The sequence below is a fragment of the Candidatus Poriferisodalis sp. genome (assembly GCF_965208925.1).
GTDB lineage: Bacteria > Actinomycetota > Acidimicrobiia > Acidimicrobiales > Poriferisodalaceae > Poriferisodalis.
Genome location: NZ_OZ242364.1, coordinates 1778908 through 1894250, shown reverse-complemented (window position 1 = coordinate 1894250; position 115343 = coordinate 1778908). Strand labels below are relative to the sequence as shown.

The 115343-nt window shown below is 68.0% G+C and carries 107 protein-coding genes and 1 tRNA gene (2 of these 108 only partly in view); 30 read left to right on the top strand and 78 right to left on the bottom strand.

Annotation, left to right across the window (positions count from 1 at the left end):
* The 3 genes from ACOGI5_RS08385 to ACOGI5_RS08375 all read left to right on the top strand — a co-directional run.
* Window positions 1–665 carry the final stretch of an amidohydrolase gene (locus ACOGI5_RS08385; protein ID WP_419863970.1) on the top strand. 1039 nt of this gene lie to the left of the window's left edge, so 665 of the gene's 1704 nt are visible here — the last part of the coding sequence; its start codon lies beyond the left edge, outside the window; its stop codon occupies window positions 663–665.
* On the top strand, window positions 662–1657 hold the full coding sequence (locus tag ACOGI5_RS08380) for a CobW family GTP-binding protein (protein WP_419863969.1): 996 nt from the start codon (window positions 662–664) through the stop codon (window positions 1655–1657). Before ACOGI5_RS08385 ends, ACOGI5_RS08380 begins: the two co-directional genes overlap by 4 nt.
* Window positions 1658–1763: 106 nt before the next feature.
* Window positions 1764–3086 (top strand): amidohydrolase family protein, encoded by a 1323-nt coding sequence (locus tag ACOGI5_RS08375; RefSeq protein ID WP_419863968.1) that lies wholly within the window; start codon window positions 1764–1766, stop codon window positions 3084–3086.
* A gap of 11 nt (window positions 3087–3097) precedes the next feature.
* Here ACOGI5_RS08375 and ACOGI5_RS08370 read toward each other — a convergent pair whose 3' ends face one another.
* Together ACOGI5_RS08370 and ACOGI5_RS08365 are read right to left on the bottom strand one after the other, a co-directional pair.
* A complete protein-coding gene (locus ACOGI5_RS08370) occupies window positions 3098–4039 on the bottom strand; it encodes a hydroxyacid dehydrogenase (RefSeq protein WP_419863967.1) in 942 nt (313 codons plus the stop codon).
* 1 nt (window position 4040) lies between these two features.
* A complete protein-coding gene (locus ACOGI5_RS08365) occupies window positions 4041–5234 on the bottom strand; it encodes a pyridoxal phosphate-dependent aminotransferase (RefSeq protein WP_419863966.1) in 1194 nt (397 codons plus the stop codon).
* Between the two features lie 161 nt (window positions 5235–5395).
* Here ACOGI5_RS08365 and serC point away from each other — a divergent pair, with 161 nt between their 5' ends.
* Complete coding sequence (gene serC / locus ACOGI5_RS08360; RefSeq protein ID WP_419863965.1) at window positions 5396–6544, top strand: phosphoserine transaminase; 1149 nt, start codon at window positions 5396–5398, stop codon at window positions 6542–6544.
* A gap of 92 nt (window positions 6545–6636) precedes the next feature.
* Here the strand turns inward: serC and ACOGI5_RS08355 are convergent, their stop codons facing one another.
* From ACOGI5_RS08355 to ACOGI5_RS08335, 5 genes are all read right to left on the bottom strand, one after another.
* A complete protein-coding gene (locus ACOGI5_RS08355) occupies window positions 6637–7152 on the bottom strand; it encodes an RDD family protein (RefSeq protein WP_419863964.1) in 516 nt (171 codons plus the stop codon).
* A gap of 118 nt (window positions 7153–7270) precedes the next feature.
* The gene (locus ACOGI5_RS08350) at window positions 7271–7894 is read right to left on the bottom strand and encodes a YqgE/AlgH family protein (protein ID WP_419863963.1); all 624 of its coding nucleotides are present in this window, start codon (window positions 7892–7894) and stop codon (window positions 7271–7273) included.
* 79 nt (window positions 7895–7973) lie between these two features.
* On the bottom strand, window positions 7974–9011 hold the full coding sequence (gene ilvC, locus ACOGI5_RS08345; protein ID WP_419863962.1) for a ketol-acid reductoisomerase: 1038 nt from the start codon (window positions 9009–9011) through the stop codon (window positions 7974–7976).
* 46 nt (window positions 9012–9057) lie between these two features.
* Window positions 9058–9627 (bottom strand): acetolactate synthase small subunit, encoded by a 570-nt coding sequence (gene ilvN / locus ACOGI5_RS08340; RefSeq protein ID WP_419863961.1) that lies wholly within the window; start codon window positions 9625–9627, stop codon window positions 9058–9060.
* A gap of 25 nt (window positions 9628–9652) precedes the next feature.
* Window positions 9653–11407 carry an acetolactate synthase large subunit gene (locus tag ACOGI5_RS08335; RefSeq protein ID WP_419863960.1) on the bottom strand — a complete coding sequence of 585 codons (1755 nt, stop codon included), beginning with the start codon at window positions 11405–11407 and terminating at the stop codon, window positions 9653–9655.
* Between the two features lie 265 nt (window positions 11408–11672).
* On the opposite strand from ACOGI5_RS08335, the gene ACOGI5_RS08330 reads away from it, so the two are divergent.
* A complete protein-coding gene (locus tag ACOGI5_RS08330; protein WP_419863959.1) occupies window positions 11673–13052 on the top strand; it encodes a PQQ-dependent sugar dehydrogenase in 1380 nt (459 codons plus the stop codon).
* Between the two features lie 34 nt (window positions 13053–13086).
* Window positions 13087–14397: an MATE family efflux transporter gene (locus tag ACOGI5_RS08325; RefSeq protein ID WP_419863958.1), complete on the top strand. Its 1311-nt coding sequence runs from the start codon at window positions 13087–13089 to the stop codon at window positions 14395–14397.
* Between the two features lie 30 nt (window positions 14398–14427).
* On the opposite strand, the gene gatB is transcribed toward ACOGI5_RS08325, so the two are convergent.
* The 4 genes from gatB to ACOGI5_RS08305 are packed head-to-tail and all read right to left on the bottom strand — an operon-like array spanning window position 14428 to window position 18737.
* A complete protein-coding gene (gene gatB, locus ACOGI5_RS08320) occupies window positions 14428–15882 on the bottom strand; it encodes an Asp-tRNA(Asn)/Glu-tRNA(Gln) amidotransferase subunit GatB (RefSeq protein WP_419863957.1) in 1455 nt (484 codons plus the stop codon).
* Window positions 15882–17432: an amidase family protein gene (locus tag ACOGI5_RS08315; RefSeq protein ID WP_419863956.1), complete on the bottom strand. Its 1551-nt coding sequence runs from the start codon at window positions 17430–17432 to the stop codon at window positions 15882–15884. Before ACOGI5_RS08315 ends, gatB begins: the two co-directional genes overlap by 1 nt.
* A 59-nt stretch (window positions 17433–17491) precedes the next feature.
* A complete protein-coding gene (gatC, locus tag ACOGI5_RS08310; RefSeq protein ID WP_419863955.1) occupies window positions 17492–17800 on the bottom strand; it encodes an Asp-tRNA(Asn)/Glu-tRNA(Gln) amidotransferase subunit GatC in 309 nt (102 codons plus the stop codon).
* A gap of 28 nt (window positions 17801–17828) precedes the next feature.
* Window positions 17829–18737, bottom strand: a complete 909-nt coding sequence (locus tag ACOGI5_RS08305) for a hypothetical protein (protein ID WP_419863954.1) — start codon at window positions 18735–18737, stop codon at window positions 17829–17831.
* A 203-nt stretch (window positions 18738–18940) separates the two neighbouring features.
* Here ACOGI5_RS08305 and ligA point away from each other — a divergent pair, with 203 nt between their 5' ends.
* Window positions 18941–21250 carry an NAD-dependent DNA ligase LigA gene (ligA, locus tag ACOGI5_RS08300; RefSeq protein ID WP_419863953.1) on the top strand — a complete coding sequence of 770 codons (2310 nt, stop codon included), beginning with the start codon at window positions 18941–18943 and terminating at the stop codon, window positions 21248–21250.
* Here ligA and ACOGI5_RS08295 read toward each other — a convergent pair.
* Genes ACOGI5_RS08295 through ACOGI5_RS08285 form a run of 3 tightly spaced genes read right to left on the bottom strand, consistent with a single transcriptional unit; the run spans window position 21247 to window position 24007 of the window.
* Window positions 21247–21699: a hypothetical protein gene (locus ACOGI5_RS08295; protein WP_419863952.1), complete on the bottom strand. Its 453-nt coding sequence runs from the start codon at window positions 21697–21699 to the stop codon at window positions 21247–21249. The genes ligA and ACOGI5_RS08295 overlap by 4 nt on opposite strands.
* Complete coding sequence (gene mnmA, locus ACOGI5_RS08290; RefSeq protein ID WP_419863951.1) at window positions 21696–22853, bottom strand: tRNA 2-thiouridine(34) synthase MnmA; 1158 nt, start codon at window positions 22851–22853, stop codon at window positions 21696–21698. The genes ACOGI5_RS08295 and mnmA overlap by 4 nt, the downstream gene beginning before the upstream one ends.
* Entirely contained in the window at window positions 22850–24007 is a 1158-nt protein-coding gene (locus ACOGI5_RS08285; protein ID WP_419863950.1) for a cysteine desulfurase family protein, read from the bottom strand. The genes mnmA and ACOGI5_RS08285 overlap by 4 nt, the downstream gene beginning before the upstream one ends.
* Window positions 24008–24189: 182 nt before the next feature.
* Between ACOGI5_RS08285 and ACOGI5_RS08280 the strand changes: the two genes are divergently transcribed.
* The gene (locus ACOGI5_RS08280) at window positions 24190–25347 is read left to right on the top strand and encodes an SRPBCC family protein (RefSeq protein WP_419863949.1); all 1158 of its coding nucleotides are present in this window, start codon (window positions 24190–24192) and stop codon (window positions 25345–25347) included.
* Between the two features lie 18 nt (window positions 25348–25365).
* Here ACOGI5_RS08280 and meaB read toward each other — a convergent pair whose 3' ends face one another.
* The gene (meaB, locus tag ACOGI5_RS08275; protein ID WP_419863948.1) at window positions 25366–26331 is read right to left on the bottom strand and encodes a methylmalonyl Co-A mutase-associated GTPase MeaB; all 966 of its coding nucleotides are present in this window, start codon (window positions 26329–26331) and stop codon (window positions 25366–25368) included.
* 77 nt (window positions 26332–26408) lie between these two features.
* A complete protein-coding gene (gene murA / locus ACOGI5_RS08270) occupies window positions 26409–27695 on the bottom strand; it encodes a UDP-N-acetylglucosamine 1-carboxyvinyltransferase (RefSeq protein WP_419863947.1) in 1287 nt (428 codons plus the stop codon).
* A gap of 88 nt (window positions 27696–27783) precedes the next feature.
* Between murA and ACOGI5_RS08265 the strand changes: the two genes are divergently transcribed.
* Window positions 27784–29370 (top strand): MFS transporter, encoded by a 1587-nt coding sequence (locus ACOGI5_RS08265; RefSeq protein WP_419863946.1) that lies wholly within the window; start codon window positions 27784–27786, stop codon window positions 29368–29370.
* Window positions 29371–29411: 41 nt separating this feature from the next.
* Window positions 29412–29990: an alpha/beta family hydrolase gene (locus ACOGI5_RS08260; RefSeq protein WP_419863945.1), complete on the top strand. Its 579-nt coding sequence runs from the start codon at window positions 29412–29414 to the stop codon at window positions 29988–29990.
* A 25-nt stretch (window positions 29991–30015) separates the two neighbouring features.
* On the opposite strand, the gene lhgO is transcribed toward ACOGI5_RS08260, so the two are convergent.
* Window positions 30016–31227: an L-2-hydroxyglutarate oxidase gene (lhgO, locus tag ACOGI5_RS08255; protein WP_419863944.1), complete on the bottom strand. Its 1212-nt coding sequence runs from the start codon at window positions 31225–31227 to the stop codon at window positions 30016–30018.
* Between the two features lie 93 nt (window positions 31228–31320).
* Between lhgO and glpX the strand changes: the two genes are divergently transcribed.
* Together glpX and ACOGI5_RS08245 are read left to right on the top strand one after the other, a co-directional pair.
* Window positions 31321–32361, top strand: coding sequence for a class II fructose-bisphosphatase (glpX, locus tag ACOGI5_RS08250; RefSeq protein ID WP_419863943.1), 1041 nt, complete (start codon window positions 31321–31323; stop codon window positions 32359–32361).
* Window positions 32362–32364: 3 nt separating this feature from the next.
* Window positions 32365–32829: a phosphoribosyl-AMP cyclohydrolase gene (locus ACOGI5_RS08245; protein ID WP_419863942.1), complete on the top strand. Its 465-nt coding sequence runs from the start codon at window positions 32365–32367 to the stop codon at window positions 32827–32829.
* A gap of 19 nt (window positions 32830–32848) precedes the next feature.
* Here ACOGI5_RS08245 and ACOGI5_RS08240 read toward each other — a convergent pair whose 3' ends face one another.
* The 23 genes from ACOGI5_RS08240 to argS all read right to left on the bottom strand — a co-directional run bounded on the left by ACOGI5_RS08240 (window position 32849) and on the right by argS (window position 58503).
* Complete coding sequence (locus ACOGI5_RS08240; protein ID WP_419863941.1) at window positions 32849–34120, bottom strand: ammonium transporter; 1272 nt, start codon at window positions 34118–34120, stop codon at window positions 32849–32851.
* Between the two features lie 78 nt (window positions 34121–34198).
* Window positions 34199–34582, bottom strand: a complete 384-nt coding sequence (gene atpC, locus ACOGI5_RS08235) for an ATP synthase F1 subunit epsilon (protein WP_419863940.1) — start codon at window positions 34580–34582, stop codon at window positions 34199–34201.
* A gap of 27 nt (window positions 34583–34609) precedes the next feature.
* Window positions 34610–36076 carry a F0F1 ATP synthase subunit beta gene (gene atpD / locus ACOGI5_RS08230; protein WP_419863939.1) on the bottom strand — a complete coding sequence of 489 codons (1467 nt, stop codon included), beginning with the start codon at window positions 36074–36076 and terminating at the stop codon, window positions 34610–34612.
* 40 nt (window positions 36077–36116) lie between these two features.
* The gene (locus ACOGI5_RS08225; protein WP_419863938.1) at window positions 36117–37085 is read right to left on the bottom strand and encodes a F0F1 ATP synthase subunit gamma; all 969 of its coding nucleotides are present in this window, start codon (window positions 37083–37085) and stop codon (window positions 36117–36119) included.
* 17 nt (window positions 37086–37102) lie between these two features.
* A complete protein-coding gene (gene atpA, locus ACOGI5_RS08220) occupies window positions 37103–38674 on the bottom strand; it encodes a F0F1 ATP synthase subunit alpha (RefSeq protein WP_419863937.1) in 1572 nt (523 codons plus the stop codon).
* Window positions 38671–39198 (bottom strand): ATP synthase F1 subunit delta, encoded by a 528-nt coding sequence (atpH, locus tag ACOGI5_RS08215; RefSeq protein ID WP_419863936.1) that lies wholly within the window; start codon window positions 39196–39198, stop codon window positions 38671–38673. Before atpH ends, atpA begins: the two co-directional genes overlap by 4 nt.
* A 103-nt stretch (window positions 39199–39301) precedes the next feature.
* Window positions 39302–39826 carry a F0F1 ATP synthase subunit B gene (gene atpF, locus ACOGI5_RS08210; protein WP_419863935.1) on the bottom strand — a complete coding sequence of 175 codons (525 nt, stop codon included), beginning with the start codon at window positions 39824–39826 and terminating at the stop codon, window positions 39302–39304.
* Between the two features lie 9 nt (window positions 39827–39835).
* A complete protein-coding gene (atpE, locus tag ACOGI5_RS08205) occupies window positions 39836–40090 on the bottom strand; it encodes an ATP synthase F0 subunit C (RefSeq protein ID WP_419863934.1) in 255 nt (84 codons plus the stop codon).
* A 69-nt stretch (window positions 40091–40159) separates the two neighbouring features.
* Entirely contained in the window at window positions 40160–40972 is an 813-nt protein-coding gene (gene atpB / locus ACOGI5_RS08200; RefSeq protein ID WP_419863933.1) for a F0F1 ATP synthase subunit A, read from the bottom strand.
* The gene (locus ACOGI5_RS08195; RefSeq protein WP_419863932.1) at window positions 40969–41406 is read right to left on the bottom strand and encodes an ATP synthase subunit I; all 438 of its coding nucleotides are present in this window, start codon (window positions 41404–41406) and stop codon (window positions 40969–40971) included. Before ACOGI5_RS08195 ends, atpB begins: the two co-directional genes overlap by 4 nt.
* Window positions 41403–41744, bottom strand: a complete 342-nt coding sequence (locus ACOGI5_RS08190) for a hypothetical protein (RefSeq protein WP_419863931.1) — start codon at window positions 41742–41744, stop codon at window positions 41403–41405. Before ACOGI5_RS08190 ends, ACOGI5_RS08195 begins: the two co-directional genes overlap by 4 nt.
* An 18-nt stretch (window positions 41745–41762) precedes the next feature.
* A complete protein-coding gene (gene glyA, locus ACOGI5_RS08185) occupies window positions 41763–43022 on the bottom strand; it encodes a serine hydroxymethyltransferase (protein WP_419865460.1) in 1260 nt (419 codons plus the stop codon).
* Window positions 43023–43094: 72 nt separating this feature from the next.
* A complete protein-coding gene (gene rpiB / locus ACOGI5_RS08180; protein ID WP_419863930.1) occupies window positions 43095–43568 on the bottom strand; it encodes a ribose 5-phosphate isomerase B in 474 nt (157 codons plus the stop codon).
* A 29-nt stretch (window positions 43569–43597) separates the two neighbouring features.
* On the bottom strand, window positions 43598–45181 hold the full coding sequence (gene prmC, locus ACOGI5_RS08175; RefSeq protein WP_419863929.1) for a peptide chain release factor N(5)-glutamine methyltransferase: 1584 nt from the start codon (window positions 45179–45181) through the stop codon (window positions 43598–43600).
* Complete coding sequence (gene prfA / locus ACOGI5_RS08170) at window positions 45178–46263, bottom strand: peptide chain release factor 1 (protein ID WP_419865459.1); 1086 nt, start codon at window positions 46261–46263, stop codon at window positions 45178–45180. Before prfA ends, prmC begins: the two co-directional genes overlap by 4 nt.
* 45 nt (window positions 46264–46308) lie before the next feature.
* Complete coding sequence (locus ACOGI5_RS08165; protein WP_419863928.1) at window positions 46309–47376, bottom strand: hypothetical protein; 1068 nt, start codon at window positions 47374–47376, stop codon at window positions 46309–46311.
* Between the two features lie 93 nt (window positions 47377–47469).
* Complete coding sequence (locus tag ACOGI5_RS08160; RefSeq protein WP_323671809.1) at window positions 47470–47727, bottom strand: type B 50S ribosomal protein L31; 258 nt, start codon at window positions 47725–47727, stop codon at window positions 47470–47472.
* Window positions 47728–47794: 67 nt separating this feature from the next.
* Window positions 47795–49219 carry a hypothetical protein gene (locus ACOGI5_RS08155; RefSeq protein ID WP_419863927.1) on the bottom strand — a complete coding sequence of 475 codons (1425 nt, stop codon included), beginning with the start codon at window positions 49217–49219 and terminating at the stop codon, window positions 47795–47797.
* Window positions 49220–49439: 220 nt separating this feature from the next.
* Window positions 49440–52148 (bottom strand): RCC1 domain-containing protein, encoded by a 2709-nt coding sequence (locus tag ACOGI5_RS08150; protein ID WP_419863926.1) that lies wholly within the window; start codon window positions 52146–52148, stop codon window positions 49440–49442.
* A gap of 404 nt (window positions 52149–52552) precedes the next feature.
* Entirely contained in the window at window positions 52553–53953 is a 1401-nt protein-coding gene (gene thrC / locus ACOGI5_RS08145) for a threonine synthase (protein ID WP_419863925.1), read from the bottom strand.
* 24 nt (window positions 53954–53977) lie between these two features.
* On the bottom strand, window positions 53978–55321 hold the full coding sequence (locus ACOGI5_RS08140) for a homoserine dehydrogenase (protein WP_419863924.1): 1344 nt from the start codon (window positions 55319–55321) through the stop codon (window positions 53978–53980).
* A 90-nt stretch (window positions 55322–55411) separates the two neighbouring features.
* A complete protein-coding gene (gene lysA / locus ACOGI5_RS08135; RefSeq protein WP_419863923.1) occupies window positions 55412–56800 on the bottom strand; it encodes a diaminopimelate decarboxylase in 1389 nt (462 codons plus the stop codon).
* 35 nt (window positions 56801–56835) lie between these two features.
* On the bottom strand, window positions 56836–58503 hold the full coding sequence (argS, locus tag ACOGI5_RS08130; RefSeq protein ID WP_419865458.1) for an arginine--tRNA ligase: 1668 nt from the start codon (window positions 58501–58503) through the stop codon (window positions 56836–56838).
* Window positions 58504–58631: 128 nt separating this feature from the next.
* On the opposite strand from argS, the gene ACOGI5_RS08125 reads away from it, so the two are divergent.
* Window positions 58632–58703, top strand: a tRNA-Arg gene (locus ACOGI5_RS08125).
* Between the two features lie 88 nt (window positions 58704–58791).
* Here ACOGI5_RS08125 and ACOGI5_RS08120 read toward each other — a convergent pair.
* The gene (locus ACOGI5_RS08120; RefSeq protein WP_419863922.1) at window positions 58792–59208 is read right to left on the bottom strand and encodes a TIGR03668 family PPOX class F420-dependent oxidoreductase; all 417 of its coding nucleotides are present in this window, start codon (window positions 59206–59208) and stop codon (window positions 58792–58794) included.
* Window positions 59209–59325: 117 nt separating this feature from the next.
* Here ACOGI5_RS08120 and ACOGI5_RS08115 point away from each other — a divergent pair, with 117 nt between their 5' ends.
* Complete coding sequence (locus ACOGI5_RS08115) at window positions 59326–60510, top strand: Coenzyme F420 hydrogenase/dehydrogenase, beta subunit C-terminal domain (protein ID WP_419863921.1); 1185 nt, start codon at window positions 59326–59328, stop codon at window positions 60508–60510.
* A 3-nt stretch (window positions 60511–60513) separates the two neighbouring features.
* On the opposite strand, the gene ACOGI5_RS08110 is transcribed toward ACOGI5_RS08115, so the two are convergent.
* Together ACOGI5_RS08110 and ACOGI5_RS08105 are read right to left on the bottom strand one after the other, a co-directional pair.
* Entirely contained in the window at window positions 60514–61149 is a 636-nt protein-coding gene (locus ACOGI5_RS08110) for a hypothetical protein (RefSeq protein WP_419863920.1), read from the bottom strand.
* On the bottom strand, window positions 61115–61864 hold the full coding sequence (locus tag ACOGI5_RS08105) for a uracil-DNA glycosylase (RefSeq protein ID WP_419863919.1): 750 nt from the start codon (window positions 61862–61864) through the stop codon (window positions 61115–61117). Before ACOGI5_RS08105 ends, ACOGI5_RS08110 begins: the two co-directional genes overlap by 35 nt.
* A gap of 34 nt (window positions 61865–61898) precedes the next feature.
* On the opposite strand from ACOGI5_RS08105, the gene ACOGI5_RS08100 reads away from it, so the two are divergent.
* Genes ACOGI5_RS08100 through ACOGI5_RS08090 form a run of 3 tightly spaced genes read left to right on the top strand, consistent with a single transcriptional unit; the run spans window position 61899 to window position 63842 of the window.
* Entirely contained in the window at window positions 61899–62537 is a 639-nt protein-coding gene (locus ACOGI5_RS08100; RefSeq protein ID WP_419863918.1) for an MSMEG_4193 family putative phosphomutase, read from the top strand.
* Window positions 62534–63043 (top strand): DUF3090 family protein, encoded by a 510-nt coding sequence (locus ACOGI5_RS08095; RefSeq protein ID WP_419863917.1) that lies wholly within the window; start codon window positions 62534–62536, stop codon window positions 63041–63043. Before ACOGI5_RS08100 ends, ACOGI5_RS08095 begins: the two co-directional genes overlap by 4 nt.
* Before the next feature lie 25 nt (window positions 63044–63068).
* The gene (locus ACOGI5_RS08090; protein ID WP_419863916.1) at window positions 63069–63842 is read left to right on the top strand and encodes an SCO1664 family protein; all 774 of its coding nucleotides are present in this window, start codon (window positions 63069–63071) and stop codon (window positions 63840–63842) included.
* Between the two features lie 140 nt (window positions 63843–63982).
* Here the strand turns inward: ACOGI5_RS08090 and ACOGI5_RS08085 are convergent, their stop codons facing one another.
* Entirely contained in the window at window positions 63983–64945 is a 963-nt protein-coding gene (locus tag ACOGI5_RS08085) for an electron transfer flavoprotein subunit alpha/FixB family protein (protein WP_419863915.1), read from the bottom strand.
* A gap of 19 nt (window positions 64946–64964) precedes the next feature.
* Window positions 64965–65744 (bottom strand): electron transfer flavoprotein subunit beta/FixA family protein, encoded by a 780-nt coding sequence (locus tag ACOGI5_RS08080; protein ID WP_419863914.1) that lies wholly within the window; start codon window positions 65742–65744, stop codon window positions 64965–64967.
* A 117-nt stretch (window positions 65745–65861) separates the two neighbouring features.
* Here ACOGI5_RS08080 and ACOGI5_RS08075 point away from each other — a divergent pair, with 117 nt between their 5' ends.
* On the top strand, window positions 65862–66800 hold the full coding sequence (locus ACOGI5_RS08075) for a diacylglycerol/lipid kinase family protein (protein ID WP_419863913.1): 939 nt from the start codon (window positions 65862–65864) through the stop codon (window positions 66798–66800).
* 461 nt (window positions 66801–67261) lie between these two features.
* Window positions 67262–69121: a hypothetical protein gene (locus tag ACOGI5_RS08070; protein WP_419863912.1), complete on the top strand. Its 1860-nt coding sequence runs from the start codon at window positions 67262–67264 to the stop codon at window positions 69119–69121.
* Between the two features lie 748 nt (window positions 69122–69869).
* Here the strand turns inward: ACOGI5_RS08070 and ACOGI5_RS08065 are convergent.
* The 14 genes from ACOGI5_RS08065 to ACOGI5_RS08000 form a co-directional block, all read right to left on the bottom strand.
* On the bottom strand, window positions 69870–70595 hold the full coding sequence (locus tag ACOGI5_RS08065; protein ID WP_419863911.1) for a recombinase family protein: 726 nt from the start codon (window positions 70593–70595) through the stop codon (window positions 69870–69872).
* 65 nt (window positions 70596–70660) lie between these two features.
* Window positions 70661–72271 (bottom strand): sensor histidine kinase, encoded by a 1611-nt coding sequence (locus ACOGI5_RS08060; RefSeq protein ID WP_419863910.1) that lies wholly within the window; start codon window positions 72269–72271, stop codon window positions 70661–70663.
* A gap of 7 nt (window positions 72272–72278) precedes the next feature.
* Window positions 72279–72509 (bottom strand): DUF3107 domain-containing protein, encoded by a 231-nt coding sequence (locus tag ACOGI5_RS08055; protein WP_419863909.1) that lies wholly within the window; start codon window positions 72507–72509, stop codon window positions 72279–72281.
* A 32-nt stretch (window positions 72510–72541) separates the two neighbouring features.
* Window positions 72542–74155 carry a protein adenylyltransferase SelO gene (locus ACOGI5_RS08050; protein ID WP_419865457.1) on the bottom strand — a complete coding sequence of 538 codons (1614 nt, stop codon included), beginning with the start codon at window positions 74153–74155 and terminating at the stop codon, window positions 72542–72544.
* 11 nt (window positions 74156–74166) lie between these two features.
* Window positions 74167–75351 carry an Mrp/NBP35 family ATP-binding protein gene (locus ACOGI5_RS08045; protein WP_419863908.1) on the bottom strand — a complete coding sequence of 395 codons (1185 nt, stop codon included), beginning with the start codon at window positions 75349–75351 and terminating at the stop codon, window positions 74167–74169.
* Between the two features lie 159 nt (window positions 75352–75510).
* Window positions 75511–76722 (bottom strand): cytochrome c-type biogenesis protein CcmH, encoded by a 1212-nt coding sequence (locus ACOGI5_RS08040; RefSeq protein WP_419863907.1) that lies wholly within the window; start codon window positions 76720–76722, stop codon window positions 75511–75513.
* A gap of 7 nt (window positions 76723–76729) precedes the next feature.
* A complete protein-coding gene (locus tag ACOGI5_RS08035) occupies window positions 76730–77422 on the bottom strand; it encodes a TlpA family protein disulfide reductase (protein WP_419863906.1) in 693 nt (230 codons plus the stop codon).
* The gene (locus tag ACOGI5_RS08030; RefSeq protein WP_419863905.1) at window positions 77419–79413 is read right to left on the bottom strand and encodes a heme lyase CcmF/NrfE family subunit; all 1995 of its coding nucleotides are present in this window, start codon (window positions 79411–79413) and stop codon (window positions 77419–77421) included. Before ACOGI5_RS08030 ends, ACOGI5_RS08035 begins: the two co-directional genes overlap by 4 nt.
* Entirely contained in the window at window positions 79410–79973 is a 564-nt protein-coding gene (locus ACOGI5_RS08025; RefSeq protein WP_419863904.1) for a cytochrome c maturation protein CcmE, read from the bottom strand. Before ACOGI5_RS08025 ends, ACOGI5_RS08030 begins: the two co-directional genes overlap by 4 nt.
* Window positions 79970–80140 (bottom strand): hypothetical protein, encoded by a 171-nt coding sequence (locus tag ACOGI5_RS08020; RefSeq protein ID WP_419863903.1) that lies wholly within the window; start codon window positions 80138–80140, stop codon window positions 79970–79972. The genes ACOGI5_RS08025 and ACOGI5_RS08020 overlap by 4 nt, the downstream gene beginning before the upstream one ends.
* Window positions 80137–80979, bottom strand: coding sequence for a cytochrome c biogenesis protein CcsA (ccsA, locus tag ACOGI5_RS08015; RefSeq protein WP_419863902.1), 843 nt, complete (start codon window positions 80977–80979; stop codon window positions 80137–80139). Before ccsA ends, ACOGI5_RS08020 begins: the two co-directional genes overlap by 4 nt.
* A gap of 2 nt (window positions 80980–80981) precedes the next feature.
* Window positions 80982–81662 carry a heme exporter protein CcmB gene (locus ACOGI5_RS08010; protein ID WP_419863901.1) on the bottom strand — a complete coding sequence of 227 codons (681 nt, stop codon included), beginning with the start codon at window positions 81660–81662 and terminating at the stop codon, window positions 80982–80984.
* Window positions 81640–82320, bottom strand: coding sequence for a heme ABC exporter ATP-binding protein CcmA (gene ccmA / locus ACOGI5_RS08005; protein ID WP_419863900.1), 681 nt, complete (start codon window positions 82318–82320; stop codon window positions 81640–81642). The genes ACOGI5_RS08010 and ccmA overlap by 23 nt, the downstream gene beginning before the upstream one ends.
* Window positions 82321–82350: 30 nt before the next feature.
* The gene (locus ACOGI5_RS08000) at window positions 82351–82569 is read right to left on the bottom strand and encodes a biotin/lipoyl-binding carrier protein (protein WP_419863899.1); all 219 of its coding nucleotides are present in this window, start codon (window positions 82567–82569) and stop codon (window positions 82351–82353) included.
* Between the two features lie 83 nt (window positions 82570–82652).
* On the opposite strand from ACOGI5_RS08000, the gene ACOGI5_RS07995 reads away from it, so the two are divergent.
* The 3 genes from ACOGI5_RS07995 to ACOGI5_RS07985 are packed head-to-tail and all read left to right on the top strand — an operon-like array spanning window position 82653 to window position 85146.
* Window positions 82653–83588: a DUF5317 family protein gene (locus ACOGI5_RS07995; protein ID WP_419863898.1), complete on the top strand. Its 936-nt coding sequence runs from the start codon at window positions 82653–82655 to the stop codon at window positions 83586–83588.
* 44 nt (window positions 83589–83632) lie between these two features.
* On the top strand, window positions 83633–83896 hold the full coding sequence (locus tag ACOGI5_RS07990; protein ID WP_419863897.1) for a hypothetical protein: 264 nt from the start codon (window positions 83633–83635) through the stop codon (window positions 83894–83896).
* An 11-nt stretch (window positions 83897–83907) separates the two neighbouring features.
* On the top strand, window positions 83908–85146 hold the full coding sequence (locus tag ACOGI5_RS07985) for a CaiB/BaiF CoA transferase family protein (protein WP_419863896.1): 1239 nt from the start codon (window positions 83908–83910) through the stop codon (window positions 85144–85146).
* A 115-nt stretch (window positions 85147–85261) separates the two neighbouring features.
* Here ACOGI5_RS07985 and ACOGI5_RS07980 read toward each other — a convergent pair whose 3' ends face one another.
* Window positions 85262–85609 (bottom strand): hypothetical protein, encoded by a 348-nt coding sequence (locus tag ACOGI5_RS07980; protein ID WP_419863895.1) that lies wholly within the window; start codon window positions 85607–85609, stop codon window positions 85262–85264.
* 202 nt (window positions 85610–85811) lie between these two features.
* Between ACOGI5_RS07980 and valS the strand changes: the two genes are divergently transcribed.
* Complete coding sequence (valS, locus tag ACOGI5_RS07975) at window positions 85812–88472, top strand: valine--tRNA ligase (RefSeq protein ID WP_419863894.1); 2661 nt, start codon at window positions 85812–85814, stop codon at window positions 88470–88472.
* 13 nt (window positions 88473–88485) lie between these two features.
* Here the strand turns inward: valS and ACOGI5_RS07970 are convergent, their stop codons facing one another.
* Window positions 88486–89652 (bottom strand): mechanosensitive ion channel family protein, encoded by a 1167-nt coding sequence (locus ACOGI5_RS07970; RefSeq protein WP_419863893.1) that lies wholly within the window; start codon window positions 89650–89652, stop codon window positions 88486–88488.
* 67 nt (window positions 89653–89719) lie between these two features.
* Between ACOGI5_RS07970 and ACOGI5_RS07965 the strand changes: the two genes are divergently transcribed.
* On the top strand, window positions 89720–90562 hold the full coding sequence (locus tag ACOGI5_RS07965; protein ID WP_419863892.1) for an enoyl-CoA hydratase/isomerase family protein: 843 nt from the start codon (window positions 89720–89722) through the stop codon (window positions 90560–90562).
* Between the two features lie 44 nt (window positions 90563–90606).
* On the top strand, window positions 90607–91392 hold the full coding sequence (locus ACOGI5_RS07960) for an enoyl-CoA hydratase (RefSeq protein WP_419863891.1): 786 nt from the start codon (window positions 90607–90609) through the stop codon (window positions 91390–91392).
* Window positions 91393–91410: 18 nt separating this feature from the next.
* Here ACOGI5_RS07960 and rsgA read toward each other — a convergent pair whose 3' ends face one another.
* Both rsgA and ACOGI5_RS07950 read right to left on the bottom strand, forming a co-directional pair.
* Window positions 91411–92532, bottom strand: a complete 1122-nt coding sequence (rsgA, locus tag ACOGI5_RS07955) for a ribosome small subunit-dependent GTPase A (RefSeq protein ID WP_419863890.1) — start codon at window positions 92530–92532, stop codon at window positions 91411–91413.
* A complete protein-coding gene (locus ACOGI5_RS07950; RefSeq protein ID WP_419863889.1) occupies window positions 92525–94228 on the bottom strand; it encodes an ABC transporter substrate-binding protein in 1704 nt (567 codons plus the stop codon). Before ACOGI5_RS07950 ends, rsgA begins: the two co-directional genes overlap by 8 nt.
* 210 nt (window positions 94229–94438) lie before the next feature.
* On the opposite strand from ACOGI5_RS07950, the gene rmuC reads away from it, so the two are divergent.
* Window positions 94439–95725 carry a DNA recombination protein RmuC gene (rmuC, locus tag ACOGI5_RS07945; RefSeq protein WP_419863888.1) on the top strand — a complete coding sequence of 429 codons (1287 nt, stop codon included), beginning with the start codon at window positions 94439–94441 and terminating at the stop codon, window positions 95723–95725.
* On the opposite strand, the gene ACOGI5_RS07940 is transcribed toward rmuC, so the two are convergent.
* From ACOGI5_RS07940 to ACOGI5_RS07875, 14 genes are all read right to left on the bottom strand, one after another.
* Window positions 95711–98056: a xanthine dehydrogenase family protein molybdopterin-binding subunit gene (locus tag ACOGI5_RS07940; RefSeq protein ID WP_419863887.1), complete on the bottom strand. Its 2346-nt coding sequence runs from the start codon at window positions 98054–98056 to the stop codon at window positions 95711–95713. The genes rmuC and ACOGI5_RS07940 overlap by 15 nt on opposite strands.
* A gap of 81 nt (window positions 98057–98137) precedes the next feature.
* Window positions 98138–98911, bottom strand: coding sequence for a 1,2-phenylacetyl-CoA epoxidase subunit PaaC (gene paaC / locus ACOGI5_RS07935; protein WP_419863886.1), 774 nt, complete (start codon window positions 98909–98911; stop codon window positions 98138–98140).
* Window positions 98908–99180, bottom strand: a complete 273-nt coding sequence (gene paaB, locus ACOGI5_RS07930; protein ID WP_419863885.1) for a 1,2-phenylacetyl-CoA epoxidase subunit B — start codon at window positions 99178–99180, stop codon at window positions 98908–98910. Before paaB ends, paaC begins: the two co-directional genes overlap by 4 nt.
* A complete protein-coding gene (locus ACOGI5_RS07925; RefSeq protein ID WP_419863884.1) occupies window positions 99177–99791 on the bottom strand; it encodes an iron-sulfur cluster assembly protein in 615 nt (204 codons plus the stop codon). The genes paaB and ACOGI5_RS07925 overlap by 4 nt, the downstream gene beginning before the upstream one ends.
* Window positions 99788–100708 carry a 1,2-phenylacetyl-CoA epoxidase subunit PaaA gene (gene paaA / locus ACOGI5_RS07920; RefSeq protein WP_419863883.1) on the bottom strand — a complete coding sequence of 307 codons (921 nt, stop codon included), beginning with the start codon at window positions 100706–100708 and terminating at the stop codon, window positions 99788–99790. Before paaA ends, ACOGI5_RS07925 begins: the two co-directional genes overlap by 4 nt.
* A gap of 96 nt (window positions 100709–100804) precedes the next feature.
* A complete protein-coding gene (locus ACOGI5_RS07915) occupies window positions 100805–102169 on the bottom strand; it encodes an amidase (protein WP_419863882.1) in 1365 nt (454 codons plus the stop codon).
* Window positions 102170–102243: 74 nt separating this feature from the next.
* The gene (locus tag ACOGI5_RS07910; RefSeq protein ID WP_419863881.1) at window positions 102244–102930 is read right to left on the bottom strand and encodes an ATP-binding cassette domain-containing protein; all 687 of its coding nucleotides are present in this window, start codon (window positions 102928–102930) and stop codon (window positions 102244–102246) included.
* Entirely contained in the window at window positions 102930–104699 is a 1770-nt protein-coding gene (locus ACOGI5_RS07905; RefSeq protein WP_419863880.1) for an ABC transporter permease subunit, read from the bottom strand. Before ACOGI5_RS07905 ends, ACOGI5_RS07910 begins: the two co-directional genes overlap by 1 nt.
* Window positions 104696–105550: a branched-chain amino acid ABC transporter permease gene (locus tag ACOGI5_RS07900; protein WP_419863879.1), complete on the bottom strand. Its 855-nt coding sequence runs from the start codon at window positions 105548–105550 to the stop codon at window positions 104696–104698. The genes ACOGI5_RS07905 and ACOGI5_RS07900 overlap by 4 nt, the downstream gene beginning before the upstream one ends.
* A gap of 9 nt (window positions 105551–105559) precedes the next feature.
* On the bottom strand, window positions 105560–106852 hold the full coding sequence (locus ACOGI5_RS07895) for a substrate-binding protein (RefSeq protein ID WP_419863878.1): 1293 nt from the start codon (window positions 106850–106852) through the stop codon (window positions 105560–105562).
* A gap of 185 nt (window positions 106853–107037) precedes the next feature.
* The gene (locus ACOGI5_RS07890; RefSeq protein WP_419863877.1) at window positions 107038–108474 is read right to left on the bottom strand and encodes a substrate-binding protein; all 1437 of its coding nucleotides are present in this window, start codon (window positions 108472–108474) and stop codon (window positions 107038–107040) included.
* 9 nt (window positions 108475–108483) lie between these two features.
* Window positions 108484–108858 (bottom strand): ArsR/SmtB family transcription factor, encoded by a 375-nt coding sequence (locus ACOGI5_RS07885; RefSeq protein ID WP_419863876.1) that lies wholly within the window; start codon window positions 108856–108858, stop codon window positions 108484–108486.
* An 84-nt stretch (window positions 108859–108942) separates the two neighbouring features.
* On the bottom strand, window positions 108943–109722 hold the full coding sequence (locus ACOGI5_RS07880; RefSeq protein ID WP_419863875.1) for an MTAP family purine nucleoside phosphorylase: 780 nt from the start codon (window positions 109720–109722) through the stop codon (window positions 108943–108945).
* Window positions 109719–111065, bottom strand: coding sequence for an amidohydrolase family protein (locus ACOGI5_RS07875; RefSeq protein ID WP_419863874.1), 1347 nt, complete (start codon window positions 111063–111065; stop codon window positions 109719–109721). Before ACOGI5_RS07875 ends, ACOGI5_RS07880 begins: the two co-directional genes overlap by 4 nt.
* Window positions 111066–111131: 66 nt before the next feature.
* Here ACOGI5_RS07875 and ACOGI5_RS07870 point away from each other — a divergent pair, with 66 nt between their 5' ends.
* Genes ACOGI5_RS07870 through ACOGI5_RS07860 form a run of 3 tightly spaced genes read left to right on the top strand, consistent with a single transcriptional unit; the run spans window position 111132 to window position 113643 of the window.
* Window positions 111132–112076: a branched-chain amino acid ABC transporter permease gene (locus ACOGI5_RS07870; protein WP_419863873.1), complete on the top strand. Its 945-nt coding sequence runs from the start codon at window positions 111132–111134 to the stop codon at window positions 112074–112076.
* On the top strand, window positions 112073–113071 hold the full coding sequence (locus ACOGI5_RS07865) for a branched-chain amino acid ABC transporter permease (RefSeq protein ID WP_419863872.1): 999 nt from the start codon (window positions 112073–112075) through the stop codon (window positions 113069–113071). The genes ACOGI5_RS07870 and ACOGI5_RS07865 overlap by 4 nt, the downstream gene beginning before the upstream one ends.
* Entirely contained in the window at window positions 113068–113643 is a 576-nt protein-coding gene (locus ACOGI5_RS07860; protein WP_419863871.1) for a class I SAM-dependent methyltransferase, read from the top strand. Before ACOGI5_RS07865 ends, ACOGI5_RS07860 begins: the two co-directional genes overlap by 4 nt.
* A gap of 17 nt (window positions 113644–113660) precedes the next feature.
* Here the strand turns inward: ACOGI5_RS07860 and ACOGI5_RS07855 are convergent, their stop codons facing one another.
* Window positions 113661–114497 (bottom strand): SDR family oxidoreductase, encoded by an 837-nt coding sequence (locus ACOGI5_RS07855; protein ID WP_419863870.1) that lies wholly within the window; start codon window positions 114495–114497, stop codon window positions 113661–113663.
* A gap of 52 nt (window positions 114498–114549) precedes the next feature.
* Here ACOGI5_RS07855 and ACOGI5_RS07850 point away from each other — a divergent pair, with 52 nt between their 5' ends.
* Window positions 114550–115343 carry the 5' portion of a CaiB/BaiF CoA transferase family protein gene (locus ACOGI5_RS07850; protein WP_419863869.1) on the top strand. The gene runs 439 nt beyond the window's last position, so the window shows 794 of its 1233 coding nt (coding positions 1–794); it begins with the start codon at window positions 114550–114552; its stop codon lies off the right edge, out of view.

The window sequence follows — 115343 nt, the reverse complement described above, 5'->3', positions numbered from 1 at the left end:
CGCCCGACCAGATGGCCGATCTCGTCGAGCCGTACCACCGTGCCGGACTCACGGTGCACTGCCACTGCAACGGCGACGAGGCCTCAGAGGTGTTCATCGACGCAGTGGAACAGGTGCTCGAGCGCTGTCCCCGCTGGGATCACCGACACACCGTGCAGCACTGCCAGCTCACCACACCCGACCAGTACCGCCGCATGGCAGCGCTCGGCATGCATGCCAACATCTTCTCGAACCACATCTTCTACTGGGGCGACCAGCACCGCGATGTGACCGTGGGACCTGAGCGCGCTGCCCGCATGGACGCCTGTCGGACAGCCTTGGACAGCGGCGTCAGTTTCTCGGTTCACTCCGATTCGCCCATCACGCCGCTCGGCCACCTGCACACTGCGTGGTGCGCGGTGAACCGTGTGACAGCGTCGGGCGAGGTGCTGGGGCCTGATGAGCGCATCGGCGTTCCGGACGCGCTGCGAGCCATCACGATCGAGGCAGCCCGGCAGCTCAAGCTGGACGGGGACATCGGCAGCATCGAAGCAGGCAAGCTGGCCGACTTCGCAGTGCTGGAGGACGATCCTCTCGAGGTCGATCCGATGGCATTGCGGGACATCGGCGTATGGGGCACGGTGCTCGGCGGCGTGCCGCAACCGGCCCAGTTGAGCGAGGTGTGAGCACTCAACGCCTTCCCGTGACCGTCATCGGCGGCTATCTCGGCGCCGGCAAGACCACGCTCGTGAACCATGCGCTGCGTTCCTCAGACGAGCGCATCGCGGTGATCGTCAACGACTTCGGCGAGATCTCGATCGACGAAGATCTCATCGCCGCTGCTGAGGGCGACAAGCTGACGCTCGCCAACGGCTGCATCTGCTGCACCTTGGCCGATGGCTTTGCTGCGGCACTGAACACCATCCGGTCTGCCGAGGTACTGCCTGAGCGGCTGCTCATCGAGGCCAGCGGTGTCGCCGATCCCGCCCAGATAGCGGCCTATGGCCACACCCCCGGTCTGCGGCTCGACGCAGTGGTCGTGCTGGCCGATGCCGAGCAGGTACGGCGCCAGGCCAACGACCGCTGGGTGGCAGACACCGTGCGGATGCAGCTCGCAGCAGCAGACCTGCTCGTCGTCAACAAGATCGACTTGCTGGGCGATATCGCTGCTGCCGATGCCTTGTGCGACTGGCTGACCGGCATCGCCAGCACGGCTGCGATAGTGCGTGCGAGCCGCGCAGCCGTGCCTGTCGAGGTGCTGTTCGGCCCCCAGCCCGAAGGTGATGCGGTCAACACGCTCGATAGATCGGCACCCGATCCAAGCGCCGCTCGCTCACTGCCGGCTGCGGAGGATCTCTTCGAGTCGCAGACCGTCGTCCTTGACGCACCAGTACCTATGCCAGTCATCGAGGCGTTGCTTGCCGACCTGCCCGAGAATGTCGCCCGGCTCAAGGGTTTGGTGCAGGCGGCGCCACCCGCGGCCGCTGGCGACGCCTGCGGCACAGAGGCGGCCGATACAACCGCCTACTTGATCGAAGCCGTCGGAGCCCGCGCTTCGATAACCCCGCTGGCTCCGGGCTCCGACGAGTCGCCGCGCCAGTGGGCAGTCAGCGTCATCGCCTACAAGGGTTCCCTGCCCTCCGACTGGCTCAGTGAACGACTGGTGAGACGCGGCTGAAGTCCTCGTCGCCGGGTGAGCGGCGGCGGTTGCGTGCCAGACTCGAGGTGGCACACGGCCGACGGTGCCTGAAGCCGCTCCCGAATTCCCGTCCCGGAGACATGCGATGGCGATCACGATCCCTGAACCTGATGTCAACAACGTGTGGCGGACCGAGACACCGGGCAATGAGGGATGGCATCGCTCGGCGCGTCCGGACGCCGACGACAAGTTCTTCATGTGCTCGGCGGACGGGCATGTGCAGGAGCCGAACACGTTCCTCTACGACCGCATCGATCCCGCGTACCACCACCGGCTGCCGACGATCGCCGTCACCAAGGCCATGGACGTTCACGGCAAGGGCGCGAAGGGCGACGGCGCCAAGGGTGAAGGCGCCAAGAGTGAAGGCGGCAGCGCGACCGAGGAGCAGTTCTTCCAGAAGGCAGAGGGCTTCCGGCCGGCCAAGCTCAACTGGACCAAGCCGTTCGAGGGCCATGAGAAGCTGCGCAACCAGTCCGGGCGCAGCCCCGAGGCCCGGCTGGCTGATCTGGCGCTGGACGGCTGCGATGCCGAGATCCTGTTTCCGAACAAGGGACTGTCCATCTGGGCCACCCCCGATGCCGACTTCAGTCACGCAATGTGCCGGGCCTACAACGAATGGGCCTGGGAGGAGTTCGCCGACTACAACGACCGGCTGACCCCGATGGCCTGTATCGCTCCGGCGGCATTGGACAAGGCCATCGCCGAGATCCAGCGATGTGCGGCGCTCGGGTTCAAAGGTCTGAGCCTTCCGGCCAAGCCGGTGTTCGGGCCACCCGACGTGGACGACCTCAACTACAACCTGCGCGAGATGGAGCCGCTGTGGGACTGCATCGACGAGGTGGAGCTGCCGGTCACGTTCCACGTTTCAACCGGGCGTGACCCACGCACCTCGCGCAGCCAGGGCGGCGCTGTCATCAACTACGCCGTGCACTCGCTCGCACCCACTATGGAGCCGCTGGTCAACATCTGCGCCTCAGGGGTTGCCGAGCGGCATCCGACTTTGCAGTTCGGCTCGATCGAGGCCGGCATCGGCTGGGTGCCGTGGATGCTGACCGCAATGGACGAGGCCTACCTCAAGCACCACATGTGGGTGCGGCCCAAGCTGGAGATGCTGCCCAGCGAGTACTTCAAGCGGCAGGGCTTCGCGAGCTTCCAAGAGGATCCCGCCGGCTTGGACCTTGCGCGCGAGCACGGCCTGGTCGACAACTTCCTCTGGGCGAACGACTTCCCGCACCACGAGGGTTCGTGGCCGTACTCCGCACAGGCCATCGAGCGCACCATGAGCCATCTGGACGACGGCGAGCGGGCCAAGATCCTCGGGCTCAACTCCGCCCGCATCTTCGGCTTCGAGATCCCCGAGCGCTACCTGGGACACCCCGACGCCGCCGCAGTCGCCGCCCAGCGCTGACGCTTGCCCGGTCAGGCGTTGACGGCGTAGGGGACGGGGTCGCCGGCCAGGGCCAGGTTGACCTGCTCGGCGATCTGGGTGCCGGCGCGATCCTGCGCCTCGGTGGTGCTGGCACCGAGGTGTGGGGTGGCGACCACATCGGGGCGGCCGAACAGCGGGGAGTCGGTGGCTGGCTCGGCCGCATAGACGTCCACCGCTACACCGCCCAGCCGGCCTTCTTCGAGGGCCTCTGCAGCGGCCGCCTCGTCGAGGATGCCGCCCCGGGCCGTATTCACGATCAGGGCATGCGGGCGGCACTTGGCCAGGTTTTCGGCCCCCAGCAGCCCTGCCGTCTCGGGCGTGCGCGGCATGTGCAGCGTGATGATGTCGGACCGCTCCAGCAGCTCTTCGAACTCGACCATCTCGACATCGGCGGCTCGGCCGGATTCTGCGCTTACATAGGGGTCGTAGGAGATGAGCGCCACATCGAACGGCGCAATCCGCTGTGCGACCAGGCGGCCGACTCGGCCGAGGCCCACAATCCCGATGGTCTTGCGGTAGATCTCCATGCCGCCCCAGCGGCTGCGCTCCCAGCGGCCGTCTGCGAGTGCTTGGTGTGCTTGAGGCACATGGCGAGCAAGCGCCAGCATGAGCGCCACCGTCATCTCTGCCGCAGACACCACGTTGCTGGATGGCGCGTTGCACACGAGTACGCCGCGCTCAGTTGCAGCGGCCACATCGACGTTGTCGAGCCCTACGCCAGCACGCCCGACGACGACGAGCGAATCGCCGGCTGCCAGGAGATCAGCATCGACCCGTGTCGCCGAGCGGACGACGAGCGCCTGCGCGCCGGGGATGGCGTCGTGAAGCTCGTCGGGGCTCAGCCCCGTGCGAATGTCGATGTCGTGGCCGGCCGCGCGCAGCAGGTCCAGTCCGGCGTCGGCCAGCGTCTCGGCAACCAGGACTCGTGCCATGTCATCCGACCAGGTCTGCGATGCGGCTGATGCCTTCGGAGAGATCGTCGAGACCCAGGGCGAACGAGAACCGGGCGTAGCCGGGAGCGCCGAACGCCTCGCCCGGCACGAACGCCACCTTGGCCTGCTCGAGCACGGATGCTGCCAGCTCCAGCGTGGTGCTCGCCTCGGCATCGTCATAGCGGCGTCCCAGCAGACCCTCCATGTTGGGGAATGCATAGAACGCGCCCTCGGGCTCGGGACACTCCACGCCGTCGATCGAGTTGAGCATCTCGGTGATGCGCTGGCGCCGCACGTCGAACGCTGCCCGCATCATGGCTACTGCCTCGAGATCGCCCGACACCGCCGCGAGCGCGGCCGCTTGGGCGACGTTGCAGACGTTGGAGGTGGCGTGGCTCTGCAAGTTGGTCGCAGCGGCGATGACGTCGGGCGGTCCAGCCATCCACCCGACCCGCCAGCCGGTCATGGCGTAGGTCTTGGCGACGCCGTTCAGCACGACGCAGCGGTCGGCGATATCTGGCACGAGCACCGGCAACGAGTGGTGCTCCGCATCACCGTAGGTGAGGTGCTCATAGATCTCGTCTGTGATCACCCACAGGCCGTGCTCGACGGCCCACTGGCCGATGGCGACGATCTCATCCCGCGGGTACACGGCGCCGGTCGGGTTGGACGGCGACACGAACAGCAGCGCCTTCGTGCGGTCGGTGCGTGCAGCTTCGAGCTGGTCCAGGCTCACCCTGAATCCGCTCTCGATGCCGGCGAACACCTCGACCGGCACGCCGCCGAAGACGCGGATCGCCTCGGGGTAGGTCGTCCAGTAAGGCGCCGGCAACAGCACTTCGTCGCCGGGATCGATGAGCGCGGCCATGGTGTTGTAGACGGCCTGCTTGCCGCCGTTCGTGACCAGGAATTGGGTCGCGTCCCAGTCGAGGCCGCTGTCGCGCTTGGTCTTGGCTGCCAGCGCGGTCTTCAAGGCAGGCAGACCGCCGGCGGGCGAGTAGCGGTGGTTCGCCGTGTCGCGGCATGCAGCCGCTGCGGCGTCCACGATGTGCTCGGGTGTCGGGAAGTCGGGTTCGCCGGCGCCGAAGCCGATCACGTTCTCGCCCGCCGCCCGCAGCGCCTTGGCCTTCGCGTCCACGGCGAGGGTGGCCGACGGGGCGATGCCCGCCAGTGCCGTCGATACTCGATTCCTCATAGAGCGTCTCCCGTCTGCTCGACGCGCTGCCGCGAGCGCCCGACAGTCTCGCCGCCAAGTCGTGTGGCGCCACCCCGCAGGACGTGCCGAGCCAGGTTCCGGGCGAATTGTCAACAAAATGTGGTTGTCGGCGACTGGCCCGGGCGCAATAGTGGCAGCCGATGGCTGCCTCTCCCTCATCGATTTCTCTTCCCGCCGAGTTGCGACCCGCCGATGGGCGCTTCGGCTCGGGCCCGTCCAAGGTTCGACCCGAAGCTGTGAAAGCGCTGGAAGCTCGCACGCTCGACTACATGGGCACCTCGCATCGTCGCACCGGCGTGCGCTCGGTGGTCGGCCGGCTGCGAGCGGCCATGACCGAGTTGTTCGGCTTGGACGACGGCTGGGAGGTGGTGCTGGGCAACGGCGGCAGCACCGGCTTCTGGGACGCAGCGGCCTTCTCACTGATCGAGCGCCGCTCCCAGCACCTGACCTTCGGCGAGTTCTCCGAGAAGTTCTCAGCTGTGACTGCTGCCGCGCCACACTTGGAAGACCCAGTGGTGATCACAGCGCCGTACGGCAGCCACCCCGTACCCGAGGCCGCAGATCTCGCGGAGATCGACGTGTATGCGCTGACGCACAACGAGACGTCGACCGGCGTGGCGATGCCGCTGACGCAACCGCAGCTCGGCCCGTCTCGGCGGGGCACCACACCGGCGCTCGTCATGGTTGACGCCACCTCGGCGGCCGGTGCGATGACGTGGGATCCCCGAGATGTCGACTGCTACTACTTCGCTCCGCAGAAGGCGTTTGCGGCAGATGGCGGGCTGTTCATCGCGCTGTGCTCGCCGGCTGCTGTCGAGCGGATAGAGCGGATCGATGTTGCGGGCCGCTACAAGCCCGCCACGCTCGACTTGGCAATCGCCGTCCGCAATTCTCGCCAGGACCAGACCTACAACACCCCGGCGCTCGCCACGATCCTGCTGACGCTCGAGACCGCAGAATGGATGCTCGACGGCGGCGGGCTCGGTTGGGCTGCGTCCCGCTCGGCCGCGTCGAGCGGTGCCGTGTACGGCTGGGCAGCAGAACGCGATTTCGCCTCGCCATTCGTTGCGGACGAGGCCATGCGCTCCCCCGTTGTGTGCACCATCGACTTCGAGGGGGTCAGCGCAGACGACATCGCTGCGGCGCTGCGCGCCAACGACATCGTCGATACCGAGGGCTACCGCAAGCTGGGCCGCAACCAGCTGCGTATCGCGGCATTCCCTGCGATCGATCCGGCCGACGCCGAGGCCCTCACCGCCTGCATCGACTACATCGTCGAACGGCTCTAAGGCTGCATCTACCAACCCAGTCGCGCGATCCTCGGATCGCCGCGACAGCTTCCCGGCAGGCGGTCAGCTAACGGGAACGGCCTCGTCGAACATCACTTCTTGATGACGAGGGTGCCTGCGGCCTTATCGTGCCAGCCCTGGTAGACGCGGTCCCACGTTGCGCTGACGTAGCAGAGGATCGACAGGAGCCAGCCCACCAAGGGGATGAGCGCAAGCAGCCCGGGAATGGCCCACCGACCGAATGCCTTGCCCCACCCGGGCAGGCCGCCGTGTGCCGCATGGATCACTCTGACGCCGACTATCCGCTTGCCCAAGGTCTGGCCCCACAGCGCGATCTGCACCACCTCGTAGCCGATACCGACGACGAGGCCGAGCAGGATGCCCGTCACATCGAAGCCCGAGAAGTCGGCCGCGTCGCTGGAGCTCGACGCTGAGGCGAACACCAAGATCAGCACGAAGAGCACTACCGCCACGATGATCGCGTCAAGCACGCGGGCGCCGAATCGAGCGCCGATCCGGGCCAACTCGACGGTCTCTCCTGATCCGAGTTCGGCCCAGCCAGTCCGTCGGTTTCCATCGTGGGATGGGGGCTCGCCGTAGTCGCTCATCAATGGCCTCCGCCGTCATGGATGCGGTCGACAGATTCGAGCGCGAACCTAGCGCGCTGCTGAACGGAGTCCCCAGCGCACATCTGTTGGCGCTCGCTGCCCACGGTGAGCCGACGCGCTAGTTCTGCGCAGGGTCGTCGGGGTAGTGGGCCAACAGCCGGGCGGGCGGTGACTGACGTGCGAGCACGTCGTACCAAAGCGTGGTGGCATCCGCAGTCAGATCGCTGGGCATCGAGTCGAACACCCACCAGCAACCCGACTGCAGCTCGCCTCGCAACTGGCCGGGTCCCCACCCCGCGTGCCCGCCATAGATCCGGACCGCGACGATTGCGGCATCCAGTTCGGCCGGATCGGCGGTGAGGTCGACCAGCCCGACCGCCCCGTTGACGGTGCGCCACACGCCGCCGGCCTCGGACGACTCGGCGCCCGAGCCTTGGGGCGACAGTGACTCGCCAGCGGGCGGTTCTGCTGTTGCCCCGAGCGCGAGCAGACCCTGCGGCTCGACCGGCCCGCCGAGCCCTACTGCGGCTTCCTCCGCGAAGCGTGACGCCCAGCGCGGGACGGCCGCGGCGCACGAGATGTCCGACACGCGGTTGATGACCACGCCCAGCGTGCCCGCGTCCTGGTGTTCGATCACGAACACGACTGTGCGATCGAAATTGGGATCCACCAGACGTGGCGTCGCCACGAGCAGGTCCCCCGCAGTGGGCACCCGCACCGGCGTCACGACAACGTCGACCACGTCCCGATTCTGCCACCATGCCGCGGCGTCTCAAGCGCCCCGAGCCGGGCGCGCCGCCTGCTGCAAAGCGCTCGGAAAATCAGGAGACGGCGCCGCCTGACGCAGCGGTCACGTCCTGGCGTCCTGCGGTGATCCACGGCATCATCGCCCGCAGCTCCGAGCCGACCTGCTCGATGGGGTGCTGCTTGCCTTCCTCGACCATGCGCCGGTAGTTCGGCAGCCCGTTGCGGTTCTCGTCGATCCATTCCCGGGCGAAGCTGCCGTCCTGGATCTCCGCCAGGATGCGCTTCATCTCTGCGCGTGTCTCGTCGGTGATGATGCGCGCGCCGCGGGTCATGTCGCCGTACTCGGCGGTGGTCGAAATCGAATACCGCATGCCCGAGATGCCGGCCTCGTAGATGAAGTCGACGATCAGCTTCACCTCGTGCAGCGTCTCGAAGTAGGCCGATTCAGGCTGGTAGCCGGCCTCCACCAGCGTCTCGTAACCGGCCCGGATCAGCTCGGTGAGGCCGCCGCAGAGCACCACCTGCTCGCCGAACAGGTCGGTCTCGGTCTCCTCGGCGAACGTCGTGGTGAGCACGCCACCGCGTGTGCCGCCGATTCCCTTGGCGTAGGCCAGCGCGTCGGTCAGCGCCTGCCCGCTGGCGTCCTGGTGAATTGCCACGAGCGCCGGAACGCCGCCGCCTTCCACGTAGGTGCGCCGGACGTTGTGGCCCGGTCCCTTGGGCGCGATCATCCACACATCCACGTCATCCGGTGGACTGATCTGGCCGAAGTGAATGTTGAAGCCATGTGAGAAGGCAACGGCATTGCCCGGCTGCAGGTTCGGCGCGATCGAATCCTCGTAGATGGCGGCCTGGTCGGTATCGGGCAGCGCCATCATGATGATGTCGGCTTCAGCGGCGGCACCCGCCACATCGGCAACCCGGAGGCCCTCGGCCTCTGCCTTGGCACGAGACGACGAGCCTTCACGCAACCCCACCACGACGTCCACACCGCTGTCGCGCAAGTTCAGGGCGTGAGCGTGGCCCTGGGAGCCGTAGCCCATGACCGCCACCGTGCGGCCAGCCAGCTGGCTGAGGTCTGCATCTTCTTCGTAATAGATGGTCGCCGGCATGCTTGTGGTTCCTCTCCGAGTCAGCGTTGGCGGGAGTCTGCCAGTCTCAGGCGGTCATGCCGACGGCGGGCTCGTCGGCATCGAGCGCCCGCAGTGCAATGCGGCCTGTGCGCTGCAGCACGTGCAGGCCGAACGGACGCAGTTGGCGCTCGCACCGGTCGAGCCGGTCTGGGTGTGCGCTCACGCTCACAATGGCCTCGCCATCGGCGTGATCGAGCACTTCCCCTCCGTACTCGGAAATCACCTCGGTGACGGCTTCGAGGTCGGCGGCGCCGACGCGGGCCAGCATCAGCTCCCGCTCGAGCGAATCGGACGGGTGCAGCTCGCTGATGTTGATGACGTTGACCAGCTTGTCGAGCTGCTTCGCGATCTGGTTGACGTCGGTGTTGTGGACATCGACCACGATCGTGATGCGGCTGTAGGAGGGATCGGCCGTCGGGGCCACTGCCAGCGAGAAGATGTTGAAGCCGCGCCGGCTGAACAGTCCGGCGATGCGCGCAAGAACGCCGAACTTGTTCTCCACGATGGCCGCGAAGATGTGCAGGTCGGGTTCCTGCGGCAGGCTCACCACCGCGGATTCCTCAGGGGACAGGTTCGTGCCCTGCGCGCCGCTCACGACGGCCTGCCGCACTGCGCGCCGCTCATGACGGCGCTGTGCCCTTCAAGGCCGCATCGGCGTCGCCCTCAGGACCGAGGATGATGTCGTCGTTGGAGCCGCCGGCCGGCACCATCGGATACACCTTCTCCTCGGTGTCGACGCGGAAGTCGATCACCACCGGACGGTCATTGACGGCGTTCGCCTTGGTGATGGCCGGAACGACTTCCTCGGCTGATTCCACGCGGATGCCGACACAGCCCATCGCCTCGGCCCAGCCGACGTAGTCGGGGTGGTCGGCGCTGAGGTACACCTCGCTGTAACGCTCCGCATAGAAGAGCTCCTGCCACTGGCGCACCATGCCCAAGTAGGCGTTGTTGAGAATGCCCACCTTCACCGGGATGTTCTCGGCGCTGGCGGAGATCAGCTCCTGCGCCGTCATCTGGAAGCAGCCGTCTCCGTCGATCGCCCACACCGTTCGATCCGGACGGCCCACCTTGGCTCCGATGGCCGCAGGCACGGCGAATCCCATGGTCCCCAGACCGCCTGAGTTCACCCAGGTGTAGGGGTGGTCGAACTGCCAGTACTGGCTCGCCCACATCTGGTGCTGGCCCACGCCCGCCACAACGATCGTGTCATCGGGAGTGTGATCACGCAGCTGCTCCACCACGTACTGCGGCTTGAGGGGGTAGCCGCCCGACGGCTGGTCATAGCTCAGCGGGAACTGCTCCCGCCAGCCGGAAACGGTCGACTTCCACGCAGATCTGTCTGCCATTGCGTCGGTGGCAGCGCTGCCGTCGCTGGGGCGCAGCGCTTCGATCAGCGCTTCGATCGCCACCTTGGCATCGCCGGCGACGGGCACATCGGGCACCCGCACCTTGCCGTGCTCGGCCGGGTCGATGTCGACGTGAATGACCTTGGCGCCCGGGGCGAAGTGCGCCGGGTTGCCCGTGACCCGGTCGTCGAATCGTGCCCCGAGGTTGATGAGCAGATCTGCCTGCTGCATCGCGGTCACCGCGGTGTAGTTGCCGTGCATGCCAGGCATTCCGAGGCACAGCGGGTGACGGTCGGGAAACACGCCACGCGCCATCAACGTGGTCACCACGTGGATCTCGCACATCTCGGCGAGTTCGCGCAGCGCTTCCGCCGCTCGAGCCTTCAGCAGTCCACCGCCGGCGTAGATGACGGGGCGCTGCGCCGTGCGGATGAGATGGGCCGCTTCGGCAATGGCGGCCGGGTCGACCTCATGGCGGGGTCGGTAGCCGGGCAGGTCGACGCTGTCGGGCCAGTACCAGTCCATCGTCGCGTTGCTGACGTCCTTGGGCAGGTCGATCAGCACCGGGCCCGGCCGTCCCGTGGTGGCGATGTGGAATGCCTCGGCCACGATGCGCGGGATGTCCGCCGGGTCGGTCACGAGGTAGTTGTGCTTGGTGACCGCCATCGTGATGCCGGTGGTGTCGCACTCCTGGAAGGCGTCGGAACCGATAGCCGACATGGCCACCTGGCCGGTCACGACCACCATGGGAATCGAGTCCATGAAGGCGTCGCACAGCGGCGTCACGATGTTCGTGGCAGCAGGCCCGCTCGTGACCATCGCCACGCCTGGCTTGCCCGTGACGTGCGCGTAGCCCTGCGCCATGTGTCCCGCGCCCTGCTCATGGCGCACCAGGACATGGCGGATCGGCGAATCCAGCACGGGGTCGTAGACCGGGAGGATTGCCCCGCCGGGCAGGCCGAACATCACGTCGACACCGCTCATCTCCAGGCTTCGCATCAGTGCCTGAGCGCCGGTGAGTTCCATGGACTTTCTCCTGAAGTGACGGTGTCCCCAAATAAAAGAGCCTCCCGAGCGGGAGGCAGGGCGAGCGCGTCGAAACGGGCTCGCCTAGGTAAGTACCCCTACAGCCTCGTCACGCCTCACGGGCCCAGCCGGGCAGTCAAGCCGGTCTGCTTGCGCACGCACCGGTTCATTCTGTCGTGCCGTCCCGGCGTCCACAACCTGACGTCCGCCGCACGCACTGTCGAAATCAGGCTGCCTTGTTGCCGGCTGGGCCTACATTGGCCGGGTGCAGGGCGGACGGCTGTTCAGCGTCGCAGTCTGCGCCGTGGTCGTCGCTGCCGGAGCGATGGCGGTCGGATGTTCTGACATCGGCATCGACGAAGGCACCGGCCCTGCCGTCAGCGATCCCGATGGCAATGGCGGCGCGGCGACGACCGTGCCCGCGACGACCCTGCCGCTGACGCAGACGCCTGAGTATGTGGCGTCCAATACGCCCTGCCCTGCCGGACTTCCCGAGCTCGGCGCGGTCCCGATCAGCGCTGTGCCCATCGACGACGGAGCGCCGGATCGCGCCGTGACGCTCGCGCCTTACATCGATCTGCCCGAAGCGACCGTGATGGTCTTCGACAGCGTTGCGGGGACTGCCCCCGATTCGGGAGGCGGCTTCGTGGGCGATCGCAGGGGTCGCATCTGGCGATTTGCACCCAACCTGGCAGGCCACGTCGGCCCTGGTCTCGGTGCAGTCACCAGCGCCGAGCCCATCGCGGACTTCTCTTCCGACACCGCAGCCGAGCACGACCAGGGCCTCGTGGGCATGACGCTCGGCCCGAAAGGACATCTGTGGATCAACCGCACCGACCGTCACGGGTCCAGCGTGCTCACCGTGCTCACGCCGAGCGCGGATCGAACGACGCTGGAGGGTCGCTACGCCGATGTGCTGGAGGTGAAGCAGACCAATGCACAGCACAACGGCGGCGACCTGCTGTTCGATGCGGACGGGCTGCTCTACGTGTCCTTCGGCGACGGCGGCGGCCTCGGCGACCCGCGTCATCACGGCCAGAATCTCGCCACCCCGCTCGGAGCAGTGCTGCGGTTCTCCGTCGACACCGGCGACAGCTCCGATCCGGGCGACTGGCGGCTGGTCCCGGCACCGGGCAACCCCGATCTCGGACCCGGCAGCGACCCGCACATCTGGGCGTACGGGGCGCGCAACCCGTACCGCATGTCGCTCGACGAGCCGACCGGCACCTTGTGGGTCTCCGATGTCGGCCAGCAGTGCATGGAGGAGGTCACGGTGCTCGGGCTCGACGAGGGCGGGGCCAATCTCGGCTGGAACGCCTATGAGGGCAGCCGCCGCTTCGTCGGGGCCGAGTTGGACGATCACCGGGTGCCCGATTTCGAGTACCGGCACGGACGGGGCCTGTGTGCCGTCATCGGGGGCCACGTCTACCGGGGCAGCCAGCTCGATTGGCTGACGGGCCGCTACGTGTTCGCCGATCTCTGCGGGGGCGACATCTATGCAGTCTCGGTGCAGCCTGGGGCGCAGCCAGACGAGGTGTGGAGCCTCGGCATCAGTACGCCGCGGCCCGTCGGATTCGCCGAGGACCGTCACGGCGAGCTGTACGTGATCGACATCGAGACCGGCGTGTGGCGCCTCACCGGATGATGCAGGCCCAATCGACGGCAACCGGGGCGTAACGGTGTTCCGACGCACGATCTACGACCGGGAGATCCTGCTGCTGGCTGTGCCGGCGTTCGGTGCGCTGATCGCCGAACCGCTCTACGTCCTGACCGACCGGGCGATTGTCGGAAGGCTCGGCACACCCGAGCTCGCCGGCCTCGCCATTGCCTCCGCCATCTTGCTGAGCGCGCACGCGGTGCTGATCTTCCTGGCCTACGGCACGACCGGGCTGGTGGGCCGGTTGGTCGGGGCCGGCTCGCTGAAGCGAGCTGCCGAGCAGGGCATAGCGGGCGTGTGGCTGTCGGTCGGGTTGGGCATCGTGGTCAGCCTGGCCATGTGGGCAGGCTCGGACTGGCTCGTGAGCCTGTTCGACCCCGAGCCCGAGGTGGCCGAGCTGGCGCTCACGTACCTGCGGATCAGCCTCCTCGGCTTCACTGCGCTGCTCCTGGGGATGGCAGCCACCGGCTACCTGCGGGGGGCGCAGGACACGGTGACTCCCTTGGTGATCGTGGTGGCCTCTGCAGCAGCAAACGTGGGAATCGAGCTGGTGCTCGTGTTCGAACTCGACATGGGCATCGCCGGCGCAGCGTGGTCGACCGTCATCGCGCAGTGGGGAGCCGCCATCGCCTTTGCGGTCGCCGTCGCTCGTCGCGCTCGAGCGGCAGGGGCGACGCTGCGATTCGTCGCTGCCGCTGCGCGCCGCTACGCGCTTGTCGGCGCCCAGATGTTCGTGCGCACGGCGTCGCTGCGGGGCTCGTTCGTACTCACCACGGTCTTTGCCGCGCACATCGGCACCACCGAAGTGGCGTCCCACGAGATCGCACTACAGGTCTGGTCGTTCTTCTCGCTCGCCCTCGATGCGGTGGCCATCGCCGGTCAGGCCATGGTGGCCAAGGAACTCGGCGCCAGCAGACCCGAGGTGGCACGTGCCGCCAGCGTCAGGATGATCGGCATGAGCATCCAGCTCAGCGTCGTATTCGGAGCGGCGGTGGTGCTGCTGCGAGCACCGATCGCCGCAATCTTCAGCACTGATCCTGATGTGGTGTCCCTCGCCGGGTTTCTGCTGCTGTTCGTGGCCTTCTCACAGCCGGTCAATGCCGCCGCGTTTGCCTTCGACGGCATCTTCATCGGTGCTGGCGACCTGGGTTTCCTGGCATGGGCGATGGCCGGTGCGGCTGTCGGCTTCTCGGTCGTCGGGGGCGCCGTGCGCCTTCTGGATCTGGGCATCGGCTGGGTGTGGGCCGCGCTTGTCCTGTTCATGTGCTTTCGCGTCGCACCGCAGTGGGTGCGCTTCCGCGGCGACGCCTGGCTGCGCACCGGCGAGAGCTGAGCTGGACGGTGTGCCCGGCCGCGCCTGCGGTCAGGCGTCGCGGCGAAGTGCGAGCAGCTGATTGACCGCCTTGCCGTCGGCCTGGCCCCGCGTGGCCTTCATCACCGCTCCCACGAAGACACCGGCCACCTTCGATTCTCCGGCGCAGAACTTCGCCCAGGCGTCGGGATTGTCGGCAATGGCTCGGTCGACGAGTGCTTCGAGTTCGCCGCTGTCCATCGCCTCGTAGCCCAGTTCAGCCGCGATCGCCGACGGATCTGCGTCGGCGCCGGGTGCCCGCTCGCACATCTGCCCGAGCACGGTCTTGGTCTGCGTGGCCGTGAGCTGCCCGGAAGTCTCCATCTCGACCAGCGATGCAAGCTGGGAGGCTTCGAGTAGTTCGGCTCCGTCCAGCGCCAAGTTCTGCACCGCATGGGTGACAGCACGACTCGCATCAGCGCCAGCTGCCACTGCGTCGAGCACCAGCGACGCGAGGCCGCGACTGCCGATCACCTGGGCATCAGCAGCGTCGGCACCGAGCACGCAGAGACGCTCGCGCAGCGACGCCGGCAGCTCGGGCATGGCGGCGCGTACCTCGGCGACCCACTCGTCGTCGGGCGCCAGCGGCACGAGGTCGGGCTCGGGGAAGTAGCGGTAGTCGTCTGCTTCTTCCTTGGAACGCAGCGAGTGCGTTCGCCCGTCCTCGGACCAGTGGCGCGTTTCCTGTACCGGGGCATCGCCGGCGGCGTACAGCTCGATGTGGCGCTGGGCCTCGTAGTCGATGGCATTTCGCAGGGACCGCAGCGAGTTCAGGTTCTTGACTTCGCAGCGGGTGCGCAGCTCACCCGAGCCGGCGGGCCGGACGCTGATGTTCGCGTCGACGCGCATCGAGCCTTCTTCCAGCCGCGCGTCGGACGCGCCGAGCGTCAGCAGGATCGCGCGCAGTTCCTCGACATACGCGCTGGCCTCTGCTGCCGAACCGATGTCGGGCCGCGAGACGATCTCCAGCAGGGGTGTGCCTGCCCGGTTGTAGTCCACGAGCGCGCCGACGGCCCCGTGGATGCGACCATCCGCGCCTCCCAAGTGCGTCGTCTTGCCGGCGTCCTCTTCCAGATGCGCCCGCTCGATGCCGACCCGGCTGCCGCCCGGGACGTCGAGCCAGCCGTCGGAGCAGATGGGCTGGTCGTACTGGCTGACTTGGTAGTCCTTCGGCATGTCGGGGTAGAAGTAGTTCTTGCGGTGGAACACCGACGGCCGGATCTCGCAGTTGAGCGCGAGACCCACCGCCATGGCCAGTTCGACGGCTCGGCGATTCAGCACAGGCAGCGAGCCGGGCAGACCCAAACAGACCGGCGTGACGTTGGTGTTCGGCTCGTCGCCGAAGCGGCTCGGCGCTGCGGAGAACAGCTTCGTGTCGGTCGCCAGCTCGACATGGACTTCGAGCCCGACCACGAGCTCCCAGCCCGAAGGCGCCACGCCCGTTTCCGATCGCGAGGCTGCAGGCATCAGGTGCCTGCCCCAGTCGAGCCGGTCACGCCTGCGAGCGGCGGTTTCGGCAGCGGCGGCGCGGCGCGCTCCAGCGCAGCGGCCACGGTCAGCATCGTCTCCTCGCCCAAGGCGGGGGCCATGACCTGCACGCCCACCGGCAAGCCCTCCGCGCCGGTGCCGAACGGCACCGACATGGCCGGGTCGCCCGAGAGATTCGACGGGATGGTGCAGGTGTCGCACCGATACATCGTCATCGGGTCGGCGCGCTCGCCGAAGCGGAACGCCACGCACGGCGAGGTGGGCGACAGCAGCACGTCGAAATCGGCGTAGGCGGCGTCGAAGTCTCGCCGTGTCAGCATGCGCACCCGCTGGGCCTTGCCGTAGTAGGCGTCGTAGTAGCCGGCGCTGAGGGCGAACGTGCCCAGCATGATGCGGGCCTTGACCTCGTCCCCGAAGCCGGCCCTGCGAGTCATGCGGTTCATCTCGGTGACGTCTGCACCCTCGACCCGCAGCCCGTAGCGAGTGCCGTCGTAGCGCGCCAAGTTGGATGAGGCCTCTGCGGGTGCGATGAGGTAGTACGCGGTCAGGCCGTAGGTGACCGCGGGTACCGAGACTCTGCCCACTGTGGCGCCAGCCTGAGCCAGCGCGTCGGCCGCCTCGAGCACCCGCTCGGTCACATCCGCGTCGATCCCGTCCAGCAGCTCGCCCGCTGCGTCTCCCGGCGCTGCATCTCCCAGAATCGGGCCACCGGTCACAGCGCCGTCGCGGCCGCTCCCGGTCAGCTCGCTGACGACACCCACTCGCAAGCCCTCGACGCCTCTTTCGAGCGCGGCGCCGAAATCGGGTACGGCAGCGGGAATCGATGTGCTGTCGGCCGGATCGTGGCCGCTGATCACCCCGAGCGCGAGCGCAGCGTCAGCAACATCGGTTGCGAACGGGCCGATCTGGTCGAACGAGCTGGCGAACGCTACGAGCCCGTAGCGGCTGACCCGGCCGTACGTGGGCTTGATGCCCACGATTCCGCAGAGTGATGCAGGCTGGCGGATCGAGCCGCCGGTGTCGGAGCCCAGCGCCAGAGGCGCGAAGCCGGCCGCGACTGCCGCGGCCGAGCCGCCGCTGGAGCCACCCGGCACCCGGGCAAGGTCGTAGGGATTGCGCGTAGGGCCGAACGCTGAGTGCTCGGTGGAGCTGCCCATCGCGAATTCGTCGAGGTTGGTTTTGCCGATCATCACGGCACCGGCGGCCGTCATGGTCCGCACGACCGTGGCGTCGTAGGGAGGCTGCCAGCCTTCGAGCATCCGCGACGAGCAGGTGGTCGCAACGCCGCGGGTGCACAGGTTGTCCTTGAAGGCGACGGGTACGCCTGCCAGCGGTCCGGGGTCGCGGCCCTCGTCGACGGCTGCGTCGATGGCCGCCGCTGTGGCTCGAGCCCGCTCGGCTGTGACTGCGTTGAATGCATGAACATCGCCGTCGTGGGCCTCTATGCGGCCGAGGAAGTCTTCGAGCACGTCCGTTGCACGGCGGGTGCCGGCGCGCACGTCCGCGGCGATGGCGCGAGCTGTATTCATCGGACGCTCGCAGGGCTCGCTGCGCTCATCGGGCTGTCACCGAGCGGGACACGGCTGGCTCAAACTTCCTCGCCGAGCACCGGCGGCACTTCGAACTGCCCGCCGGACGCGGCGGGTGCCTGGGCGAGCACCTCGTCCCGGTCCACCGGCGAGCTCGCTACGTCATCCCGGAACACATTGCGGAGCGGGTAGGGGTGCGCGAGCGGCGGCACATCGGCGAGATCGAGATCTTCCAGCTCACGAGCATGCTCGAGCACACGCGCCAAGTGGCCCGTGTAGTGCTCGATCTCATCGGCAGTGAGCTCGATTCGGGCCAGGAGCGCCACGTGCGCCACCTGGTCCGTGCTGATCGCCTTGGCATCTTCCATAGAGGCCGCCGAGGGTAGCGGCGCGGCCTCAACGGGGAATTCGTCGCCGGGCGGCTTCCGCCAGCATCTCGCCGGGGCGGGTCGGGCTGAACAGCACGCGCGACACCGACAGCACCTGAGCTGTGCCCGTGGTGCGCGGAACCACCTCGACCTGGCCGTTCAATACGGCAAGCAGCACTGGCCCGAGGGCATTGCCGCTGATGTCCACCAGGTCGTCGGCGGCAAGGTCGATGTCGGCGGGCGCAGCGCCGAGCGACGCAATATCGGCCCGCCGCAGCAGGAACGGCTCGCGCGTCGCCATGCGGTCATGCAGGACGAATCCGTTGGGGACGAACACCACCCACCGGCGCGCCAGCTGCTGCAACGAGCGAAAACCCAGCACAGCCGCAGTGAGCCCGGTGACCGTGGCAACGACTGCCCAGATCCACTGCTCGACGGCCCACAGCACCGCCGGCGCGACGATGCCGGCAACCACAGCCGCCCACACCAGCGGGATCGGCGCGACAGCCAGCAGGAACGGCGTGCGCAGCAGCATGCGCCGCTCGTTGCCGTAGCTGAGGCCGTCCACCATGGAGTTGCCGGTCTCTGGCAGCAGCGCCACGGCGGTTGCGATGGCGGCACCGGCAATGGCTGCTGCGGCACGCGGGGCGGCCAGGTCGGCGTCCCACGCCGCTGCGGCCACGACGGCACCCACCGCCACGGCGACAGAGGCGGGCGCGGCGATGCGGACCACGGTGAGCGCCCACGGCCGGCGCACCAGAGTTGCCGTCATCACCAGTGCCCACGCTGCCCACAATTCGGCACTCAGGATGCGCGCCGATGTCTCCGAGCAGGCACTCAGCGCATCCGCAGCAGCGGCACCCACGCTCCACGGCATCACCAGCCACAACAACCGCATCAGCCACAGCGTCGGATGAGCCCGCAATGACGCTCCCACCTGCGCCAGTCTCGCAATTTGCACTTCCGAATGCATGAGGGCCGCTGAGGGGCTGGGGTGCCCGCGCGCAGTTATGAAGCGCCCCTCGCATGTCCAGTCCGTACACGAAGCGCTTCATCTGTTTGAAGCACGGGTACCCCTGCCCCTCAGCAGCCCGGACAACGACAAAGCCGTCACACCGCCTAGCTACTCTCGGCAGTGCGATGGACGACGACGCCAGCGAATCCACGAGCCCGTCCGCTGACGTCGATCATCAGCGCGATCTCGATCGAATGCGCGAGCTGACCGAATTGGTCAATCGCTACGACATCGAGTACCACCGGGACGACTCGCCCTCGGTGCCCGACGGGGAGTACGACGCCCGCAAGCGCGAGCTCATCGAGCTCGAAGCGCGCTATCCCGATTTCGCGGATCCGAATTCGCCCACCCAGCGCGTCGGCGCGGAGCTGTCAGCGCTGTTTACCGAAGTCGTCCACGCCAGGCCGATGATGTCGCTCGACAATGCCATGGACTTCGATGAACTGCGGGCGTGGCATGGCCGTGTCATGCGCGTGCTCAACGCTGCGCAGCCGACCTTGTTCGACGATGACGCAGGCGAGAGCGATGACGACCAGCAAGACAACGTTGGGACTGAAGCAGGCGCACCCGAGCCCGAGCTGATCTGCGAGCTGAAGTTCGACGGGCTGGCCGTTGCGCTGCGGTACGAGCAAGGGCGTCTCACCCAGGCGGCGACGCGGGGAAACGGGCGGGTCGGCGAAGACGTCACTGCGAACGTCGTGACCATCGCGGACATCCCCCGGGAGCTGAGCACAGCGTCTCCGGTGCCCGAGGCCATCGAGGTGCGCGGTGAGATCTTCCTGCCCTTGGACAAGTTCCGCGAGTTGAACGAATCGCAGGCCACAGCTCGCCGGGCCCTCACCGAAGCCGCCGAGAGCGCGAGGCAACAGCTTGCCGGCGCTCCCGAAGAACTGCCCGCGAACGAGCGGCGCAAGCTCGAGTCATTCGCCAAACTCACTCCGGTCGACATGCAGCGCCGCCATCCCGACTACGCGAATGCTCGGAACACGGCCGCAGGCAGCTTGCGCCAGAAGGATCCGTCGATTGTCGCGACGCGCGGCCTGTCGTTCTGGAGCTACGACATCGGCGAGCTGACTGGCGGGCCTGACCTCGGCGGCGCAGACGAGGTCTTCGAGTACCTCGGCCGGCTCGGCATGCCGGTCAATCCCGAGATCCGCACCTTCGGCACGCTCACTGAGGTCGAGGCGTTCTGCACGAAATGGGAACGTGACCGCCACAAGCCTGCCTACGAGATCGACGGCGTGGTCGTGAAGGTGGCAGATCTGGGTCTGCGCTCCCAGCTGGGCTACACCAGCCGTGCACCACGCTGGGCCGTCGCGTACAAGTTCCCGCCCGAGGAACGCACCACCACCCTGCGGGAGATCATGGTCTCGATCGGCCGCACTGGCCGCGCCACTCCTTTCGCCTACATGGAGCCCGTGTTCGTCGGCGGTTCCACCGTGTCGCTGGCCACGCTGCACAACGAGGATCAGGTCGCCGCCAAGGATGTCCGTCCCGGTGACACGGTCATCGTGCGCAAAGCCGGCGATGTGATCCCCGAGGTGGTCGGACCGGTGCTGGCCGATCGCCCCGACGGGCTGCCGCAGTGGACGTTCCCGACCGTGTGTCCCGTCTGCGCGCACGCGTTGGTGCGCGAAGAGGGCGATGCCAACACCTACTGCGTGAACCGATCGTGCAGGGCACGGGTCATCCAGGGAATCGGGCACTTCGTGAGCCGTGGCGCTCTCGACATCGAGGGTCTCGGCGAGCGAACGGTGATCCTGCTGCACGAGCAGGGATTGGTGACAGACGCGGCAGACCTCTTCGGCTTGTCAGCGGACGATCTTGTCGGTTTGGAGGGTTTCGCGGAGAAATCCGCCACGAGTCTCGTGTCCGAGATTGCCGAGGCCAAGGAGGCTCCCCTGCCGCGGCTGCTCATCGGTCTCGGCATCGAGCACCTGGGTCCGACGGCGTCTGAGCTGCTCGCGATGCGCTTCGGCGCGCTCGATTCCATCATGGAGGCCACCGCCGAGGACCTCGCAGAGATCGACGGGATCGGCCCGATCATCGCCGCCAGCGTCACGGGCTTTTTTGCCGACGACGACAACCGGGCGCTCGTGGACAAGTTGCGCCGCATGGGTGTTCGCTTCGATGTCGTCGACGGACCCGACGACATGGCCGAGGTGCCCCAGGTGCTGACCGGTCGTTCAGTAGTGGTCAGCGGCAACCTGGACGGCTGGTTCATCAGCCGCGACGATGCGAAGCGGGCCATCGTCCAGCGCGGCGGCAAGTCCACCTCGTCGGTGAACAAGAGCACGTACGCGCTGGTTGCCGGCGAACGTGCCGGACAAGCCAAGCTGGACAAGGCAGCCGAACTCGGCATCCCAGTCCTCGACGAGGACGGCTTGCGCACCCTGCTTGCCGCCGGGACGGTCGACGGGTCAGATCCCTCCTAGAACGTCGTGAAACACCATTCGTAGGTGAAGTCGGCCGCCTCGACGTCAATCGTGGGGGTGGCGACCAGACGGGCGCACGATCGCCCGGTGCGCAGCTTCTCGATGATCTTGCCGTCCCCCGGCGAGAAGAAATGCTCGCCGAGCTGAATGGTGCCCGCGTCGAGCTGAGCGGCAGGAATCGTTGTGCCGTTGATGACCAGCGTCAGCCTCCAGCCGGGTTCGAGCCGAGCGCCGATGGGGCTCTGGTGCGGCACCTGAGCGCCGGGCACCGGTGTGACTGCCTGCAAGCCGCTCGGGTAGTCCGGTGCGGGTTCGCCTCCGCGGGTCAGCCACACCGCCAGGACGACGGCTGCTGCGGCAACAAGCGCGCCGAGCGTGACGGCCGTCGAGACACCCTTGCGCAGCGCCCAAGGAGTAGGGCGATCGTCGCCGGGCTGCGCTCGACTCATGTGAGATGTCCGGCAGCGGTAGCGCCGCCGAGCACCTCGTCACCTGCATAGAAGACGACGGCCTGGCCGGCTGCGACACGCCGCTGGGGTTCCGCCCAGCGCAACTGGCCTTCGGCATCAAGGTGTGCCGGCACTGCCGGACTGTGTGCGCTGGTCTGGGCCAGCACGTCGCCCTCGACGGAGGCGCCGGCCCAGCGATGATCGACCAGCCGGACGCCTGGTGCAGCCAGCTCGGAGGCTCCGCCCACCGTGACACGACGAGCGGCGATGTCCACGTCCACCGCATAGCGCCGCTGCGATGCACCGCCGAGGCCCAGACCCTTGCGCTGGCCGACGGTCACCAGCTCCACCGCCGGCGCAGTGCCGACGCGCTGGCCCGCCGCATCCACCAGTTCCGCCGGATGCAGGTCGATGCGCTCGGCAAGGAAACGCTCCCTGCCGGCAGCCTCGGTGATGAAGCAGACATCCTGGCTCTCGGGCTTGGCGGCGGTTCGCAGACCTAGCTCCGCTGCGAGCGCTCGCAGCCCGTCCTTGCGGTAGTCGCCGACCGGGAACCACAGGTCCGCCAAGTCGGCCTCGGAGAGCATGTACAGCACGTACGACTGGTCTTTCGCGCTGTCGCTGCCGCGTTGCAGCCGCCGCCTGCCGCCGTGCGTGCTGATGCGAACGTGATGACCCGTGACCAGGCGGTCGAAGCCCAAGCGGCGGGCGCGATCCAACAGCACATCGAACTTGACGTGCCGGTTGCAGGCGATGCACGGGTTGGGCGTGAGACCCCGCCGGTGTGCGTCCACGTACGGCTCGACGACGTCGCTTTCGAATTCGGCCGCATAGTTGAAGACGAAGTGGTCAATGCCGAGCTGCTGGCACACCCGGCGGGCATCGTCCACATCGGAGACGGCGCAGCAGCCCTGATCTTGGGGACCGCCCCACAGCTTGAGGGTGGCGCCGACCACCTCGTACCCCTCGCGCAGGCACAGGGCCGCAGCGACCGAGCTGTCGACGCCGCCCGACATAGCAACAAGCACCCGGCTGATTGCAGGGGCACTGTGCTGATCGGAGCAGCCCGCAGCTCCGTGCCGCTCGGTGCTTGCCGCAGCGGCTCCGTGCCGCTCGGTGCTTGCCGCAGCGGCTCCGTGCCGCTCGGAGCTCATCGCAGCTGGTCCACGCACTTGGGGATGGCGTCGATGGCTCGCTCGACCTCCCACGGTTCGGTACACCAGCCCAGCGACAGGCGGAGCGAACCGGCTGCGGCATGGCGTTCGACCCCCATCGCTGCGAGCACATGGCTCGGCTCCATGGCACCCGACGCGCACGAGGCAGCCGCGGATGCCATGACGTCGTACCGGTCGAGCAGCACCAGCAGCGCTTCGGTCTCGATGCCGTCGATGAGCAGTTGGCAGATGCCCGCCGCTCGCCGAGACCGCGCCACTGTCTCGGTGCACCCGTCGATTGCCGCCAGCAGACCATCGGCCAGCCGATCCGCCAGTTCCCGGATCCGGCAGATGTCCTCGTCGCGTGCCTCGTTCAGCTCGCCGAGCGCGGCGCCGAGCGCGGCGATGCCCGCAGTGTTGTGCGTGCCGCTGCGCCGATCGGCCTCCTGGCCGCCGCCGAGCTGCTGCGCCGACAGCGTCACCTCAGGCCGGCTGGCCAGAACGCCCACGCCCTTGGGTCCGCCGAATTTGTGGCCGCTGAGCGACAGCAGATCTGCCGGTCGCGCCGCCGCAGCGATATCGACCCAGTTGACGCCTTGCACCGCGTCGGTGTGCAGCAATGCCTCGGGGGCATGTTGCCGGACCACGTCGGCCACGGCCTCGAGATCGGCGATGACGCCCGACTCGTTGTTGACCAGCATCACCGACACCAACCCCACGGGTGGGCCCGCATCGGGCTCCAGCTGTGCGGCCAAGTGGTCGAGGTCGACGTCGCCGCCGGCGTCGACCTGCACATACCGGCCGCCGACCGCTCCGACGGGGTGCAGCACCGCGTGGTGTTCGGTTGCGGGACACAACGCCGTCGTGCCCGTTGCGGAGGTGACGCCGTGCACCGCGAGATTGTCTGCTTCAGTGCCGCCGCTGGTGAACACGATGCCGTGCGGGTCGAAACCGAGCGCCTGAGCGACGACCTCACGTGCGTCTTCGATGGCTGCCCGCGACCTGCGGGCCATGCGATGCGCTCCCGAGGGATTGGCGAACTGCTGCTCCAAGTACGGCGTCATGGCCTCGATGGCGCACGGCCGCATCGGTGTCGACGCAGCGCAGTCGAGGTATGCAGGTCGCCCCCCAGGCCGATTCCGATCAGCAGTCACACGCTGAGGTTACGAGCACGACCCGAGACCGCCTGCCGGAGGCTTCAAGCAGTCAAGTGGGCAGAACCCGGTGCTGCACCGGGCGCGGTGTGACAACGGCCGCGTGCGGTGCCACACTTGCCGGTCGCTGGAAACGAACGTCGGCGTGACGCAGTGCGCCAGCGATCCGGGACGCGATTCGCGTGCAGGCAGGCATCGACAAGGCAATCACGGGCATGGGCATCGAGGTCTCCATCGACATTCCGGCACCGCCGCAGGAAGTCTGGGATTACGTCGCCGATCTCGCGAGCAACGTCGAGTGGATGGCTGATGCGGAGTCGATCGATTTCACGTCTGCCCAGACCGAAGGCGTCGGCACGACGTTCGACTGCGTCACCAAGGTCGGCCCGCTCAAGACCACGGACAAGATCGAGGTCACCGAGTGGGACCCGCCAAACACGCTCGGCATCACCCATCACGGCGCAGTGACGGGCACCGGCCGCTTCGCGCTCGAGCCCGTCGAGGACGGCACTCGCTTCACCTGGAGCGAAGATCTGATCCTGCCGTGGTACTTCGGCTCGCGGATGGGCCAGCAACCCGCCTCCCTGGTGCTCGAGCGCGTCTGGCGCAAGAACCTGCGGAACCTGCGGGCACGGATGCTCGAACGTCAGCAGGGACCCACGGGTCACGAACCCGGGCCGCTGCTGGGGATGGGCCGCGACTCGGAGATGCGTGCCTACGGACCGCACATCATTCGCATGAGCCTGCGCGGCAGCGACCTGACTCATGAGGCCGAGGCGATGCGCCACGTGCGGGCCCACGGATTTCCTGCTCCGGAGGTCATCGAACAGCCCGACAACCACTCAGTGGTGATGGAGCGTCTGACCGGGCCGACAATGCTCGACGAGCTCGCGGCCAAGCCGTGGCTCCTGACACGCCACGTCAAGGGCCTGGCACGGCTGCATCGGCTGCTCGGCAACGTGCCTGCCCCCGGCAATTGGGTCAAGGTCTCGGCCGGCGGCTCGGTAGTGCATCTGGACCTGCAACCCGACAACGTCAAGCTCACGCCTGACGGTCCCGTTGTCATCGACTGGTCGAACGCGGCAGCCGGCGATGCAGCCTTCGACGCTGCGTCCACCTATGTGCGGCTGCGCACTGCCGCGCCCGACAACCACGCTGCGGCCCGGGCCGTCATCAACGCGTTCCGGACCCGCTTTGCCCGAGCGTTCCTCAAGGAGTTCGGTGCCGACGCGATCCTTTCGCACTTGCGCGCGGCAGCCGACCTGCGGCTTCTCGACCGCAACCTGCACCCCAACGAGCGCGAGGCAGTCTTCGCGCTCGCCCGCGGCGAACTCGACTGAGTCGGCGCCGACACCGGGCTAACTGACCTCGTCGAGCAGCGCTTGGGCAGCGGCGTACGGATCCAGCTCTCGGCGAGCAAGCTGCCTGCGCAGGCGCGCTGCCGTCGGGCCCTCGACGAGCGCGGACACACGCTCGGCGATGCTGGCGCGCAGGATCTCGTCGAGCTCGGTCTCGACGCGGGCGGCGCGGCGGGCGTCGAGTTCGCCCGAGGCCGTGCTGTGGTCGCGGTGCGCACAGATGGCGTCCCACAGCTCGGCCGCGCCTTCGCCGGTGGTGCCCACCGAGGTCAGGATGGGCGGGTCCCAGTCGCCCGGCGCGGACAGATCCAGCATCTGGCGAATGTCCCGGCAGGTTTCCGAGGTGCCGGGCCGGTCGGCCTTGTTCACCACGAAGATGTCAGCGATCTCCATGAGGCCCGCTTTGTTGGCCTGCACCGAATCTCCCCAGCCCGGGTTCACCACCACGACGGTGGTGTCTGCTGCGCCCACGATTTCGGTCTCGACCTGGCCGACGCCTACCGTCTCGATCACCACCCACGGCCAGCCGAGCGCATCCAGCACCCGCACCGCCAGCGGCGTGGCCAAGGTGAGACCGCCCAGGTGGCCGCGCGTCGCCATCGAGCGGATGTAGACGTCCTCGTCGAACGTGTGGTCAGACATGCGCACGCGATCACCCAGGATCGCGCCGCCGCTGAACGGCGACGAGGGATCGATGGCCAGCACCGCGAGCCGTTCGGCGCGCTCTCGCGCCACGGCCACCAGCGCCGAGTTGAGCGTCGACTTGCCCGCCCCGGGAGCCCCGGTGATGCCGACCGTGTGCGCGGCGCCCGCCTGCGCGAAGGTCAGCGCGCCGAGCTCGCGTGCAGGTGGGCCGCCACGCTCGACCATGGACATGACCCGGGCCAGAGCGCGCCGGTGCCCGCCGCGGGCCGCCTCGAGCAGGCTCGCCGTGTCAGCACTCAGATCGGCTTCGGGAGGAGTCATCGGCGCGCCGACGGTAGCGAGGCCATCCGGGGACAGCACACTGGAGGGTGCGCGGGAAGCAAGCGTCGGCGCGTGATTCAGCGGCGCGAGATCGGCGCACCGATGCCGGCGAGCTTGCCGGCCAAGTCTTCGTAGCCGCGGTCGATATGAGCGGCGCCGGTGACCTCCGTCTCGCCCGTTGCCGCGAGGCCCGCCACTACCAGCGCTGCTCCGGCGCGGATGTCGTGCGCACGCACCGGCGCTCCCGACAGCCGCTCCACCCCGCGCACCACAGCGTGGTGCCCCTCAGTGCGGATGTCGGCGCCCATGCGCCGCAGCTCATCGATATAGCGGAACCGGCCCGTGAAGATGTTCTCGGTGACAATCCCCACGCCGGCAGCCGTCGTGAGCATCGACACGAGAAACGGCTTGTAGTCGGTCGCGAGGCCAGGGAACGGCAGCGTGGAGATGTCGGCTGACGCCAGCCGCTGGTTCACGGTTGCGCGCAGCCCCGCTTCGTCGATGACGATGTGCATCCCCATCTCGCTGAGCTTGCGGATGAGCATTGTCATGTGCTCGGCCACTGCGTGGCGCAGGAACACCGAGCCGCCGCACATGCCCACCGCCGCGAGGAACGTGGCCGCCTCGATGCGGTCGGGAATCACCCGGTAGCCGTTGCCGGAGGGGGCAGGCGCCAGCCGTTCCACCCCGTCGACCGCCAGGCGATCCCCTGACCAGCCGACCCGCGCACCCATCTGGTTGAGGAACTCGACGAGATCGCTGATCTCGGGTTCTCGTGCGGGATTCACGATGCGCGTGCGGCCCTTGGCTCGCACAGCGGCCATCAGCACGTTCTCGGTCGCGCCGACTGAGGGGTACTCGAGCACCACCTCCGTCCCCTTCAGCAACTCTGCGGTCCCCGAGATGTCGCCGTGAGCGGTGCTGAACGTCGCCCCCAGACTCTCGAGCGCCCGCAAGTGCATGTCGATCGGTCGCGGCCCGAAGTCGTCGCCGCCCGGCAGGGCAACGCGGGCGGTCCCGAAGCGTCCCAGCAGCGGGCCGAGCACCACAATCGATGCACGCATGCGCTCCACCAAGTGGTACGGCGCTTCGGTGTTCAGCTCGGCGGGCACATCGATGACCAGCCGGTGATCGGCGCGCGTCACCGTCACGCCCATGGCTTCAAGCAACTCGCACATGAGCGACACGTCGGAGATGTCCGGCACGTTGGCCAAGACATGCTGCCCCTCCGCCAGCAGGCACGCCGCCATCAGCTTGAGCACACTGTTCTTGGCACCGCCGATGCTGACTTCGCCTTCGAGCGCGCGGCTGCGCTGCGTCACGAACGTGTCGCGTTCGCCGCTGGTGGCAACGTCCACCGACATAGCGATACCACCATTGAGGGCAGCATCGCGACGTGCCGCAGTTCCGCGATGCGAATGCAGGACCTGCGCGTGTGCTAGGCCCGCCGCCGTGACCCGCCTCGTGCGCACGTTCATGGCCGATACCGGCGAGGTGGAGGACCTGCTGCGCCCCCGCGACGACATCGTGGCCGAGGCGCCCGCTGCCACGCTCGACGGCAGCCACCGCTTCGAGCTGGCAGAGGGACCGTTCACCAGCTACTCGCGGCTGGTGGAGCTCTCGCCGGCTGCGGCGCAAGAGGCCAGCCGCACACACGGCACTGCGGGCGGCGTCGCACCGCGCTATCGGGTCACCGAGACGGTCGAGTGGCACCTGGCGGTGCCGTGGTTCGGCCCGCTCTTCAATGTCGCCGTCCGGCGAGCGATGCGCACGGGACGCAGCGGCGACGGCACCCAGCCCGTCTGGGCACCCCCACGGCGATTCACCCCACGAGCCGCCACCGTCATGGCCATGCTCGCTGCGGCAGCGATGCTGAGCGGATACCTGGCGAACGCGCCCTCGGAGCTGCACACCTACGCCGCAGACGAATTCGGTGCCGATCAAGCCGCGCAGGGAGTGCTCGGCGCCGTGGTACGCATCGGGACGCTGCTCGCGATCGGCGTGTCCGTGCTGGCAGACCGGCACGGCCGTCGACGCGTCGTCGCCGGCGCCATGGTTGTCGGCATCACCGCCGCCGCGCTCGCAGCGCTGGCGCCGAACATGGTGTGGCTGGGCGCGTTCCTGCTGATCGGACGCACGGCGAACGCGGCGCTCGGGGCCACGGTCGTCGTGATGGCACTGGAGGAGATTCCTGCCGGCTGCAGGGCGTGGTGCCTGTCGGTGCTGGCCATGTCGGCTGCGCTCGGCGCCGGCGTGGTGGTGTGGCTGCAGCCGGTGTCGGATCTCGCCCCGTGGGCCTGGCGCCTGCTGTTCGCCTTCCCGCTTGTGGCACTGGCGGCCGCTCGCCCACTGCTCCGGCGGCTGCCGGAGAGTCGACGGTTCGAGCGGCGGGGCCGGGACGTTGCATTGCGCGGCTACTGGCGGCCGATTGCGCTGCTGGGTGCCATCTACCTGGCATTCGGCTTGTTCCTCGGCCCGATCGACTGGTTCCGCAACGAGTACCTGCGTGACGAGCACGGTTTCAGCGCCGCCCTGGTGTCGCTCTTCGTGCTGGGCACTGCGACGCCTGCCGGCCTCGCTGTCTACGCCGCAGGAAGACTCGCCGACTCCCGCGGGCGTCGCATCATCCTCGCCGTCGCCTCGGTGCTCGGGCTCGGCTCGCTGGTGGCACTGTTCAACGTGTCCGGCGCCGCGCTGTGGCTCGCCGGCCTCATCGGTGCGATGCTGTCGGCAGGACTGCTGCCAGCGCTCGGGGTGTACCGCGGCGAGCTGTTCCCCACCGCCCTGCGAGCGCGCGCCGCGACCATCACCGGTGCCATGGGCGTCGTCGGCGCTGCCATCGGCGTACTCGTAGCGGGCCGGCTGCGCACGGCATGGGGCAGCTTCGGCGACGTGATCGCGCTGCTGTGGGCGGGACCGCTGCTGGCGGCCGCTGTCGCTGTGTTGTGGCTTACCGAGCGCAGCGGGCAAGAGCTCGAAGAGCTGCACCCCGCCGATGCCGCGGCAGATTCCGAGGGCTCATGGTCGCAAGGCCTCTGAACGATGCAGCTGAGACCGCACCGGGACATGATGGGGTTGCGATGCGCAGCGCCGAAGCACTCCTGCTGACGCCAGGCGCCGGTGGCGGCGCGGACCACCGCACGCTCGTCGATATCGACAATGCGCTGTCCGGCCGCCTCCCGGTGCGCCGGCACGACTTCGCCTACCGACGAGCCGGGCGGCGGACACCGCCGCGCGCCCCCAGCGTCGTCGCCGAACTGGTGGGCGACCTGCCCCTGATCGCCGCCGAGCTTGGCGTGTCGCCGGGCGGCCTGGTGATCGGCGGCCGATCGTTCGGCGGCCGTGTCTGCTCGATGGCGGTGGCCGACGGTGCCCGCGCCGCGGGGCTGGTGCTGCTCAGCTACCCGCTGCACCCGCCGGATCGGCCCGAGCGCCTCCGCACCGAGCACTTCTCCCGGGTCAGCGCGCCGTGCCTGTTCGTCTCGGGCACGCGTGACCCCTTTGCCACACCCGACGAGCTGGGCGAGCACACCCAGGCCATCAGGGGTCCGGTCACACTCAGGTTCATCGACGGTGCCCGGCACGATCCCAGCTCGGCCGCAGCACGCCGGGCGGTCGTCGAACACGTCGGCGACTGGCTTGACGCGCTCGGAGCGTGAGCGCAGCCGCAGGCCGAGACCAGCTTCAGCTGTCGATCCGATCGACGATCATCTTGGCGATCTCCAGACTCGAAGTGGCCGCGGGACTCGGGGCGTTCAGGACGTGGGTGGTGCGGCCGGCGACCGTGACGGCGAAGTCGTCCTCGAGCTCGCCGGCGGGATCCATGGCCTGGGCACGCACGCCGGCGGGCGACGGCACGAGATCTTCGGCTTCGATGTCGGGCACCAGCCGCTGCAGCGCCCGGGTGAACGCCGCCTTGTTCAGCGAACGCCATACCTCGCCCGCTCCGGTGCGCCAATAGCGACGGGCGAGGCGCCACAGGCCGCGGTTGGTGACGTGCTCACGCAGCTGTGCCCTGCTGACATCGCTCCAGCGGTAGCCCTCCCGGGCCAGCGCTAGCACCGCGTTCGGGCCGGCGTGGATGGTGCCGTCGATCATCCGGGTCAGGTGCACCCCGAGGAACGGGAAGCTGGGATCGGGAACCGGGTAGATCAGGTTGTTGACGAGGTGCGAGCGCTCGGGCGCCAGCTCGTAGTACTCGCCGCGGAATGGGACTATCCGGTAACCGCTCGCCGCGCCTGCGAGTTCCGCCACCTGGTCGCACCGCAGTCCCGCACAGTTCACGAGCCATGTCGCCTCGAGGTCGCCAGAGGTGGTGGTGATCCGGACGCGGTCCGCGGCCGGTGCGAGCCCGACCACCGCGGTGCCCGTCCGCAGTTCGCCTCCGGCAGCGGTGATCTCGTCGACGAGCGCGCGGCACACTGCGCTGTAGTCGACAATCCCGGTGCTGGGGATGAACAACGCCCCCACGCCCGCGCAATAGGGCTCGAGCTCAGCGAGGCGACGGCCGTCGATCAACGCTGCGGGGACACCGTTGCTGGCCGCACGCTCGGCGAGCGATGCCAGCCGCTCCTGCTCGGAGCTGTCGACCGCCACGATGACCTTGCCGCACACTTCATGTGCAATGCCTCGCTTCCGGCAGTATTCGACCATCGAGCTGCGCCCGGCGACCGCCAGCGAGGCCTTGGCCGACCCCGGCCGGTAGTACACGCCTGAGTGCAGCACGCCGGAGTTGCGACCGGTCTGGTGCAGCGCTGGCCGCTCCTCGGCCTCGCAGATCACCACCCGGCGGCCCGGATGATCCGCCAGATACCTCTGGGCTGTGGCCAAGCCGATGATGCCCGCACCCACGACGGCCAGATCGGCACGTGCCGACGGGGTCGAGGCGCTGGTCACTGGGGCGAAGCTATCCGGGCGTCTGGCATGAATTCTCGACACCAGTCAAACGGGCAGGCTCATCTCTCCGTGCATCCTCTAGGGTCGGCGGCAATGAATGACAATCGCAGGCTCCGCAGCGATCGAGGTCGCATCGGCGGTCCAGATCTCAGCCGTCAGGCGCCTGATCGCAACCTGGCACTCGAACTGGTGCGCACCACTGAGGCGGCGGCAATGGCCGCTTCACGCTGGATGGGTCGCGGCGACAAAGACGGCGCTGACGGCGCCGCCGTGGACGCCATGCGGGTGGTGCTGTCCACCGTGCCCATGGACGGCATCGTGGTGATCGGCGAGGGCGAGAAAGACGAAGCGCCGATGCTGTTCAACGGCGAACTGATCGGCGACGGCACCGGTGCGTTGACCGATGTCGCTGTGGACCCGATCGACGGCACCACGCTGACGTCGCTCGGCAGGGGCAATGCCATAGCGGTGATCGCCGTCTCGCCGCGCGGCACCATGCTGGACCCCGGCCCATGCGTCTACATGGAGAAGATCGCGGTCGGACCCGACGCCAAAGGCGTGGTGGACCTGAACCGGTCGCCCGCGGAGAACCTGCGGGCAATCGCGGAGGCCACCGGTCAGGGACTGCGCGACCTCACCGCCGTGGTGCTCGACCGCGACCGCCACGCCGAGCTGATCGGGGAGATCCGCGAAACCGGCGCTCGCATCAGGCTCATTCCCGACGGCGATGTCGCCGGTGCCATATCCGCAGCCGCAAGCGACTCGACTGACGTGCTCTTCGGCATCGGCGGCACGCCCGAAGGCATCATCTCGGCGGCCGCGCTGAAGTGCCTCGGCGGCGAGCTGCAGGGCCGCCTGTGGCCCCGCAACGACCATGAGCGACAAGCAGCCACCGCCGCCGGCTACGACCTCGACCGGGTGCTGCACATCGACGACCTGGTCCAATCCGATGACGTCTTCTTTGCTGCCACCGGCATCACCGACGGCGAATTGCTGCACGGCGTGAAGTTCACGGCGCATCGCGCCACCACCGACTCGCTCGTGATGCGCTCCCGCAGCGGCACCGTGCGCCACATCAAGGCCACGCACGACATCGACAAGCTCAGCGCGTACGCCGCGGTGGACTTCACCTGAGCCATGCCGGCCTCCGAGAACATTTCCGCGCCCGATGACCTGGAAGAAGGCCCGGTCGGCAACGACCTCGAAGAGGGCACAGCCGCCCGCATCGACTTCGGCAAGGTGGCCCAGATCGGCCGCGATGGCCACCAGGTAGTGCCCGTCGTGCTGCAGGACGCCGACAGCGGCGACGTGCTGTTCATCGGCTACGCCAACGACGAGGCTTTGCGGCTCACGTTCGAACGACGCAGCGCTGTGCTCTATTCCACGTCCCGCAACGAGATCTGGCACAAGGGCGCTACCTCGGGCGACACCCTGTCACTCGTCGACGTGCGTGTGAATTGTGAGCAGAACTCGCTGCTGTACCGGGTACGGCGCGACGCCGGCGGCGCGTGCCACACCCGCGACGCCAACGGTGACTCCCGGCCGGGCTGTTACTACCGGGCCGTCGACAGCCCTACCGAGCTGCGACATCTCCGAGGCTGACAGAGCTGCGCAGGCGCAGCTACTCGTCGAAACTCTCGGGCATCAGCACGAACTCGGGGTACGCCTCGATGCCGAGTTCGCCGGAATCCTGCCCGAGCTGCTCCACCGTCTTCGAGACTCGCAGACCCATCACGAGGTCCAGAACCTTCCAGACGATCAACGAGGCGATGAACACGAAGGCGCCGACCGCCACGATGCCGAGCAGCTGAATGTGGAGCTGGGCGCCCGCTGCGATCGCAGTCGCGAGCGTTCCCCAGATGCCGCAGACGAGGTGGGCGGGGATCGCGCCGACCACATCGTCCACCTTGATGAGCTCGAGACCCTTGATGGCAGCCGTGCAGATGACGCCGCCGATGGCGCCGATGATGATGGCCCACCAGTGCTCGGTGATGTCCGGGCCTGCAGTGATCGACACCAGGCCGGCAATGGCGCCGTTGAGCCCGGCGAACAGGTCGATGCGCCCGAGCAGGCTGCGGGAGACCGCCAGCGCTGCGACCACGCCGGCGGCAGCAGCCAGATTGGTGTTCACCAGCACGTTGCTCATGGCCACGGCGTCGAGCACGCTGCCGAGCGCGAGCTGCGATCCGCCGTTGAAGCCGAACCAGCCCAGCCACAGGATGAAGACGCCCAGCGTGACGACCAGCACGTTGGACGGCGGCGTGGGCCGGACCGAACCGTCCTTGCGGAACTTGCCGAGCCGGGGGCCGACCACGAGCACACCGGCCAGCGCCGCCCAGTCGCCGGTGCTGTGCACGATCGTCGAGCCGGCAAAATCCTGGAAGCCCTGCTGCGCCAGCCAGCCGCCGCCCCACGTCCAGGCCCCGACGATCGGGTAGATGACGGCAGTCAGGACCAGTGTGAACCCGAAGAAGGACCACATCTTGATGCGCTCGGCGATGGCACCGGACACGACCGAGGCGGCCGTGGCGACGAACACCATCTGGAAGAACCAGTCCGACATCACCGAGTAGCCGTTGGCAGCCACTGCCGCTTCCGCGCTGGCATCGCCGCCGATCAATGCCAGCTCGTCGGCGCTCGGCCCGTAGAGGAATGTGAAGGAGCCCCAGAGGTCGCCGACGTCGACGTACATGAGGTTGTAGCCGACGACGTAGAAGGCCAGACCGGCGACCGAATAGATGCCGATGTTCTTCAGGCAGATCATCGACGCGTTCTTGGTGCGGACGGCGCCGGCTTCGAGCATGGTGAAGCCGGCGGCCATCCACATGATCAGCGCGCCCCACACCAGGAACATGAAGGTGTTGAGGACGAACTGGCCCGTGGGCTCGATCATGAGGAGTCCTTTCAGGGCTGTGTGAGGACTCTCACATGTTTGCAGGCACCGTGCGGGTGCCGTGGCATTGCGCCGAGATCAGGCGGCGCCGGCGACCTCTATGCGCGTCTGCGCCCACGCCAGCGCAGCCTTGGCCTCGTCATCATCGGCATCGGCGGCGACTGCGGCCTGTGCAGCCTCGAGGTCAGCCTGCGCAGCGGAAACGTCGATCTCGTCGGCTGCATATGCAGCGTCGCTGAGGATCGTGACCACGTTGTTGCTGACTTCCACGAAGCCGCGGTTGAGCGCCAGCGTGACAATGCCATCGGATGCCCAGAGCTGGGTCTGGCCGATGTCGAGGGCACCGATGAAGGCGGCGTGCTGATCGAGGAACGCTATGTCGCCGTCGACCGTGCGCGTCACCACCTGGCTGCACTCACCGCTGAACAGAATGGCCTCCGGTGAGACGAGTTCGACCTGCATCAGATCAGCCTCGGGCCGGCGGCGCCGTCAGGCCCCGGCCTGCGCCAGGTCGCGGGCCTTGGCCATCGCCGACTCGGCGTTGCCGACGTTGAGGAACGCCTGCTCGGGCAGGTCGTCCAGGTCGCCGTTGCAGAGCATCTCGAACGATTCGATGGTCTCCGAGACCGGCACGAAGATGCCCGGCAGGCCGGTGAAGACCTCGGCGACGAAGAACGGCTGGCTCAAGAAGCGCTGGATCTTGCGAGCCCGGTCGACGGTGATGCGGTCTTCCTCGGACAGCTCGTCGAGGCCCAGGATGGCGATGATGTCCTGCAGTTCCTTGTAGCGCTGCAGGATCTCCTGGGTGCGCCGTGCCACGTTGTAGTGGCGGTCGCCCACCACCTCGGGGCTGAGGATGGTGGACGTGGAGGCCAGCGGGTCCACGGCCGGGTAGATGCCCAGCGAGGCGATCTGCCGGCTCAGCTCGGTGGTGGCATCGAGGTGGGTGAACGTGGTGAAGGGCGCCGGGTCGGTGTAGTCGTCGGCCGGCACGTACACCGCCTGCAGCGAGGTGATGGAGTGGCCCGATGTGGAGGTGATGCGCTCCTGCAGCTCGCCCATCTCGTCGGCCAGGTTGGGCTGGTAGCCGACCGCCGAGGGCATGCGCCCCAGGAGGGTGGAGACCTCTGAGCCGGCCTGCACGAAGCGGAAGATGTTGTCGACGAACAGCAGCACCTCTTGGCCCTGCACGTCGCGGAAGTACTCGGCCATCGTCAGCGCCGACAGCGCCACACGCAGCCGGACGCCGGGCGGCTCGTCCATCTGCCCGAAGACGAGCGCCGTCTTTTCGAGCACGCCGGATTCCTCCATCTCGAGATAGAGGTCGGTGCCCTCACGGGTTCGCTCCCCCACCCCGGCGAACACCGACACGCCGCCGTGCTGTGACGCGACACGGTTGATCATCTCGGTGATGAGCACCGTCTTGCCCACACCGGCACCGCCGAACAGGCCGATCTTGCCGCCTTCCACGTAGGGCTCGAGCAGGTCGATCACCTTGATGCCCGACTCGAACATCGTGGCCTTCGGCTCGAGCGTGTCGAAGGCGGGCGCCGGACGGTGGATCTCCCAGCGGTCGGCGATGCCCTCGGTGTCGCTGGTGATCTCAGCGCCATCCAGCGGCTGACCGAGCACGTTGAAGATGTGCCCCAGCACCCCGTCACCCACAGGCACAGTGATGCCCTGGCCGGTGTTGACGACGGTCATGCCGCGGGTCAGGCCGTCGGTGGCCTTCATCGACACGATCCGCACGCGGTTGTCGCCGATCTGCTGGGCCACCTCGCCGGTGATCGTGACCGGCTGGCCCTCCAGCTCCACGTGCATCTCCACGGCGGTGTTGATCTCGGGGATCGCACCGGGCGGGAACTCCGCGTCGACAACCGGCCCGGCAATGGCCACCACGCGGCCATCGGCGTGCTCGGCGCTGCCGTCGGTGGTTCTCTCTTCGGTCATCGTCATTGCTGTCACTCCTCGCGCAGAGCGGAGACTGGTTGGATTGCTAACGGCCGCGGAACAGGTCCGCTGTACGGGCTTCGATGGTGTCTGAGAGCAGGTCGACTTCGCCGCCGGCGGTCTGGGCGAGCGCCTCTGCACCGCCGACGATCTCCATGATCTCGGTGGTGATGGCGTCCTGGCGGGCGCGGTTCATGACGCGCGTCAGGTTGGTCTTGAGCTCCTCGGCGTTGTCGGTGGCCGCCTTCATGGCGCGCTGGCGGGCCGCGTGCTCTGACGCCGAGGCTTCGAGCAGCGCCGAGTAGAGCCGCGCCTCCGCGTAACGCGGCAGCAGCCGCTCGAGAATGGCGGCGGGTTCGGGCTCGAACTCGTAGCCGCCATCGGGACCGCCGGCTGAGCCCGCGGTGTCGTCAGCGTCGTCGAACTCGCCGGCGTCGAGCGGCATGAATGGCACGATGGCGACCGACTGATTGCCCATGGAGTGGAACTGGGTGTAGGCCAGCTTGACCCGCTGGCAGCCGTTCTCGAACAGCTCAGTCGCCGCTACGGCAACCTGCTGGGCGTCCGCGTAGCTGGGCTGGTCGCTGAAGCCCTCGAAACCCGCTGCGATGCGGAAGTTGCGGAAGCGGAAGTACCCCAGTGCCTTGCGCCCAGACAGCACCAGCTCGTAGTCGCGGCCTTCCGCTGCGTCGGCGGCGATGGCCCGTTCGGCGGCCCGCAAGACGTTGTTGTTGTAGCCACCGCACAGGCCGCGGTCAGCGGCAATGACAACGTAAGCGACCTTGGAGACCTCAGCGGGTTCACGCAGGAGCGGGTGATCTGCTTCGCCACCAGCGGACGCCAAGTTGGCGATGACGGCCGTCACCTTGTCGCTGTAGGGCCGCGCTGCGCGAACGCGTGCCTGCGCACGGACAATTCGTGATGCCGCGATCAGCTCCATGGCGCGCGTGATCTTCTTGGTGGCATCGATCGACCTGATACGACGCCGAAGAATGCGCTCCTGACCGCTTGCCATCGGTGCTCAGACCCCGCTCAGTCCTCGCTCGCAGCGTCGTCGTCGCCCGAGCCCGTGGCGTCGCCACCGTCCGCGTCGGCCGATGTGGCGAACTGGGCCGTGAAGGCCTCAACGGCAGCCTGCAGCGCTGTCCCGTCGACGTCGCCACTCGAGCGGATGTCGGACATCAATGCGCTGTGCCGTGTACCCATGTACGCGAGCAGCTCGTCCTCGTACCGGTTGACGTCGTCGACGGGGATGCCGTCGACATAGCCGTTGGTGCCGGCATAGATCACGACCACCTGCTCTTCGACCGGCATCGGCGAGTTGAGGCCTTGCTTGAGCAGCTCCACCAGCCGGTAGCCGCGACCGAGCTGAGCTGCGGACACGGCATCGAGCTCGGAGCCGAACGTGGCGAATGCCTCGAGGTCGCGGAACTGGGCGAGGTCGATCTTGAGCGTGCCGGCCACGCTCTTCATGGCCTTGGTCTGCGCAGCGGAACCCACCCGCGACACCGAGATGCCCACATCCACAGCCGGTCGCACGCCGGACTTGAACAGGTCGTCCTGGAGGTAGATCTGGCCGTCAGTGATCGAGATCACGTTGGTCGGGATGTACGCCGAGACATCACCTGCCTTGGTCTCGATGATCGGCAGCGCCGTCAGCGATCCTGCGCCGTTGACATCGGACAGCTTGGCGGCACGCTCGAGCAGCCGGCTGTGAAGGTAGAAGACGTCGCCCGGGTAGGCCTCGCGGCCCGGCGGCCGCCGCAGCAGCAGCGACATCTGGCGGTAGGCCTCGGCCTGCTTGGACAGGTCGTCATAGACGATGAGGGCGTGGTCGCCCGTCTCCATCCAGTGCTGGCCCATGGCGCAGCCGGCATAGGGCGCCAGGTACTTGAACGGGGCAGGGTCAGACGCAGGCGCCGAGACCACCACCGTGTATTCCATCGCGCCCCGCTCGCGAAGCGTGTTGACAACCTGCGCCACCGTCGAGCCCTTCTGCCCGATGGCGACGTAGATGCACTTCACACCTAGGCCTGCCTGATTCAAAATGGTGTCGACCGCCACCGAGGTCTTGCCGGTCTTGCGGTCGCCAATGATCAGTTCCCGCTGTCCTCGGCCAACCGGGGTCATCGAGTCGATGGCCTTGATGCCGGTCTGCAGCGGCTCGTGCACCGGCTTGCGGCCCATCACACCGGGTGCCTGGATCTCCATGCGTCGCTCGACGGCACCGGCGATCTCGCCTTGGCCGTCGATCGGCTCCCCCAGCGCGTTGACCACGCGCCCGAGCACCGCATCGCCCACGGGGACCGACAGGATGCGGCCGGTGGCCCGGACCGCCTGGCCCTCCTCGATGTGCTCGACGCTGCCGAGCACGACGGCGCCGATCGAATCCTCGTCGAGGTTCAGTGCCAGGCCCACGTCCCCGCTCTGGAACTCGAGAATCTCGTTCACTGAGCAGCCGGGCAGGCCCGACACACGGGCGATGCCGTCGCCGACTTCGAGAATGCGTCCGACGGTGCCGGACTCGATCGCCGGGTCGAAGCCTTCGAGGTTCCGGCGAATCGCGGAGGTGATGTCGCCAATATTGATGCTCAAGTCGGTCACGACAGGCGCTCCTTCATCTTGTCGAGCCGGGTGCGGACTGAGCCGTCGAAGACCGTGTCGCCGATCTGAGCGGTCAGTCCTCCGATGATCTCGGGGTCCACCACGACGTGGACGGTCACGTTGCGGCCGCTGGCTCGGCTGAGCGCTCCGGCCACCCGGGCGATTTGCTCCTCGGTGAGCGCGACAGCCGAGCGGACTTCGGCCACCGCCCCTCCTCGCGTAGCCGCCGCCAATGCGAGGGCTTCGTCCGCAATGGCATCGATGTCGCCGCCGCGGCCGGCACCGACCAGCATCGCCACCACGTTGAGGGTGACCGGCGATGCCGTCGACGCGAGCAGGTCCTCGACGATGCCGATGCGACGCGAGGCCGGCACCGAGCGGTCCGACAGCACGCGGCGCAGCTCTTCGTTCCCGGCAGCCGCGCGGCCCACCGCGGACAGCTCTTCGGTCACCCGGTCGAGCACGTCCTCAGCCTGTGCGATGGCCACGACTGCGCTGGCGTACTGATCGGTTCGCTCGCTCATTGGTCGATCCTGGCCTGCGTCATGATCATGAGTTCAACTCCTGTCCCGGTCCGGGGCCTGCTGTTCCTGCTGGAACGGCGCCGGCGGGCGACAGCAGGGAGATTCAGTTCCCTACCCGTTCGATGTAATCCTCGATGAGCTGGGCGTGGGCCGCCTCATCGATGCTGGCGCGCACGACCTGCTCGGCGGCACCCACGGCGATCGATGTGATGTCGGACCGCACCTCGGCCATGGCCCGTTCACGGGCAGCCTCGATATCGGCCTCGGCCTGAGCCCGCCGCTCGGCGATCTCCGGCTCGATGGCCGCGAGCCGTTCCTGTCGGACTGCTTCGGCCGCCGCTCGGGCTTCCTCGATGATGCGCGCCGCTTCGGCATTTGCCTCGGCGATGCGACTGTCATAGGACGCACGCAGCTCCTCGGCCTCGGCCTTGGCGCTCGCCGCAGCGTCCAGGTCGCCCTGGATGCGCTCGGTGCGCGCCTCCATGGCCCGCCTGATCGGCGGCAGCGCGAGCTTCCACATGACGATGAAGAGGAGGAAGAACGCTATTGAACCCCAGACCACCTCGAACCATTCGGGGATGATCGGGTTCGATGCAGTGAGCAGTCCCCCTGCTACAGCGGTGTTCACTGCCGCCTCCTACGCGAAGTTGAGCAGGATGAACACCACGAAACCGATGAGGGCCAGTGCCTCGGTGAACGCGATGCCCAGGAACATGGTCGTGCGGGCCATGCCTGCTGCTTCGGGTTGGCGCGCCATCGCTGTGATGGCATTGCCGACGACCAGACCGATGCCGACGCCGGGGCCGATGGCCGCAAGGCCGTAGCCCAAACCGGCGCCGACAGCCTTGAGGCCGTCGACCGCGTTGTCCGCTTGTGCGAGCAATTCGATCACTCGTCTCTCCTGTTGTTCGGGAACTGTTTGTGGGGATCTGTGGATGTGGCCGCGGCTGCGGCGGTGGGACTAGTGCTCTGGGTGCAGTGCGCCGCCGATGTACACGGCGGTGAGGATCGTGAAGATGAACGCCTGCAGCACCGAGACCAGGATCTCGAAGGCCGTGAGCCCGATCAGCATCAGGAACGGCGCCGGCGTGATGATCACGAGCCAGGTGGGCGTGTCGTCGGTGAGCGCCAGCCAGAACACGGTGTGGGACAGCACAGCGAAGGTCACCAGCAGCAGGTGGCCGGCGAGCATGTTCGCGAAGAGCCGCACCGCCAGCGAGAACGGCTTGACCACGATCGTCGAGATGAACTCGATCGGCAAGACAATGATCAGCAGGGCCTTGGGGACCCCAGGCGGGATGGTGATGTTCTTCAGGTAGCCGAAGAACCCGTGGTTCTTGATGCCGATGGTGTTGTAGATCAGCCACACCAGCACGGCGAGCGTCAGGGGCATGGCCATGCGGGCATTGCCCGGGAAGTGGATGAGGGGGACTATCTCGGTGATGTTCGAGAACAGGATGAAGAAGAACATCGTCAACAAGAACGGCAGGTAACGCAGGCCGTCGGGGCCGATGGTCTGCATGATGATGTTCTCTCGGATGAACTGCACCGAGGTCTCCGCCACGGTCTGGATGCCACGGGGGGCAGTGATGACCTCGGCCTGTGCGTAGCGGCGCTTTGCCATCACGAACATCACCACGGGGGCCACAAAGGCGAAGAGGTAGATGATGCCGACCTTGTTCAGCGCGAACACCGAGTCGTCGAGCCCCGGCAGGATGTTCGGCCACTCCAAGAGGTGCCCGATGTCAGGGAAGGTCAGCGCTAGCAAGTTCACTTCTGCTCCTTGCCGGGACGTTGAAGATCAAGGCCTGGGGCCGCGAGCCGCAGGGAAACATAGCGGATCTCCCACACAAGCAGACCGAGATGGCTCGTGATGATGGTGATTGCGATAGGCACAGGCTCGAAGAAGCTGAGCTGGGCGACGGCGAGCACGACGCCAGCGAGCACCACGAGCCGCGCGACGAAGCCGCCCAGCGTGGCCCCCATGAGCGCGACCGGCGATGTTCGCGCTCCCCACGCCATGAGCGCCGCGGCCGCCGCAAGATTGCCGATCACCAGCAGATAACCGAGAGCCGAGGAGAACGCCCCGCCCATTCCCCAGATGAACCCGCTGGCGACTACCCAGGCGGGAAACACCCACAGGCTTCGCCGCGCCATGTCCAGGGCGATGTCCCATTCCGGGTTGCGTTCGTCGCGTTCGGTGCTCACGCGGATGAGTCGGCGTCGACGTCGAGTGACACTCCCGTCGGCAGCGATGCCGGCTCGTCGAGGTCGCTGTCGCGTTGGATGCCCCGCCGCTCAGATGGCCGGTTCGAGGCCATTTCCTGCTCATGGGCCTGCATTCGCTCGGCGTAGCGGCGCCACTCGACGAACAGCTTCAAGATGAACACCACCAAACCGATACTGAGCATGAACCACGGTGCGGTGCCCAACCAGTAGTCCAGCCCGAACCCTGCCGCTACGAAGAGGCCGAACGTCAACGCAATCTCGATGGCCTTGGCCAAGCCGTCCTCGCTGCCGTCGCTACCGACGGCGCTGCGTGCCATGGGCACAGGCTACGAGCGTCAGCGGTCGTAGGGCGGGTGAGCGGCGCAGAGCTCGGCGACTTCGGAGCGCACTTGGGCAATGGCGGCTTCGTCGTCGGGAGCACGCAGCACGCGGGCGGTGAATTCGGCGATCTGCGCCATCTCGTCCGGCCCCATGCCTTGGGTGGTGACCGACGGGGTGCCCATCCGGAGGCCGCTGGTCACGAACGGCGAGCGGGGATCATCGGGGATCGCGTTGCGGTTCAGCGTGATGCCGGCGGCGTCGAGTGCTTCCTGGGCCACTTTGCCTGTCAGGTCAGCGTCGAAGGTGCGCAGGTCGATCAGCAGCAGGTGGTTATCGGTACCGCCCGAGACCAACCGGAAACCGTGAGTGCCGAGCGCATCGGCCAGTGCCGCAGCGTTGGCGACGATGCGCGCCTGGTAGTCAGCGAACTCAGGACGGGCGGCTTCGGCGAACCCCACCGCCTTGGCCGCGACCGCATGGTCGAGCGGCCCGCCTTGACTGCCGGGGAACACCGCTGAATCGATGCGCTTGGCGTATTCCTGCGTGCACAGGATCGCTCCTCCGCGCGGCCCGCGCATCGTCTTGTGCGTGGTGAACGTGACGATGTCGGCAAACGGGACTGGGTTCGGGTGCACCCCACCCACAATCAGCCCGGCTATGTGGGCCGCGTCGAACATGAACACTGTGCCGGTCTCGTCGCAGATCTCGCGGAACGGCGCCGGGTCGATGCGACGGGGATACGCCGTGGCGCCTGCCACGATCAGCTTGGGCCGGTGCTCACGAGCCAGCTCGGCCATGGCCTCGTAGTCAATGCGCTCGTCGCTGCGAGTGAGTCCGTAGTTGACGAAGTTGTAGAGCTTGCCGCTCGCATTCACCGGCGAACCGTGGGTGAGGTGGCCGCCGTGATCCAGGCTCATGCCCATCACCGTGTCGCCGATGTCGAGCAGCGCCAGATACACCGCGGCGTTGGCCTGCGATCCCGAATGGGGCTGCACGTTCGCATGTTCTGCGCCGAAGAGCGCCTTCACCCGGTCGATGGCGAGCTGCTCGGCGGTGTCGGCGTTGGCATTGCCGCCGTAGTAGCGACGGCGCGGGTAGCCCTCGCTGTACTTGTTGGTGAGCACGCTGCCGGTGGCCGCCATGACCGCGGGCGAGGCGAAGTTCTCCGAGGCAATGAGCTGGATCGTCGTCATCTGGCGCTCGAGCTCGGCTGCCAGCACGGCATCGATCTCGGGATCGCCGATCGGCGCCCAGCTCGCTGCTGTGGGGTGCATTCGGGTCATGAAGCTGTGTCTCCTTGCGGTGCCCGTCGTCGGTGCGGTGTGCCCCGCGACGTCGGGACGGCCTCAGCGCCGGCCGAGTGCGTCGATCTTGTCCACCCGTCGTTGATGCCGCCCGCCTTCGAACGCCGCTGCGAGGTACGCATCGAGTGCGGCTACGGCCCCGCTGGGATCCAGCAAACGTGCGCCGAGACAGATCACGTTGGCGTCGTTGTGCTCACGGGCGAGCCGGGCCGAAGTCTCGTCGTGCACAGTGGCCGCACGGATGCCGTCGACCTTTCCGGCAGCCATAGCGATACCGATGCCGCTGCCGCACACCGCCACACCGAGGTCTGCCGTCCGGCTCGCCACCGCCTTGCCGACTGCTTCGCCGAAGTCGGGGTAGTCGACCGACTCCGGGCCGTCGGTGCCCAAGTCGACCACCTCGTAGCCACTGCCGCGCAGGTGCTGCGCCAAGCGGTCTTTGAGTTCCCAGCCGGCGTGATCGGCTGCAAGCGCGATGGCCAGCGTCGGGGAGGTGTGCGGGTCGTCGTGAGCCACCGTGCAAGTCTCGCAGCGGTCGCCGCCGCTCAGGTGCCGGATTCGGCAGGAATTTCGGGAGATTCCAGCGCAACGGCGGGGACGGCACCGGCTCGCAGGACGATCGGCGTGTCGCCGGTGACATCCAACACGGTGGAAGCAGTTCCGCCGGGAGCTCGTCCTCGGATCACCCGCCCGGGTTCCGCTGTCTCGCCCGGGCGATCGGCCAGCAGCGCCGCTGCCTCGGACGCTTCGGCAGGTGTGGGCTGACCGTGCCGGTTCGCGCTAGTGCCCGTGACCGGCCCGACGTCGTCGATGAGCCAGCGCAACCAGCCCAGCGCCGGCGCGCGCACGCCCAGCGTCTCGCGGCCGTGCAGCGGGTCGGGACCACCACGGCGCTTCGCGACGAGCGTCAGGCCGCCGGGCCAGTGCTGCTGGGCCAGCGCGCGGGCGGCCGGGCTCAGCTCGACCAGCTCATCGGCCTGCGCCAGCCCCGAGACCAAGATCGGCATCGGCTCCGTACGAGGACGTTCCTTGGCTTCGCACACCCGGGCCACGGCTTCGGTGTCGGCATAACGAGCCATGACCCCGCAGAGGGTGTCGGTGGGCGCGACCACATACCCGCCCTCGCACAGCCATTCGACGGCGGTGCTCAGCTCGAGCGCATCGGGCTCGGCACGCGGGCGCGACGCAACCAGCGCTCGATCGGAGCCGGCCAAGTCACGCTCGACGCGCACGTCTTCGTAGCCGCGGGCGACGGCCATGGCGGTGGCCGCCTGCGCCTGCGTCGCCCCGAGCTCCAGCACCAGCCGACCGCCTGGCGCCAGCCAGCCGCGGGCATCTCGGACCAAGGTGCGGAGCGCGCTCAGCCCGTCAGGCCCGGCATACAACGCCTCGTGCGGTTCCCAGTCGTCGATCTCAGGAGCCAGCACGTCGCCGTCGGCCACGTACGGCGGGTTGGACACCACGAGATCGAGCTGCCCGCGCAGAGGTTCTGCGACGAGGCCGTCCGTGCGCGGATCCTGAACGCCAGCCAAGGCTTCGAACCAGTCCCCCTGGTGCAGGGAGACGCGAGTCGCCGCGCTGCCCAGGCCGGCCAGATTGGCCGCGGCCAGGGCGAGCGCCTCGCTGGAGCTGTCGGTGGCAAACACCCGGGCGTCGGGAACCTCGTGCGCTATTGACAAGGCGATCGCGCCGCAGCCCGTGCCGAGATCTGCCACGTTCAGTACGGCGGGATGCCGGCGCCCGGCAATGCCGTTGAGCCAGTCGATGGCGATGCCCGCAACCATCTCGGTCTCGGGGCGAGGGATGAGCGCTCGCCGATCAGTCGCCAGGTCGAGCGTTCGGAATCCCCAGCTGCCCAGCACGTATTGCAGCGGTTCGCCCGCCACCCGACGGGCAGCCATGGCGTCGGCGTGCGCCACCATCCGCACGGTCATCGGCATCTGGGGCGTCAGTGCAACCTCGGCGGCGCCGGTGCCGCTGGACTCGGCCGCGATGCGGCGCGCGCTCACTTCGGGTTCGGGCACGCCGGCTGCTGCGAACTGCTCGCGCAGCCCCCGGTACAGGTCGCCCAGGGTCAGCCCGTCCTTGGAGGACATCGTCGAGCCCGCTGCCGGCTTCGGCCGGCTCACTCGCCGCCGTCAGCGACCGCAGCGGCGAGCTGCTCGGCCCGCTCCGCGCTCGCGAGGGCGTCGATGATCTCGTCCAACTCGCCGGCGAGCACTCGATCGAGCTTGTAGATCGTGAGCCCGACGCGATGGTCGGTGACCCGGTTCTCCTTGAAGTTGTAGGTGCGGATCTTCTCGGACCGACCGCCGCCACGGACCTGGTCTCGCTTGTGGGCCGCTACCTCGGCGGCGTGCGCTTCCTGCTGCAGTTGCAGGAGCCGCGCTCGCAGCACCCGCATCGCCTTTGCGCGATTCTGCAGCTGGCTCTTCTCGTCCTGCATCGACACCACGACCCCGGTGGGCTGATGGGTGATCCGTACCGCGGAGTCGGTCGTGTTGACCGACTGGCCGCCGGGTCCTGATGAGCGAAAGGTGTCGACGACGAGGTCGTTGGGATCGATCTCGATGTCGACCTCCTCGGCTTCGGGCAGCACGCTCACCGTCGCCGACGACGTGTGGACGCGGCCTTGTGACTCGGTGACCGGCACGCGTTGCACCCGGTGCGGTCCGCCCTCGTGCTTCAGCAGCCGCCACACATTCGGGCCGCGCACGGCGAAGGTCACGTTCGTGAACCCACCCATGTCGCTGTCCTGGCTGCCGAGCAGCTCAAGTGACCAGCCGGAGTGCGCCGACGCGTAGGCCCGGTACATCTCGAAGAGATCGCGCGCCCAGATGTTGGCTTCCTCGCCGCCCTCGGCCCCCTGGATCTCCACGATGACATCGCGCTCATCGTTCGGATCCTGCGGCAGCAGCAGAACCTTCAATCGCTCGTCGAGTTCTGCTGCCAGCGCGGTCGCTGCCTCCAGCATCTCCGCGGCCTCGGCGGCGTCGTCGCCATCGCTGGCGTCGAGGAGATCCTTGGCGGCCGCCGCATCAGCCTGTGCTTGCTGGGCCTCGTGAGCCATGTCGATGATCTGGCCGATGCGCGCGAGCCGCCGACCGAGCTCCGCGAACTGGGCGCGGTCGCCCCAAGCGGCGCCCTCGCCGAGCTTCCGTTCGAGTTCGGCTCGTTCGGCTTCCAGCGCGTCAAGCCGCAGGGATTCCAAGGCGCCCGACACGCGTTCAGGCTAACTGGGGGGTTTCAGGCCGGATCAGGCGCCCGCGGTGGACAGCGTGCGCCATTCGTCGTCGATCTCGACGATCCGGGCAGGACTGTCCAGCCTTGCAGCCATGGCCCTGATGACGTCATGTGCGTCGCGTCGGGGCAGCGCAATGGTCAATTCGGCGTCGGGATCGAGGAACAGCCGCGCGTCTGCTGCGAAGGGCACTACGTCGAGGTCGATGCCGACGCAGACCACCACGATCAGACGGCGGCCGTCGGGTGTCAGGCCGTACGCCACCGCCGGGGCCGGGTCCTTCGGACCGCCTCGGGGCACTGGCGGCGAGGCGGCTCGCAAGCGGCCCGCGTCGACAAGTTCTGGCTGGCGGATGAGCAGCGAGCGCAGCCAGCGAGCCGCACCCATCCGGTTGAGCGGATGCGGTGATGCGCCTGGTGAGCGGTGTGTACGCACCACTTCGGCCACGCGGCGGATGGCTTCAGGCGTCGGCTCATCGGCGTGCAGCAGGGAGAACGCCTCGCGATCGTGGGCGCCCATGCCTACCTCGATCTGCCACCTGTCGGAGGCACCGTCGGAATCGCCTTCGTCGCTGTGTCCCGCTTCCGCGCCGACAGGCGCTGCTGCGACGATGCGGGCTACCTCGAGACCCTCCACCTCGCCGGTGATCACGCCGTGTTCCACGACCACCTCGACTCCGGCACTGCCCAGCAGCGCAACCAATTCGGGCACACGCGGCGGCGCGGGTTCGACCGGGCGCGGCGCCGGTTCTGCGGCCGTCGCGCTCGCGCCTTCGATGCCCCAGACCGTGGGCGTCGGCTTGAAGCAGGCCGCACGTCGAGCGAGCACACCGCTGTGATCGTCGGCAAAGACGTGCACGTCATCGCGACCGGTGCGCTCGGCCAGCGCCAATGCTCCGCCCAGCGCCCGCTCGGCTCGCTCCTGGGCAAGACACACCACCGCGGGGCGAGGCTCGGCGACAACGGCCAGTGCGCCGTCATCTGTACCTGAGACGTCGGTGATATCCGCGCCGAGTGCCGAACTCGCCAAGGCTCGCAGCTTTGCGGCGTGGAGTGTTCGGATGCGATCAGCGTCAAGCGTCATAGCGGTTGCCGCCGGACACGAGTTGCCATGTGACGGCGCCTGCTCGCGCAGGATGCTCGCCGCGCCCTAGGGCCACGCCGTGCTCCGACGTGGTCAGCTCCGCCGCTTGCGCTGGCCGTAGCGGCGTTCGAAGCGTTCCACCCGGCCCGCCGTGTCCACGATCTTCATCTGGCCGGTGAAGAAGGGATGGCTGGCGCTGGACAGTTCAACATTGGCCAGCGGGTACGTGTTGCCGTCTGTCCATTCGATCGTGTCGCTGGTCTCGATCGTGGACTGCGTCAGGAAGGCAAAGTCGGCGCTGGCATCCCGGAAGACCACGGGCCGGTAGTTCGGATGGATGTCGCTCTTCATCGTGTTTCCTGAATTGGAAGCTCTGGGCTCATCAGCCTAAGGATTCTGTGCCGTCGCGACGAGTTGATCAGCGGTGGTCGCCGAGGCTGAAGCTGCTGTCGCTGTCGAGGGAGACATCGCCGGCGTCCAACTCAGCGGTGCCGGGCAGGCCCTCGCCAAGCGCCATTTCCAGATTCGCTGCCTCGCGCAGACGTGCCGCCACAAGGTCATCGACCTGATTCCCCGTCGAGGTACGTGCCGTCGCCACCATCGTGATGGAACCCGCGTCTTCCAGGTTGCGGGCACCGCCGAAGAACCTCAGCGTCGAGGTGATGGCCGCACCCACGGGGTCAGCCGGCTGGTGTCTCCCGTTGCCGCCGGCCGCGTAAGCACGTGCAAGCCGCGTCAAGCCATCGAAGAGAATGACCACATCGGCACCGGTTTCTGCCATGCGCTTCGTGCGCTCGAGCGTGAGCTCGGCCACCGCAAGGTGCTCCTCGGGAGGCCGATCGAAGGTCGATGCCAGGACCTCGCCGGATGTCTCGAGCCGGCGGGTCATGTCGGTGACGTCTTCGGGCCGCTCGGCGATGAGCAAAACGATCAGGTGAATGTCTGGATGCTGATCGCCGATCGCGGCAGCCATGGACGCGATCAGCGGTGATGCCGATCGCGTGCCGCACGCGGTCAGCAGGCCGCGGGATCCCAGCCCGATCAACGAGAGACGGTCGATGGCTGCAAGGGCACCAGTGCCCTGCTCGCCGGCGAGCGGCAATGCGTCGGTGGGCAGCACCGGCGTGAGGTCGTCGAACAGCGGTCGGTCGGGCTGCTCGGGCGGTGGTTCGCCATTCAGCGTGTCGAGGCGCAGCAACGCAGGGTTGCGCTCGCTGCGGGCGGCCGGGCGGCTGACACCGGTGATCCGGTCGCCGCGGCGCAGGTCGTACTGGCGCACCTGGCGCGCTGCGACGTAGACATCGTCGGCCGACGGCAGCGGACCGTTCGTGCGGAGGAAGCCGTAGCCCTCGTCGCGCAGGTCGAGTAGGCCGTCGCAGTGAACCGTCTCGCCGACAATCTGCGCGTCGTCGCGCCCTCGACCACGTCGGCGGCTCCGTCGGTTGCCTTCCTCGGCCACCGGCACATCGGGCGTCGCCGCCCCGGAGTCGGCCGCATCGCCAGCTTCCGCTTCCGCTTCGGGGGCACCCTCGGTTGACGCAGCCGGGTCACTCGCCGCAGCCGGCTGTTCTGCTGAGGCGTCGGCACCGGTAGCAGGGGCGGCATCGGCCGGCGGCGCAGGCGTACGCGTGCGCTTGGTGACCGCCGGAGACTCAGACGCGGCCCCGGCGTCTGCAGAGCCGTCGCTCCCTGCCTCGCCGGTGCCCGCCTCGCCCGCGGGGGCCAAGATCGCGCCGATGATGGTGTTCTTGCGGGCGCGGGGTGCGACCTCGACGCCGAGGGCTGCGGCGATCTGCAGCAGCTCGTCTCGCTCCTTGGATTCCAGCAAGGCACGATCCGGCATGTCTGACATGGCTACCTCGCAAGCTCCAGCCTGCTCTCGCTGCGCCCAGCGGGTGAGCGAAGGGAGTCTGTGTTTTCTGTGACAGGCCTTGTCGCCCGACCCAGCGATCCGGTCCCATGACACCCGAGCGAGCCCTGCGCTGAGCACGCTCTGCACTGGGGAACCGTCGATCGGCGCCGACGCTACCGCCGCTCACCTTCGACTGCTACTGATAGCTCTCTCAAACGAGCTTCCTTCCCCAGCATGCGGCTGTCCTGTCCTCCCGCAGTGCGCAGGTGCAATCGCGACTGGCCGCGATGGCGACGAAGCCGCCCGACGGAGCTTTCTTCTGGCCATGGTTGTTGCTGCCCCAGCAGGTCACGGTTCCGTCCGGTCGCAGTCCGCAGGTGTGCCGGTCGCCCGCAGCGATTTCGACGAAGCGGTGAGGCGGCGGACGCTCCACGCTGAAAGTGCCGTTGCCCCAGCATTCAGCGGTGCCAGAGGTGGTCAACGCGCATACGTGCGTTTGACCCATCGTGATTTGCGTGTATCGACCATTCGGAACACTGAGTCGGTTGAAGCGGTCTTTGCCCCAACATGCGACGGTTTGATTTTGGCGAATGCCGCACGCCATGTGTCCGTCCGGTCCGATGAGCACCGTCTCGAACGGCCCGGCCGGCGGATTGAACTGATGGAGCTCATCGCCGGAATTCGCAGATTCCCAACACTCGACCGAGCCTTCTGCGCGTATCCCGCACGCTGAGCGGGATCCGACAGTCAGGAAGAAGAACTGGCCGGCTGGCACCGCGAGGCGGGAACCGCCGTCGCCGTCGGTCCAACAATCCACTTCCTGGTCGAATCCGAGTGCGCAGAGCAGGTGTCCCTCCGCCGAGACGGATCTGTATCGGTGTTCGCCAACGCTCCGGATTGCCTCTTCGAGATTGCCTGTGCAACTCAAGATGCCGGTCACTCGCAGGCCGCACGTGAACGTGTCGCCGATTGCAAGCGTCTCGAATTGCCCTGACGGCGGCTTGTGCCCGACACTGCCTAGGCAGGTCATCGGTCCGTCGCTGTCGAGCCAACAAGCGTGACGTCGACTGACAACGACTTGGGCGAGAGAGCGAGCGGCCGGCTCCAGCACGGCTTCTTCGTCATGGTTCGGCGCAAATCGTCCTCGCCCTGCGTTACCCCAACACTTGGCCGTGCCGTTCGAACGCAGCGCACATCCAAAATTGCGACCAACCACGAGATCGACGAAAGTTCCCTTCGGCGCATCGGTCTCGCCGTTGCGGTTGTGGCCCCAGCACTCGATGTTCCCGTCTGGGCGCAGGCCGCAGGCATGCCACGCCCCGGCGTCGACTCGTGAGAACGGGCCACGGGGCGCATCTGCTTGCCCCCATTGGTTCCAACCCCAGCAAGCCACCGTCTTATCGGTGCGTAGTCCGCATGTGAGGCCCTCGCCGGCTGACACAGACAGGAAGTTCCCCGGCGGCGGATCGGCTTGGCCGCGGTCGTTGAAATCCCAGCACTCGATCTCGCGGTTGGTCAGCACCCCGCAGGCATGGCCCACACCGACCGAGATCGACATGAAGCTCTGCGCTGGTGTTTCCACCAGACCGTGCGCACTCCAGCAGGCGATGGTGCCGTTGTCCCGCAGACCGCATGCTCGTCCGCCTCCGGAGTCCAGGAAGCTGAATGACTCCTGCGGGCTGTAGAAGCCGCCGACTTCTTGATTGGTGAAGTCTCCCCAGCAGAAGGGAAGTCCATCGATCGACAATGCACACGTGTGATAGCTGCCGCCGCTGACGGATATGAAACGGCCTTCGGCTGCGTCTGTTTGCCCAGCGAAGTTCCAACCCCAGCACTCGACTGCGCCGTCGCCGCGAACGCCGCACGCGTGCCAGTCACCTGTGCCGATCGAGGCGAATTTGCCTGCGGGAGCGACATCGCGGCCGTCGTATCCCGCTCCCCAGCACACCGCAGTGCCGTCGGTGCGAATACCGCAGGTCTGCTCCCACTGGGCCGCTATCTGGGTGAATCGACCGGAGGGCGGCTGAGCCTGGGACTCCTTCAACTGCCCCCAGCAGGCCACCGTCCCATTGACACGTACAGCGCAAGAGTGATCATGTCCGACCGCGATCTCCTTGAAGCGTCCCGACGGCGCTGAAGACTGTCCGAGATCGTCCTTGCCCCAGCAGACGGCCGTTCCGTTCGCACGGATTCCGCACGCATGAAAGCCCGCCGCCGCAACTGCGGAGAACTCCCCGGACGGCGCGCGAGAGACAGGCGCATAGTCACGGCCCCAGCAAGAGACGGTTCCCTCCTCCCGAACGCCGCAGACCATGCCGCCATCGGTGCTGACGGACACATCGGCGAACGGTCCGCGCGGAGCTCCACGCCGGCCAATGAAGTTGCCTCCCCAGCATTCAACCTGGCCGTCGACAGTGAGGCCGCATGTTGCGTTCCAAGCGGCCTCGACCGCCGAGAACTGACCCGCTGGGGCATCTGCCTCTCCGTTGGAGTTGTCGCCCCAGCAGGTGACAGTGCCGTCAACTCTCAGACCGCACGCATGCGACGGCCCGACTGACACATCGGCGAACACGCCATCGGGCGCGTCGGTTCGGCCCGAGTCGTTCCAGCCCCAGCAATCCAAGGTGCCGTTCGTGCGCACCCCGCAGCTGAAGTCGCCCCCTGATGCGATGGTGCGGAACGTGCCAAGCGGCCAGTCGGTCTGACCGGCATCGCCCGAGCCCCAACAGCCGATCGTGCCCTCCACCTGCAGGCCGCAAACATGATCGACGCCGGGTGCGAGCATGATGTACTTGGCCGTGGCAGGGTCTCGTCTGCAGGGATTGGGCGCGTGAGTGCCGTTTGGCCGGTGCGTGCGGCAATCGTCATTCTCGAGCGTGTGGTCGTCGTGACACCATGCGCTGCCCGTGTAGATGTGCACGTGGCGTCCGCTCTGATGGGTGCCATCGGGCCGGTGAACACGACAGTCGCCGTTGGCGGGGACGTGATCGTTATGACACCAACTCCCGCCGGTGTACGTGTGCTGATGCTGGCCACCCGGACAGCGCTTCACAGGAGTGGATGGCGCTGCTGGATCTGGGGATGTGGGCGCTGCTGAAGTATCGGATTGGGCACCCGACGCCACGGGCATCAGCACGCCGAGGGCCACGAGCAGCGCTCCGCAAACGATACCGAGCCCTCGCATCGCACTTCCCTTCTGCGAGTTCGCGCGTTTTCATCATGCGCGACAGCGGCGATCTTCAGGCGCTAACACCTCCCGAGCGCGCCAAAGCAGAGTAACGGCCACGACTGTTGCCGAGCCTGCGCGTGTGCCACGGCACGCAGTCAGCGGCTGCAGCGGGCGGTGACGAAGTCGCGCAGGGTGACGAGGTCGTTTGGGAGCGAGGTGAGGTGCTCGTCACGATCGGCCAGGCCGGCAAGAGTCGGCGGCAGCTCCGGTTCGATACCGGTGGCCTCAAGCACTGCTTCGCCGAACTTGGCGGGATGCGCGGTGGACATCACGGCAATGGGCGTGGTCCAGCCGCCGACGGGAGCATCTCGGCGCGCGACGGTCAGTGCTACCGCCGTGTGGGGGTCGACAAGGCGACTGCTGGCTTCATTCACTGATGCGACGGTGGCGGCGACCTCTTCCTCCGTCGCCGAGCCGGCATCGAAGCCTGCACGCAGTCTTGCCAGCACCTCCGATGCCAGTGCTAGCGATTCCTCGGTCCGGAAGCGGGCCATGTCGGCAGCCAGCGGGGCGCCTCGGCGGCCATTCAGCTCGAACAGCAGCCGCTCGAAGTTGCTCGAGACCTGGATGTCCATCGCAGGGCTGGTGGAAGGACGGACCTCGTTGATGGACATCTCTCCGGTGCGGTGGGTGCGAGTCAGGATGTCGTTGTGGTTCGTGGCGATCACGAGCCGATCGATGGGCACGCCCATGCGCCGGGCCACATCGCCTGCGAGCACATTGCCGAAGTTGCCGGTCGGCACGCAGAACGAGACGGCCCGTTCGGGAGCGCCCAGCCGTACTGCCGTCGTCACGTAGTAGACGGTCTGCGCCGCGACGCGCGCCCAGTTGATGCTGTTCACCGCACCCAGCCTCATCCGCTCGCGAAACGGCCGATCGGCAAACAGCGCCTTCACCAAGTCCTGGCAATCGTCAAACGTGCCGTCGATGGCCACGTTGTGGATGTTCGGGCTGTCCACCGTGGTCATCTGGCGTCGCTGGATCTCGGTGACCCGGCCGGCAGGATGCAGCATCACCAGCTCGATGCCCGCCCGGTCCCGGCACGCTTCGATGGCGGCAGACCCGGTGTCTCCCGAGGTGGCACCCACGACGGTCATGAAGCTGCCGCGCCGGGCCAGCTCGTGCTCGAACAGCCTCCCCAACAGCTGCAGCGCCACGTCCTTGAACGACAGCGTCGGCCCCCAGAACAGCTCGACCAGGTGCTCGCCGGCCGCCAGCGCGCTGAGAGGAACGACATCGGAGTGGGTGAACGTGGCATAGGCGTCCTGCACCAGCGGCGCCAAACCGTCGACGCTCAGTGAAGGCGCCACGAACGGCGCCAGCACCCGCGTCGCCACCTCGTGGTACTCAAGCCCGGCAAAATCCCGCAGATCGCTCACGCTGAGCGCTGGGAATTCGCGAGGCACATACAGCCCGCCGTCAGCGGCCAAGCCTTCGAGCAGCACATCGCCGAAGTCCAAGACCGGGGCGTCGCCCCGGGTGCTCACATAGCGCACGGTGACCTCGGCCGATCCCGGCCGCTATTCGCCGATCACGCGGATCGCGTTGCCGATGCGCCTCGCCGCGTCGAGTTCGCGCACATCCCGCAGCGTGGAGGCCACGTCGGCCTCGCGGGCGCGATGCGTGATGAATTCCAGATGAGCGATGTCGTCGGCTGCTCCGGCCCGGGTGGTCTGCTCAACCGAACGGATCGACACACCGTGCTCGCCGAACACGCCGGCCACCGCGGCGAGCACGCCGGGCTTGTCAGTGACATCGAATTGCAGGTGGTAGGCGGTGTAGGTCTCGTCAATGGGGCGCAGGCGCGCTGCGGTCAACGGGCCGAACCCGTCGCACACGCCCCGGCGAAGGTTCTGCGACACGGTGATGAGGTCGCCCAGCATGGCGCTGGCCGTCGGGAACCCGCCTGCGCCGCGCCCGTACAGCATCAGATCCTCGACCGCCTCGCCCTCCAGGAACACCGCGTTGAAGGCATCGCGCACCGAGGCCAGCGGGTGGTCGATCGGCACCATCGCCGGGTGCACCCGCACGGCGATCTCGCCGTTCTGACGCTCGGCCACCGCAAGCAGCTTGATGACGTGACCCATCCGGGCGGCTGCGGCGATGTCACCCTTGCCGATGCCGCTGATGCCCTCCTGGTGGACGTCGCCAGCCACCACCTTTGCGCCGAACGCTGTCATGGCCAGAATCGCCGCCTTGGCGCCCGCGTCGAAGCCCTCCACGTCAGCCGTCGGATCGGCCTCGGCATAGCCCAGGCGCTGTGCCTCGCCCAGCACATCCGCGTAGTCGGCCCCGTCCTCGGTCATGCGGGTGAGGATGTAGTTCGTCGTGCCGTTCACGATGCCCATCACGCGGCTGATGCGTTCTCCGATGAGCGAGTTGCGCAGCACGCCGATGAGGGGGATGCCGCCGGCGACAGCCGCCTCGAACGCCAGGTCCACGCCGTTTGCAGCGGCCAATGCGAACAGCTCCTCGCCGACGTTGGCGATGAGCTCCTTGTTGGCAGTCACGACCGGCTTGCCGGCACCAAGCGCAGCAGCGACCAGGTGACGGGCCGGCTCGATGCCGCCCATCGCCTCCACGACCACGTCCACATCGTCGGCCACCACCAGCGACTCGCTGTCGCGAGTCAGCACGCCCGGAGGCAGCTCCACCGCTCTCTCAGCACTGAGATTGCGGACCGCGACACGGGCGACTTCGAAGTCCAGCGCGGTGCGGCCCGACAAGTGCGCCGCGTCTCGCCGCAGGATCGCAACGAGCGCGGCGCCGACATTTCCACAGCCCAAGATGCCGACGCGCAGAGGGCGCAGGTCGCCCGCTTGCGCGGCGGAGGACGGCGCTGGCTCGACGGCAGCTTCAGACACGGCCGAAACGGTACCGCCAGCACACCGGCGCCCCCGCAGCCTTTATTGCCGACGCTCCTCCCGACGACGTGGCGCGGCGACCAGCGGGTCTCACAGGACGTCGAGTGCGAGCATGTCGTCGACGGTCTCGCGCCGGATCACAAGACGGGCCTCGCCATCGGACACGAACGCCACAGCCGGCCGGCCGATGCGGTTGTACGGAGCACCCATCGAGTAGCCGTAGGCACCGGTGACCGGCGTGGCCACCAAGTCGCCCGCTGCGACACCGTCGGGGACAGGCGCTGACCGCACGATCACGTCACCCGATTCGCAGTGCTTGCCCACCAGCCTGACCCGGCTGGGCCGCGGCTCGGTCACCCGGGCGGGCATGAACGCGGTGTAGTCGCTGCCATAGAGCATCGGGCGCGGGTTGTCTCCGTAGCCGCCGTCGACCGCGACGTACGTCCGAACGCCCGGAATCTCCTTGACGCTGCCCACCGTGTAGAGCGTCACTGCGGCCCCAGCAACGATTGCTCGCCCGGGCTCGGCCACCAGGCGGGCTTGCAAACCGTGACGGTCGCTCAGCGTGCGCCAGCGATCGCTCAGCGCCGTCCCCCACTCGGTGATCGTCGGCGCATGCTCGGATTCCACGTAGGCAACGCCCAGCCCGCCGCCGATGGACAGCTCCTCCAAGCAGCCGGCCGCCGGCCCGCCGTCACCGAACAGGGGCGCGGCGAAGTCGGTCACTGCCTCCAGCGCCTTGGCCAAGCTCTCGGTCCGGAAGACCTGGCTCCCGATGTGGCAGTGAACACCAGCCAGCTCGATACCCACGGCAGCCGATGCACGCTCGACCGCTGCCATCGCGGCGCCGGTGCCGATGCCGAACCCGAACTTCGAGTCGGCCTGTCCGGTGGAGATGTACTCATGCGTCTCTGCCCGCACGCCAGGTGTCACGCGCAACAGCACTCGAGGCACCCGGCCGTCGACGCGATGCAGCTCGTCGAGGCGATCCAGCTCTTCGAACGAATCGACGACGATGCGGCCGACGCCGGCCTCGCGGGCCGCTGCCAGCTCGGCGAACGACTTGTTGTTGCCGTGCAGCACAACGCGCTGCGCGACCTCGTCGGCGGCGTCTCCGTCGAAGGCTCGCAGCACCGTCTGCAGTTCGCCGCCGCTCGACACGTCGATGTCCATGCCCTCGGAGATCGCGAGGCGCGCCATTGCCGCACACAAGAACGCCTTGGCGGCGTAGGCCGCTCCCCCCTCGAACGCTGCGGCTGCCTCCCGGCAGCGGGCGCGCAGGTGTGCCTCGTCATAGACGAACAGCGGCGTGCCGAACTCTGCCGCCACATCGACGAGGTCGCAGCCGCCGATGCGCAGGTGCCCCTCATCGGATACTTCGGCGGTAGCGGGCAGCAGCCGGAATGGGATCGGGCCGCTGGGATCGTCAACGCTTGCCCCAGTGCCAGAAGGTGCCGCTTCGGACACTTCAGCGTTCATGACCGCATCCTCGATTCACCGGATCCTCGATGCGCTCACATTGCCTCGGGCGCAGCCACGCCGAGCAGGTCGAGGCCGATCGCCAAGCCGATGCGCGTGCCCTCGGTCAGGCACAGCCGGGCGTCACGCACCTCCGGCGGATTGTCGCTGTGCAGGATCGGGCAGTCGTGGTAGAAGCCGTGGAAAGCGGCTGCAAGGTCACGCACCCATGTCGTCACCTTGTGAGGCGCCCGCTCGCGCAGCGCTACCTCGACCACCGACGGCAGCACCTCGAGTGCACGCAGCAGCGCCACTTCTCGCTCGCCGACCAGCGGTCCCAGGTCGGTGCCCGCGGGCGGCACGGGTTCGATCCCAGTCGATTCGGCGCGTCTGGCAACCGAGGCGATCCGAGCGTGCGCGTACTGCACATAGAAGACGGGATTCTCTGCAGCCTGAGCTGACAGCAGGTCGATATCGATGGTCTGGCGCGAGTCGATCGACTGCAGCAGGAATGCGAAACGCGCCACGTCGGGACCCACCGTGTCGATGAGCTCGCGCACCTCCACCATGGTGCCAGTGCGCTTGGACAGCTCGATGACCTTGCCGTCACGCATCAGCGTCACGTTCTGGCCGACGATGGCCTCGTAGGACTCGGCGGGATGCCCGAGCATTTGCATGGCTGCGGCGATGCGCGGCACGTAGCCGTGGTGGTCGGCGCCCAGCACGTCGATCACGCGATCACCGCGGCCGAACTTGGCGTGGTGGTAGGCGATGTCAGGCACGAAGTACGTGGGCTCGCCGTCGCTCCGCCGCAGCACGCGGTCCTTGGCGTCTTCGAACCGGCTGGTCGAAAGCCATTCAGCTCCGTCGTCGGTGTATGTCCAGCCCGCATCGCTCAGCCGCCCGATGACGTCGTCCATAGCGCCGGACGTCACCAGCTCGTTCTCGCTCTGCCAGTGGTCGAAGCAGACGTTCATCGCTTCGAGCGCCTCGCTCACATCGCGCAGCGCCCGTGCACGTCCCCACGATGCCGCGTAGGCCCAGCCGCCCAGTGCGTCGAGTGCTGCCCGTAGGTCGGCGTCACCCGATGAAGCACCGGCTGCCAACTCCGCCGCGAGCTCGCTCGCCCACTCGGCGACATACTCGCCGTGGTAGCCGTCATCGGGCACCGGTTCGCCTGCCAGCCGAGCGGCAAGGGATCGCCCGAACAGCTCCATCTGCGTGCCGCGGTCATTGACGTAGTACTCCGTGTGCGTCTCATAGCCGCATCGGCGGAAGAGACGGGCCAGGCTGTCGCCGAATGCCCCCCAACGACCCCCGCCCGCATGCAGCGGCCCGGTGGGGTTGGCCGACACGAACTCGAGGTTCACGGTCTGACCGGCACCCAGGTCATGGCGTGCGTAGGACCCGGCACCGAGGCGCAGCACCGTTTCGGCCACCTCGTGCAGCCAGGTCGGCGACAGGTGCAGGTTCACGAAGCCGGGCCCCGCCACCTCGGTTCGTTCGAGATGCGGCAATCCGGCGCCGTCGAGCTCCGTGGCAAGTTGCTGTGCCAGGTCGCGAGGCGCCAGCCCCGCGCCCTTTGCGTGCACCAAGGCAGCGTTGGTCGACCAGTCGCCGTGATCGGTGCGAGCCGGGCGTTCGAGGCCGATACGCGACGGGTCAACGTCGACGCCGGTTCGCGCAAGAGCACCCGAAATCGCACGCGTCAGCGCAGCTTCCATCACCGAAGCGACGCTACCCCTGTGGGGGCGGAACCTCAGAGCTCATTCTCAGCACGCGGTGATCCCCGACGACCGTCGATAGCTTGACCGGGCATCGGGTCCGGGAATCGATGCCAGCTGGACCTCCAGCCCTCGTAGCTCAGGGGATAGAGCAGTGGCCTCCGGAGCCATGTGCGCAGGTTCGAATCCTGCCGAGGGCGCTGCGCCGGCGCCATGCCGGCCGAGGGCGCTGCGCCGGCACCACGCCGGCCGAGGGCACTGCGCCGGCACCACGCCGGCCGAGGGCGCTCAGCCGGTGGCGGACCAGCCGGTCAGTTCAGTGCGCTGAATGACGATGGCGGCGCCGACCGGCGGCTCGGCGGCGTACTGCGGGTACCGCTTGCACAACAGCTCGATTGCATTTCGGTGCTGGGCGCCTTCGGTATGCACAACGGCCCGGCCCCGCAAGCGCACCCACCACAGGCGCTCCCAATTCTCGTCGTCGTAGTGCTCGATCAGCATCGTGACCTCGGGAAAGCGCCGGACGTTGTCGAGCCGCTTGAGATCCATGGTCGTCTTGGGCTTGTGATCGACTGCTGTCACCACGACGTCGTCCTCGAAGGCATAGGTGCATGGCACCAGGTCGACGCGCCCGTCGGACCGGATCGTCGCGAGGGTTGCCACCCGTCCCTGCTCAAGCAGCTCCAGCAGTTCAGCCTCTGTCACGGCGCGCCACCCTAGAGCCCTGAGCAGCGGTTTCAGCGTTCAGCGGCGCAGACCGATCGTGTCGCCTTGCGAGGCCGTCGCTGTTCGTTGCCGAGACGCCTGCCGTAGTCTGGCGACATGGCAATGACTGGGGAAACGACCGAGGCCCCTCCCGCATCCAACGGGGCGCCGCAGCGCTGGACCTTCCAGTGGAAGGAACTGTACGACGAGGTCATCACCACCGGGCTGTGCACCGGATGCGCCGGCTGCGTGATCTCCTGCCCGCACGACGTCATCGGCTACGAGCATGTGCAGGGCGGGTTTACGCCATTCCACCTCGAAGAGGAACTGGGGCTCGAAGACTGCGGCCATGGCCAGAAGGGCTGCACCAGCTGCACCCGTGCGTGCCCCCGCTTTCGCACCTGGGAGGACGAGGCCGACGACTTCATGTTCGGGCGCCACCGCACCGCGGATGAGCCGTCGGGCGTGTTCAAGGACATCATCCTGACCAGGGCGTCCGACGATTTCGTCCACGAGATCGGCCAGGACGGCGGGCTGGTGTCGGCGATCCTCATCTGGGCGCTCGATCATGGCTATATCGACGCCGCGCTGACGTCCTATGTCGGCGAGGGCGAGGGCAACCAGTGGACCGCCTCGCCGGGCGTGGCCTTCAACCGCGACGACGTGCTGCGCGGGGCGGGCAGCCGTTACACGTACTCGGCCAACACGCTCGCCTACGACGAGGCGATGGAGGCCGGGGCGCAGAAGATCGCACTGGTCGGCATGAGCTGCCAGAGCTCCATCGTGCCGGTGGCCAAGTCGCGCAAGGTCGGCAAGGTCGGCAACCGCTTCGTGCTGAACATCGGCCTGCTGTGCTCGAAGTCGTTCGACGAGGCCATCTTCGAGGAGCTGTTCGAGCAGAAGTACGGGCTCGACCGCCACCGCATCCGCAAGACCAACATCAAGGGCGTCTTCCAGATCTGGACCCACGACGGCGGTTACTACGAGATCAACCTCAAGGAATGCCACGCGTGGACACGCGAGGGCTGCAACCACTGCCCCGACTTCGCCGCCGAGCACGCCGACATCTCCACCGGTGGCATCGGCAAGTACAGCGACTGGACCCTCACCATCGTCCGGACCGACATCGGCCGCGAGATCATCATGAAGATGCTCGCAGACGGCTCGCTGATCGGGCGTCCCGGCGACGAGGACCCGGGTGCCATCGCGCTCATGCACAAGCTCAGCGAGAAGTCGCGTGTGCGCTGGCCGAAATTCGCATGGGAGAAGCCGGCGCTGCTGCCTGAGCCCACCAAGAAATAGGGGCTACAGGCAGAGATTCATGAAGTCGACGATGCCGGGCTGGATCTCGTTGCTTGCGAGGAAGTCGTCCAGCCGGTGAGCCGGGATGACCTCCTGAGCCCGAGCCAGCGAGCAGGCGCACAAGCTCCTCAATCGGTCTGAGCCGACCGAGCACGCGTTCAGATACGTCTGCTGTTGGGCATCGGACCATGCGGGCGGCGGCGCAGCCTCACGGCAGTCCACCAGGGCTCCGGCCAGTTCAGGAGAGAACTCCAGCGCACCCGACATGCGGTCCTCGAACACCTCGAGATCGATGACGGTCAGGCTGCCTTCGATGCGATCTGCCGCGCAGTGGCAGGGCCCGACGAGACCGGAGTCGGCCACACACGCATCCATGAAGGCGATCAGCGGCTCGATCGCGAGCAACCCGGGTGCGCCGGTGCCGGGCACGGTCGGCCGGGCAAGCGTGCCCGGGTTGTCGAAACCCGCGTCAGCATCTGTGGGACCCGAGCCGGTGGTTGCCGGCTCCACGTCGATCACGGTGACGGAGCACGCGAAGATGCCCGCCGATGCCAGCAGGGCGGCCACCAGACGTGCACCCCGCTCGAACAGGGGCCGCATGGTGTCAGCCAGGCGTGAGGTTCGCCAGCCGGCGCGCATCGCGGAGCACCGTATCGGCCATGTCGGCGGTGAGGCGGCCAGTGAAGGTGTTCTGCTGGCTGGGGTGGAACGAGCAGATGATGCGGGAGATGCCGCCGAGCGGTGGAGGCTCGGCCGACCCGTCGGCGCTGGGCACCTCTGCGATTGCACCGTGGCCGAAGCGGGGTCGAGGCCGCACGCCCCCGATCGTGCACAGCACGCCGTAGGCGAACGCGCCGAGTGCGACTGCGACGCGAGCGTTGAGGAGCAGCGCTAGCTCGCGCTCGAGGAAAGGGCGGCAGGCGTCCCGCTCAGCAGGGGTGGGCTTGTTGGCCGGCGGCGCGCAGCGCACCGCCGCCGTGATGTACGCGTCGCGCAGCGCAAGCCCGTCATCGGCGTGCACGGAAGTCGGCTGGTTGGCGAAGCCGCAGCGATGCAGGGCCGCGTAGAAGAAATCGCCCGAGCGGTCTCCGGTGAACATCCGGCCCGTGCGGTTCGCGCCATGTGCCGCCGGCGCCAAGCCGACGAGCACGACCGCGGCGGCAGGGTCGCCGAAGCCGGGCACGCCGCGGCCCCAGTAGTCCTCGTCGGCGAAGGCAGCCCGCTTGTCGGCAGCGGTCTGCTCGCGCCATGTCACGAGCCGATCGCAGCGCCTGCATGCTGCGACCTCGTCGTTGAGCGAGCGCAAGGCCGCGATGCTCGCGACATCGCCGGGCAGGCTCGGTGGGGCGCTCACGCTGCGAGTGTGCCAGGCAAGTAGCTTCGACCCGGTGCCGAACCGAACTCGACCCACACTGCTGCTGTTCGTCCGGCACGGACTCACGCCGACCACCGGCGTCGAGCTGTACGGCCGGCGGCCCGGAGTGCACCTCTCGGAGGCCGGAACGCAACAGGCGCAGCGTGCTGCGGAACGCATCGCCGCGGGCGGGCGCCGGGTGGCGGCTGTCTATGCCAGCCCGCTGGAGCGTGCCCAGGAGACCGCTGCGCCGATTGCTGCGGCTCTGGGACGCCGCGTGCGCACCCACGAGGGACTCAACGAAGCAGACATGGGCCGCTGGACGGGCCGCAAGCTCAATCAGCTGCGCAAGCTGGCGGCGTGGTCGCAGGTGCAGCGCTACCCCAGCGGCTTCGGTTTCCCCGACGGCGAGACGTTCCGTGAGATGCAAACGCGCATAGCGGCGACGGCGAGCGAGCTGGCGGCCCGCCATCGCGGCGCGACCGTTGTCGCCGTCAGCCACGCCGATCCCATTCGAGCGCTGGTGGCAGACGCCATGGGCACCCATCTGGATCTCTTCCAGCGGATCGTGGTGTCGCCCTGCTCGGTGACTGCGATCCTGTACACCGCTGACGGCCCCATGGTGCTGGCTACCAACAGTACGTCCGACCTCGCAGCATTGGCTCCGGCATGACCGACGATTTCGATCTCCGCAATCCCGACACGTTCGTGGCGGGCACCGTCGGGCCGCCAGGCCAGCGGATCTTCTTCCTGCAGGCGACCGAGGCAGGCCACGTCGTCTCGCTGAAGCTGGAGAAGGGACAGGTCTGGGCGCTGGCGAACCTGCTCAGCGAGCTGCTCGAGGGCGAGAGCTACGAAGGTCCCGCGGCGGCCTTCGGCGAGCTGGTCGAACCCGTGACCGCCGCGTGGACCGTCGGCCGCCTCGCCACCGGCATGGACACTGAGGGCAAGGTGATCGTGGTCATCGCCGACGAGATCGACGACGATGACGACGACCCCGACGACGGCACGGGCGCTGCAGCAGAGATTCCGGATCCCGACGAGGAGCGCACCGGCGGTCGAGCCCGCATCCATCTCGACTACGCCACGGCGCTCGGATTCGCTCAGCAGGCACTGCTGCTCGTCGAAGAAGGCCGCGACTTCGGCATGCGCAACGGGCATCGTCCACCCCGCACCTGATGGCTCCGCGACGTGACGGTTCGGCATGAACGAACCGGCTCCGCACCATGTGCTGCCCCGCAGCGACGACGGTGAGCAACTCGAGCTGCCGGTCATCTGGGACGCGCCCACCACCGCTGCCGTGGAAGTGCTGCACCAAGGCGACATCTCGATCCTGGGACGCATGCCATACAGCAGCAACGCCACGTTCCTGGTGCGCATTGATCACGCCACCACCCCGACTGCCGCGATCTACAAGCCTGAGCGGGGAGAGCGACCGCTGTGGGACTTCCCCTCCGGCCTGTACCGGCGCGAGATCGCCGCATTCGAGCTGTCGGAGGCGTTGGGATGGCACGTCATCCCGCCGACCGTCGAGCGCGAAGGCCCGTACGGGGTGGGGTCGGTTCAACTGTTCATCGATGCCAATTTCGAAGAGCACTACTTCACGCTGGTTGCTGAGGACCGGCACCATGGCGATCTGCGGCGAATCTGCGCCTTCGATCTCATCGCCAACAACACCGACCGCAAGTCGGGCCACTGCTTGGCGTCGCGTTGGGGACCGATCTACGGCATCGACCAGGGCCTCTGCTTCGCCAGCGACTTCAAGCTCCGCACGGTCATCTGGGACTTCGGGGGCGAACCGTTCGACGACGAGCTCGGCACCGCCATCGGAACGGCCGCCGATCCGCCAGCCGCACTCGCCCAATGGCTGCGGCCCGACGAACTCAGCGCGCTCGCTGAACGCGCCGAATGGCTCGCCGAATTCGGCAAGTTCCCCGATGACGACGGAGGCCGCCGCTGGCCCTGGCCGCTCGTCTGACGAGCGGGAATGCGACAGCCGCTCGTCTGACGAGCGGGATTCGCAGATCCGATAGCTGCGGAGGCGGCAGGAGACTCTGCGACGTTGCGACCTGCCGGATCGCGGGAGCAGAGGATCCTGCCGCCTCCGCAGCGGGCGGACTAGCGGGACTTGAGCGCTTCGATCAGCGCTGGCATCACCTTGTGCACGTCGCCGACGATGCCCAGGTCGGCAACGCCGAAGATCGGTGCTTCGGGATCCTTGTTGATGGCCACGATGTTCTTCGAGCCCTTCATGCCCACCAGATGCTGGGTGGCACCGGAGATGCCGCACGCGATGTAAACGCTGGGCTTCACCACCTTGCCGGTCTGGCCCACCTGCTTGGCATAGGGAACCCAGCCGGCATCCACGATGGCGCGCGATGCGCCAGACGCGGCCCCCAGCAAGCCTGCCAGCTCGTCGACCATCGAGTACGCCTCGGGTTGGCCCAGCCCTCGACCGCCGGACACCACCACTGCGGCATCGTCGAGCTGCGGGCCCGAACGCTCCTCGGCATGGCGACCAGTCACCGTGGCACGCCCCGCGTCGCCAGGATCGACGGCTGCCACGCTCTCGACCGCAGCAGCCCCGCCGCCGCTGGGCTCGGCCTCGAAGCTCTTCGGGCGGAACATTGCGAGCGCCGGTGCCGGTGCCCGATACGCGGTGAAGATGTTCTGCGTCCCGCCGAAGATCGGCTCCTCGGTGACGAGTCCCCCGTCGACGACCTCGGCGCCGACGTTGTTGGTGGATACCGGACGGTCCGCCAGCACTGCCAAGCGGGCGGCGGTGTCGCGCCCATCGGTGGTCTGGCCGAAGAACACGGCATCGGGCGAGGTGGCTTCGATATGGGCGGCCAGCGCTGCGGCAGCGTGAACACCGACCAGCCCGTCGCCGAGTCCTTCCAGTGCATACACGGTCGACACGCCGTGAGCGCCGAGCTCGGCGGCCATGGCTTCTCCGTGTGCCGGGGCGAATGCGGTCACGGTGTCGGCCAGCGCCCGGGCCTTGGTGGCCAGCTCCAGCGTGAGGCCGGAGGCACCGTCAGCGTCGCCTTCAGCGAAGAGCAGAATCTGTGCAAGCGTCATTCTCAAATCACCTTGAGCCCTAAATCACTTTGAGTTCAGCCAGGAATTCGACGATGTTGGCGTGCGCATCGCCCTCGTCGGTGATGATCTCGCCGGCCTCGCGCTCGGGCGCATCGGTCACCTCGACCGTCTCCTGGCGTGCCCCGGCCACACCGACCGCCGCCGCATCGATGCCGAGGGCTGCGAGGTCCTTGCCCTCGACCGGCTTCTTCTTGGCCGCCATGATGCCCTTGAACGATGGGTAGCGAGGCTCAACCACGCCCGCGGTCACCGAGACGACGGCCGGAAGAGCGCACTCCACCTGGTCGTAGCCGGCCTCGGTCTGCCGCTGAACGCTGGCGACGCCGTCAGAGATCTCGATCTGCTTCGCGAACGTGATCGACGGCAGCCCCATCACGCCGGCGATCATCTCGGGAACAGTGCCCGTGTACCCGTCGCTGGACTCGACCCCGGCGAGCACGAGATCGGCTTCGAGCTCGGCGATCGCGGCACCGAGCACCTTGGCCGTCCCCAGCGCGTCGCTGCCGGCCAACGCATCGTCGCTGATGAGCACTGCGTCGTCGGCGCCCATGGCGAGCGCAGTACGCAGACCGCTCGTCTCCGAACGCGGTGCCATCGACACGAGCGATACCTGGCCGCCGCCAGCCGCCTCGGCGAGCTGCAGCGCCATCTCGACGCCGTACGAATCGGACTCGTCCAGGATCAGCTTGTCGTCCCGGTTCAGCGTCCCGGTCTCGGGAACCAGCTCGCCTGGGATAGCCGGGTCTGGGATCTGCTTGACGCACACAACGACCTTCATGGGCCGAGAGTCTGCCGACTCACGGCTTCGATGCCACACCCCCTGCCCGATGGCGCTCGCTAGCTCGCGTCGTGTCTCATGGCGCTCGCTGGCTCGCGTCGAGGCGAGACTTGCGCGGTGCGTGTCCTGTTGCTGGTCAACGATTCGGCATCGTCGACGACCGCCCGCACGCGCGTGCTCATCCACACGGCACTCTCTGAGCGACACGACACCGAGGTGGCCTTCACCAACCGGCGAGGTCACGCGGCGCGCCTGGCACGCGGGGCGGCGACAACCGGCACCGACGCGGTAGTCGTGCTCGGCGGCGACGGCACGCTCAACGAAGCCGCCAACGGCGTCGCCGGCACCGACTGCGTGCTCGCCGCATTGCCGGGCGGTTCGACAAATGTGTTCGCCCGGACGATCGGCACACCCGACGACCCGCTGGCGGCGACTGGTGCCGTCCTTGACGCATTAGACGCCGGCAGCATCACCTCAGCGGGGCTCGGCCGCACGTCGGGCCGTTACTTCCTGTTTCACTGCGGCATGGGGCTCGACGCTGCGATCGTGGAGCAGGTCGAGCGGCACCCGACGCTGAAGCGGTATCTCGGCCACCCGCTGTTCCTCCTCGCAGGCATCGACACGCTGCTGCGCCGCTACGACCGGCAGACCGGAACGCTGAGCGTCCGCACAACAGCTCCGGCAGCCGCGACCATCGACGGCTGCTTCGTTGTGGTGGCGGCCAACACCGACCCATACACCTTCCTCGGCAGCCGCCCGGTGCGGATCGCCCCCGCAGCAACCCTGCACACCGGACTGTCGGTGGTCGGGCTGCGGTCGCTCCGATTCGCCGACGCACTGGACGTGCTCTCCGCGGTGTTCCGCGCCAACGGCAGCCTGGGCGACACCGATCCGAGCGTCGTGCAGCGCATCGACGACGTACGCGATGTCACCGTGACCGGGATGCACCCGTTCGGTCACCAGCTCGACGGGGACCACCTCGGTGCCGTCAACGAACTCCAGCTCGAGTGGGTGCCCGACGCACTGCGGCTGGCCATCCCCGCTGTGTCCGACTGACTCCGGCGATCTGACCGTTGCGAAGCCTCGGTCGGGTAACGACTTCCGAGCCTGCAGCTGAACTGCTCGTACGCACTGTAGCGATCTAAATCTGCCGGTCAGAGGCAGTTTTTGGGTGTGTCTGAAACGTTCGTATTCCTAGCGCGACGGCGAGAGCTTGTCAAGCCGTTCCGGCATCGGTTCCGGTCGACGCTTCCACAGCTCTCCTGATAGCCGCAGACCCGCGCCGCCGTTGAGGAACGCGCGTCCCGGCATCACGCTGACGCGCGACCAGCCGGCACCCCGCGAGGTGTCCGTTTCTGTCCGACTCGGACGTGCGCAAAACGAAGGATTCACAGCCGCGGTCCGCCCTCGGGCCTAGCCAGCCGCTCCGGTGGCATCAGTTGCATGGGTCCCTCCCTGCGGTTGGCGCGGTTGTGAGTCCGCTCACAACCACGGCTTCCACCCAAAGGAAACTCGCCATGTCCGCACGGATCGGAATATCTCTGAGAACCGCCGCGGCGGTCGCAGTGGCCATCGTGCTGCTGCCGCTGCTCGTGTTCGTGGACCTGCCGCCGAGCGCCGCCCACGAGCAGACCGAGCGGCGCTGCGACTACGACCCAATATCGGGCCAGAGCTTCAACTGCCGGAACGTGCCCGTCAGCCACAGCCACGACCCGCCGAGTGAGGAAGACCTGTGGGGCACCACCACCACGACCTCGCCGACCACTACTACCACCACGACCACGACAACCACGACGACCGCCGCGCCGCAACGCTGCGCGTCCGGCGAGCACTCCAACGGCGGCGCAGGCAAGAACTGCCACGCCAACCACGACTACAGCAACATCCCCTGCGGCACCGGAACCTGGGCACCCCACGCAGGCCACACGCCCGTCCAGCGTCCACCGTGCCCCACCACAACCACCACAACCACGACGACGACGCAGCCCGAGCCGCAATGCGCGTGGCCCAACCACACACACGGCGCCACCTGCCACGCCCACACGCTCACGCCGTCCTGCGGCACCGGAACCTGGATCCCCCACCACGGCCACACCCCCGTGGACCGCCCGCCATGCCCCACCACGCCGCCCACCACGCCGCCGCCCGAATGCACGACGGTGGACATCGGCACCGGCGGCAGGATCAAGGTGGTGGACGCTCACCGGCACATCCTGGGCGCGCAGCGCAATCGCGGCGGCGGCACCATGTCGGACTGCCACGCTGAAAGCGCCTCGCATTGCAACCTGAACCAGCACGAGCACGTCCACGGTTCCCAGGAATGCCACGAGGTCGATCCAGGCGGTGGCAGCGGCTGGAGCAGTCATCACTGCCCCGACGGCCAGCATCAGCACGAACATCCCTCCAGCCCGTGCCACCCGATCGACGTCGGCCACTACTGCAACGAGGGCCAGCACGCCCACGGCCTCAAGACGGCGAGCGGGCTGGACATGGATCACTGGTGTCACGACATCGGCCTTATCCACGCCAGCACGAACTGCAGTCCCGAGGACCACCGCCACGAAGGCCGAGGCTGCTACCCCCCGGGCCAGTGCCCCAACGGCCAGCACACCCACGACAGCCTCGGCTGCCATTCCGAGAGTGTCGACCGCTGCGCCAACGGCCAGCACGAGCACACCGCCGAGGGCGTTTTCCCCGAGGTGACGGGCTGCCATTCCGTCACCGCCCAGCACAACACCGGCGACCTGACCCAGACTGCTGAATGGGTCTACTTCGCCACTGGTCAAATCGTCTGTGCCCCCGCTGGAGGCGTTGTCATCAAAGCTGCGAAGATCGTCGCCAAGGGCGCTTCCTGGCTAAAAAAGATCCTCGCTAACCAAGACGCTCAGAAGGTCATCAAGATCGGCGCAGACATCGGCTGCGACGCGCTGTGGGACAGACTCGTTGTAGAGGAAGCACGTCAGCACGAGGCCAACAAGAAGCAGGATCACAACGAGCTTGGCGACGACGACGACGCTGACGGCGACAGCAACGAGGACCAGAATGGCGGCGGCCCGAAGACGACAGAAGGCCCGCCAGTGCCGACGACGACTACACCGCAGGCTGCCGTAGGATCGGTGACAGGCTTGGGCGGGTCAGCCGCAGGCAATTCGGTTTGGCTTGGCTGGAACGCACCCGCCGCCGGTCCCACGCCAACTGCCTACCGCGTACTGAGGGCCGTGTCAGGCGCCACCGAGCAAGAGGTTGCCCGAGTCGGCGGCAACGCCTATCGCGATCGAAATGTGCAATCCGGTGTGACTTACAGCTATCGGGTCCAAGCGGTCAGCGGGGCTCTCACCGGCCCAATATCGGCACCGGCCAGTGTCACGGTTCCTTGATCAGGCGACTGCGCTTCGGAACCGCCGATTCTGGGCACACTCCGATCCCGAGTGCTGCTGCATGCCCCAAGAATCGACGGAAGGCGTGAGCCATGAGCACACCGGAATACCCTGAATCTATGCCCGATCCGGATACCGGCCCAGAGCGGTCTGTCATGCGTGATCGCTCGGAGTGGCTCTGGTCGGTTGTGTTCGTCACAGCGGCGTTCGGTTTCGGGGACCTGAGACGAGACCAACCGGTGCTCACTGCGACCGTGCCGGGGCTCATATTCGGGGCAGTCTTCTTGGGTGCGGTCGCGATACTGGTTGGCCGCGACGGCCGCGAGCGCTGGGCAGGCGTCCTCTCGCCCGTCCCGGTACTGGCCGTTGGCCTGCTGGCCATCTGGCTGCTGTCCCCCGGCTGGGCGCTGGCGACGGTGATCGCTGCTATGGCAGCTGTCGCGGGACCATTCGTCGCTTGGCACAAGCGCCGCACACCGGCTCCTCGTACGCGCCCGCCGGCCGCACAAAGCGAGATATCGCCACCGGCGACGCAGCCCAAGCGACCGCCCGTTGCGGGGCGTTGCCGGTGGTGCGGGCAGCGGCCGGTAGCTGTCGTATGCGGTGGCCGTGCCGATGGCGGTCGGTGCGAAATGGCCGAGGCCGCAGCCAGCGACCTAGCCGACAGGCGCTAGACGCTTCGGCTGCCGGACCGTCTCCGCAGCGGTCGGCCGCAGCGATCGCGGCCACGGTTTGAGAGGCGCAGGCTCTAAGGCCTGTGCAATTCGGCGGCGTAGCGGGCGGCGTTGGCTTGGGCTTCCTGGTCGAGTTGGGCCGTGCGCAGGAGCGATCGGACGCTGGACGGGGACCAAGCGGACTTGCCGGTGGCGGTGCACAGTCCTGCCACTTCGAGCGCGACGCCGATCTTGTACAGGCTCAAACCCTTTGCGTGCAGCGCAGTTGCGAGGTCCTTGGCCTCTGAGGACTGCTGGCTCGGTCGGCCAAGTCGCTTGCCTTGGCTGCGCGCCACTGCGAGGGCTGCCTTGGTGCGCCCGCTAGTGAGAGAGCGCTCAAGCTCGTTGAATGCGCCGACCACATTGCGCATGAACAAACCCGCCGGTACGTCGGAGCTGATGGGCACATCAAGACAGAAGAACTCCCAGCCTCCGCTGGATGAGAGGTCCAGCAAGTTCTGCAAGTCGCGAATGGAGCGAACGAAACGGTCGAGGCGCACGGCCGCGATCAGGTCCGCCTTGCCGGCGTCGAGTCGTTCGAGCGCTGCTCCCAATTCCGGTCGCTGAGCGGGCTCGATGGTGGCCGACACAGCGTCATCGGTACAGATGTCGACGATGTTCCAGCCTTGTCCGGTTGCCGCAGCGTGGACGGCCCTGTGCTGCGCTTCAGTGCCGAGCCCCGATGCTGCTTGAGCGCCTGTGGAGACCCGCGCATATGAGATGACCCGCTTCGGCGAGAATTCGTTGCTTTCTTCGTACATTCCGCGAACAATAGTTCATGCAAACGAATGTTGTGAGCAATCGTTCGCATTGCCTGTTTGAGACGTCAGGCGATCGTCCGCAGGGGGATCTGCACCACGGCTTCTGATCCCGGCGGGGGCGTCCGCCGCCGGACCTCGAAGGTGCCGCCGAGATCGGATCCGCACAGCGCCCGGACGATCGATGTGCCGAGCCCGCCTGAACGCTGAGCGTCGTAGTCGGCCGGGATGCCGACGCCGTCGTCACGCACAACCATCGACAGCAGATCTGCCGAGGGCCTGGAGATCTCCACTTCGACGTGGCCGATCGGGCTCTCGTCGAGCGCCGGGGCCGCCTCGAGCGCCTGATCCTCGATCTCCCACAACTGGGGAAAGGCGTGATCCACGGCGTTCTGGAGCAGCTCGTTGAGCACCACGGCCAGCGACGTGGCCGTCTGCGATCGCAGCATCCCCGCTTCGCAGGAGACGGTGAAGTCGATCGGCCGCTCCGGGAACGTGATGCTCTGGCGCATCGTCTCGGTCAGCGTCTCGGCGACATCGCAGAAGTCGACATCGTCGGTGGTCTCGGTCGACAGCGTCTGGTGTACAAGAGCGATGGCGCGGATGCGTCGTACTGCCTCGTCGAGAGCCCGGTTCGCCTCGCGCGATTCCAAGCGGCGGGCCTGGATGCGCAGCAGCGATGAGACCGTCTGCAGGTTGTTGGTGACGCGGTGGTGAATCTCGCGGATCGTGGCGTCCTTCGAGATGAGCAGCCGGTCGCGGCGGCGCAGCTCGGTCACATCGCGCAGCAGCACCAAGGCATTGCGCACGGGCGTGTCGGTGAGCGGCAGCGCCTGCAGCTGCACCGTCACCGAGTGGTGCTCCACCTCGCCGACCACGGGAATGCCGCCGCTGATGGCACGTCCTACCACGTCGGGCCCCAGGTCGAGATCTCGTACGCGGCGCCCCTGCACGTTGCCGCCGACACCGATGCGGTGCAGTGCGCTGACGGCATTGGGCGAAGCGAAGCCGATGCGAGTCGTCTCGTCGGTGAGGAACAGCCCGTCGCCCACCCGCGGCGCTTCCTCATCGGCGACCTCGGCACTGCGGTAGGGGAACAGACCTGCAGCGACCATGCGGGCGAGGCGCCCGAATGTCGCGATGTAGGTCCGCTCGAGCTCGCCGGGATCGCGGATGTCGGTGAAGCGCGGCGTCACTTCGCTGCTCATCACGGCAATCGTCACGCCGTCGAAGGTCACCGGCACTGCAGTGATGCGTGCACGCCGGTCGCCGGGTATGCGCAGGCCCTCGCCGGTGACAATGACGCCGCGGGCGAATGCCTCTGACACCAATGGCCGTTCGCCGGCGGCGACGCAGAGCCCGATGTGGTCGTCGCGGTACAGCGTGCGGCCGGTCGTGGGCCGGATCTGGCCGATCACGGTCAGCGGAGTCTCGGGACCGAGCCGGCGCCACGGGCGGGGCGGGCCGTCGGGGCGGGATGAGTCAGGGTCGGCGACTTCGTCGGGCAGCTCGTCGAGCGCGGTCACCTGTCCGGGCACGAACAGCAGCAGGTCGGAGAACGACAGATCGGCCAGCAGCGACCACCATGCGAGCAGGCGGCGCAGGTGCTCGCGCGGGCCGTCGCCGGAGTTGTCGCGCACGTTGAGTGCGGGCAGCGGCCGGTCTGCGGGCGCCCGCATTCGAATCTCAGTCGGCTGCGAAGCCGATGCGCCGATCGCCAGCCGGACCCAGCTCCAAGTAGGCGAGCTTGTCGATGGGCACGCCGACGCGGCGCCCGCTGCGATCGTTCAGCCAGAGCACAGTCTCGCCGCCGCTGAGTGCGCCTTCGAGCGAAGCTGCCGCGTCTTCAGCAGCCTCGTCGTCGATCTCGACGCTGAGCTCCCGACCGCCGTGCGTGATGCCGATCCGGATGTCCATGGCCGCAGGCTACCGGTGGTGCCCGCAACGCCCTAGGAGCTGCAGGAGAGCTGGCTGCAGCCGACTCGGGTGCGGGCCCAGTCGGGGCGCAGTGCCGCGTAGGTCTCGCGGTCGGGTTGCTCGTCGTAAGGACGGCGCATGACGTCGAGCAGCTCGCCGATGGCCTCGGGGCGGCCGCCGGTCGCGGCGTCGATGGCGAGCTGGGCCAGGTAGTTCCGCAGGACGTACTTGGGGTTGACCTGGTTCATCGCCGCGGCTCGTACGGCGTCGGCGACACCGAGCGCTCGCAACCGGGCTGCGTAGCGCTCGACGAACTCGCTCGTGGCCGAGCGGTGCTCGTCGGTGACCTCTGAAGGGCGGTAGCGGGCGTCCGCGAGCGGGGCGATGCGCTCGGCGGGATCGACACCATCGGCGGTGTTCACCGTGGCGAGCCGTCGCCAGAACACTGTCATGTCGGTCTCGACCAGGCGGAGTACTTCCAGCACGCCGGTCGCCAGCTCGCGGTCGGCATCGGTGTGAAGTTCCGGCAGCCCGAGCTTGGCGGCCATCATCGCCGACCACTTCTGCTCGAAATAGGGCACGTAGCCGTCGAGGGCGGCCTGCAGCGGCTCGGCCTCGCCGACGAGCGGATACAGCGCGTTGGCGAGCTGCATGAGATTCCACTGCGCGACCGCCGGCTGTGTGCCGAAGCGGTAGCGGCGGTGGGCCGCATCGGTGGTGTTCGGCGTCCAATCGGGGTCGTAGTTGTCGAGCCAGCCGTAGGGGCCGTAGTCGATCGTGAGACCCAGAATCGACATGTTGTCGGTGTTCATCACGCCGTGCACGAAGCCGACTCGCAGCCATTCGCACACCATGTCCGCCGTGCGCCGCACCACCTCGTCGAAGAACTTCGCATATCGCTCCGCCGGCGGGTTGCCCGACGCAGCACCGGCGGTCAGGTCAGGGAAGTCGGTGTCGATGACGAAGTCAGTCAGGGTGCGCAGCGTGTCGATGTCGCCGCGGGAAGCGAAGATCTCGAAGTTCCCGAACCGCACGAACGACGGCGCCACCCGGCAGACCACCGCTCCGGGTTCGAGCTCGGCATTGCCGTCGTACAGCATGTCGCGCATCACCATGCCGCCCGTCGCCACCAAGCTGAGCGCTCTGGTCGTCGGCACGCCGAGGTGCGCCATGGCCTCGCTGCACAGGAATTCGCGCACCGAGCTGCGCAGCACGGCCAAGCCGTCTGCGGTGCGGGAATAGGGCGTGGGGCCGGCGCCTTTGAGCTGCAGGGTCTGGTGCTGGCCGTTGCGGTCCACTACCTCGCCGAGCGCGATCGCACGTCCGTCGCCGAGCTGACCTGCCCAGTTGCCGAACTGGTGGCCGCCGTAGCAGTGGGCATGCGGATCCATGCCGTCGAGCAGCGTGCTGCCGCCGAACACCGCGGCGAACTGCGGATCGCTCGCCAGCCCGACATCGAAGCCCAGCAGGTCGAACATCTCCGCGCTGTGCGCCAGCAGGTGCGGTGCCGGCACCGGCGTCGGCTCGACCCTCGAGTAGCACGCACCCATCACCTGCCGGCGGGCATTGGCGGCGTCGGGATCGGCCGGTAGCGCAGCAGTGAAGCGATTGTCGAAACTGAGCTCGTCGAGCGAGCCGATCGGCATCGCCGTCGTGCTCACAACAGCTTCAATCCCTCGTTGTAGCGGCGGGTCGGCAGGTGTTCCTCGCAGAGCAGGCGCGCCATGTCCCGGAACACTCCGGCCGCCTCGCTGTCGGGGTCTGCCGCAGTGATCGGCATGCCCTCGTCGCCGCCCGCCCGCAATTGGGGCACCAGGGGCACCTGGCCGAGCAGCGGAACCTCCAGCTCCTCGGCGAGTGCTTGGCCGCCTCCGGAGCCGAACAGCTCGTAGCGCTTGCCGTCGTCACCGGTGAACCAGCTCATGTTCTCGATCACCGCCCGCACCTGCAGATTCACCCGCCCCGCCATCTGGGCGGCGCGCTGGGCAACCTTCTGCGCTGCAGGCTGCGGCGTGGTCACCACAAGCATCTCCGAGCGGGGCAGGAACTGTGCCAGCGACAGCGAGATGTCGCCGGTGCCGGGCGGCAGATCGATGAGCAGATGGTCTGGATCGTCCCAGAAGACATCGGTGAGGAATTGCTCGAGCGCCTTGTGCAGCATCGGGCCTCGCCAGATCACCGGCTGGTCCTCGCGGGCGAAGAAGCCCATCGACATGCATCGCACCCCGTGCGCCTCGGTGGGCACGACCATCTGGTCGATCACCGTGGGCGGGCGGGCGACGCCGAGCATCCGGGGAATGGAGAAGCCCCACACGTCGGCATCGATGACGGCGGTGCGGGTGCCGCGCTGGGCCAGCGCTATCGCAAGATTGACTGTCACGCTGGATTTGCCGACGCCGCCCTTGCCGCTGGCCACCAGCAGCACGCGGGTCTTGTTCCCAGCCTGGGCGAAGGGAACGGCACGTCCTTCAGCGTGGCCGTGACCGTCATGGGTGCCCGCCGTGGCGGCCGGGTCGCCGATGAGCTGCGCTCGCAGCGCCGACTGCTCGGCCTCGTCCATGACCGTGAACTCCACGACCACGTCGTCGATTCCCTCGAGCGCACACCCCGCCTCGCTCACGGCATGCGAGACATGCCCGGCAGCCGGCCAGTCGTTCGACGGCAAGGCGACGAGCACCTGCGCGGCACGCCCCGCCACTGCGGCAGCTCGAAGCATGCCCATCTGGCCGATGGGCCGGCGCAGCTCGGGATCGATGACGTCAGCCACCGCTGCAGCCAGCTGCTCATCAGTGACGCTGGCTGGGCCGCCGTTGGCGGCTGATCCTCGACGCTTGCCCTTCACTGGGTGCCCCTGACCGGTTGCGATCGATTGCCGCGTGGTGCCTGCAGCGGCGCTACAGCCGCACCTGCCGCTCGCCTCGCACGCTACTGCCGCGACTGACGACGGCCGCAGCGCATTGCACTGGCGCGACTGGCTTCCTGGCGAACGCTCGACAGCCAGCTATTCGAGTTCGGCTTGCATTTCGGTGATTGCGGATTCGAGGGCGGCGGCCATGGCGGGCGGCGGGTTGCGTTGCAGCGCTGCGCCGTAGTAGCCGATGGCAGCTTCGAGATCTCGCTCGATGAAGCGGGCCGTGTAGCCGCGGAAAACCCACGGGTCGAACTCGGCGGGGTCGAGCGCCACGGCAGCGTCGAGCGACGCAATGCCGGCAGTGATCAGCTCGCGATCGGGGATGCGCACCAACAGCCAGCCGCGTAGCGCAAGCGCTTCGACGTCGCTGGGGTCTTCGGCGAGCACACGGTCGAGGTCCACAAGCGCGGATTGCAGATCGCAGCCGGCCACAGGACCATCGGCTGCATCGCCAGAGCCGGACGCGTCCCGCGAAGACAGCGATTCGCAATGCCGCAGGTGCAGGCGGGCTGACAGCACGAGCGCGCCGCGCAGGTCGGGATCGAGCCGGAAGATCTGCTCCAGCGTGGCGCGGGACTCATCAAGTTGATTTGCCGCAAACTGGCGTTGCGCGTCGACAAGCAACGAGCGGGCCGAACGGTCGATGTCACCCGTCAGGGTCTCGCCCGACAGGCGCAGTCCTGCCGAGCGTGCCACCAACACGCCAGCCGCCGCTCCGACGAGCACCAGCGCACCGACGGTGACGACTGTGGCGCTGCGCCAGCCGCGTCGTTGCACCCGGGCGACCGCGGGGTCCAGTTCGACATCTACGTCGACGTCGGCAATCTCGGTTCCCTCATCTGGTGCAGCAGCCCAAGCCTTCCAGCGGCGGGTCGCGGCCCACAACCCTGCCGCGGCTGCTGCGAAAGCAGCTACCGGCAGTGCCCACACCAGCGTGCCCACCCCCTCCCCCGGCGGCAGCGCATTCACGTCGTCGCCGTAGGCAGCAGCAAGATCGGCCCTGATCTCGTCGTCGCTGCGGCCGGCGTTCACCCACAGATCGATCTGCCGGCGCATGGCCGCCGCCGCTGGAGCATTCGACTCGAGGACGCTCTGGCCGTCGCAGACCGGGCAGAGCGTCGCCTGCTTGAGGTCGTACGCACGCTCGGCTTCTGTCGCCGGCGGGCGCGACGCCGTCGCGGCAAGTACGGCGGCGATGATCGCCACAGCGGCGACGGCAAGCCAGCCGATGCGTCGCAGTGCTGAAGCGCCGCGGGTCGGCGCAGCGGGCTGAGCCTGCGAAGCGGCCACCGAGTCGCTCATGTCCGGCTCACGAACCCTGCTGGGGCGCGGCGTCGCCGCTCGCGGAGCCCATCAACAGCGCGATGACCGCATCGGGATCGTCCGCGCTGATCTGCCCCTGCCAGCGAGCAGCCACGACGCCGTCGGGCGTGATCAGGAACGATTCGGGCGGTCGTAGCACGCCGAACTCCACCGCCCAGCGAGAATCGGGATCGTCGACAACCGACCAGTCGCCGCCGAGACGTTCGTAGAACGCGATTGCGTCGGACGTCCGGTCGCCGAACGGCACGGCTACCAACACACCGTCACGGGAATGGCGAGCCGACCACGTCGCGAGCGCGGGATGCTCGCGCTCGCACGGCACGCACCACGACGCAAAGAAGTTGACGAGCACCCATCGCGGATCCGATGACAGCGGACCCACGGCGTCGATATCGAAGCGTGCTGCCTCATCGGGACCGATCCTCACCCCCGGCAAGGCCTGCGCGCCGCCCGCATCAAGAAACGACTCGGGCGGCCAGATGAGTTCTCCGCGCAATGGCGGCACCAGCTCGCCGATGAGCGGGCTCGCAGCTCGGATGCTGCCGCCGTCCGAGTCTCGTGTCGCCAGCAGCGCGATCAGGCCTGCTGCGACCAAACCGACGAGCACCGCGCCGACTCGCACCCAGGCCCGGCCTCGTGGTGGTGCGACGCTCGGCACTCCGCCCGACTGCGAGGTCACGTGCTCGGACCCCCGGCGCTCTCGCCTGTCCGCTCGGGTGTGGCACTCGAGAGGATCCGTTCGTTGGGGGGGCGGCGGATCCGGTCGCGTGCGCCGATCCGGGTGGGAATCAAGGCCGCGGCAATGCCGACGGCCAGCACCGCGCCGCCGAGCCACATCCACGCCACAAGCGGCTTGATGAGCACCCGCAGCGCCACCTCGCTGCTGCCCTCGTCGGGAATCGTGGCCAGCGACAGGTAGACGTCGTCGACGAGGCTCGTTGCCACCGACGGCGTCGAGATCGGCTGGCCGAATTCGGCAAAGCGCGTCACGGCAGGTTCGAACACGCCCCGGCCTTCCACCTCCACACGTACCCGCACGACCCGGTTGCCATTCTCGATGCCGTCGGTCAGCCCGAGGTAGGTGACCTCGTGGCCGGCGACCTCGCCGCTCTCGCCCGGCGCCAGCGTGAACTCACCTTCCGACCCGTACGCGCTCGATGCGATGAACCCGAAGGCGATCACGCCCACACCGATGTGGGCGATCATGCCGCCGCCGGTACGCCCGAGCAGGCCGCGCCAGCCGTTGCGTCGGACGCCCAGCCACAGCAGCCGCGCCGCTGAGCCGATGACGAATCCGCCCAAGCCGAGGGCCAGGACCTGCCACAGACCTTGTGCACCGGCCCAGATCGACAGCGCCATCGTCACTGCCCCCGCAGCCGCAGGGCCCAGCAGGCGTACCGAACGCACCTCCGCGGGGGTGCCGCGCCAGTTCAGAGCCGGCGACAGCGCCATCAGACCCAGCAAGGCGATGCCGACCGGCGCCAGCATCCGGTCGAAGTAGGGCCGGCCGACTGCCAGCCGCTCATTCGAGACAGCCTCAGCCAGCAGCGGGAACACCGTGCCCAGCAGCACGACGAACGCCGCCACGGTGAACAGCAGGTTGTTCCCCAGGAACGCACCCTCCCGGGACCAGATCGATCGCAGGCTGGCTGCAGTGCGCAACGCTTCGCCCCGCCACGCCACCAGCACCACGCCGGTTGCCACGATCACGCCGAAGAAACCCAGCAAGATCGGCCCCAGCGACGACTCGCTGAACTCGTGCACCGACTCGAGCACGCCTGATCGAGTGAGGAACGTGCCGAAGATCGTCAAGGCAAACGTCACGATGAGCAGCGAGAGGTTCCACACCCGCATCATCTGGCGCCGCTGCTGGGTGATGAGCGAGTGCACGAACGCGGTGGCCGTCAGCCACGGCAGCAACGAGGCGTTCTCCACCGGATCCCACGCCCAGTAACCGCCCCAGCCGAGGACCTCATACGACCACCAGGCGCCGAGCATGATGCCGGTGCCCAGGCAGCCCCAGGCCACCAGCGTCCAGCGGCGGGTGTCCGCCAGCCAGCGGGTGTCGAACTGGCCCGTGATGAGCGCGGCGACGGCGAATCCGAACGGCACGGTGAAGCCCACGTAGCCGAGGTACAGCATCACCGGATGAATGGCCATGAGGGGGTGGTTGCGCAGCAGCGGGTTCAGGCCGCCGCCGTCGGCCGGCGGGCTGGCCAGCGTGCCGAACGGGTTGGCCGGGCCGGCGAGCAGCGCGAAGAAGAAGATGCACACGCCCAGCATCACCGCCAGCGCCCAGGCCACCGTCGGCTCGTCGGTGCGCGCACGGAATCGCCATGCGGCTGCCGCGACGTAGCCGCACAGCACCAGGACCCACAGCAGGATCGATCCCTCCAACGCTCCCCAGAGGGTCGCGATCTTGTAGATGAGCGGCGTCGCGATCGTGGAGTTGCGAGCTACGTAGGCCAGCGAGAAGTTGTCGCTCAGCAGTGCGATCTCCATCGCAACCACGGCCAGCACGCAGCCGAGGGTCATGGCCGCGATCCACGCCAGCGCTTGGCGGCAGCGCGCCGGCTGCCGCTGCACCCTCGCCGCGACGAGCGTTGCAGCCCCGCCGAGCGCGCTGACGAGGCCGACGGCCACGCCGAGCGTGCCCAGCACGGCGATCACAGCCGGGGCACCTCGAAGGGGCAGTCGTCCAGGAAGCCTTCAGGCGGCTCGTTGGGGTCAGGCAGGCGGTTTTCGTTCGCCGCCACGTACTCGTTGGTGTGCTTCACCAGCATGTTGTCGCTCGAGAAGAAGTGAGTGTCGCGGCCCGCCACCGTCACGACGTCGCCCGCCACCCAGCGGCCCTCGAGCACGACGGGGATCCAGGGAGACTCGAACAGGTCGGGCGGGTCGACGCTGTGACGCACAGAGACCGACGCGCAGTTGTGAACCACCTCGAAGGTGGTCACTCCCCCGTCCACCGCCACCGACGCCGGCACCACGCGCCCCTGCAGGCGGAACCTGTGGTCGCCCAGCTCGACCCGCTCGGCGATGGCCTCATCGGCATTGCGGAAGAACAGCGTGGCGTTGCGCAGCCCCGCAACTGTGGCCGCGCCGCCCGCGATCACCAGCAGCACCACAAAGGCGCCGATCATGGCCTTGCGGCGGCGGCCCAGCATCTGGCGTGCCTCGGCCCGGTCTGGCTCGGCGGGGAGGGGATGACGGGGGCTGAGGTCGGTCACGAGCTAGTTTCTGTCGGCGATCGGCTCGGGTCCGGGCCGGCTCCCGCGGGGCCGATGCCGAGGTCACGGCCGAGCGCGCGGCCGCGGCGGACCACCCAGGTCGCGTAGGCGACAATCGCCAGCGCGGTCAGCCCGTAGCCGGAGAACACGTTGGCGGCCCACGTCATCGGTCCGCCACCGATGCGTCGTGGCCCGACTCGCTGCGGCGCGCCGAGAGCAGCTCTTCGAGAGCGGCCTCTTCGGCGAGCTCTTCCAGGCGCAGCACCCGGTAGCGGTGGATTCCTATCCACAACGCGATGAGGGTGAACGTGGCCCAGGAGTACAGCAGCGTCCAGTACATCTCGCCGCTGTAGTTGCGTTCGCCGCCGATCCCGATCTCCAGGCTGGCTTCCTGGTGCAGCGTGCGCCACCAGTCCACCGAGTAGTGGACGATGGGCAGGTTGACCACCGCGATGAGGGCCATCACCGCCGAGCGCCGAGCGCGGGCGCGCGACTCGGCGGGGAGCCGCCGCAGAGCCAGATACCCCAGGTAGGTCACGAACAGCAACACCGTGGTGGTCAACCGTGCGTCCCACTGCCAGTAGGTGCCCCACGTCACCTTGCCCCACAGCGACCCGGTCACCAAGGTGAGCGCCGTGAACAGCACGCCGAGCTCAGCCGCGGCGCCGGCCACCCGGTCCCAATGGCGCGCCTGCCGATCGGCGATGACGCCCTCGGAACCGCCTGCTCCGCTGCGGGTTCGCCACAGAACCCGTGCGCTGGCGAACGCGGTCAGCACGAAGCCGCCGTATGCGACCCAGATGGAAGGCACATGGGTGTACATCAGCCGGACCGCATCGCCCTGCACCTCGTCGGCGGGCGAGACCCACAGCGCCAGTACTGCCATGACGGCCGCTGCGGCGAGCGCGATGGTGCCGAGCACCCTCGTCGCGACGCTGCCGGTCATCGACACGGATCCGACTCGCTGTGCCTGCCGGCGAAGGTCGGGCGGAGCGGCCTCGGTCATACTCAGGCATCCTCCAGCAGCGGACCGGCCGCCGCCCAGCCCACTGCGATGTAGGTCACCAGCACCACTGCCAGCAGTGCTGTCCAGCTCCAGCCTTGGTCGGCGCTGGTCCCGAGCGCCACGTCGAACGCCCGGGTTCCGGCCAAGAGCACTGGCGCCGCCACCGGGATCAGCAGCAGCGGGAGCAGGGTATCCGCCGACCGCAGGCCTACCGTCATCGCCCCGTACAGCGTCCCGCAGATGGCGAAGGCGGCCATGCCGCACAGTCCCGCGACCACCATCAGAAGCCAGTCGTGGACGGTCACCGAGTAGAGCACCAGCAGGCCGGCGGCGGTGAAGACGCCGACGACCACGAGCTGCAGTGCCAGCGCCGCGGCCTTGCCCCAGAGGATGGCGGCGGGCACGAGCCCTCCGAGGCGCAACGCGTCGAGGTTCCCGCCTTCGGCTTCGATGTCGAAGCTGCGCTTTGCCCCGAGCACGGCACCGAAGAGCACCGCCACCCAGAACAGGCCGCCCGCCCCGGCGCCCAGCAAGGAGGGGTTCGCGTCAAGCGCAAATGCGAAAACGACCAGCACCAGCAGCACGGTCGGGACGATCTGGACGAGGGTGACGCGCGCTCGCCACTCGATGACCATGTCCTTGCGGCAGACGAGCCAGATCTCACGCCACATCGGTGGAGCCATCCGTGGGTTGCATCTGTCCGGGCGTCTCGACGCGGCCGCCGGCCAGCAGCACCTGGCGGGCGGCCGCGACGCAAGAGCGGCCCGTCTCGTGCGTTGCAAACATCACCGTGGCGCCCGCCTCGACAGCGTCAGCCAGCAGTTCGTCGAGCGCGTCCCGGCTCGAGGCGTCGAGCCCGGCATGCGGTTCATCCAGCAGCCACAGCCGCGGGCGTGCGATGGTCAGGCACGCCAAGGCCACCCGCCGCTGCTGACCTTCGGACAACCGTCGAATGGCAACGTCGCCGAGACGGCCGCCGAGCGCGAAGCGTTCGACCGCCGCTGACATCTCGGCCGCTCCAGCGCGATGCACGTCGGCGCAGTGGCGCAGCTGGTCGGCGACCCGCAGATCGCCATACAACGGGGATCGATGGCCCAGCAGCCCCACGTGCGGCCGTACCGAGCGACGCTGCGCTTTCAGGTCAAAGCCGAGCACCTCGGCCCGCGCGCCTCGCACGGGTACCAGTCCCGCGCACGCCCGCAGCAACGTGCTCTTGCCCGCTCCGTTGGGTCCTCTCAGGCACACCATCTCTCCGGCTTGCACGCTGAGATCCACCCCCGCCAATGCGGGAAAGCGGTCCAGCAGGGCAACGACGCCCTCGAAGGCAACGGCAGCGCCCACGGAACGCCAAGGCTACGGCCGCGCTTGCGTTCAGGACGTGGCGACCACCGCGAGCACATCGCCTTCGGCAACGGAATCGCCTTCGGCCACGTGCATCTCCGCGAGCGTGCCGCCTTCGGGGGCAGTCACCGGGATCTCCATCTTCATCGACTCGAGGATGAGCAATTCGTCACCGGCAGCTACGGCGGTGCCCACTTCGGCGACCACCTTCCACACGGTCGCAGTCAATTCAGCTCGAACGTCCAGCACGCTGTCTCTCCTCCACGGACCCGGGCCGAAGGGCCGGCGCAAAGCTAACCGAGCAGCAGCGCTGCCGCCCTTGTCGTGCGCTCGTGACCATCCACGAGCGCGCTGCGGGCGTTCGGTACCTTCAAAACGCGGTGTTCTTCATCGCGCTCGTGACCTTCATCGGACTCGGCGTTGGCTTCGCTGTTGCGCTTGTCGCCGGCCGCACGCCATCCGAGATGCTCGGCAGGATTCGAGCAGTGCGAATCAATCACTGGCCGGTGCTGGTGCTCGGGGCGGTCCTGTCGCTCGCCGTCGGGCTCGACACCAACATGCTCGCCGGCCGGTTCGCCCTCGGCATATCGCTGGCGCTGCTGCTCGCGGGCTGCCTGCTCAACCGGCACATCGCCGGCGCAAGCGTCGCTGCAATCGGCATGGCCGCGAATCTCGGCGTGCTCCTGATGAACGGTTACGTGCCGGTGAGTGAAGGTGCCGTCGTGGCCGCGGGCATCATCGACTTCGATGGGATCGACCGGGTGCTGCTCGGCGCGGCACGTCGGTGGTCGGACGACGCGACGATCGCTGCCTGGCTCGGGGGTGCGATCCCGCTCGCGCCGCTGAAAGACGTCATCACGCTGGGCGACCTGGTGACCGCCGCCGGCTTGGCGAACGTCGGATTCCGGCTGATGTGGCCCGGTGCCCGGGAGCTGCAAGGACTGGCGGCGGTGTCGCAGAGCGGCTTCGACGACTACGACGAGGCTTCCGTAGTGCTGAGACCTGCAGGGCAGCGCACGACCCTGGAGCACCCCCCGCTTGTCGACTCATCTGCGCCGACAGCGCCCGCACCTGCCGCTGCCCCGGTTGAGCCCAGCCCGGTGCCGGCGCATGCTGAGCCAGCCTGGGCGAAGCGGGTGGAGCCCGCGCCATGGCCGGCTCCTGCGCCATGGCCGCATGAACTGCACACCGATGAAGTCCCTGCACCCAGCCGGGCCTCCGGTGATGAGCCGACCGGGAGCCACGATCCCCAGCTCTTCGGGGCCTGAACGCCACGGCGTGCCGAGATAATGGGTACGTGGATCATGGGCCCGTGGACGATGTTCTCGCTCGGCGAGCTCGGCTGAAGCGGATCACCAGCCTGGGGCAGCGAACCGGCTACGGCCTCTATGCCGCGTCGCTCATCTGCGGGGCCATCGGCATCCGCTGGGGATACACGCCGCTGCTCAGCACGCTGATCGCCGTGGCGCTCGTGGTCGGCTCGATGCTGCTCGCGCCCACCATCGTCATGAGCCACGGCATCAAGGCCGCCGAGCGCGAAGAGCGCCAGGCCGCTGCAGCCGGATCGACTGAGTGAGCGAGGCTCGCATGCCAGACACTGCAGGCCCAGCCGCCGCGGCCAGCGACGAAGCGGCCGGCGCCCTCGACGGCGTACGCGTAGTCGATCTCACCACCGTGCTCATGGGGCCCATGGCGTGCCGGATGCTGGGAGATCACGGCGCCGACGTCATCAGGGTGGAATCGCTGGACGGAGATTCCACGCGCAACGGTCTTCCCGCCCGTTCAGCCGGCATGTCCGGCTTCAGCCTCAACATCCAGCGCAACAAGCGCTCGCTGGCGCTGGACCTCAAATCGGATGCCGGTCGTGCAGCCATGCAGCGGCTGCTCGCGAGCTCCGACGTGCTGATCACCAACATGCGAGCTGCGGCGCTCGAGCGGCTTGGACTCGACGCCGACTCCCTGCGAGCGGAGCATCCGCGGCTCATCTGCTGCCGCGCGAACGGCTACGGCAGCGGCGGTCCCTACCGCGACAAGGCAGCGTACGACGACGCCATCCAAGCTGCATCTGGCCTGTCGGACCTGATCGGTCGCATCGCAGGCGAACCTGGTTTCGTCCCCTCGGTGATCGCAGACAAGGTCACCGGGCTGCATGTGGTGGAGGCCGTGCTCGCGGCCCTGTTCCACCGGGAGCGGACCGGCGTGGCACAGGCCATCGAAGTGCCGATGTTCGAGACGATGGTGGCCTTCAACCTGGTGGAGCATTATCGCGGCGCCGTGTTCGAGCCGCCCGAGGGACCGTTCGGATATGACCGGCTGCTCACGCCGCACCGGCGTCCCTACCCCACAGCCGACGGCTGGGTGTGCCTGCTGCCCTACAACGATGCGCAGTACCGGGCCTTCTTCGCGTTCGTCGAACGACCCGAGCTGGCCGACGATCCGCGCTTCGCAGACCACAACTCGCGGATCGCGCACATCGACGAGCTGTACGCCCTGTTCGGGGAGCTCTCGGTGCGTCGCACGACCGATGAGTGGATCGCCTACTGCGACACCCACTCGATCCCGGCCGCGAGGGTCATGGACTTGGCAGACCTCGACGCAGATCCCCAGCTCGCCGCCGTGGGCCTCGTCAGCATTTCCGAGCATCCCACCGAAGGGGCATACCGGTACGTGGCCGATCCGGTGGTCTACTCAGCGACGCCGACACGGTTGCGGCGCCATGCCCCGCTGCTGGGCCAGCACGCGGCGGAGATCCTCGGCGAGCTGGGCTACGACGCGAACGAGATCGACACGCTGCGCGATGAGGGCGTCATCGTCGCGCCGAGCTGACCGCCACCGGGCCATTCGTTCACACCGCGCAAAGGGCACCCCGCGAGCGGGGTGCCCCTACGTCGGCTAGCTGCCGATTGCGCGGCGCCCAGCGGGGCGCCGCCCTTGACGCTGCTCAGTCGCCGCGTCCGCCGATGCCCTTCTTCAAGGCGCTGATTGCAGCGTCTCGCACCGGGATGAACGCAACGAGAACAATGGCGGTGGCCACGTCCATGCCGAAGCGGCCCAGCGAGAGCAGCTCCATGTTCGTTCCGAATCCCAGATTGAGCACATCGTTCGCACCGTTGATCTGAGAAATCAGCACGAACAGGTATGCCCAGATCAGGTTCAGATTGCCTCCGATAATCGGAATGGACTTCAGCGTGTCGTTCACTTTGAGCGTGTCAAGGACACTGTCCACGACCACCATCGCACCCTGGAACACCATGCCCAAGATGATCAGCGTCAGGATTGTCGCCATCATGCCAATCGACCCCCTTTTGGTCGGCAATACGGCTGAAGCTGCCGACCGCCCCCGCAGGCGGCAACCACTGCACACACTAGTCAGTCTCATTGCTTTCTTGTGACATTTTCATGACAAACGCTGAAACACTCGGTGCGTGCTGCGCATCCGCCCGGCATCCGAGACCGGCCTCCGAGCGAGCGCGCCGGTAGCTTTGCGGCGCATGACGCAGGTGCCCGACAGGCCCACCGTGGACGGGCTCGAAGCGAAGTGGTCGCAGCGCTGGGAAGCCGACGGCGTGTACCGCTTCGATCGCACCGCCACCCGCGATCAGGTATTCAGCATCGACACCCCGCCGCCGACCGTGAGCGGCTCGCTGCACATGGGGCACGTGTTCAGCTACACCCATACCGACAACATCGCCCGCTACCGGCGCATGGCAGGTGACGAGGTCTTCTACCCGATGGGTTGGGACGACAACGGCCTGCCCACCGAGCGCCGTGTCCAGAACTACTTCGGCGTGCGCTGCGACCCCTCACTGCCCTACGACGAGAACTTCGAGCCGCCTGCTGACGGCGGCGACGCCAAGGCGGTGGAAGCCCGCGGCGAGCTGGCGATCTCGCGCCGGAACTTCATCGAGCTGTGCCACGTGCTCACCGCCGAAGACGAGCACGCCTTCGAAGCCTTGTGGCGCCAGCTCGGGCTGAGCGTGGACTGGTCGATGACCTACGCCACCATCGACGAACGCTGCCAGCGGATTGCGCAGCGTGCATTTCTCGGGAATCTTGAACGCGGCGAGGCGTACCAGATCGAAGCGCCCTCGCTGTGGGACGTCACCTTCGGCACTGCAGTGGCCCAGGCCGAACTCGAAGACCGAGAGCGGCCCGGCGCCTACCACCGCATCGCGTTCGGGCGCACTGGCTCGCCCCGATCACGCAACGGCCCATTGCCAGGCAGCACTGTCGAGATCGAGACCACCCGGCCGGAATTGCTGGCTGCATGCGTGGCGCTCGTGGCCCACCCCGACGACGAGCGCTACCGGCCACTGTTCGGCTCTACCGTGCTGACCCCGCTGTTCGGCGTGGAAGTTCCGGTGGTGGCGCACGAGCTGGCCGAGCCCGACAAGGGCACTGGCATCGCCATGATCTGCACGTTCGGCGATACCACCGACGTGACGTGGTGGCGCGAGCTGGACCTGCCTGTGCGGACGATCGTGGACCGCCGGGGGCGCATCTCCCCCGACCCGCCGCATGGCATCGAAGGGACCGCTGGCCGCGAGGCATACGAACGCCTGGCAGGCAGGACGGTGGGCGGCGCCCGCACTGTGACAGTGGAGTTGCTGCGGGACTCCGGCGATCTCATCGGCGAGCCGCGCCAGATCACCCATGCCGTGAAGTTCTTCGAGAAGGGAGACCGGCCGCTGGAGATCGTGTCGAGCCGCCAGTGGTACATCCGCAACGGCGGGCGCGACGCCGAGCTGCGCGACGCGCTGATCGCCCGAGGCTCGGAGATGACCTGGCACCCGCCCTACATGCAGGGCCGGTACACGAACTGGATCGAGGGCCTGAGCGGCGACTGGCTCATCAGCCGGCAGCGCTACTTCGGGGTGCCGATCCCGCTGTGGTACCCGCTTGACGACGCCGGCGAGCCGATCTGGGTACAGCCGCTTGTGCCGGGCGACAGTGCGTTGCCGGTCGACCCGAGCAGCGACGTGCCTGCCGGCTACGACGAATCGCAGCGGGGCCAGCCGGGAGGCTTCGTCGGCGATCACGACGTGATGGATACCTGGGCCACGTCGTCGCTGACGCCGCAGATCGCCTGCGGGTGGAGCGAGGACCCGGACCTGTGGGAGCGCACCTATCCGATGGACATGCGACCCCAGGGCCACGACATCATCCGGACCTGGCTGTTCTCGACGGCGGTGCGCAGCCATCTCGGGCATGACTGTGCCCCCTGGCACCACTGCGCCCTGTCTGGCTGGATCCTCGATCCTGATCGCAAGAAGATGTCCAAGTCCAAGGGCAACGTGGTGACGCCGGTGGACCTGCTCGACACGTACGGCGCCGACGCCGTGCGCTACTGGGCCGCCAACGGCCGTCCCGGCACCGACACGGCCTTTGACGAAGGGCAGATGAAGATCGGGCGCCGGCTGGCGATCAAGCTGTTGAATGCAGCAAAGTTCGCTCTGACACTCACCGGCGGCGCGACGCCCGCGGAGGCCACGGATCAGGACGCGCGCCCTGACGCAGGTTCAACCGGTCGCGCCGGCCCGGTCCGCAACGCCTTGGACGCAGCACTGCTGGCTGAGCTTGCCGGGCTGGTGCGGGCCGCTACTGACGCTTTCGAGAACTTCGACTACGCCCGCGCGCTCGAGCGGTCGGAACAGTTCTTCTGGCGATTCACCGACGACTACGTGGAACTGGCCAAGGGCCGGGCCTATGGCGGGCAGGGCGGAGAGGCGGCGGCCGACGCGCATCTCACGCTGACGACGGCGCTCGACGTGCTGCTGCGACTGTTCGCGCCATTCCTGCCCTTCGTCACCGAGGAGATCTGGTCGTGGTGGCGGGACGGTTCAGTGCACCGCGCAACGTGGCCCGACGCGGGAGAGATCGACGCGCTCGTTCCCGATCATCCGTCGGGCGCGTTCGAACTCACTGCGTCGGTGCTCAGCGAGGTCCGCAGGGCGAAGACCGAAGCCAGGCGCAGTCTTCGCGTGCCCGCCGAGCAGGTGAAGGTCAGCGCCGCGGACGCCCACGTCGCCACGCTGGAGCGAACGCGGGCCGACTTGATCGATGCCGGACGCATCGAGAGCCTGACGTTCGTGGCGGACGATTCGCTCTTACATCCCGAAGTCAGCGTGACGCTGGCGCCAGCCGACGCCTAGATCATCGCCGTAGCTACAGATCGCTGTCGGCGCCGTCAGCGTCGGCGTCCTCGGCCTCCATCGGCGAGGCCACGGTCTCGAAGGCGCTGCGGGGCCGCTCGCCGCTCTCGCCATCGGGCTCACCGCTGCGCACCCAGACCGTTCGCTGCGGGAACGGGATCTCGATGCCGGCCTCGTCGAAGGCGTCCTTGATGCGCTTGCGCATCAAGCGAGCCGTCGCCCACTGCTCAGACGGCTCGGTTTTGAGCATGACCCGGATGGTGACGGCATCAGCGCCGAAGGCTTGCACCCCAGACAGGGTGGGTTCTTCAAGCACCGTGGTGCTGTCGCCTTGCTCTTGCCACACCTCGTCCGCGACTCGCTTGATGATCGCCATGGCCTCGTCGAGATCGGTGTCATAGGCCACGTCGAGGTCGAGTGGCACCCGGGCCCACAGCTGTGACATGTTGCCCACCCGGGCGATCGCACCGTTGGGCACGTGCCAGACCGTGCCGGAGATGTCGCGCAGCCGCGTGGTGCGCAGCCCGACCGACTCGACCGTGCCGACGGCATCGCCGAGGTCGACCACGTCGCCGACGCCGTACTGGTCTTCAATGAGCATGAACACACCGGTCAGCAGGTCGCGCACGATCGACTGGGCGCCGAAGCCGACGGCGACGCCGATGATGCCCGCACCTGCGATGAGCGGTCCGAGATTCACATCAAACTCGCCGAGCAGCATCATCAACGCGACAGCCCAGATGATCGTGGTGGCGATGCTCTTGAACAGCGTTCCCAGTGTCTTGGCCCGCTGGCTGGCACGCTCGGTGCGCTCACGAAGCTGAGACATCTTTTCGGCGAGCCGCTCGGGATCCCAGGTTCGGCCCTCTTCGGCGGTGCGGGCGGCTTCGTCTTCCTCGGCGTGCTTCTTGTCGGACGCAATTCGCTCCACCATGTGGTCGATGGCGCGACGCATGACCCGGCGGGCGATGATCGCCAGCAGCAGGATGATCAGCACCGTGAGCGGCTTGTCCACGATCCACACCGATGCCGACGCGAAGCCCTCGCTGCCAGTCCAGTCCAGGATGCGTTCGCAGACCCAGCTGGGCTCGGTGCCGCACACTTCGGTGCTCCGGCTGATTTCCAGGAGCGCGTCGACCGCATCGGTCGCCGATTCGGCCTGCGCGAGAAGTCCGGTCATCTGAGGGAGCCTAGGAGTCGCTCGCCAGCCGCTGAGTACAGGGGGTTCAGCCTCTAGCATCGCTGCGATGTCAGAGGACCTCGCCAGCGACGGCACCGACAATCGCACACAGCCCAATCACCTTCGGGCCGGCGACCCGGATGCAGCCGTGCTCTACGAGGTCGCAGGCGGGGTGGCAACGATCACGCTGAACCGGCCCGACTACCGCAATGCGCTCAGCGTCGAGATCGTGAACGGCGTCGGTGATCACTTCGAAGCGGCATTGGCCGATCCTGGGGTGCGAGCGATCCTGTTCACCCACGTCGGCAACACGTTCTGTGCTGGCGCGGACCTGCGTGCCGCCCAGCCCGGGGTGCCCCAGCCGACGCTGCGCCACAACTTCGTGGAAATCCTCGAGAGGATCATGACCTGCGACAAGCCCGTGGTGGGCCGGCTGGCCGGTCATGTCACCGCCGGCGGTGTGGGGCTGGCTGCAGCAATGGACATCTCGATCGCCGCCGACGACGCCATCATCGGTTTCACCGAGGTTCGCATCGGCGTCGCGCCCGCGGTGATCTCGGTGGTCTGCCTGCCGAAGCTGCGCCGCGCCGACGCCAGCGAGCTGTTCCTTGAGGGCGAGCGGGTGCCTGCTCCTCGAGCGGCGGCGGCGGGTCTGATCAATCGAGCGGTGCCGCGCGAGCAGCTCGATGGCGAGGTGGCGGCGACGCTGCGTCGCTTGGTGCGGGGCGGCCCCAACGCGCTGGCCAACACCAAGCAGCTCGTCGCGAGGGTGCCGCAGATGGCCCGGGACGAGGCTTGGGAATGGACGGCCGAACTCAGCCAGCGGCTGTTCCAGAGCGAGGAGGCGGCAGAAGGCATCGCAGCCTTCCGCGAACGCCGCGACGCCAGCTGGGTACCGCCCGAATCCTGAACGTCTCCGGCATGTCCACGGGCCGGGCGGTAGCGTCGGCCGCCGTGAGCGGGCAGGTGCATCTCGAACGCGACGGTCATGTGGGCCGCATCATCCTCGACCACCCTGAGCGGCACAATGCCATCAGCGCGCAGATGTGGAACGGCATCACCGACGCCGCGACCGCGCTGGAGAACGACCACGACATCCGGGTGGTGGTGATCCGCGGTGCCGGCGAGCGTGCCTTCGCGGCAGGCGCCGATATCAGCCAATTCGGCGAGCAGCGGTCTGACGCGAGCGGCAACCGTGACTACGACGACACGACGTCCAAAGCGCACGCGGCGCTGCTCGGCCTGTCCAAGCCGCTCATCGCCGCCATCCACGGCTACTGCATCGGCGGCGGCCTGGCGGTGGCCCTGACAGCCGACCTGCGCGTCGTCGCCGAAGATGCGCAGTTCACGATTCCCGCCGCGCGTCTCGGCCTCGGCTACGGCGCTGCCGGCATCGGCACGCTGATGCGGCTGGTCGGACCTTCGGCAGCCAAGCGCATCTTCTTCCTGGCCGACCGCTTCGGAGCGCAGGAAGCCCTGCAGATGGGGCTCGTCAACCGGGTGGTGCCCAAAGCGCACCTGGAGGCGTCAGTTGACGAATGGACCGATCTCATCGGCCAGAACGCCCCGCTGACCATCGCCGCCGCCAAGGCGGCGCTGACCCAGTGGCAGAAGCCGGAGTCTCAGCGCGACTTCACCGAGGTGGAGGCCATGATCCGGGCGTGCTTCGACAGCGAGGACTACCAAGAAGGCGTCGACGCGTTCATGAACAAGCGCCGGCCGGAGTTCAAGGGCCGCTGAGCGAGCCGCCGCCGCGGCTCAGCGAGATCCTCCACCGCTGCCGAACGCATCGGGAATCTCCATGTCCGCGACCAGTTCCAGGTACGTGCTGAGGCGCTCGGCAGCGAGCCGGCCGTCCTCGACGGCGGCGGCGACAGCGCAACCCGGCTCGACCGTGTGCGTGCAGTCGGCGAAGCGGCATTCGTGGGCAAGGGCGGCGATCTCGCCGAACGTCTTCGCCAAGCCGACCTGAGCGCCGGCGGGTGGGCGCAGCCCCAGATCGCCTCCCCAGGGGACCAGGTCCTGCAGGCCCGGCGTGTCCACGACGGTCCCGCCGGCCGGGCCGCCGACCGGGACGAGCTGGCGGCGCACGGTGGTATGTCGTCCGCGGCCGTCCGCGCTCAGGGGAGCCACTGGTATCACGTCGGCTCCCGCGAGCCGGTTGACCAGCGATGACTTGCCCACTCCGGACGGTCCGCTGAGAGCGACCGTGGCCCCGTCAGCGGCCAGGGCACCGAGGCTCTCCAGCCCCCGGCCGTCGAGCGCGCTGGTTGCCAGGATCGGCACGTCGGCCGCCGCAGGGCCGAGCCGGCGGCGCAGCGCATCGACGGTCGCCTCGTGCTCGGCGCTCGACACCGTGTCGATCTTGTTCACGACGATCACCGGCCGGGCACCGCCGCTGAACGCCGCCGTGAGGTACCACTCGATTCGATGGCCGGCGGCGGCCGTCTCCGGTGAAGCGGCATCGTCTGCGAATGCAGGCGTCGTGACCACCGCCAAGACGTCGGCATTGGCCGCCACGAGCTGTGGGCGAATCCGGGGCCCCGGGGCGCGACGGCACAGCAGCGAGAAGCGATCCAGCACGTCGGCTATCGCCACGCGACGGTCGTGCCGGGCTTCCAGTGAGCGAACGACCCAGTCGCCGACGGTTGGGTAGTCGAACGGCGTCCTGGCCGCTCGGCGCGCCGTGGCATCGAGCGCTCCAGTGGCTTCGCCGGTGGCATCGACCAGTTCGTAGGCACCCCGGTGCTCGACGGCGACCCGGCTCACGACGTGCCCGTCCGGTAGGTCTGCGGCGGCGACGGCCCGACGCAGCCAGCCGAGCTGCCGCATGCTCGGCGAAGAACGCTCCGCTGCGTGGGAATCGGCACCGTCACTCACGGAGCAGCCACACTTCGTCGTAGCGGCCGACACCGAGTCGCTGCCCGTCGACCGATCTGCCGTCGGGAAGCGAGGTCCGCCCGAGCCCAGCGACATCAGCCGTCGCCGCCACGACGCTCGAGGAATAGCTCAGGAACACGTAGGGCGCTTCGTTCGCGAGCTCCAGCATGAACTGCGCTACTGCGTCACGTCGCTCGTTCCCGGCGTCAGTTGACTTGATCAGGCTCGCCAGCGCGGCCAAGTGCTCGCCGGTGAAGTTGGACACGTTCAGCGGCGTGGTGCGGACCGGGCCGACGGCGACCGACGCCAGGATTGCCGGATCGGACTCGCCGCCGACGCGCCAGCACGTTGCTCCGAAATCGCCGGCGAAGGACGGGCTCTGGACGACCGAGCCCGTGACGCGGCTGATGAGCCCGGTGCGGGCCAGCGTCTCGACATCGACGTGGATCAGGCCGGTGCTTTCCCATTGACGCTTGAGCTCGGCCGTCATTCGCGCAAGTGCGAGGTCGTCAGTGCACAACACCCTGACCCGTATCGGCTCGCCGGGGTCCCGGTCGTCGGAGCGTTCGGGGTCCTCCGTGTACTCGCGCAGCAGCGAGCGGGCGCGCTCGGGGTCATGGGCGGGCCATGCCGCTGCGACCTCGGTCGAATGCCAGATGCTTGCGGGCGACCACCATTGCGTCGCGGCCAGCGAATCGACGTCAGGGCCGAGTGCCGAGACGAGCCGCTCCTGGTCTGCCGCGGCCACTAATGCTCGGCGCACCCGGATGTCGTCGAACGGGGCGCGCAGCAGGTTGAACAGCACGACGCCGGCGTTGTCGTCGAATCGCCGAACCGCGCTGAGCGGGCGGCCCCCGCCATCCGCGGCTGCGGCCACCGCCGTGGACAGCTCCGCCGACCTCGACATGAGGACGTCACCGCGACCGTCGAGCAACGCCGAGAGGCGCTGTCGCTCATCGGCGATCTCGGTGAACACGACTTCGGCGGCCCACGGCAACCTCGAGCCGTCCGAGGCCGTCCGCCAGTAGTCCGGGTTCGCCTCCAGCACCGCCGGCTCCCCCACCGACCAGCGCCGGAAGACGAACGGGCCGGTGCCCACCGGTGCTCTGGCGAAGATGCCCGGGTCGGCCTCGGCGGCGACTACAGAGAAGACCCGCCCGACCGGGCCGGCCAGAGCGGCGGGCAGGCCGGCGTTGGGTTCGCTCAACTCGATGACCAGCGTGAGCTCGTCGATGACGATGACCGAGGTGATGCGAGCGTCTCGCAGGTGGCCGCTGCTGGCTCGACCCGAGCGCAGGTAGTCATCGATGCCGGTCTTGACCGTGAGCGCATCCAGCGGCTCGCCGTCGGTAAAGGTGATGTCCGGTCGCAGCGTGACCGTCCATCGCTGCAACGAGGTGTCCGCAGACACCGACTCGGCCAGCCAGGGTTCCACCGATCCATCGGGAAGCACGACAGTGAGCGTCTCGAGGACGTGGTCCAGCACATTGCGGCATGACCAAGCGCAGACGTGGTCCCACGGTGTCCAGCCGGTGATGGGCGTGGGGTCTGCAGCCAGCAGTACGCGCAGCGTGCCGCCCCGGCGCGGTGATGTGCTGGGCAACCGCTGTGTCGTCGGCACCGTCGACTGTCCGGATCCGCCGTTCGTCGGAGTGACGTCTGCCGTGCCCTCGCCGTCAGCGATCGTCGGCGTCACCGCCGCCGCTTCCGGCGTGTCCTCAGAAGCTGTGCTGCACGCCCCCACCAGCAGCAGGACCGTGGCAAGGGCCGCAATGCCGGCGCGCCGCGATCTCAGGAGCCCGGGCCTTTGCCGCTGGTAGCCCATGAACTTGTGCCGGCGTATGTGCTGTGCACCGTTTCTGACGCTAGTGGCGCGATGATCAATGCCGATTAAGGAGTGAGCCTCATGTCCACCGGTCTTGCCGTCGTGCTGGGTCTCCTGATAGGTCTCGCCATCGGGGCGGTCATCGTGTGGGCCCTGTTGTCCCGCCGGCTCGCACAGGTTCTGCTCGATCGCGACACGGCTCGCGACGAATCGGCAGGCCAACGCGACGCTGCCGCAGAGTTGCGGGCCCAGCTCGCCTCGGTCAAGGCTGATCGGGCTGCGCGCGTCGAGGAGATGGCGAAGCAGCAGGCTGAGATCGAGGGTCGATTCAAAGAGATCGCGGCCCAGGTCAGCGAAACCACGCGGGACGCCTTCATGAAGGAGTTCCGCGACCTGAGCGCCGAGCAGACCAAAACGGCGGGCAAGACGGTCTCCGAACTTGTCACGCCCATGCGGGAACGCCTGCAGGAATTGCAGGAGCATGTCAGCAATGCCGACAAGGCCCGGGTGGCGGACACGGCCAAAGTCTCGAAAAGCGTCGATCAACTGGTGTCAGAGACGAGTGGCCTGCGCCAGATCCTGCGCGACTCCAAGATGCGGGGTGCCTGGGGCGAGCAGCACCTCCGCAATGTCATCGAGGCCGCCGGCATGAGCCGGCACATCGACTACATCGAGCAGGCCACAGTGGGCGAACCGGGAGGCGAGGGCCGGCTGCGGCCCGACGTGGTCGTCAAGGTGCCGGGCGGAGCGAGCGTCGTGATCGACGCCAAGACGCCGTTCGCCGCATACGACCGGGCCGTGCAGTCTTCTGACGAAGCTGAACAACAGCAGGCGCTCGCCGAACACGCAGTCGCCCTCAGCGAGCGGGCCAAAGAACTGGGCGATCGCGACTATGGCCGGTGGGTGTCGGGATCACCTGACTTCGTGCTGATGTACGTGCCGACCGACCCGATGCTGGACGTGGCGATGGATGTCGACAGCGATGTCTGGCAGAACGCCTGGCACCGGCACCGAGTTCTCATCGCAACTCCGGGCTTGTTGATTGCCTTCCTGAGAACGGTGGCACTGGCATGGCAGCGACAGGACATTGCCCGCAACGCGGAGATCGTCGCCCAGCTCGGCAACGACCTGTACTCCCGCCTCTCGACCTACGTCGAGCACGTGGACAAGATGGGTCGGGGTCTGCGCAGCGCGGTCGGCGCCTACAACGACAGCGTGGGCTCGTTCGAGCGCATGGTGTTGCCCCAAGCCCGTCGCTTCCGGGAGCTGGGTTCTGTCACGGGAGGCGAGGAACTCAATGAGCCAAGCTTGGTGGAGCGCGATGTGCGAGCCGCCAACGCCCCGGAGCTCTCGTCAGGCGACGACTGAGCCGGCTCCGGGGGCGTCGGTGATGGCTTGCCAGACGCGTTGCGGGGTGAGTGGCATGTCGATGTGGCGGATGCCCAGGTGGGCGACTGCATCGACGACGGCGTTCTGGATGGCGGGGGTGGCGCCGACCGTCCCAGATTCGCCGATGCCCTTGGCGCCGAGCGGGTTGATGTGAGTGGGGGTCTCGAGCACCACGCGGTCGAAGAACGGCAGTTCTGCTGCCGAGATGATCGGGTAGTCCGCGAAGTTCCCGGTGAGCGGGTTGCCGTCGGGGTCGTAGACGAACTCCTCGTACAGCGCCTGGGCGGCACCCTGTGCTAGTCCCCCGTGCACCTGCCCGGCCGCGAGCAGCGGATTGAGGATGGTGCCGGCATCGTCGCAGGCCACGAGCCGGCGCAGCTCTACATCGCCGGTGTGGCGGTCCACCTCCACCACGGCGACATGGGTGCCGAACGGGAACGTGGGCGCCTCGGAGTCGAAGACCTCCTCGGCGTGCAGCAAGCGCGGTCCCGCTGCGCTGTCGCCGTCCAAGGCGCCGTTGCCTCCTGACGCCTCGGCCGTCGACGCGAGGTGCTCGGCGATGGCCGCCCAGCCCACCGACACCGCCGGTGTGCCCAGCACGTGGAACGCCGCGTCCTCGGTGTCCAGCGTGATGTCCGCAGGGTCGGCTTCAAGCAGCGTGGCCGCCACTGATCGGGCCTGGTCGACCAGCGTCGCCGAGGCTTGCCAGATGGCCGCGCCGGCCAACTGCACCGAGCGGGAGCCGCCGGTCACCTCGCCGCGGGGCACCTCGTCGGTGTCGCCGTGGACGATGTCGATCTCCTCCATCGGCACACCGGTGCGGTCGGAAATGAGCATCGCCCACGAGGTGTGGTGACCCTGCCCGTACGGCGAGGAGCCGGTGCGCGCCACGATGCGACCGCCCGAAACCAGCTCCACCGCCCCGTACTCGGAACGCCCGATCCCCGCAGTGCGCTCGACGTAGGTTGCCAGTCCGATGCCGAGCAGCTTGTCGTCGCCGTCGGCACGGCGGCGGGCTTGCTCGGCACGCAATGCGCTGTAGCCGGCCGCGTCGAGCGCAGCATCCAGGCTGGCCTCGTACGCGCCCGTGTCGTAGGGCATGCCGGTGCGGGTGGTGAGCGGGAAGACCTCCGGCTGCAAGAAGTTCTTCCGGCGCACCTCGGCAGGGTCCATGCCGATCTCGGCAGCGAAGACGTCGACGGCCCGCTCGATCGCCGCTGCCGCTTCGGGCCGCCCGGCGCCCCGGTAGGGACCGGTCGGCGTGGTGTTGGTGAGCACCGAGACCGAGGTGAAGCCCAGCGTGGCGATGTCGTAGCAGCCCGCCAGCATCGCCCGGCCGTTGTTCGGCAACGCCGCACCCATGTTCCCGTAGGCACCAGCCTGTTGAACCACGTGCACCGCAAATGCCGTGATACGACCGTCGCGGGTGCCGCCGATGCGGCAGTACTGGATCTGCCCGCGGCCGTGAACGAGACCCACCATGTCGTCGGTGCGCGAGGGCACCCACATGACCGGCCGGCCGGTGCGCGCCGCCAGCCAACCCAGCAGCGCCTCCTCGGGATGCGGCCGAGCCTTCGCTCCGAAGCTGCCTCCGACATCGCGCGAGAGCACGCGCATCTGGGACCGGTCGAGCTCGAGCATCTTGGCGAGGCCGGCGCGCACCGGGTGAGGTCCCTGGCCCGCATTGACATGGTGCAGGCGTCCGTCGTCGGCCCAGCGACTCGCCGCAACGCGCGGCTCCAAGGGGCACGGTGCGATGCGGTTGTTGATCGTGCGGACCTCGGCCACCGCCTCGCATGAGTCGAAGTCGGCCTCCTCGCCGTCGAGCGACATGCGGATCACCACGTTCGGCTCCGCCATGCCGTCGAACAGCGCTGGGCCCTCGAGTGCTTCTTCGGGATCGACGAGTGCCGGCAGCGGCTCGTAGTCGACGATGACCAGCTCAGCCGCGTCGATCGCCGCGGCCGGGCTGTCTGCCACCACGACGGCGACGGGCTCGCCCACGAACCGCACCCGGTCGGCGGCCAGCATCGGGCGCACGATGGCGGCGTCGAACGCCGGATTCGGCGACGGGTAGGGCTCCAGATTGAGATCGGCTGCCGTGACGACATCGACCACACCGGGCGAGTTGCGTGCCGCGCTCACATCAAGGCCGGTGATCTCGGCGTGAGAAACCGTCGACGTCACGTAGCAAGCGTGCGCCATGGGCTCCCAGTCGGCATCGACTGCGAGGTTGGCGACGAACTGTCCCTGGCCGCGCAGCAGCGACTCGTCCTCGCGCCGGACGACAGATGTTCCTCGCAATGCCATGAATCGACCTGTCTCTTCGTTGCGTTGCCTGCAGTCGCCGAAGCCTCCGGCTGACGCACCCGGGGGATTGTGGCAGAGGAGCTACCAGCGCGCCGTCGGATCCAGCGCGAGCACCTCGACCATCTCCGCGTGCAGCGCTGCGAAATGGGGTGAGCGCAGTCCGGCCCGGCCGTTGGCCGCTGATGCAGGATCGGCGTGCTCCGGCCACTGCGGCTGGTACCCGGCCTCAGCAAGGGTGTCATCGACCGCCGCCTGCCATTCGGCACGCTGTTCGCTCATAGGGCGAGCGATGATGCCTGCAGCAACGAGGCCGTCGGCGGCGCAATCTGGCGGGAGCTCGAACAGCTCACACGCCAACAGCGTGAATTGATCGAAGAGCGGGAGCAGCTGCGATCGACCTGCCTCGGTGCGCAGCAGCCGTGACAGCAAGCCCGACGCGTGGCGCAGGTGCGACCGTTCCTCAGCCAGAGCTCGGCGCGCAACGGCGCCGAGGGCTTCCCACGACGAGTCGGCCAGCGCTGCCCAGCGGACGGTCTCGGCCGTGTCGTACAGGAAGTGCCGGACCAAGGTCTCGCCCCAGTCGCGGCAGGGCAGCTCGGCGAGGTGCGCGCTGCGGTACTCGTGCGGCTGGCGTCCATAGGCCAACGCGTCGATGTCGTCGCCGAGCAGCCCGTACAGCGCGCGGGCATGGCCCAACTCGTCCTGGCTGATCGAGGTCAGCGCCAGATCCTCCTCGAGGAACGGGCCGACCGCGATCCACCACGCCAGGTTCTGACCGATGCACAGCTCGTCATCGGCGAGCGCCAGCGCCATCTCGCGCGCGCCGTCCATGCTTGCCTGAGCTGCGTCGGTCATGAGGCTGAGGGGTCTCCGGCCTGCCGCAGATCCCGCAACAGCGCTCCATCGTTGTGGCGATGAGGACGGTCTGCCATCTCGAGCTCGACGGTGTCGGCGACCAGCAGGTCGTCGCGGGCCACCACCCACATCTGGTCTCCCTCCGAGCGCCGGGTGTAGCAGTCGCGGGCAAAGCTGAGGGCCAGATCGTCGTCTGGTGCTTCGAGCGCGCCGACGTGGGTGAATGGATCCTTGCCGGGACGCTTGAGGAACACCTCGTACGTCTTCATGCGAATGCCGACCTGGCTGACGCCGCCCCCATGGCGGCCGGCAAGTCCACCCTGCCGACGACCTCGATCGGGTTGCGGCAGCTCGGGCACCATTCCACGCTGCGGCACGGCGTCGGCCCGAAGTCTGACCGGTGCTCCAAGGCACCGTTGCCGCAGATGGGGCATGCTGCGCCCGACCCCAGCCCGTCGGATTGAGCACGGCGAACGGCCACCGAATACTCGCGGGCCATGAAGTCCACCGCTCCGGGCGCGATGCGATCCGGCGTCCATACCGGGTCGGCGACGAACACCACGTCCACCGACACGTTGCTGCCCATGCACGCCGAGCGCGCCGCAGCGGCCACGTCGCGGGCGATCACATCAAGCGCCGGACAGCCCAACATGGTGGGGACCAACTCGATCCGGACCGCGTCGCCGTCATCGTTCGCGGCGACACATTCGAGGATCCCCAGCTCGGCGATGGTGATCTCGGGATACTCGGGATCGCACACCGTCGACACCGCCTCGAGTACCGCCGCTTCCATAGCGGCTGTGCTGGTCGGCGCCGCTTCCATAGCGGCCGTGCTGGTCGGCGCCGCTTCCATAGCGGCCGTGCTGCGGCGCTCGCTCATGCAGGCACCGCCGCGGCTTCGTCCAGCGCGGAACGAACCCATGCAGCCCCGTCCCAAGCGAGGCGCGCATCGTTCAAGCGCCGTGCGCTGTCGGGCCCGCGGCCCGCGATCGCGGCCTTCAGCGCATCCCAGTCGATCTCCCCGCTGACCCAACGGCCGGTTTCGGGATCCTGCTGCAAGTCGGGGTCAGGAATCGTGAAGCCGGCCGCCTGCAGCTGCGGCACCATCTTCTGCACGAACCGATCCCGCAAATCCTCGTTGCGCTCAGACTTGATGTGCCAGCGCAGCAGCACGTCGTCGGATCGGGTGTCGGGCCCGAACAGCTGCACCGACGGCCACCACCACCGGTCGATGCCTTCCTGCATCATCTGGTGCTGCTGAGCTGTGCCCTTGGCCATCTTCAGCAACAGCTCCTCGCCGTTGCGCATGTGGAAGCCTTCCTCGGCGATGATCCGCCGCAGGATGCGCTTGTAGGGCCCGTAGCTGCAGTTCTTGAAAACGGCCTGCTGGCTGGCGAGCGCCGCCGCATCCACCAGGTACGCGATGGCGATCTGATCGCCCCACGAGTACGCCCGGTAGTGGAACACGTTGTGAAAGGTGGTGCGCCCGGCCAGCAAGTCGGCGGTCATCTCGTCACGGGTCTTGACGCCCATGTCGGCCGCCACCATGTACAGCAGGTGCGCGTGGCCGATCTCGTCCTGGGTCTTGGCCAGCGCCGTCAGCTTGTTCGTCAGCCCCGGCGCCTTGGCGATCCAGTCCCGCTCGGTCAGCCCGCCCATGTACTCGCTGTTCGCATGCAGCTCGATGAACCGGAACACTGCCTCGCGGTACGCATCTGGCATGTCGTCATCGGGCTCCACCAGCCCTCCGCCATCCAGGAAGGCCTCGAATTCGTCCATCGAGTCCCATCTGCGCATAGTCACCTCCCTTTCACGGGGACAATGCGAATGCTACGCGTGCGCTGTGCACGGTTGACAGCGCCATAGACCCCGCGTCACACGCACTGCGCTGTGTCACACCGGCGGCGCGTGGGTGTGATGATCGGTGAGCTGCTGGAAGGCTTCGCCGACATCGGCAAGCGTCCGCTCAGCGAATGGCCTGCCGATGAGCTGGAATCCGATGGGCAGTCCATCGGGAGCGAAACCGCCGGGCAGCGCGATGGCCGGCAGCCCGGCCCCGTTGACTGGGAACGTGAACTGGGTCGTCGCGGGAATGAGCGGCACCCCGTTGAGTTCGACCGCTCCGTGGGGCAGCACCTGGTTCGGGTTGACCGGAGCGATGATCAGGTCGACGCCCTGGTCGTCGAATACCTCCATGCACGCGTGCTCGAACGCCACCCGCTGTGCCTGGGCTGCCGCAAACTCGGTGCCCGAGATCGCGGCACCCGCTTCGAGAATGCCCTGGACCTCCTCGCCGATCAGGCCGTGGCGGTTGGCGCGCAGCTCCTCGAGCAACGCCGCAGACTCAGCGAACACGATCGTGACGCCCGCCGGGGCGTGCTCGGCGCTGTTGGGCACCTGCACTGGGCTGATGCCGGCCACAATCGTGCGCAGCACATCGACGGCTGCGTCCATCACTGCAGTCACGTGAGGATCGACATCGATCCCGTCGAAGAAGCTGTCGCTCGGCACGCCGAGCGTGAGTCCACCCGGATCTGCGGCGCCGCTCAGCGGTGCCTTGGATGAGAACGGGTCATCGGGTGAATGGCCTGCGATGACCTCCAGCAGGATCCGGCAGTCCTCGGCGGTGCGCGCCATCGGACCGATGGTGTCGTAAGTCCACGAGATCAGATGCACGCCGTGCCTGGGAACCGCGCCGCGTGTCGTCTTGATCGCGGTCGTGCCGCAGCAGTTCGACGGGATGCGAACCGATCCGCCTGTGTCGGTGCCGAGCGCTCCGAACACCTGCCGGGCGGCCAGGCTTGCCGCACTGCCTCCCGATGATCCACCGGTCGAGCGCTCCGGGTCCCATGGGTTGCGCGACGCCGGGCACGAGACGCCGAATGCCAGTTCGTGCGTGTTCGTCTTGCCGACGATCACGGCACCGGCCTGGCGCAGCCGGTGCACGACAGTTGCGTCATAGTCGGGCACAAATCCCCGCAGCGCTTCGCAATTCGCCTCGGTCGGAACGCCTTCGGTGAAGAACAGGTCCTTGAGGGCGATGGGGACGCCGTGCAGCGGTCCGGCGATCCCGCCGCCGTCGAGCTGCTGAGCGACCGCACGCGCGGCATCAGCCCCGATCGAGGCAAATGCGCTGATCACGGGTTCCGTCTGGGAGATGTTCCCGAGACAGGCGTCGAGCAACTCGACCGCGCTGAGATCTCGGGCTCTGATGGCCTGAGCTGCCGCGGCGAGGCTCATCTGGGTCGGTTCCGTCATGGTTGCCGTCCTTTGTACTTGCTCGTCTGCTGTTGCATGACTGGTGCGGCCGGGCTGATCTGGCTGGATTCATCTCACAGGGCGAGGCGACCCGACAGCCGGTCCGCGAGGCCGGTCTCGCCGGCGTCGCCCGCGTCGACGATCTCGCCCTTCTCGAGCACGATGAACCGGTCGGCCAGCCGCAGCGCCAGCGCCAGATGCTGCTCCACCAGCAGTACGCCGCGGCCCTCCTGCCTCGCTGCAGCGAGGGCATCGCCGAGCAGCTCGACATTCGAGGGCTGCAAGCCCTCCGTCGGTTCGTCCATCAACAGGATGGACGCGGTCGATGCAAGCGCCGACGCGGCCGCGAGCATCTTCTGCTCGCCACCCGAGAGGGTGCCGGCTCGCTGAGCTTCCCGTCCCGCCAACGACTCGCCGAACATTGCCAGGACGCGGCCGTGCTCGGCCACCGGATGCCCGCTCAACCGCAGGTTGTCGCCCACCGAGAGCTGGCTGAACAGCGAGCGCTCCTGGAAAGCGGCTCGGAGCCCGGCTCGAACACGGCGCGACGGCGGCATCCGCGTGATGTCGGCGCCGTCGAGCCGGAGCTGCCCGTCAGTCGCCCTCAGCAAGCCGACGACCGTGCGTACCAGCGTGGTCTTGCCGGCGCCGTTGCGACCCACCAACGCCACGATCTCGCCGTCCGAGACGCAGAAGCTGACGCCATGCAGCACCGGCACGCTGCCGTATCCCGAGTGCAGCCCGCGCGCCTCGAACCGCATCAGCTGTCGACCCCCGCATAGATCGCGCGCACATCGGGGTCGTTCTCGACCTCGGCGACAGTGCCGTCTGCAAGGACCTCACCGCGTGCGAGCACCGTGACGCGATCCGCCACGGCCCGGATGAACGCCATGTCGTGCTCGACGATCACGATCGGCAGGCGATGGGAACGGTGAATCTCTCGCAGCAACGCGGCCGCTTCGAGGCTCTCGGCGACCGTCATGCCGGCGGTCGGCTCGTCGAGCAGCAGGAGCCGGCAGTCGCCTGCCACTGCCATCGCGATCTCCAGCCACTGCTTGTCGCCGTGGGAAAGATCGCCTGCCCGCATGTCGAGTCGCCGGCTGAGCTGTGTGCGTTCGAGGATCTCCAAGGCCGGTTGGGGCACCGACGTGTCCCAGGGACGGCGGATCAGCTTCCACGGCGAAGAACGAGTGCCCCAGGCGGCGATGGCCACGTTGGTTGCCACCGACAGGTCGTCGATGAGCTGCGGCGACTGGAACTTGCGACTCACGCCGTGTCGTGCGAATTCCCAAGCATGACGGCCGGTGTGTTCGGTGCCGAGCACCAGCACCCGCCCCGACTGGCAGCCCTGCTGACCCGACAGGATGTCGAGCAGCGTGGACTTCCCCGCGCCGTTCGGCCCGATGAGGCATCGCAGCTCTGCCCTTTCCATGGTGAGCGTGACGCCGCCGAGCAGCCGGAAGAAACCGAAGCTCTTGTGCACATCGTGGGCTTCGAAGATCGCTGGTGCTGCAGCCGACGGCGCCCGGTCGACGGCGCCCGACATCGCGTCAGCCTCGGTGGCGGCGGGCCGCAGCGTCGGCTGCTGGCGTCGGCGGGCCGGACGGCCCGCCAACCGCTGAGCGCTGGGGACCAGCCCGTGGGGCATCACCACCACCACGGCCACGAAGATCAGACCGGTGGCGAGCGTCCAGTACTGCAGCCAGACGTCTGCCAGCGTCGCGGAGGCGAAGTTGATGGCCATCGCGCCGATGACCGGGCCCACGATGGTTCCCCGCCCGCCGACGAGGGTCCACAGCACCACGCTCGTGGCCAGCGAGAACCCGAAGATCTGCGGTGACACGAAGCTCGTGCGATGCACGTACAGCGCACCGGCGAAGCCGGCGAGTGCGCCGCCCACGGTGAACGCCCAGATCTTGATCTGAACGGTCTTGTAGCCCAGCGCCTCCATGCGGCGTTCGTTGGAGCGGATGCCGATCAGCACTGCGCCGATCGGGCGCGTGACCAGGGCGCCGACCGCAGTGATCGCGGCGATGGCCAGCACAGAGACGGCGACGTCCTGCGCAGTATCAGAGAGCTGAGCCCCGAATGCACCGAGGCGGGGCACGCCGGTCAGCCCATTGAAGCCTCCGGTGACGTCACGCCACTGCTCGGCCAGCTGTTCGAGCGTGAGCGACAGCACCAGCGTCAGCAGCCCCACGACGACTGCGGACGGCCGGCGTCGCAGCATCGCCACGCCAAGGGCCGCCGCAACACCGGCACCCACCGCAGCAGCAACGACGAGCATCGGTACGCCCAGCGACGGCGCCGCGGTGGCGATCTTCGCCGAGGTGTAGGCAGCGATTCCGAAGGGCAGCAGTTGACCCAGCGAGAGAATGCCCGTGTAGCCCCACACGAAATCGAGGCTCACGGCGAGCGCGGCGAACACCAGGAACAGCGAGAGCTGTCCCGAGCGGTAGCCGCCGAGTGCTCCGCTGAACACCGTGGCTGCGAGGGCGCAGGCGGCACCGACAGCGAGGGCCCGCCTCATCTTGTGGCTCCCTCGACAGGCACTCGACGCAGCTGCAGCATCAGCACCGCGAGGACCAGCGCGGCGATCTGCGCCCAGACTGCGTCGTAGAAGTGGATGACGCCGGTCTGCACCGCTGCCACCGCCAGTGCTCCTGCAATCACGCCCCACAGCCGCCCGAAGCCGCCGACGATCACCACCAGGAAGGCCCCGGGCAGGTACGCGAGACCTGCCTGAGGTTCGATCGCTCCGAGCGGAGCGACGAGCGCGCCCGCGATCCCGGCGGTCGCCGCGCCGATGCCGAACGCACAGAAGTTGGCAATGCCGGTCCGCACGCCGGACGCATCGGCCAGGTCGCGGTCGGCGACGATCGCCCGGACGGTCAACCCGAAGCGCGAACGGGTGAAGGCGAGCAGTGTCACCACCACCACCACGACGGCGATGCCGATGAGCACATATCGATACGTGGGGAACAGCACGCCGAACGCCCGCGTCGCACCGGGCACCGGGTTGGGAACGCCACGGAAGTCCTTGGTGAAGATCAGCTCGACTGCCTGCCGGAGGCAGATCGACAGGCCGAAGGTGGCCAGGATCGTCACCTCCGGCCGACGATGGATGCGACGGATCAACCCGACCTCGATGCATGCTCCCAGCACGAACAGCACGACTGCGGCGAGCGGCAGCGACAGCCAATGACTGAGCCCGCTGGCGTGGGCGACATAGGCGACGTACGCCCCGATCATCACGAACTCGCCGTGCGCGAGGTTGATGATCCCCATCAGCCCGAAGACGATGCCGAGGCCCAGCGCGACGATCCCAAGCGTCGCGAACAGACTCAGACCGTTGAGCAGTTCGAGTGTCAGCGCATCCAATGGAACCCGCTAAGGCGTGCAGGTCTCGTCAGGCTCAACCGACGGGAACGACTTGACGATCAGCTGTGAGCCGTCGGCCTGGATCTCGGCCACGTAGATCGGCTGGGCCAAGTGACGGCTGCCGGTGACGGAGATTTCGCCGGTGGGAGTCGACAGGGTCAGCCCTTCCAGTGCGGCCGCCACGGCCGCCGTGTCGGTGGTGCCGGCTGCATTGGCCGCTGCGGCGTAAAGCAATGCGGCGTCGTAGATGTGCGAGCTGAACGTCATGTGCGGCGGCGCGTCAGCCCCGAATTGCTCGAAGTAGCGAGCCACGAATGCGGCGTTGGCCGGGTTGTCGACTTCCTTGAAGTAGCCCAGCGTGACGCGCATGCCGGCGGTGACCGCGGGTCCCATCGCGCCGAGCACGTTCTCCTCATAGATATTCGCCAGGCGCGGAATGGCGTCCTGGCCGATGCCGAAGTCCACCGCCTGGGTCTCGAAGGCGATGGCATCGCCGCCGACGAGCGCCGGGAAGATCAGATCGGCACCCGAGCCCGCGATCTGCTGGGCGACTGATGAGAAGTCTTGAGTGCCCAGCGGCACGTATTCCTCTCCGACCACTTCGCCGCCTGCGGCCTCGATGTACTCGCGAGCGAGCTCGAAGCTGCGACGCGGCCACACGTAGTCGTTGCCGAGCAGGAACCAGGAGTTGCCGCCGGTCTCGTCCATCATCCACGGGATGACCGGCGCGAGCTGCTGGCTGGGCACCTCGCCCGTGTTGAACATCACCGGCGAGCACTCGCCGCCCTCGTAGAGGGCTGCGTAGATGTACAGCACACCGGCATCCTCAGCGAGCGGCTTGGCGGCTTCACGCGTTGCGCTGGAATGGGTACCGAGCACCACGTCGACGCCGTCCGACTCGATGAGCTGCTCCATGGACTGGCGCCCCACTGCGGGGTCGGTGGCGTCATCGGCGAGGAACGTCTCGACCGGCCGGCCGTTGATGCCGCCGGCGGCATTGATGTCTTCGGTGATGAACTCTGCGATGTTCGCCGTCGGTTGGCCGAAGATGCCTGCGGGACCACTGTTCGAGAAGAGAATCCCGATGCGCACCGGCTCCCCTGACGGCGCTGCCGGTTCGTCGGGTGCCGCGGCAGCCGATTCGGTTGTTGCGGGCGCTGGCTCAGGTTCCGATGCCGGCTCGGTGTCCGTGGAGACCTCGTCGGCTGCCGGCGCAGCAGTGGCCGCTGTCGGTTCGGGCGCCGTTGGTCCATCGTCGCTGGTCGCGCACGCCGCAGCCGTCCCCAGCAGCAGCGCCATCATGATGGCTGCGGTTCGAAAACGGGACCGCGTCCGTGGTTTCTGTGTGCTCCCCACGGCGTCAACCTCCCCCAATATGTGAGTAGATGTTGACATATTGTCTCGTCAACCGGGCCGGGTCAAGCGCGGAGATGCACGAGCAGCGGGCTGTGACGCCGAGGCGACGGGCTCAGCCAGACGCCTGAGAATCAGCCGTGCGCTGCGACCGGAAGCTCGTCGATCACCCGGACCCCGGCCGGAGTCGCCTCCCCCAGCAGCAGCGACTCCAGCGATCCGCCCCGGCCGCAACGGCGCGGACCGCGATAGGTGCTCGTGCGCAATCCCCTCAGCAGCGACGAGGGCTCGGTGCCCCCGCCCGATCTGCAGGCGGCTGCCCAGGTGTGCACTGCCTCGTACACCCCTTCCGCGGCTGCGGACACCGGAGGAGCGCACTCTCCGAACCGATCTGCATAGCGCCGCAGAAACTCACGGTTCTCTGCGGAGTCCATGCCGACGAAGTAGCCGAGCGCGTTCCAGATGCCTGCAGCGGAATCCCCGAGATGCTCCACCACGGCGTCGTCCATGAGCGGCGCGAAGGTACGAGTGGTCGAGCGAAGGCCCGAGGACGAGAACTCGCTCTCGAACCGAACGTGGTCCTGCCCGACAAAGCTCGACACGACGTGGTCAGTGCCGTGTTGGCCGATGGCTGAGATCACCGGCGTGAAGTCCTCGGTTCCCAGCGGTACGTAGCCTTCGCCGCTGACCGTGCCGCCCATGCGCTCGATGACCGCCCGAGCGGCGGTGCCGACCGCCCGGGGCCACGAGTAGTCGTTGCCGGCCAGGAACCAGCGGGTCCCGCCGGTCACCTCGGCCAAGAGCGGGAGGGCCCGGTGCAACTGGTCGAGCGGCCGCTCGCCGAAGTGGATCAGCAGCGGATGCGTCGGAACGGCCTCGCTGGTGGGCGTGTAGAGGTACGGGATGCCGTGAGCGACAGCGATCGGCGAGGTCGCCGTGTAGGTCGCCGAGGAATGCATGCCCACCACGGCTGCCATGCCCGACACCCCGCAGAGACGGCGCATCGCGACCACGCCGGTGCCGGGATCGGTCGCGTCGTCCGCGACCGTCAGTCGAACGTCACGACCTGCCACGCCGCCGTCGGCGTTGATCTCCTCGGTGGCGAGCTGCGCGCAGTTGACCGTCGAGCGCCCGAGGATCCCGGCACTCCCCGACAGTGACGTGAGCAATCCGAGCGGCAGCTCCCAGCCCTCAGCATCGGCGCCGCCGAGGAGCCCCAGGTCGGCCCCGAGCCGCATGAACTCGCGGTCGTCGATGCGGACGCGGATCCGCAGCCGGGTGCCGCCGCTGCGCAGCGGATCGAGGTGGCATGCCACATGCCCGAACCAAGGCGATTCGTGAACCAGATCGATCCGTCGAACCGGTTTGCAGCTCAGCACCCGTGCCGTTCCGTGAACCCGTGATCCCTCACCGATGGGAAGGGCGAGTCGCACGAGTGCACCGGGCGCCAGCGCCGCGGCCTCTGAGCCGAACAGCCAGCCCAGCGATGGATCGCCGGATCCGAACAGCGCGAACAACTCGCTCGGGTCTGCCGCTAGCCGCACCTCGCTGCTCAGAACGAGTTCAGCCACCGCAAGCCCCTAGGCGCTCAGCCCGTCGTCTCGCCGGCCAGCGTCGTCGTTCCCACTGCCAGCGACGGCGACCGCTTCGTTCATGGCGTCTGCGAGCTGCTCGAGCGAGTTCTGATACACGGAGGCAAGGAAGGCAACGACTGTGTCCGCGGGGGTCGAGGTGAGCGAGTAGTGGCGGAAACGGCCGTCGCGACGCTCGGTGATCAGGCCTGCAAGACGCAGGATGCGCAGGTGTGAGGAGACAGCCGTCCGGCCGACGCCGTCGAACCGAGCTGCGATCTCCCCCACGGTGAGCTCGCCGTGCTCGCCGATCAGGCCCAGGATGGCTCGGCGCGTCTGGTCAGCAAGTGCGGAGAAGGTGGCATCGCTGGCGGGATCAGTCATGTGCGCTCTTGTATCAGCTTGTCAACACTTGTTCACATATCCTGCCACACCGAGGGCACGCTGTCGTTGGGTGCCGCCACGCAGCTAGATCGCCGACACGGTGCGTCCGAGCAGCTTGAACAGCGGCTCCTTGGTGGCTTCGAGTGCTGCGGCTACATCTTCATGGGAGATCTCGCCGTCGAACATGCCCGCGGCCATGTTGGCCACAACCGCTATCCCCGCATAGGGAATGCCGGCCTCGCGGGCCAGCGCCACTTCCGGGTAGCCCGTCATGCCCACGACGCTGCCGCCCATCTGGGCGTACATGCGGATCTCCGCCGGTGTTTCGAAGCGAGGCCCGTTCGTGCAGACATACGTGGCGGTCTGCGCCACGTCGATGTGCTCGGCATCTGCGGCCACCGCCAGCACGGCGCGCAGCCGCGGGTCGTAGGGCGTCGTCATGTCGGTGTGCACCACCTGGCCAGGCTGGTCGAAGAACGTGGCGGCGCGGCCCGTTGTGAACTCCAGGTAGTCGTCGAGCAGCAGGAACGAGCCGGTCCCCCGCTCGGGCACCATCGAGCCGACGACGTAGACGGCCAAGATCGCCGCCGCCCCCAGGTCCGCCATGGCGGCGATGTTCGCCCGGTAGTTGATCGCCGACGGCGGGATCGAATGGTCGCCCCCATGACGCGGCACGAAGACGATCCGCCGGCCGTGCCAGCGGCCGGTCATGGCGTGGGCCTCGCCCCAGTCGGTGCTCACCGTCAGGTGCTCGGCATCGGTGAAGCCGGGAAGCTCGTAGAAGCCGGTCCCTGCGATGATCCCGACCGGCGGCGGCTCGCCGGCCGTCGCGGCTGCGTCGCCGTTGTCACCCGTGTCGCTCATGTTCCCGACTCCCGTGCCAGTCGTTGCGCTCGATGCTGTACCTCGTAGCGCGCCCGTGCCTCGTCGACCGTCAGGCACACCCGGTCGGCCACGACTCGCTCGCCGCCCACCCAGACGTCGGTGACATGGCGGCTGCCCCCGGCCCAGGCCACATGGGCTATCAGCTCGGCCTGCGAGGTGACCGGCACGAAGGCCGCGTCGTCGATGTCGAGCCTGATCATGTCGGCCCAGCGGCCGGGCGCGAGCACCCCGGTGTGCAGGCCCAGCGCCTCCGCACCGTTGCAGGTCGCCATGGAGATCACCTGCTGCGCGCTCAGCACGGTGGGATCGAGCGAAGTCACCCGGGCCAGCAGCGAGGCGATCTTGATCTCCTCCCACATGTCGAGGTCGTCATTTGAGGCCGGCCCGTCGGTGGCCAACGACACGGTGATGCCGCGCTCGAGCATCTCGGGCACCCGGGCCACGCCGGATCCGAGCTTCATGTTGCTGACCGGGCAGTGCGCCACCGCGACGCCCGACGAGGCGTAGATGTCGAGGTCGGCATCGTCCAGCCAGACGCTGTGCGCAGCGAGCACACGCCCGTCGAGCACCCCCGCATCGGCCAGCAGTCGCGGCACGCTGGCCCCGCCGTGCGTGGCGGCGAGCGAATCGCCTTCGTCGGCAGTCTCCGCCACATGGATGTGCAGCAGTGCGTCCCGCTCACGCGCCGCTTCTGCGATCTCTGCGCAGGGTCCCACGCCGAGGTCGTACGCGGAGTGCGGAGCGAATCCGATGGTGACGAGGCCCGACGGATCATTCACCGCGTCGTGCACGGCGGCGACCTCGCCGACGCGATCGGCGACACTGCCCGTGTCATCCAGGTGCGCAACCGACAGCACCCCTGGGCACATGGTCAAGCGGATACCGGCGCTGCGTCCCGCATCGATCACGTCCTGCTCGAAGGCGTACATCTCGCAGGTCGTGGTGACGCCCGAGCGCAGCATCTCGACCGAGCCCAGCGTCATCCCCCACCACGCGTCGGTGGGACGCATACGGCCTTCACGGGGCCACATCACCTCGGCGAGCCACGCCATCAGCGGCAACCCGTCGCCGGCGCCGCGCACCAAGGTCATCGGCGTGTGCGCATGGGTGTTGACCAGGCCCGGCATCAGCAGGCCGCCCAGGCTGATCACCGGCGCATCGGTCGTCGAAGCGTCGGCGGCAGCTCCGACCCATGCGATGCGCCCATCCGCACCCACGTCAACTGCCCCGCGTTCGATCATCGCGAAGTCCTCGTCGCAGGTCAGCACGACATCGGCGAGGTAGCGAATCTCAACGGAGGCGGCATCTGTTCCGGTTGGCACAGCCTCATCTTCGCACCGACACCTGTCCTCCAGTCAACGCGCCCGCCCGTGACACAATCTGCGGCCGTGACCCTGTTCCTGCAGCGGGTCTTCGACTCGTTCGCCAACGGCTCCGCGTATGCAGCGCTGGCGGTGGCGATCTCGATGGTGTTCCGTTCGACCGGGGTGCTGAACCTTGCGCAGGGCCAGATGGCGATGTTCTCCGCGTACATCGCCGTGGTGTTCGCCGCGGGCGCCGACCCTTCGGTGGCGTTCTCGGGCTGGCTGACGCCATTCGCGACACCGTGGCCGATCTGGGCGGCAGTCGCGGGAGCCGTGGTCGTGTCGGCGGCCGTAGGCGCACTGCTGGAGTACACGGTCATCCGGCCGATGCGCGGCGATCCGGTGCCGACCATCGGCGCGACGCTCGGGCTCTACCTGCTGATCGGCGTCTTCGTCGTGAAGCACTTCGGCGGTCGCCAGAGGTTCCTCGGCTCGCCGTTCCCCCAGGAGCACAGCGACCGGTTCATCATCGGCGGTGCGCGGCTGTGGTTCGACACCATCGGGCTGACGCTCGTGATGCTGGCGGCGATCGGCTTGCTCGCGCTGGTCCAGCGCACGACCAAGGTCGGCCTTGCGTTCCGGGCGATCACCTCCAATCGCGACAGCTCGGCGCTCGTCGGCATACGGGTCGAATGGGTAGTGATGGGCGGATGGGCCGTTGCGGCCGCCCTCGGCGGGCTGGCCGGCGGCCTGATTGCCGGAGAGATCAACGTCCGCCCCGACATGATGGAACGCCTGCTCATCTTCGGCTTGGCAGCCGCCACGCTCGGAGGCCTGCGCAGCCCGGCGCTGGCGCTGGCCGGGGGCTACCTGTTCGCCTTCGCCGAGACGATGATGGCTGGTTACGTCGGTTTCATAGACAGCCAGGTGACGCTGGTGTGGGCACTCGGGATGCTGATCGTGGTGCTGTCGGTACGACCGTCCGGGCTGGTCTCGCGCAAGGCCGGCCGCCGGGCACTGCAGACATGACAGACGACCACTCAGCACCATGGCCTGCGCTGTTCACGGCTGCATCGCTCATGGTCATCGCCGTACTCGTCGTCGTGGTGCCGCTGCAGGCGTCGTCGACATTCGTCACCGACATCACTCAGCTCGCGGCGTTCTGCCTGGTGTTCGCCGGGCTCTGGCTGCTGACGCACCGCATGGGGCTGCTGTCGGTCGGCCATGGAGCACTGACCGGCGTCGGCGCATATGCCGCGCTGCACGCGGTGAACGACTTCGGCCTGCCACCGATGCTGATGCCGCTGGCCGGCTTTGCGGCGGGCTGCGCGGTCGGCGCGCTGCTGGGCGTGCCCGCCCTGCGCCTGCCGAAGGCCTATCTGGCATTGCTGACCCTGTCGGCGGCCGTGGCGTTCCCGATCGTGCTGCGTCAGCTCGACGGCCCGCTGCCGGTCACGCTCGACAGCGAGTTCATCCCACCGGCCTGGACGGGCATCGCAACCAACGATGAGCACATCTGGGAGTTCTGGATTGTGGTGGCGTGGGTGGCGGTCGCCTTCTGGCTGCTGCACGTGCTGCTGACCGGGCCGATCGGGCGCGCGCTGGTGGCGACCAGGGACGAATCGACCGCGGCGGCAGCCTTCGGCGTGTCGGTGTACCGGCTGCGCTTGGCCGGCGTGAGTCTCAGCAGCGGCCTCGCGGGCCTGGCCGGCGGTCTCATGCTGGTGCCGGTGAACTTCAATGACCAATCGCTGTACCCCGAGGAACTGTCCATCAAGCTGTTCGCATTGACGATTGCGTTCGGCAGCACAGCGATCGGGGGCAGCCGGCTCATCATGACCGTGCCGGCGGCAGCGGTGCTGGTGCTGCTGCCGGTGTGGCTGGTCGACCGGCCCGGCTGGGTGACTCAAGGCGGCTGGATCGGTTTCCTCAAGTCCGAGTTCTTCCTGTACGCGGTGCTGCTGCTGGTGGCCGCCTATGCGCGCAGCCGCCGGTCTCAAGCGGTTCGGGTCTACGACGCGTGAGCGCGGCCGAACGTTGGGACGCCAAGTACGCCGACTGGGACGAGCCGGGGACGCCCTCAGACTTCGTGATCGGACACGCTGAACTGCTGAGCGGCAGCTCGACGGCCGCGGACCTGGCCGGCGGCACGGGTGGCACGGCACTGTGGCTGGCAGCGCAGGGACTCGCGACGACGCTCGTCGACGTCTCGGGGCGGGCACTGGAGATCGCCCGCGTCGCAGCGGCCGAACGTGGCCTGCCGCTGCTGACGATGCAGGCCGATCTCGAGGCTGAGCCGCTTCCGACCGCCGCAGAGTTGGGCAGCGAGCGCGGCTGGGACGTGGTCGTGTGCGCCAACTTCCTGCACCGACCGCTGCTCGGGACCCTGCGGCACCTGCTCGCGCCCGGCGGCATCGCGTTCGCACAGATCGCCACCGTTCGCAATCTGCTGTACAACGAGCGCCCCGGTCGCCCCTACCTCGTCGAGGAGGGCGAGCTGCCCGAGCTGTGCCGCGGGCTCGAGACGGTCAGCTTCGATGAGGACTGGTTCGGCAGCCGCCACGAGGCGCGCCTGGTCGCGCGCCACGCAGGCTGAGCCGCCTCGGCCGTGGCTCAGCCCAGCAGCCAGTCCGCCGGGGTCACCGGCGCATCGGCGAACAGGCGCGCCTGGAAGCGGCGCATGCCAGACAGCCAACGGTCGATGTCCGACGCCTTGCGCTCGCGGTAGGTCTGCACCTCTGGGTGAGGCAGCACCAGGAAGCGCTCCTCGGCCATCGCCTCGATGACCGTGTCGGCCAATTGCGAGGGCTGCAGGACGCCGTCGCCTGCAGCGGCGCCCGGCGTGCCGCGGTCCTGGTCGCCATTGCCCGTGCGGTCGGGGCTGTTGGCCAGGATGTTGGTCTCCACAGCCTGCGGGCACAGCATCGACACCACGATGCCCTTGTCGCCGTAGGTGATCGCCAGGAATTCGCCCAGCGACACCGCCGCTGCCTTGGTGACCGCGTACTGCAACGAGCCGAGCTGGGTCAGCAGTCCCGCCGCCGAGGCGGTGTTCAACAGGTAGCCGCCGCCGCGCTCGACCATGACCGGTACTGCGGCGCGTGCCGCATACACGTGGGACATCACGTGCACTTCCCACATGCGCTGGATCTCGTCGTTCGCGATCTCCAGACCGCCCTGGGTCACATAGCCGGCGTTGGAGACGAACACGTCGAGCGCGCCGTGTTCATTGACCGTGTCAGTCACGACTGCCTTGATGGCGTCCTCGTCGGTGACGTCGAGCCCGACGGCCGTACCGCCCACCCGGTCAGCTACGGCCTGCGCGCCGGCCTCGTCGCGGTCGACAACCACCAGCGCCCGCGCCCCTTCAGCCTTGAATCGCTCGATGAGCGCTTCCCCGATTCCGCTCGCACCGCCAGTGACGACGGCGACCTTGCCCGCAAGTTCCATGGCCCGGCAGCGTAATCTCGCGGCTCGGACTCGACGCTGGCATGGAGGTCCGATGGCGGCACCGTTGGACGATGTGAAGGTGATCGAGGTGGACAGCTGGATGGCCACGCCCTCCGCTGGCGCGATCCTGGCCGACCTCGGCGCCAATGTCATCAAGGTGGAACCGCTCGACGGCGACCCGATGCGCGGCTACAGCCGTCCGGCGAAGCTGCCGCCGGAGATCAAGGACTACGACTTCCAGTTCGATGTGGACAACCGCGGCAAGCGCTCCATCGCCGTGGACCTGGGCTCACCGCAGGGCCGGCAAGTGGTCCACCGGCTCGTCGCGGGCGCAGACGTGTTCATGTGCAACCTGCTCGTCCACCGCCAGGAGCGATTCGGCCTCGACTCGGCCACGGTGACGGCGGTCAACCCGCGCATCGTGCACGCCACGCTGACCGGCTACGGCACCACCGGTCCCGAGGCCTGGCGTCCCGGCTACGACGTGACCGCATTCTTCGGCCGTTCGGGCATCTACGACGCCATGCGGGAAGGACCCGACGGCGCAGTGCCGATGGCGCGCCCCGCCCAGGGCGACCACACCACGGGCCTGGCGCTGGTGGGCGCTGTGCTGGCGGCCCTGCGGCTGGCCGAACGCACTGGCGAGGCCCAGGTCGTGGAAACCTCGCTGTACGAGACGGCGGTGTGGACCCAGGCGTCCGACTACGCCATCACCGCCGTCGACAGGGCACCGCTGCGCCAGCGGGCCCGCGAGAACATGATCGTGCCCACGGCCAACCGCTATCCCTGCGGCGACGGCAAGTGGCTGGTGCTCAACATGCCCCAGGAGAGCGCATGGCCCCTGCT

Coding starts and splice junctions, on each gene's coding strand:
- ACOGI5_RS08060 (WP_419863910.1), bottom strand. CDS start 72,271: ATGCGGGCGCCCGCAGACCGGCCGCTGCCCGCACTCAACGTGCGCGAC.
- ACOGI5_RS08090 (WP_419863916.1), top strand. CDS start 63,069: ATGAACGAACCGGCTCCGCACCATGTGCTGCCCCGCAGCGACGACGGT.
- ligA (WP_419863953.1), top strand. CDS start 18,941: ATGGACGACGACGCCAGCGAATCCACGAGCCCGTCCGCTGACGTCGAT.
- ACOGI5_RS07970 (WP_419863893.1), bottom strand. CDS start 89,652: ATGACCGGACTTCTCGCGCAGGCCGAATCGGCGACCGATGCGGTCGAC.
- ACOGI5_RS08065 (WP_419863911.1), bottom strand. CDS start 70,595: ATGTACGAAGAAAGCAACGAATTCTCGCCGAAGCGGGTCATCTCATAT.
- ACOGI5_RS08160 (WP_323671809.1), bottom strand. CDS start 47,727: ATGAAGAGCGACATCCATCCGAACTACCGGCCCGTGGTCTTCCGGGAT.
- murA (WP_419863947.1), bottom strand. CDS start 27,695: ATGTCGGTGGACGTTGCCACCAGCGGCGAACGCGACACGTTCGTGACG.
- ACOGI5_RS07910 (WP_419863881.1), bottom strand. CDS start 102,930: ATGCGGTTCGAGGCGCGCGGGCTGCACTCGGGATACGGCAGCGTGCCG.
- serC (WP_419863965.1), top strand. CDS start 5,396: ATGGCTGCCTCTCCCTCATCGATTTCTCTTCCCGCCGAGTTGCGACCC.
- paaC (WP_419863886.1), bottom strand. CDS start 98,911: ATGACCGACGCAGCTCAGGCAAGCATGGACGGCGCGCGCGAGATGGCG.
- ACOGI5_RS08010 (WP_419863901.1), bottom strand. CDS start 81,662: ATGGCTCCACCGATGTGGCGTGAGATCTGGCTCGTCTGCCGCAAGGAC.
- gatB (WP_419863957.1), bottom strand. CDS start 15,882: ATGCCTGCAGCCTCGCGATCGGAAACGGGCGTGGCGCCTTCGGGCTGG.
- ACOGI5_RS08295 (WP_419863952.1), bottom strand. CDS start 21,699: ATGAGTCGAGCGCAGCCCGGCGACGATCGCCCTACTCCTTGGGCGCTG.
- ACOGI5_RS07895 (WP_419863878.1), bottom strand. CDS start 106,852: ATGATGGCGCTGCTGCTGGGGACGGCTGCGGCGTGCGCGACCAGCGAC.
- rmuC (WP_419863888.1), top strand. CDS start 94,439: ATGTCCACCGGTCTTGCCGTCGTGCTGGGTCTCCTGATAGGTCTCGCC.
- ACOGI5_RS08070 (WP_419863912.1), top strand. CDS start 67,262: ATGTCCGCACGGATCGGAATATCTCTGAGAACCGCCGCGGCGGTCGCA.
- ACOGI5_RS08050 (WP_419865457.1), bottom strand. CDS start 74,155: ATGCCGATCGGCTCGCTCGACGAGCTCAGTTTCGACAATCGCTTCACT.
- ACOGI5_RS08335 (WP_419863960.1), bottom strand. CDS start 11,407: ATGGAACTCACCGGCGCTCAGGCACTGATGCGAAGCCTGGAGATGAGC.
- ACOGI5_RS07980 (WP_419863895.1), bottom strand. CDS start 85,609: ATGATGGCGACAATCCTGACGCTGATCATCTTGGGCATGGTGTTCCAG.
- glyA (WP_419865460.1), bottom strand. CDS start 43,022: ATGCACCCCACAGCAGCGAGCTGGGCGCCGATCGGCGATCCCGAGATC.
- ccsA (WP_419863902.1), bottom strand. CDS start 80,979: ATGACCGAGGCCGCTCCGCCCGACCTTCGCCGGCAGGCACAGCGAGTC.
- ACOGI5_RS08365 (WP_419863966.1), bottom strand. CDS start 5,234: ATGAGGAATCGAGTATCGACGGCACTGGCGGGCATCGCCCCGTCGGCC.
- ACOGI5_RS07905 (WP_419863880.1), bottom strand. CDS start 104,699: ATGAGGCGGGCCCTCGCTGTCGGTGCCGCCTGCGCCCTCGCAGCCACG.
- ACOGI5_RS07985 (WP_419863896.1), top strand. CDS start 83,908: ATGCCAGACACTGCAGGCCCAGCCGCCGCGGCCAGCGACGAAGCGGCC.
- meaB (WP_419863948.1), bottom strand. CDS start 26,331: ATGACTCCTCCCGAAGCCGATCTGAGTGCTGACACGGCGAGCCTGCTC.
- lysA (WP_419863923.1), bottom strand. CDS start 56,800: ATGAACGCTGAAGTGTCCGAAGCGGCACCTTCTGGCACTGGGGCAAGC.
- ACOGI5_RS07925 (WP_419863884.1), bottom strand. CDS start 99,791: ATGAGCGAGCGCCGCAGCACGGCCGCTATGGAAGCGGCGCCGACCAGC.
- ACOGI5_RS08225 (WP_419863938.1), bottom strand. CDS start 37,085: ATGGCAAGCGGTCAGGAGCGCATTCTTCGGCGTCGTATCAGGTCGATC.
- paaA (WP_419863883.1), bottom strand. CDS start 100,708: ATGCGCAGATGGGACTCGATGGACGAATTCGAGGCCTTCCTGGATGGC.
- ACOGI5_RS07940 (WP_419863887.1), bottom strand. CDS start 98,056: ATGGCATTGCGAGGAACATCTGTCGTCCGGCGCGAGGACGAGTCGCTG.
- ACOGI5_RS07855 (WP_419863870.1), bottom strand. CDS start 114,497: ATGGAACTTGCGGGCAAGGTCGCCGTCGTCACTGGCGGTGCGAGCGGA.
- atpH (WP_419863936.1), bottom strand. CDS start 39,198: ATGAGCGAGCGAACCGATCAGTACGCCAGCGCAGTCGTGGCCATCGCA.
- glpX (WP_419863943.1), top strand. CDS start 31,321: ATGAATGACAATCGCAGGCTCCGCAGCGATCGAGGTCGCATCGGCGGT.
- ACOGI5_RS08085 (WP_419863915.1), bottom strand. CDS start 64,945: ATGACGCTTGCACAGATTCTGCTCTTCGCTGAAGGCGACGCTGACGGT.
- ACOGI5_RS08245 (WP_419863942.1), top strand. CDS start 32,365: ATGCCGGCCTCCGAGAACATTTCCGCGCCCGATGACCTGGAAGAAGGC.
- ACOGI5_RS08260 (WP_419863945.1), top strand. CDS start 29,412: ATGCGCAGCGCCGAAGCACTCCTGCTGACGCCAGGCGCCGGTGGCGGC.
- ACOGI5_RS08370 (WP_419863967.1), bottom strand. CDS start 4,039: ATGGCACGAGTCCTGGTTGCCGAGACGCTGGCCGACGCCGGACTGGAC.
- valS (WP_419863894.1), top strand. CDS start 85,812: ATGACGCAGGTGCCCGACAGGCCCACCGTGGACGGGCTCGAAGCGAAG.
- ACOGI5_RS08040 (WP_419863907.1), bottom strand. CDS start 76,722: ATGAGCGACTCGGTGGCCGCTTCGCAGGCTCAGCCCGCTGCGCCGACC.
- mnmA (WP_419863951.1), bottom strand. CDS start 22,853: ATGAGCTCCGAGCGGCACGGAGCCGCTGCGGCAAGCACCGAGCGGCAC.
- atpC (WP_419863940.1), bottom strand. CDS start 34,582: ATGCAGGTCGAACTCGTCTCACCGGAGGCCATTCTGTTCAGCGGTGAG.
- ACOGI5_RS07880 (WP_419863875.1), bottom strand. CDS start 109,722: ATGAGCGACACGGGTGACAACGGCGACGCAGCCGCGACGGCCGGCGAG.
- ACOGI5_RS08115 (WP_419863921.1), top strand. CDS start 59,326: ATGGCAATGACTGGGGAAACGACCGAGGCCCCTCCCGCATCCAACGGG.
- ACOGI5_RS07885 (WP_419863876.1), bottom strand. CDS start 108,858: ATGACTGATCCCGCCAGCGATGCCACCTTCTCCGCACTTGCTGACCAG.
- gatC (WP_419863955.1), bottom strand. CDS start 17,800: ATGGAAGATGCCAAGGCGATCAGCACGGACCAGGTGGCGCACGTGGCG.
- ACOGI5_RS08080 (WP_419863914.1), bottom strand. CDS start 65,744: ATGAAGGTCGTTGTGTGCGTCAAGCAGATCCCAGACCCGGCTATCCCA.
- ACOGI5_RS07915 (WP_419863882.1), bottom strand. CDS start 102,169: ATGACGGAACCGACCCAGATGAGCCTCGCCGCGGCAGCTCAGGCCATC.
- ACOGI5_RS08190 (WP_419863931.1), bottom strand. CDS start 41,744: ATGGCACGCAGCGCCGTCGGTAGCGACGGCAGCGAGGACGGCTTGGCC.
- ACOGI5_RS08155 (WP_419863927.1), bottom strand. CDS start 49,219: ATGCCGGATCGTGCCTTGCTGGAATCCAAGGAGCGAGACGAGCTGCTG.
- ACOGI5_RS08095 (WP_419863917.1), top strand. CDS start 62,534: ATGACCGACGATTTCGATCTCCGCAATCCCGACACGTTCGTGGCGGGC.
- argS (WP_419865458.1), bottom strand. CDS start 58,503: ATGGAAGCTGCGCTGACGCGTGCGATTTCGGGTGCTCTTGCGCGAACC.
- ACOGI5_RS08375 (WP_419863968.1), top strand. CDS start 1,764: ATGGCGATCACGATCCCTGAACCTGATGTCAACAACGTGTGGCGGACC.
- ACOGI5_RS08165 (WP_419863928.1), bottom strand. CDS start 47,376: ATGACGCTTGACGCTGATCGCATCCGAACACTCCACGCCGCAAAGCTG.
- ACOGI5_RS07865 (WP_419863872.1), top strand. CDS start 112,073: ATGACAGACGACCACTCAGCACCATGGCCTGCGCTGTTCACGGCTGCA.
- ACOGI5_RS08355 (WP_419863964.1), bottom strand. CDS start 7,152: ATGAGCGACTACGGCGAGCCCCCATCCCACGATGGAAACCGACGGACT.
- ilvC (WP_419863962.1), bottom strand. CDS start 9,011: ATGCCGGCGACCATCTATTACGAAGAAGATGCAGACCTCAGCCAGCTG.
- atpD (WP_419863939.1), bottom strand. CDS start 36,076: ATGACGATGACCGAAGAGAGAACCACCGACGGCAGCGCCGAGCACGCC.
- ACOGI5_RS08020 (WP_419863903.1), bottom strand. CDS start 80,140: ATGACGTGGGCCGCCAACGTGTTCTCCGGCTACGGGCTGACCGCGCTG.
- ACOGI5_RS08055 (WP_419863909.1), bottom strand. CDS start 72,509: ATGGACATCCGGATCGGCATCACGCACGGCGGTCGGGAGCTCAGCGTC.
- ACOGI5_RS08110 (WP_419863920.1), bottom strand. CDS start 61,149: ATGCGCGCCGGCTGGCGAACCTCACGCCTGGCTGACACCATGCGGCCC.
- ACOGI5_RS08315 (WP_419863956.1), bottom strand. CDS start 17,432: ATGAATACAGCTCGCGCCATCGCCGCGGACGTGCGCGCCGGCACCCGC.
- paaB (WP_419863885.1), bottom strand. CDS start 99,180: ATGAAGACGTACGAGGTGTTCCTCAAGCGTCCCGGCAAGGATCCATTC.
- ACOGI5_RS08240 (WP_419863941.1), bottom strand. CDS start 34,120: ATGATCGAGCCCACGGGCCAGTTCGTCCTCAACACCTTCATGTTCCTG.
- ACOGI5_RS07965 (WP_419863892.1), top strand. CDS start 89,720: ATGTCAGAGGACCTCGCCAGCGACGGCACCGACAATCGCACACAGCCC.